The sequence below is a fragment of the Nocardia sp. NPDC020380 genome, from assembly GCF_044386975.1.
In the GTDB taxonomy this organism is placed as follows: domain Bacteria; phylum Actinomycetota; class Actinomycetes; order Mycobacteriales; family Mycobacteriaceae; genus Nocardia.
Genome location: NZ_JBIRVQ010000006.1, coordinates 461228 through 571681 on the forward strand (window position 1 = coordinate 461228; position 110454 = coordinate 571681).

The following is a 110454-nucleotide window of genomic DNA, read 5'->3' on the forward strand; positions in this document are numbered from 1 at the left end:
GCCGACGCCGGGGCTGGCCACCTATTGCGCCAGCAAGGCGGCGGTGCTGTCGCTGACCGAAGCGCTGCGGGTGGAGCATCGGGATACCGGGGTGGAGTTCTCGGCGGTGCTGCCCACCTTCACCAATACCGAATTGGTGGCGGGAACCAAGGGCGTCAAGGGTTTCCGGAACGCGGAGCCGGCGGAGATCGCCGCTGCCGTGGCGGGCTTGCTGGAGAAGCCGCGGGCGCGGGTATCGGTCACCCGGACGGCCGGGGCGCTCATCGCACTGCAGAAGGTGCTGCCGCGTGTGGTGACCGAATTCCTGGGCCGCCGGTTCGGGCAGGAGCACCTGTTCCTCGATGATGTCGATCAGGCGGCGCGGCAGGCCTACGAGCGGCGGGCGCGCGGCGAAAATGACTGAGCGCGAACCCGTTCCGGGAAACGGGTTCGCGCTGCTATCGGCTGCCGATCAGGGCTTGCGGGCGAGGGCGGCGGCGATGAGTTGTTCCCACACCGTCAATTCGTGTGTGGCGGAACCGATCCGGGGGATGTCCTCGTCCTCGTCGTCGTCCTGCTGTGCGGCGGGCCGCCACTGCGAGCAGGGCACCAGGCCGGGGTCCTGGATCTCCAGGTCGCCGAAGAGGGCGAGGATCTCCTCGTCGGTGCGCCAGCGGCCGCGGCCGAAGGTGGTCTGCAGTTTCGCCTCGGCGGCCTGGGTTTCCTCGGTGCTGCCGGACAGGAAGTGCGAGATGTAGACCGGGCTGCCGGACGGGATCTGCTCGGTCCAGAAGCGCACGATCTCGGACGGCTTCTCGTCCTCGTTGAGGTGGTGCAGGATGGCGCTGAAGATGATGGCCACCGGCTGCTCGAAGTCGATGAGCCGCTGCACATCCGGATGCTGCCGGATGGCCTCGGCCTCGCGCATATCGGCGTGGATGACGGTGGTGCGGTCATCGGTTTCCAGCAGCGCGCGCCCGTGCGCCAGCACGATCGGGTCATTGTCCACGTACACGACGTGCGCATTCGCATTGTGCCGCTGCGCGACCTGATGCACATTGTCGGCGGTGGGCAGGCCACTGCCCATATCGATGAACTGGTACACCCCGTCCGCCGCCATCTCGCCGACGGCGCGTACCAGGCAGTTCCGGTTGGCGTACGCGATGTCGACCGAGCCGGGCAGGTCCTTGATGAAGAAATCCCCGATCTCACGATCGGCGGCATAGTTGTCCTTGCCGCCGAGGAGATAGTCGTAGACGCGTGCGATGCTCGGCTTCGTCTGATCAACCTGCGGTTGGTCGGTCATTACTGCTTCACCCCTGTCCGAGTGACTCCGTTGTGCCAGTAATCCTATGGAAGCGGGCAGGTTCCGGCGCGCGGTTCCCGGTAACCCGTGATCAGCCGGGGTGCGTGCGAGGATCGGGGCATGACTGCCCTGGTGGATTTGCTCCCTCCGGAAGCGATCGATCTGCGTGGGAGCGCGAGCGACTGGCGGGCGGCGATCCGGGCCGCCGGCGCGTTGCTGGTCGCGACCGGAGTGGCGACCGGCGACTATACGGACGAGATGATCCGCAATGTCGAGGACAACGGGCCGTACATCGTCATCACGCCCGGTTTCGCCTTCGCGCACGCCCGGCCCTCACCGGCGGTGCACCGGACCGGAATGTCCTGGGTGCGGCTGGAGACCCCGGTCGAATTCGGGAGCCCCAATGATCCCGTCGACCTGGTGGTCGCCCTGGCCGCCGCCGATTCCGACGTGCACACCGACGCCATGGCGGCGCTCGCGAAGGTGCTGCTCGAACCGGGTGCGGACAAGTTGCTGCGCGATGTGCAGACGCCCCGGCAATTGCGCGCCCTGCTGCTGGACGATGCGGCCATCGCCGCTGCCGGAGGCAGCGCGGCGCCGGCTCCCGCCGCTGTCGCCCCCGGTAAACCGCGGTCCGGGCCATTGCGGATCCTCACCGTCTGCGGCAATGGCGTGGGCACCAGCCTGTTCCTGAAATCCACCCTCGAATCGGTGCTGGATCGCTGGCACTGGTCGCCGTACATCACCGTCGAGGCCACCGACACCATCTCCGCCAAGGGCAAGGCCGGGGAGGCGGCGGCCGTGCTCACCTCCGGTGAGATCGCGAAAACACTGGGCGACGTGGGCATTCCGGTGCGCGTGATCCAGAACTTCACCAGCGCAGCCGAAGTCGATCACGCGCTGCGGGAACTCTTCGACGTCTAGGAAGGCGGGCAGCATGCATGTCGTACTGGCCATAGCCCAGTTCGTCGTCAATGAAATCCTCAGCCAGCCCGCCTATCTGATCGGCATCATCACCGCGGTCGGCCTGATCGCGCTGCGCCGCTCGGCCGGGCAGGTCATCGGCAGCGCCATCAAGGCCACGCTGGGCTTCCTGCTCATCGGGGCGGGCGCCGGACTGGTGGTGGAGTCGCTGAAACCGCTCGGCACCATGATCCAGGGCGCGCTCGGCGCACACGGCGTCATCCCCACCAACGAGGCCATCGTGGCCATCGCGCAACAGGAGTACGGGGCGCGGGTGACCTGGCTGATGATCCTGGGCTTCGCCATCAGCCTGCTGCTGGCCCGGCTGACGCCGCTGCGGTACGTCTTCCTCACCGGGCATCACATGCTGTTCATGGCGACGCTGCTGACCATGGTGATGGCGGTGGCCGGGCTGTCGACGCCGGTGGTGGTGATCGCGGGCGGCATCCTGCTCGGCATCGTCATGGTGTCGTTCCCGGCACTGGCGCAGTCCTGGACGCGGCGGATCACCGGCGGTGACGAAGTGGCCATCGGGCATTTCGGCACGGCGGGCTATATCGCCGCGGGCGCGACCGGGCAGCTGGTCGGGAAGCGCAGCCGCAGCACCGAGGAGATGAATCTGCCCGAGGGACTGCGGTTCCTGCGCGATTCCATGGTGGCGACGGCGCTGTCCATGGTGCTGCTGTACCTGGTGCTGGCGCTCGCCTACCTGGGGCGCAAGGGGCAGGACACCGCGTTCGCGGCCTTCGAGGGCGGGGCCACGAATGTCGGCAACTACCTGATGAAATCGGTGCAGCAGGGCCTGTACTTCGGGATCGCGGTGGCCGTGATCCTGTTCGGTGTGCGCACCATCCTGGGCGAGCTGGTGCCCGCCTTCCAGGGCATCGCGGAAAAGGTTGTGCCGGGCGCGATTCCGGCCCTCGACGCGCCGATCGTGTTCCCGTACGCGCAGAATGCGGTGCTCATCGGGTTCCTCAGCAGCTTCGCGGGCGGGTTGATCAGCCTGGGCCTGCTGTCCTGGGTCTTCAACCCGCTGTTCGGCCTGGCGCTGGTGCTGCCCGGGCTGGTGCCGCACTTCTTCACCGGTGGTGCGGCGGGCGTCTACGGCAATGCCACCGGCGGCCGGCGCGGCGCGGTGCTGGGCGCCTTCGCGAACGGTGTCCTCATCACCTTCCTGCCCGCGATCCTGCTGAAAGTGCTGGGCCCCTTCGGTGAAGAGAACACCACCTTCGGCGACGCCGACTTCGGCTGGTTCGGCACCGCCATCGGCCTGGCGGCCAAACTCGGCGGCGCGGGCGCGGTGGTGGCATGCCTGGCGATCGGCGTGGTGATCCTGCTCGGCGCGATCGCTGTCCAGGTCAACGTGGTCGCTAAAGGCTGGGACCCGGGCGCGGCCCGCGATGCCGCGCTCGGAATCGAAGCCACCCCGGCCGTTTCCGCCGTGACGGCCCAGTCGGGCCTGAAAACCTATGGCCGCATCCCGATCCCGCAGGGCGCCCCGGCCCCGCCGCCCCCACTGGACTGAGCAGCGCTTCCCGTGGTGGTTCGGGGTTTCAGGGGCTTGCCCCGGCGCAGGGAGGTGGAGCCGCGAACTACAAGAGTTCCTATACCGCCCGCAGGCGCGTGCGCGAGGCGTAGACGTGTTCGGCGATCAGGGTGGCGATGCGGTCCGGGGCCTCCAGCATCGGGACGTGGCCGACATCGTGGACCAGGATGCGGTCGGCGGAGTCGGGGAGTTCCTGCAGGAAGCGCTTGGCGTACAGCCGATTCGGGATGACCCGGTCGTTCTCGCACATGAGCAGCCGCACCGGCGTCCGCAGCGTGGACAGATCCTCCAGTGCCGGGAAGCGCAGCCCGCTGACCAGCATGGGCAGCATGGCTTTGCAGTTCATGGCGGACGTGATGGCCGCCTCGATCCCGCGCCGCGAGGCCGCCGACGTGTTCTTGCTGAGCAGGAATGCCACGGCCTGCCGCGCCGGCGCGCTGTAGGAGAGGGCGTGCGGCAACCGCTTACCGATCTCCACGAACGGCACCATGGACAGGAATTTCAGCCCGACCCGCAGTTGCAGCGTGGAGGGCGTCTCCCACCCGCCCGCGGGCGCGATGGCGGTGAGGGTGCGGGCCCGTCCCCGCCGGGCCAGTTCGAATCCGACCCAGCCGCCGAGCGAATTGCCCGCGATATGGCAGGTGCGCCACCCCAATTCGTCGAGTTGATCCTCGACCCGGTCGGCCAGCGCGCTCACATCGATGTACCAGCCGTTGAAATCGGGTCCGCCCCAATGCCCCGCGAAGGCGGGAGCGAATACTTCGCAATGTCCGGCCATCCGCTGCGCGACCTGTTCCCAGCAGTGCGGGGACATCATGAATCCGTGCAAGAGGAGCAGCGGGTCGCCGGAGCCGGCGTGAATCGCCTTCATGGGCGTGAGCGGGGGTGTGGGCCTGGTGGTGCCTGACGTCATCGTCGTCACCCCTTCCTGGACCTCGGTGTCCGCGGAGAAGTGTGTAAGCCGCATTGTACGGTCGTAGTGTGCCCAAAATCATTAGTACGGTAAACGTCAATGGCGTGCGCGCGGCCGCGGGCAAGGGGCTGCTCGCGTGGCTGGCGGACACCGAAGCCGACATCGTGTCCCTGCAGGAGACCAGGGCGACCGATGAGCAAACACGTGCTGTGCTCGCCCCCGCACTGGATGCGGGCTGGTTTCTGAGCCATGCCGAGCCCGGGGTGAAGGGGCGTGCGGGCGTGGCGATCCTGTCGCGGCACGAGCCCGATGCCGTGCGCATCGGGGTCGGTGTCGACAATGCCGGAACCTGGTCTCCGGTAGCGGAATTCGCGGAGCTGGGCCGCTACATCGAGGCGGACTTCGGTGAGCTGACGGTGGCCAGCGTGTATGTCCATACCGGCGAGGCGGATACGCCCTTGCAGGACGAGAAGTACCGCTTCCTCGATGCCATCGGTGCGCGCATGACCGCCGTCACCCGGGATTTCGTGATCATGGGTGACTGGAATATCGGGCACACCGAACTGGACATCAAGAACTGGAAGGGCAACGTCAAGAACGCCGGCTTCCTGCCGCAGGAACGCGCGTGGGTCTCGTCCATGCTGGCGGCGGGCTATCGCGATGTGGTGCGGGACCTGAATCCCGGGGTGCCCGGACCGTACAGCTGGCACTCGTACCGTGGCCGCGCCTACGACAACGATGCCGGTTGGCGCATCGACTACCAGCTGGCGCGTGGCGAGATCGCCACCCGCGCCAAGCAGGCGGTGGTGGAGCGGGCGGCCACCTATGCCGAGCGCTGGTCGGACCACGCGCCGGTGACGGTGCAGTACCGATGAAGGTTTCGGGGAAGTCGCGCGCCTGGCCGCTGCTGGGCGTCGCGCTCGTGCTGGTGCTGGCCGCCTTCATCGCGTCGCGCGCCACCGACCACAAGAGTTCGAATGCCTCGCAGCCGGCGGCTACGTCGGCGGTCGGCAAGACGACCGCGCCCAAGCCCGGCGCCAAATCACCGGCGAGTGAGCAGCTGGCCAAGGTGCCGGGTGTGCCGGATCAGGCGTATCGGACGCTGACGGAGATCGATGCCGGGCGCTGGCCCGGGTCCGCGAACTCGCCCGGCACGCACGGGGGCGATACCTGGAACAATCGGGACGGCCAGCTGCCGCGGACGGATTCGTCCGGGAAGCGCATCAGTTATCAGGAGTGGGACGTGAATCCGAAGATTCCCGGCCAGACCCGTGACGCCCAGCGCATCATCACCGGCAGTGACGGTTCCGCCTACTACACCGGTGACCATTACAAGACCTTCACGAGGATGCGCTGATGACCGAGCTATCGTTGTCCCGATTCCTCACCGCTCCAGCGGTTTCCGAGGCCACTGCGACCCCGGTACTCGGCGTGCTGCCGATCGGGGCGGCCGAGTTCTCCGGAGTGCGCTACCGGATTCCGGGCGATTACGTCGCGCGGGAGTTGCGCGGCCGCAAGATGCGCACCGTCGCAGCGGTTTTCGACGAGTTCGCGGCCGCCTTCCAATTCCCCTACTATTTCGGCGAGAACAAGGACGCGTTCGACGAATGCCTGCGTGACCTCGACGATTTCGTGGGTCCCGCGGCGGGATACGTGGTGGTGGTGCGGAATGCGGCGCTGCTGCTGGACCAGCAGCCGGCCGAACGCGACTGGTTCATCGAGGCCATGGACGACTGCGCGGCCACCTGGGCGAAGCGCGGCACCCCGTTCCGGGTGGTGCTGCAGGACGCTACCCCGCCGGGGATGGACGCGGTATCGCTCGCTTTGGACCCGGAAACTCCGCAGGCTTGATTCACCGGAGTTTCCGCTCGCGTTCACCTGCGAACCCCCAACCGTCCGGTGCACGCTGCGAAGGTCACGATTATGCGATCGCCGTATCCCGGCGATCCGGATCGACCTTGGAGGTTCCATGCCAGCCTCGGCTCGTAGTCGCTTCGGCAAACGAAGCCGCGCTGCCGCCGCGTTCACCGCGCTGCTCGCGCTGAGTGCCACGTCGTGTTCGTCGGACAAAGCCGCCGGCCCGGACACCGACACGGCCACGCCGATCAAGCATGTGGTGGTGATCTTCCAGGAGAACGTCTCCTTCGATCACTACTTCGGCACCTACCCGCACGCGGCGAACACCGACGGCACCAAGTTCACGGCGCTGCCGAACACGCCGCAGGTGGACGGTCTGACCCCGGATCTGCTGACCAAGAACCCCAACCTCTTCCAGCCCGTCCGGCTGGGCGGCCCGGATCAGCAGCTCACCTGCGATCAGGACCACACCTACAAGGACGAGCAGGCCGCGTTCGACGGCCGGAAGATGGATCAGTTCGTCCAGAAGACCGAGGTCGCCGCGGGCTCCGACTGCAAGTCGCCGCTGTACGGCCCGAAGGGCCTGGTCATGGGCTACTACGACGGCAACTCGGTGACGGCGCTGTGGAACTATGCTCAGCACCACGCCATGAGCGACAACTCGTACGGCACCACTTTCGGCCCGTCCGCGATCGGCGCGATCAATCTGGTCTCGGGTCAGACACATGGCGTGACAAAGGAATTCATGCCCGGAGGCAAGCCGTTCCCGTCGACCGATGTGGTGGAGAACGCGGGCGGCGGGCAGGGCACCCTGATCGATGACGCGCAGCCGTACGGCGACGACTGCTCCGACCGTGACCAGGTCCAGTTGTCCGGCAACAATATCGGTGATCTGCTGAACAAGAAGAACGTCACCTGGGGCTTCTTCGAAGGTGGCTTCAAGCCGACCGATACCAGGAACGGCAAGGCCATCTGCGGCGCCAACCACAACGTGGGTGTGGCGCTGGGCGGTACCGGCAAGACCGGTGACAAGGCGTTCGGCACCAAGGACGACTACATCCCGCACCACGAGCCGTTCCAGTTCTACGCCTCGACCGCGAACCCGCACCACCTGCCGCCGAGCGCGGTGGACAAGATCGGGCAGAGCGATCAGGCCAACCACCAGTACGACCTGTCCGACTTCTGGGCCGCCGCCGACTCCGGCAATATGCCGTCGGTGAGCTACCTGAAGGCGGCCGGCTACCAGGACGGCCACGCCGGCTACTCGGATCCGCTGGACGAGCAGCAGTTCCTGGTGGAGACCATCAACCACCTGCAGAAGCTTCCCGACTGGAAGGACACCGCGGTCGTCATCGCGTATGACGACTCCGACGGCTGGTACGACCACAAGGCCTCGCAGATCGTGACCCCGTCCAAGTCCGATTCGGACCTGCTCGACGGTCCCGGCGTCTGCACCGGCGGCAACAGCAGCCCGGCCACCTTCCAGGGCCGCTGCGGTCACGGCCCGCGACTGCCGCTGATGGTCATCTCGCCGTACGCGAAGGCCAACTTCGTGGATCACACCATGACCGATCAGTCCTCCGTGCTGCGCTTCATCGAGGACAACTGGAAGACCGGCCGCATCGGCGGCGACTCGTACGACGCCAAGGCCGGCGCCATCGATTCGATGTTCGATTTCAACGGCAAGCCCCAGCCGGTCCTCGCTCTCGACCCGAAGACGGGCGCGGCGAACTAGCGGTATTGCCTTGACCGCCCGGCCTTTTCAGTGCGAAGAGGCCGGGCGGTGCTGTGCCGCGAGGTCTTCGGCCAGCAGCACGAAGACATCGGTGGTGTGGTCGATGAGTTCGTCGCGGGTCATGGGCAGCACGCCCTGCAGCCAGGAATCGAGGGCCTGCACCAGGCCGCCGACGAGATAGGTTGCGCGGAAACGGATCACCGGATCCATCTCGGTGTCGGGCTGATAGAAGTCGACGCCCTCGGCGGCGACCAGGCTCGCGAAGGCGCGGATGGTGTGCGTGGTGCGGGCGCGGAGTTCCGGTGTGGCGGAACTGATCAGGAGGGCGACGCGGGCCTTGCGCGGGTCGTCGGTGAGGACGTGGATGCCGGCGGTGATGGCGGCGTGCGCCTTGCCGCGCGAATCGGCGGGGGCGCCCTGTAGCGCGCCGAGCAGTGCCGTGGCGAGTTCTTCGGCGATGGCGTCGAAGAGGGCGGTGAGCACGGCCTCGCGGCTGTCGAAGTTCTCGTAGTAGTAGCGCTCGTTGAGGCCCGCGCCCTGGCAGAGGGCGGAGACGGTGAGTTTGTCGATGCCCTGGTCACCCAGGATGTCGAGGGCGGCGTCCAGCAGGGCGGTGCGGCGCTGGGCGCGGCGTTCTTCGGCGGAGACGCCGCCGTAGGTCCGTTGGCCGGTCACGGTCCGATTCTGGCACGGCCGCAATTCTGGTGACATACCTTGCCAGATTCGCGCATCTGGGGGAGTCTGTTTCCAGATGTGATGAGGAGGCAACGATGCCCGCACCCGACGGCTACTTTTCCGACGATTCGATGATCCGGCGCGTCATGCGCAAACGGGCCGTCGGACTCACCTACGGGCAGCGCGCGCTGGTCATCGGCGCCGTCAACCCGCTGCTCTACGTCGGCACCGCGGAGAACACCGAGCATCGGACCACGCCCTATACGCGACTCGCCCTCACCGGCAGGCTCTTCGAAGCCGTCTCCCTCGGCAGCAAGGCCGAAGCCGATCGGGCCCGGGCCTTCACGAACAAGAAGCACCTGAAGGTCAACGGCGTCCTGCCCGAGGACGCGGGCGACCACCACCCCGCCGGCAGCCGGTACTCCGCGCGCGATCCGCACCTCATGTTCATGACCATGGCCTTCACCTTCGACTCGGCCGAGGTCATGCACGATCTGCTGGTCCGCAGGCTCAATGACAAGGAGCGCGAGGGCCTCTACCAGGACTATGTGCGCTGGGGTGAGCTCTTCGGCATGCCGCGCGACGCCGCGCCGGACAGCTACCGCGAATTCCGCGAGTACTTCGACGGCTACCTCGCCTCGGACGAGCTGTACCTCACCGAGGAAGCCGAACTGGTCGGCTCGTATCTGATGGGCAGCCGCATCGCGAACCCCCTGCCCGCCCCGCTCAACCAGGCCCTGAGCAGCTTCTCCCTGCTGGTCCAGGGCAGCCTGCCACCCCGCATCCGCGATATGTACGGCCTGGCTTGGGGCATCCGCGAGGAACTCGCCTTCCGCGGCCTCACCCGTGCCATCCGCACCGCGCACTTCGCCCCGCCGCTCATCCCCAACCCCCTCCGCGGCCCCATGACCGGCCCCAGTCACCCCTTCTATCGCATGCTCACCCGGCGCGAACAACAGCTGGTCCACGCCGGCCGGCCGAGTATGCCGGGGGTGGATCCGCGCCCGCTCGCCGCTAGGCTCGGCGCCTGACCAGGCTTCTATCAGCGCTGATACCCGCATGTTCGCGGCCGGCTCGGTCTGGACTGAGTGGAGCGGGGGAGCGTAGCGGAGGAGCGGAGGGAGGGAAGATCGAGACTTCGGGGCCGCGAACCCGCCCCGGAGCGTAGCGGAGGGGCGAATTAAGCTCAGCGTATGGCGAGTCCTGAACCTAGTGCCGAACGCAAGCAGCGGGTCCTTTCCGGCATCCAGCCGACGAGCGATTCCTTCCACCTCGGCAACTACCTTGGCGCACTGCAGTATTGGGTGCGCCTGCAGGACGACTACGACGCCTTCTACTTCATCCCCGACCTGCACGCCATCACGGTGCCGCAGGATCCGAAGGAACTGCGCAAGCGCACCAAGGTCTCGGCCGCCCAGCTGCTCGCCCTCGGCCTGGACCCGAAGAAGTCCACGCTGTTCGTGCAGTCACAGGTGCCCGAGCACGCCGAACTCTCGTGGGTGCTGAACTGCATCACCGGCTTCGGCGAGGCCAGCCGCATGACCCAGTTCAAGGACAAGTCGGTCAAGCAGGGCGCCGACAATGCCACCGTCGGCCTGTTCACCTACCCGGTGTTGATGGCCGCCGACATCCTGCTCTACCGCGCCCAGCTGGTGCCGGTCGGCGAGGATCAGCGCCAGCACCTGGAGCTCACCCGAAACCTGGCGCAGCGCTTCAACACCCGCTACAAGAAGACCTTCGTGGTGCCCGAACCGCACATCGTCACCGGCACCGCCAAGATCTACGACCTGCAGGACCCGACCGCCAAGATGAGCAAGTCGGCGTCCAGCGACGCGGGCCTGCTCAACCTGCTCGACGATCCCAAGGTGTCGGCCAAGAAGATCCGCTCCGCGGTCACCGACACCGACCGCGAGATCCGCTACGACCCGGAGACCAAGCCGGGCGTCAGCAACCTGCTGGTCATCCTCAGCTCGCTCACCGACACCCCGGTCGTCACGCTGGAGCAGGATTACGCGGGTAAGGGTTACGGTGACCTGAAATCCGATACCGCCGACGCGCTCATCGAGTTCGTGACACCGCTGCGCGCGAAGGTGCAAGAATACATGTCTGACCAGGGTGAACTCGATCGCATCCTCGCCGCGGGCGCGGAGCGGGCACGGGAGGTCGCCGGGAAGACTCTCGCGCAGGTGTACGACCGGGTGGGCTTCCTGGCCCGCTGAGCCCGGACCGCCGCCGCGCGCCCGAGTGTGCGGAGGTGGCGGTGTTCGGCAGCACGATCGACCGGGCCAAAGGATGGTTGCAGCGGCAGGTGCAGCGCCGGCCCTGGCTCGACCATGTGATCCGGGCGGGCGGCCGGTATCAGCGGCAGCGCGGGGACTACTACGCCGCGGGCATCACGTATTTCACTGTGCTGTCACTGTTTCCGCTGCTGATGGTGGGCTTCGCGGTCGCGGGTTTCGTACTGTCGCGGAACCCGCACCTGCTCACCGAGATTCAGGACAAGATCGTCAAGAACATCCCGGGCGATGCCGGCGGATCCATCAACGACCTGATCGCCAAGGCCGTGGATTCCCGTGCCGGCGTCGGCAGCATCGGCCTGGTGACCGGCGCCTACGCCGGGCTGGGCTGGATCGCCAACCTGCGCGCCGCGCTCACCGAGCAGTGGGATCAGCCGGCCAAACCGCGGAACTGGTTCCTGAACAAGGGCTCCGACCTGCTGGCGCTGATCGGGCTGTTCCTGGCCATCCTGATCTCCATCGGACTGTCGGTGCTGGCCTCCAGCGGCATCATCAACACGCTGTTGCAGCGCATGCACATTCACGAATCCTCGTGGGTGGAGCCGCTGCTCATGATCGCGTCGCTGCTGCTGGCCATCCTCGCCAACTGGGCGGTCTTCGTCTTCATTATCGCGCGCATGCCCCGGCATCCGGTGACGCTGCGCAGCGCGGCCCGCGCGGCGCTGATCGCGGCCGTGGTGTTCGAACTGTTCAAGCAGCTCGCGTCGCTGCTGTTGAAATCGGTGATCAACGGCCCGGCCGGGGTGGTGTTCGGTCCCATTCTCGGCCTCATGGTGTTCAGCTACTTCACCGCGCGGATCATTCTCTTCTCGACCGCTTGGGCGGCCACCGCCAAGGAAAACGAAGTGCCCGTGGACATTCCGCCGCCCGCCCCGGCCGTGATCGAGCCCCGGATGCAGGGCCCGGGACTCACCGCGGGTGCGGGCATGGCCCTGTTCGGTGCGGGCGCGGCGACGGTCGCGCTGTTGAACTCGCTGCGCCGCCGCCCCTGACCGCTCAGCGGCGGCGGTTGAGCTGACGCGCGCCCAGCAGCAGGACCAGCACCAGGATCACGCCACCGGCGATGAGGATGAGCCGCAGCGATTCGTGACTCGACTCGGAGTGCGTGGAATCGCCCTCGGGGGCGGCGACCGGCGGACTCGCCAGTGCCACAGACGAATCCGCGGAATCGGAGGACGGCGCCGCATCCGGCAGGGCGCCGACACTCGCCCCGGCGGGCAGTGCGAAACCCCAATCCAGCAGGCGCGCCGCCTGTTCCGGCGGGCGGATGGGCAGCACATCGGCCTTCAGCAGCGTGATCGAGAGCCGGTGCCCATTGCGTTCCGCGCCGGCCACGAAGGTCTGCCGGGCGTCGTCGGTGTAGCCGGTCTTACCGCCCAGGGCGCCGTCGTAGTCGTAGAGCAGGCGGTTGTCATTGGCGATCGCGAAGCCTGGGTGATCCTTGTCGTCCGGGTTCTTCGGGTCCGCCGGGTAGCCGGGGAAGTCGAACTGCTCGGTGTGGATGATCTTGGCGAATTCCGGGATGGCCAGCGCCTTGTGGAAGAACACCGACAGGTCGTAGGCCGAGGTGCTCATGCCGGGCCCGTCCAGTCCGGAGGGCGTGGCGGCCCGGGTATCGAGGGCCTGCAGGCTCTTGGCCAGCTCGTTCATCTTGCCGATGGTGGCCTCGTCACCGCCCAGCTGCGCCGCGATGGCATGCGCCGCATCGTTTCCCGAGGCCATGAGCAGCGCGTGGAACAGCTGATCGTTCGAATAGCGCCCGCCCGGGCCGATACCCACCCGGGTGCCGTCCGCGTTCGCGTCGTCCTGGGTGCCGGTGATCACCGTGTCCAGGTTCAGATGCGGCAGGGCGGTGGCGGCCAGCAGGATCTTGATGCAGGACGCCGGCCGGTAGCGCCCGTGCGGATCCTTGGCGGCCAGCACCTTTCCGGTATCCAGATCCGTCAGCTGCCAGGCCGTGGCCGAGATCTCCGCCGGCAGCGGCGGCGCGCCCTGCGGCACCACCACGCCGCACCCGCCCAGCTGCTTCCCGCCGATCGGCGGATCCGGAATCGGGAGCGCGGCCGGGGCGGTCTCACCGGGCGTCGGCACCTCGGAGGCGTCGATGGGCGGCGGGGGACTGTCCCGCTCCGGGCAGTTGTCGGTGTCCGGGGTGGTGAACGGCGTTGTCGTGGTGGACGGTTGCGCCGTCGCCACCGGGAGCGGCGCGAACGCGGTCCCGGCACACACGGTGAGCCCCGCCGCCACTGCGGTGGCGGCGAGAAGGCCTGCGCGGTGCGAATACCTGCGGATACTCATCGATTTGCACCCTATCGGTGTGCCGGATCCCCCGGCCGCAAGGGGGCTGAATGGCCGGGGGAGGAACACGAGAGTGGCTGGTGGTGGTGCTATTCCGCGGTGTGGGCCACCGGGCAGCCGTGCGCCAGCGGGCCGAGCAGCTTGTTGTTGTCGTAGAAGTGCTCGAGCTCGAGGATGCGGAGGTCCTCGGAGACCTTGGCAATGGTGATGCCGGTCATCTCGATGAGTTCGCCGGTGGGCTGGTGGCCCTTGTACTCGCCGGTGTAGCGACCCCAGTGCCGCCACTTGAAGGTGACGGTCGGCGGGCCGGACAGCACCTCGAGCACCTCCCAGAAGAAGCCGCCCGGGAACGCGGTGTGGAAGATCTTGTGCGAGGACTCGAAGGTCTCGCCCTGCACGTCGTAGAACGGGTTCTCACCGATCAGGATGTTGTAAGAGCCGATGCGCGCGAACTCCTCGGCGTCCTGCCACTGGCCGCCGTTCACCCGGCCGCGGTAGTGCTCGGCCACGAGGGACACCCACTTGGCGGGATCCTTCTTGTGCGACACCTCCATCTCGAAGACCTTCACGAGCTCTTCGACGATGAACTCCAGCGAGTCCGGTGCGTGATTCGTGGTGCGCTCCACCGGCATCACCTCTTTGGAGAGGTGGTAGTCCGGGGCGCTCTCGCGCCAGTCCTCGGCCGCGGCGGCCGCGATGACGGCGTCCCGGCCCTGCAGGTGCAGCGGAGTTTCGACGGATTCTGCTGCTTCAGTAGTCATTTCATGCCTCATGCGTCCAGACCCGTTGTGGGGGCCTGTATCTCGAAAACGGACCGCACGACGGTAGCAGCGATTGGTTACCCATGCCGCATCAAGTGTTGACAGACTCTCTTAAATGAGAGACTCTCTCATTATCGAGTCAATCCCAAATGATTGGATCTGTCATGCAAGCTCCAGGAGTGCGCCGCTGGCTGGCGCTCGGCGCCCTGGCGGTGGCGATGCTCACCATCGGCCTCGACGTCACCGTGCTCACCGTGGCCCTGCCCACCCTCGCCGTCGACCTGCACGCCGGCACCGCCGACCTGCAGTGGTTCAGCAGCGCCTACACCCTCGCGCTGGCCGCCGTCATGCTGCCCGCGGGCGCCCTCGGCGACCGCTACGGACGCAAGAAGTTCCTGCTCGGCGCACTGCTGCTGTTCGGCATCGCCTCCGCGATCTGCGCCTTCGCCGGGTCCTCCGGCGAACTCATCGCCGCCCGCGTGGTGCTCGGCATCGCGGCCGCGGTCATGATCCCGCTGTCCATGGCGGTGCTGCCCGCACTCTTCCCCGACGCCGCCGACCGGCAACGTGCCATCACCATCTGGATCACCTCCACCGCCATCGGCATGCCCCTCGGCCCGATCCTGGGCGGCTGGCTGCTGCAGCACTACTGGTGGGGCTCGGTGTTCCTGATCAACGTGCCACTGGTCATCGTCGGCGCCTTCGCCGTCGCCACGCTGGTACCGGAATCCCGCAGCGAGCACGCCTTCCGCATCGACCTGCCCGGCGTGGCCCTGTCCATTCTCGGAATGCTCGGCATCACTTACGGTTTCATCCGCATCGGTCAGAAGAACTGGGGCGACGTCACCGCGTGGGTGACCATCGCGATCGGCCTCGTCGCCGCCGTGGTCTTCGTGCTCTGGCAGCGCCGCACCACCCAGCCGCTGGTGGACCTGAAACTCTTCGCCTCGTCCGGATTCCGCTGGGGCACCATCTATTCCATCATCGTCAACTTCGCGATGTTCGGGCTGCTCTTCACCATGCCGCAGTACTTCCAGGCGGTGCTCGGCACCGACGCGCTGGGCAGCGGGCTACGCCTGCTCCCGATGATCGGCGGGCTCGCCGTCGGCACTCGCCTGGTCGACAAACTGCTGGCGAAAGCCGGCATCCGGACCGTGCTGACCACCGGATTCGCCCTGCTCGCAGCCGGACTCGTGCTGGGCGCGCTGATCGGCGCCCACACCTCCTACGGCCTGGCCGCCGCCGCCCTGGTGCTGCTCGGCTTCGGCATGGGATTCGTCATGCCCTCCGCCATGGGACTGGCCATGGGCGACCTCGCCGCCGAACGCGCCGGCTCGGGATCGGCGCTGCTGCAAGCACTCCGGCAGGCCTCCGGCACCATCGGCGTCGCCATCCTCGGCACCGTGCTCGCCACCCAGTACCGGTCCAGCCTCGGCACGGCGAATCACGAGCCGCTCTCCGACGGCGTCAACGCCGGTGTCGCCGTGGCCCGCAAGCTCGGCGATCCGGCACTGCTCGGCCACGTGCAGTCCGCCTTCACCGACGGCATGAGCCTCATGCTGTGGGTGTGCGCCGCCATCGCCGCCGCCGCGGCCGTGCTGGCCGCGACCATGACCCGCGGCGGCCACACCAGTGACGCCCCGGCCCGTCCCGCGGATACGCCGGTGCCCGATGCGGGACAATCGGTCCATGTCGGCTGAAGCAGAGTCCGCCACGCTCCCGGCCGGGGTGAAACCCACCCCGGCCGGGAGCCTGCGTGAACGCAAGAAGGAACGCACCCGCAAGACGATCCGCACCGAAGCGTTCCGCCTGTTCCGGGAACAGGGGTACAGCGAGACCACGGTGGAACAGATCGCGGCGGCGGCCGACGTCTCGCCCAGTACCTTCTTCCGCTACTTCCCCTCCAAAGAAGAGGTCGCGCTCGCCGACGACCTGGACCCGCTGATGATCGCCGCCATCGAACGGCAGCCACCGGAACTGTCCGTGCTGGCGGCCTTCCGGCAGGCCACCTTCGAAGCCTTCGACGCCCTCCCGCCCGCGGAAATGGCGTTCGAGAAGCAGCGCGTGGAACTGATCTACTCGGTTCCGGAACTACGCGGTGCGATGGCCCGGGAGATGGAACGCGGCATCGACCTGATCGCTCAGCTCGCCGCGCAGCGCACCGGGCGGTCACCCGACGAATTCGAGGTGCGGTGCTTCGCCGGCGCGCTCACCGGGGCGATGACCGCGTTCATCCACAGCTACCCGTTCTCCCCGGAGCATATTCTGCGGGTGGTCGAATTCCTCGAGGGCGGCATGCAGCTCTAAGCGTGTTGCGCGGCAAGCAGGCTCGCGACCGTATCGTCGGTCATGGTGTCGAAGAAACCGCCCACCACATCCTCGATCTGCCCGACCGAATCGGCGCAGTAGAGGATCGGCTGGTAATGCGTGATGTCGTAGGCGATGGTGCCCATATCGTGAATGTCGAGCGGGCGCAGTTCGGCCTGCCGGAACTCCTCGATCTCACCGAACGAGGACAGTAATCCCGCACCGTAACAACGCACTTCGCCCGCCTCGCGCAGCACGCCGAATTCCATCGAGAACCAGAAGACGTCGGCCAGGAATTTCAGCGCCCGCTCGGTCTCGATCCGGGCCACCGCCGCACCCACCGTCTCGTAGACGGCGGCGAAACGCGGACTCGCCAATTGATTGGCGTGCCCGAGGATTTCGTGCACGGCATCCGGTTCCGGCGTGTACAGCGGCGCGGAATGATGGCGAATGTACTGGGTGGAGTGGAAGGTTCGTTCCTTGAACGAGCCGAAGAATTGGCGGAGCGGCACCAGGCCGGCGGCGGGGACGTACTGGAATCCGGTGAGCGGCACCAGCTTCGAGGTGACCTCGTCCAATTGCGGAATGTGATCGGACGGCAGGTCCAGTCTGCCGGCCGCGTCGATCACCTCCCGGGAGGCGTACTTGTCGCGTTTGCGCGCCAGTTCCACCGAGACGATCCGCCATACCTCTTGTTCCTCGGCGGTATAGGCGATCTGCGGAACGGGCCCGCTCGGACGGAAATCCAAGGCGAGAGCGGCGATTGCGTTGCGGCGCGTCCGGTATTCCGGATCGTGCACCCCGGGGTGCTCGTCACTCAGGTGCACGGTCACATCACCGTCGGCGCCCTTGGTTACTGGTGAATACAACTGAGCCTCGGTGAACATACCTCGATGCAATCACCAGACGGACAATTGGACAACAAAAGCCCGTCCAGCTGATCAGATTGACCAGTTGGGCGGGCTTTTCGACCTTGATTCAACGCGGAGCGTTCTCCGGATCCAGCAGCGTCGGGGTACGGCCCGCTTGGTGCGCGGCCCGGGCGTCGTCCAGGAATTCGCGGGAGAACAGCGCCGACAGGATGGCGATACCGCCACGGTGGATGCGGAATTCGCTCTTGGTGCTGGCGCCCGTGAGCCGGATGACCCGGCCGGCGGCGTCCTGCGGGCGGGACATGTCCTTGACCTTGCCGCGGCCGGTCCACCGCAGCCCGGTCTGGTCGATGACCGCGTCCTCGGGGACCAGCAGCTTGACCATGGCGTGGTCGAGATCGGCGTGCACCACGATCTCGTCCCGACCCTCGATCCACGGCGAACGCAGGTCGATGACGACGGAGCTGTAGCGGGCCTTGACGTCGAAGTTCTTCTCGTGGGTCCAGTCGCCGAGGCGCTTGGTGGTGCCGTGGTCGGCGTGGATGCGAACGGTGTCGGTGGTGGTGGTCATTGTTCCGGTCCCTTCGGGGGGTGGTGTGGTCGAGTTCGCCTGCTCCTCAATAGTGGCACACGAACTAGTTTCCACACAACTAGTTCTGTGTAACTAGTTTCAGGACGCCTAGTAGGATTGGGGACATGACAGCATCGACGCAGGCCACCGCCTTCAAACGCTCACCGCTCGCCATGGCGGTGCTCGGCATCCTGCACCTGGAACCGATGCACCCCTACGCCATCCAGCGCCGCATCAAGGAATGGGGCAAGGACAAGGTCGTCAATGTCGGCCAGCGCGCCCAGCTCTACAAGACGATCACCCGCCTCCAGGAAGCCGGCCTCGTCACCGTCCGCGAAACCGGCCGCGACCAGCAATACCCCGAACGCACCGTCTACGAGATCACCGACGCCGGCCGCGCCGCCTGCATCACCTGGATCAACGAGATGATCAGCACCCCACGCAACGAATTCCCCGAATTCCCCGCGGCCCTCTCGTTCCTCATGCTCCTCGGCCCGGCCGCCGCCCGCGTCGAACTCGAACGCCGCGCGATCGCCCTGCGCGCCAACCGGACCGAACTCGAAGAAGGCCTGGCCGGCGCACAGCAGATCAACCTGCCGCGAGTCACCATGCTCGAGGACGAATACCAGCTGGCCGTCACGACAGCCGAATTACACTGGCTCGAAACAGTTCTCGCCGACCTCGCCGCCGACACCCTCACCTGGTCCTGGGAATCCCTCGCCCAATTCCAGAACCAGACCACCGCCTAACCGGCCAGCCGATAAACCGTCCGCTGACCACGCCCACCGATCTGCTCGACCATCCCCGCATCCCGCAGTTCGGCGAGCGCCTTGCGAATCCCGGACGCGGACAATGCGAGAAGCGGCTGGAGATCCAGAACGCCATGTGGTCCGGCGCTCAGGATATGGAGGATCTTTTCCTGGGTGGCTGTCGGCCGCCACTGGTCTGTGGGCCGTGACAACTCGGATGGTGTCGACCGCGTCTGTTGCTCGGTACCGCGGCGAACGCCACTGCGAAGAGAAGGCGAGCCCGACTTCAGGACGGCTGTGAATCGGATGCCTGCGTCTGCGTATTGGGCAGGTGGCAACCCGGAATCGATCAACGCCTGTGTGATCGTGGGGATTCCGGTGGCGAGAGCTTCGATCACTCGGCCACCGGACTCCGGTGAACGAAGGTACTGGGATATGGTGACCAGCCACATATTCCGCGCCGATGTCACCGCTTCCCGGCCCAGGCGATCGACCGTGATGCCGTACAGCCCACCGGGATTCGTGACGACCAGCCGATCCTTGCGGAGCCGCACTTCGACGGCCATACCCCGCGACCAGCAGTCCAGGTCCCGGTGCAGCAGAGCATTGGCGATCAGCTCCCGGAACGCGACCAGCGGATACGACGGCATGTCCACCACGGTGCCGTCCGGTCGGGTCACGATGGCGGTGTCGAATGTCTGCTCGGCCCATTCCAATGCCGCATCGAGCATGCGAGGGATCGGACCTGTGATGGTTACTTGGTTGCGGGCGCGAGTGCCCGTTGTGTCGGCTGGGTTCGGCTCGGCGGCGGCTTGAATGACCAAGCGCGGGAACCACTGCTGTGGGTACGTGCCGAGCGTGAGCAACCCGGCAACCGTAGGAATACCCTCTGGAGTGATCACTCCCGCGCGACGCAGCAACTCGTCACCGTCGAATCGGCCGAGCCCCCGCCGGTCTCGCAGTCGTACGGTGCGGGCGAAGTCGTCGACCAGGTCATTGTCCAGGTCGTCCCTCGTCGCTCCCGCGACCGGTAGGCGGTCGAAGTGTGGCGGTTGACGTGATGCGAGAAAAGCCTGCTCCTCGAGCGCCGACATCTGGAAGTCGCCGTCGTATCCGCGCAGATAGGCTGCGCCCGTGGCATTTACGCGACACGGTTTGGCCGATGGTGCACACTCGTGAACGATGGCGACCACCACGGGCTCGCCATCGACCATGGTGTCTTCGATGGCGAGTTGTACGGGTGGCTTGAATGTTCGCGCCTTCTTTGCCAGGCTCTGCTTCAGGATCTGTGGATCGGTCAAAGCAACCGGACGGAAGTCGTTCCGTTCGTCGAGCCCCAAGATGATGATGCCGCCGCCAGGGTGGTTCGCCAAAGCGGAGAGCGTGCTCGTCAATGAGCTGGGTAGCCCTCCGGCGGCGGACTTCACTTCAACATTCGTGTAATCGCCACCGGACGATCGCAGTTTCTCGACGAGGTCACGCAGGTCTGGGGCCATTTCGCAAATGCTACTGAAATGACACCGTTAATGGGACTGAAATGTCCTCGGCGTTTGGTGGCATTTCGACCGCCGCCCCGCATCACCGGGCGGCCGGGCGGGTCAGGGCTGCGATGAGGAGGGCTGTGGTGGTGAGGATGGGGGCCAGCCACATGGGGGCGGTGACGGTCAAGTGGTCGGTGACCAGGCCGCCGAGGAGGGCGCCGGAGGCTATGGCGGCGTTGAAGACTGCGGTGAAGAGGGAGGCTACGGATTCTCGGTGGGTGGGGGCGGCGTTGAAGAGCCAGGTTTGGGTGGCTACCGAGACGCCGCCGTAGGCGAGGCCCCAGAGGGTCAGGAGGAAGGCTGCGGAGAGGGGGGTGGTGGCGAGGGTGGGGATGGCGAGGACGGTGACGGCCAGGACTGTGGTGATGACTGTCAGGGTGTGGCGGGGGGAGTGGGTGGAGGTGGCGCCGGAGAGGAAATTGCCTGTTATGCCGGCGATTCCGTAGATGAGGAGGAGGGTGCCGATGGTGGTGGGGGTGGCGTGGGAGGTGGATTCCAGGACGGGGCGGATGTAGGTGTAGGCGGCGAAATGGGCCGTTACCAGGAAAGCGATTATCAGCAGGGGAGTGCGGACGGCGGGGGCGGTGGCCAGGGTGAGGATGCCGCGCAGGGGAGTTGCCCGTTCGGCGGGGAGGCGGGGGAGGAAAGTGGCGAAGGCGAAGGTGATCAGGAGGGCGCAGGCCGCGGTGGCGGTGAAGGCTGCGCGCCAGCCGAAGGCCACGGCGAGGTAGGTGCCGGCCGGGACACCCAGGACGGAGGCCACGGCTACGCCGCTGAACACCAGGGACATTGCGGTGGCGGTCCGGGCCGGTGGGGCCACGCGCATGGCTACGCCGGGGGCCAGGGACCAGACGCCGCCCATGGTCAGGCCGATCAGGACGCGGGCGGCGAGGAGGCCGGCGAAGGAAGGTGTCAGGGCGGCAAGCAGATTCGCGGCGGAGAGCAGGGCCATGAGGGTGGTCAGGATCCAGCGGCGGTCGAAGCGGGCCAGCCAGGCCGTCAGCAAGGGGGCGGATATCGCGGCCATCAGGCCGGTCACGGTGAGCGACAGGCCGATCGCGCCCTCGGAGACGTGCAGGGCGCGGCTCATCGGGGTGAGCAGACCTACCGGCAGCATCTCGGCGGTCACCACCACGAAGGTGCCGCCGGTCGCGGCGGCCACGCCCAGCCAGCCGCGCAGGAGCGAATGCGGCTGCGGGGCAATGGAACTGCCGAGGTCATCGGTCATTGTCATGAATTCAGCAAACCGGGCGCGACCTGCGGGAACAACGATCGAACCCTCATCGTTCGATTAGCTGTGCTCATGGATCGGGGTAGGGAGCGGCAATGACCGGAGTCGAGATACGGGAGCTGGAAGCCTTTCTGGCACTCGCCGAGGAACTGCACTTCGGGCGCGCCGCCGAACGGCTCTACCTCACCCAGAGCCGGATCAGCCAGCTGTTGCGAGCGCTGGAACAACGGATCGGCGCCCGCCTGGTGGAACGCACCAGTCGCAGCGTCCGCCTCACTCCGCTGGGCGAACAATTCCTCACTGGCCTGCGGCCGGCCTACACGGCACTGCATACCGTCCTCGATGAAGCGCGCGAGTCCGCGCGAGAACTGAAAGGCGGACTGCGCCTGGGCTTTCAGGGCGTCACCAATGACTATCTGCTGACGGCCCTGGATACATTCCAGCGCCGCTTTCCGGACTGCGTCACGGACCTGGTGGAAGTGCCGCTGTCCGATCCTTTCGGCGCGCTGTATCGCCGCGAGGTCGATGCCGCGGTGGTCCTGTTACCGGTGCACGAGCCGGATCTGATTGTCGGCCCGGTGTTCTCGCGGCAACCGCCCATGCTGGCGGTCTCCGGCAAACATCCGCTCGCCCGCCGCGAATCCCTCACCGCCGAGGATCTCACCGACTGCCCCCTGATCGAAGTGGGCGGTCCCGCACCGGATTACTGGACCCGGGCCCAATCCCGCGCCGGCCTCCCGGCCGATCCCGACACTCCGCGGCCCCCGACCGTGGGCACCCTCGCGGAGGGTCTGGCGCTGGTGGCCGCCGACCGCGGCACCATGCTGCTGTGCCGCCCGACCGGTACCTACCACCAGCACCCGGCCGTCACCTACATCCCCGTGACCGGCCTGCGGGATTCGGCGCTGGCCCTGGTATGGCACCGTGACCGGACCACCGCGCGCATCCGGGCCTTCGCCGAATCCCTCACCCTTGCAACGGAATCCGTCGCGGAGGGAACGAGTCCGGGTCAGAAGAACCCGTCGTCGTTGTTGTTGTCGTAGCCGCCGTCGTTGTAGCCGCCGTCGAAGTTCTGCTCGTCGCGGTATTCGGCGTTCTCGTAACCGCGTTCGTAGGCGCGCTCCTCATCGCGATTGTCGTCGTCGGCGAGCATGTCACCGATCAGCATGCCGCCCACCAGACCGGCCGCGCCCGCACCGACCACCGCACCGGTGCTGTGGCCCTGCCGCGGCGGCGGGGGCGCGTAACCCGGTTGCGGAGCGTAGCCGGGCTGGGGCGGGTACCCGGGCTGCGGCGGGTAACCCGGGGCCGGGTAGCCCGGCTGCGGGGCGTAACCGGGCTGCGGATACCCCTGCTGCATCGGCTGATAGAAGGGCGGCTGCGTCGTCTGGATGCGCTGCGCACAGAACTGGCACACCTCGACCGCGCGAGGTACTCCCCACTGCGGCTGCCACATCGCATTGACCGTGGCCTGGCCGTGAGAGGGATCGAAGAAACAGATCACCGGACTTATCCTTCTACGCCGCCCGGAACCTTGCAGCCCGGGCTGTGGAGCCTTCCGAGTAGGGAACGCCGGGGCGGTGTCCCCCGGTTCCCGTCGGCGCCGCCGGGATGTCGTGGCGAGGTTCGAGACGGATTGGTCCGTTTTGTGTTAGCAATGTATCCGCAACCGATCTGCGATCGATCTGCGATCGATCAGAGTGTGTGTCCCCAATTCATGGCAGCGACGGCGCTCGAAGCACCGTCACTCCACCTCGAACGAGAGGCGAACGCATGCAGTTCAGGAAAATGGCCGTGACAGCGTTGCTGACCATCGCCGCCACGGTCACCGCGGCAGCCACCGCCCACGGCGAAGCGGAAAGGCCGCTGATGGTGGGCGGTCAGGACCACGGGCTCGCGTACACCTCGACCCTGTCCGAGGACCACCAGGGCGTGACCACCCACCTGAGCGCAGGCACATTCGAACTCGCCGCCGACGAGTCCATGGTCACCGTCAAGGCCGCCGACGGCACGGTGGTGGAGCAGATCCCCACCGACTACGAGCTCGGCGGCTACCCGGTCCGGCTGCGCGCGGAGGTCGCCGACGACGGCACCAGCCTCACGGTGTGGCCGACCGAGAGCCGGGGCCCGGTCAGCGCGAGCACCTACAACCAGGGCGTCCATGACGCGTTCCAGTCGCAGCCCCAGGACATCGGCGTGATCGGCTGCATCGCCGGTGGTGCGGTCGGCGCGGGTCTCTTCGGTGTCATCGGCACCGTGATCGGCCTCATCGCGCTGATCGTCGGCGCGATCCCCGGCCTGTTCATCGGTCTGGTCGCGGGCGCCGTCATCGGTTGCGTCGTGGGCTTCATCGTCATCTGACGACCGATCCTCGATCAGTACGAAAAACGCCGCCCGCATCGAAAGATGCGGGCGGCGTTCGCATTCGGCGGGGGTGCGGGGATTCACCCCGGAGCGGCCCCGGCGAGCCGGGTCAACGCGCGAAGAGCAGGGCGCGCTTGACTTCCTGGATCGCCTTCGTGACCTCGATGCCACGCGGGCAGGCATCGGTGCAGTTGAAGGTGGTGCGGCAGCGCCACACACCCTCGACATCGTTCAGGATGTCCAGACGCTCACGCGCCGCTTCGTCCCGGCTGTCGAAGATGAAGCGGTGCGCGTTCACGATCGCGGCCGGCCCGAAGTAGCTGCCGTCACTCCAGTACACGGGGCAGGAGGTGGTGCAGCAGGCGCACAGGATGCACTTGGTGGTGTCATCGAAGCGGGCCCGGTCGTGCTGCGACTGGATGCGCTCGCGGGTCGGCTCGTTGCCGTGCGTGATCAGGTACGGCTTGACCGCCTTGAACGCCTCGAAGAACGGATCCATGTTCACCACGAGATCCTTCTCCACGGGCAGGCCGCGGATCGGCTCGACGGTGACCGTCAGTTCCTTGTCGCCCTTGGGCAGCATGTCCTTCATGAGGATCTTGCACGCCAGCCGGTTCACGCCGTTGATGCGCATGGCATCCGAACCACACACGCCGTGCGCGCAGGAACGACGGAAGGTGAGCGTGCCGTCCAGGTAGGACTTGATGTAGATCAGCACGTTCAGGAACCGGTCGGTCGGCAGCACCGGCACCTTGAACGAATCCCAGTGCTGGCCCTGGCCGTCCTCCGGATTGAACCGGGCGATCTTGACCGTGATGATGGTCGAGCCGTCCGGAACGGGCGCGGGCTTCTGCGGAGTCTCTGCAACGGCAGTCATCAGTACTTACGCTCCATCGGCTCGTAACGGGTCTGCACGACCGGCTTGTAGTCGAGCCGGATATCGGAGACCAGCTCCGGGCTCGTCTTGTACGCCATGGTGTGGCGCATGAAGTTGATGTCGTCGCGGTCCGGGTAGTCCTCGCGCGCGTGACCGCCGCGAGATTCCTTGCGGTTCAACGCACCCGCGACCGTGACCTCGGCCAGCTCCAGCAGGAAGCCCAGTTCGATGGCCTCCAGCAGGTCGCTGTTGTAGCGCTTGCCCTTGTCGTGCACGGTGATCCGCGAGTAGCGCTCCTTGAGCAGCTGCACCTCTTCGAGCATGGACTTCAGCGACTCCTCGGTGCGATACACACCGGCCTTGTCGTCCATGTTCGCCTGCAGCTCGGCGCGGATGTCCGCGACGCGCTCGTTGCCGTGCTCGGACAGGATCAGCGTCAGCCAGTCCTGCACCATCTGCGTCGGGTTCTCCGGCAGCTCCACGAACTCGGCGCGGGCCGCGTACTCGGCGGCCGCGATGCCCGCGCGCCGGCCGAACACGTTGATGTCCAGCAGCGAGTTGGTGCCCAGACGGTTGGCGCCGTGCACGGAGACACAGGCGCACTCACCGGCGGCGTACAGGCCCGGGACGATCTCGGTGTTGTTGCGCAGCACCTCGCCGCGGATGCGGGTCGGGATGCCGCCCATGACGTAGTGACAGGTCGGCATGACCGGCACCGGCTCCACCACCGGGTCGACGCCCAGGTAGGTGCGGGAGAACTCGGTGATGTCGGGCAGCTTCTCCTCGAGCACGTCCGCACCGAGGTGGGTCACGTCGATGAGCACGTAGTCCTTGTTCGGGCCGGCGCCGCGGCCCTCACGCACCTCGAGCACCATGGAACGCGCGACGATGTCACGCGGCGCCAGGTCCTTGATGGTGGGGGCGTAACGCTCCATGAAGCGCTCACCCGAGGCATTACGCAGGATGCCACCCTCGCCACGCACGGCTTCCGAGATCAGAATGCCCAGGCCCGCAAGGCCTGTCGGGTGGAACTGGTGGAACTCCATGTCCTCCAGCGGAAGTCCCTTGCGGAACACGATCGCCATGCCGTCACCGGTGAGGGTGTGGGCATTGGAGGTGGTCTTGTACATGCGGCCCGAACCGCCGGTGGCGAAGATGATCGCCTTGCCGTGGAACACGTGCAGTTCACCGGTGGCGAGCTCGTACGCGACGACGCCGGTGGCGACGGGTCCGCGCTCGGTATCGGTGAGAATCAGGTCCAGCACGTAGAACTCGTTGTAGAACTCCACGTCGTGCTTGACGCAGTTCTGGTACAGCGTCTGCAGGATCATGTGACCGGTGCGGTCGGCGGCGTAGCAGGCGCGGCGCACGGGCGCCTTGCCGTGGTCACGGGTGTGACCGCCGAAGCGCCGCTGGTCGATCTTGCCTTCCGGCGTGCGGTTGAACGGCAGGCCCATCTTCTCCAGGTCGAGCACGGCGTCGATGGCCTCCTTGGCCATGATCTCCGCGGCGTCCTGGTCGACCAGGTAGTCACCACCCTTGACGGTGTCGAAGGTGTGCCACTCCCAGTTGTCCTCTTCCACGTTCGCGAGGGCGGCGCACATGCCGCCCTGCGCCGCACCCGTGTGGGAGCGGGTCGGGTAGAGCTTGGTCAGCACCGCGGTGCGGACCCGGGGACCGGCCTCGATCGCCGCGCGCATGCCCGCGCCACCGGCGCCGACGATGACGACGTCGTAGCGGTGCTCCTGGATAGGACGAGATTCACCCATGCCAGAGATTCGTTCGCTGCGCTCACTCATGCGAGGTGGCCTGTTCCTAACTGATGTTGGGGTCGAAGGTGAAGATGACGTACGTGCCGGTCACCATGATCAGAATCATCGAGACGACCAGCAGCGTCTTCAGCCAGAAGCGGGTCTGGTCCTTGCGCGCGTAGTCGTCGATGACGGTCCGCAGGCCGTTGCCGCCGTGCAGCTGGGCCAGCCACAGCATGCTCAGGTCCCAGATCTGCCAGAACGGGGAGGCCCAGCGGCCCGCGACGAAGGCGAAGTTGAGGCGGTGCACACCGCCGTCGATCATCAGCATGATCGTCATATGGCCGATGACCAGGACGACCAGCAGCAGGCCGGAGAAGCGCATGAACAGCCACGCGTACTTCTCGAAGTTGTTGCCGCCGAGCCGGCGCGGTGCGCGCGGGGCGTCGAGGGAGGCGGGGCGGTCGTAGGACTTGCCGAGAACGGGTGCGGTCATGCCTCCACCTCGCTGGCGCTCGCCTCCGGCATGCCCGCAATTGCGGCTGTGTTCATTGGACGTTCGCTCCGCTCACTCATGTCGGCTCTCACTTCGTCAGCAGGTAGAAGAACTGGCGACCGACGCCGGCGCCCGCGACGAGGATCCAGATCGTGAGCACGATCCAGAGCATCTGCCGCTGGTAGCGCGGGCCCTTCGACCAGAAGTCGACGAGGATGATGCGGATGCCGTTGAACGCGTGGAAGAGCACGCAGACGACGAGCCCCATCTCCATCATTGCGACGAGCGGGTTCTTGTAGGTCTCGATGGCCCGGTCGTAGGTGTCGGGGCTGACCCGCACCAGCGCGGTATCGAGGACGTGGACGAACAGGAAGAAGAAGATCGTCACGCCGGTGATTCGGTGCAGAGCCCAGGACCACATGCCGGGGTCGCCTCGGTACAGGGTCCGCTTCGGCTTGGCCGGAGCTTCTAGCGTGGTCATAGAGTGCGGTGCCTCCAACGTCGTTGATGGACCCGGTCAGATCCGGCCGCGGAGCCATTGGACTGTCGATAACACCTGCTCACGCGCGTAATCGACGTATCCGTGGCAGTGCTGCAGGCCCGCTTTGGGGAACCTGAACCGATCTGAGGGGAACTCTAATCCCCGGGTGTTGGGGGAACTAATTCGGCGTGCCGCTCGTTGGTCCGAATTGTTGTGAGTTAGGTTTGCCTTTCCTGATTTTCGGGGCCGTGCCGAACGGCTATCACACGGGTACCGTCACGTCCATAGGAGGATGGTCCGATATGCCGGAAATTGAATGGAATGTCTTGCGCGGCAAGGCAATCGAAATCATGCGGAATGCCTATGCGCCGTACTCCCGATTCCCCGTCGGGGCCGCCGCTCTCACCGCCGACGGGCGAATTGTGAGCGGCTGCAATGTGGAAAATATCTCATACGGTTTGGGCCTCTGTGCCGAGTGCGTACTCGTCGGTAACTTGATCGCGAGCGGCGGCGGGCGCCTCATCGCCCTCTCCTGCTGCGATTCGCGCGGCGTCACCCTCATGCCCTGCGGACGCTGCCGGCAGGTGCTCTACGAACACGGCGGCGCGACCTTGCTGATCGATCACCCGAAGGGCCCTGCGCCCCTGGGCGAACTGCTGCCCGACGCCTTCGGGCCCGACGATCTCGTTGCGGGACAACAATAGCCAGCAGGTAACTCGACGTGCCGGGTGACGAGACCGCCCCCGGCATGCCAGGGTGGGACGGGTGACGGTCCATTCTGCGGTATCCGTGATCACCGCCAAACGCGACGGCGGCGAGCTCACCGACGCTCAAATCGATTGGGTGGTGGACGCGTTCACCCGCGGCGAAGTCGCCGACGAACAGATGTCCGCACTGGCCATGGCCATCGTGTGGCGCGGCATGACCCGGCGCGAGACCACCCGCTGGACGCACGCCATGATCGAATCCGGCAAGCGCATGGACTTCACCGGCCTGCCCCGCCCCACCGTCGACAAACACTCCACCGGCGGCGTCGGCGACAAGATCACGCTGCCGCTCGCACCCCTCGTCGCCGCCTGCGGCGCCGCCGTGCCCCAGCTCTCCGGACGCGGATTGGGCCACACCGGAGGCACACTCGACAAGCTCGAATCGATACCCGGCTGGCAGGCCGACATTCCGGCCGCCCGCATGCGGGAGATCCTCGCCGACCCGGCCATCGGCGCCGTCGTCTGCGCCGCCGGCGCCGACCTCGCACCCGCCGACAAACGCCTCTACGCCCTGCGTGACGTGACCGGAACCGTCGAATCCATCCCCCTGATCGCCAGTTCCATCATGAGCAAGAAGATCGCCGAGGGCACCGGCGCGCTCGTCCTCGACGTGAAGGTCGGCGCCGGCGCCTTCATGAAGAAACTCGAGGACGCCCGCGAACTGGCCACCGCCATGGTCGAACTCGGCAACGACTCCGGCGTGCGCACCGTGGCGCTGCTCACCGCCATGGACAGCCCGCTCGGCCACACCGCCGGCAATGCCCTCGAAGTCTGCGAATCCCTCGACGTGCTGGCCGGCGGCGGACCCGCCGATGTCGTGGACCTCACCCTCGCGCTGGCGCGGGAAATGCTGACACAGGCCGGAATCCAGGATATCGATCCCGCCGACGCCCTCGCCGACGGGCGCGCCATGGATCACTGGCGGACCATGATCCGCGCCCAGGGCGGTGATCCGGACGCACCGCTGCCGCAGGCGCGGCACACCGAGATCGTGCGCGCCACCGACGCCGGCACGCTCACCCGCCTCGACGCCATGGGCGCCGGACTGGCGGCCTGGCGGCTCGGCGCCGGGCGCACCCGGCAGGGGGCGCCGGTGCAGGCGGGCGCGGGTCTCGAAATGCATGCCAAGCCGGGCGATTCCGTCAAGCCGGGTCAACCGCTTTTCACCCTGCACACCGACACCCCGGAGGCCTTCCCGGCGGCCCTCGAAGCCCTCGCCGGCGCGTACACGATCGGCAGCCCAACGGATTTCGAGCCCGAAGCCCTGATCCTCGGCCGGATCACGGCGTGACGTCTCGCGCGCTCCGGGCCTGGTCCGCTACCGGTTCCGTCGCGTACTGCTGAGAGATACGTGTGATTGACCTGCGCGTGTCTCCGAACCGGGCAATTCGGCCTAGCCTGGGAACCGTGAAACAGCGAGCAACCATTCGATCGTGGGCAGCGGGACTGGGCGCGGCAGCGCTCTTCGTCGCCGTACCGCTCAGCATCGCCATGCCCCTGAGCGTCTGGTCCGCACCGGGCACCGCCGCGGCGGCGCCGAGCGGCGGCAACGGCGAAGGCTGGGCGGGCGGCAACGGCGGGAACGCGACGACCGGCACCGGTGAGGGCTGGGCGGGCGGCGGCAACGGCCCGAGCCAGACCTCCCCGCCGTACTACACCAACTGCACCCAGATCCTCTCGCAGGGCGGGGGCCCGATCTACGCCGGGCAGCCCGGCTACAACCCCCTGCTCGACCCCAACCACACCGGCGTCGACTGCGGATAGGCAACCGGCGGTGAACCGGGTCGCCGTATTGCGTGAGCGGCCGCGATTGCCCGCATGAGCGCCGCCGCACCCCGCCCTGCCCGCAGGCCCGTGGACGGTCGGTGACGGATGCATACCGGCCAGCTACGCGGGGGCAACGAATCACCCAACAGTGAGCAGACACACGTCAACAGCCATGCCGCCGAACGGGAATGCGGCTAACGTTGCTACATGACTGGACCGACGCCCCTCACTCTCGCCTCGATCCGCCAGGCCCCCAAGGCGGTGCTACACGACCACCTGGACGGCGGCCTGCGACCCGCGACGGTGCTAGAACTCGCCCACGCGTCCGGCTACGACCAGCTACCCGCAAGCGACGCCGAATCCCTGGGCAACTGGTTCCGTGACGCGGCCGACAGCGGCTCCCTCGAACGCTATCTGGAAACCTTCGCGCACACCGTCGCCGTCATGCAGACGCCCGAAGGCCTGCGGCGGGTGGCCCGCGAATGCGCCGAGGACCTCGCCGCCGACGGCGTCGTCTACGCCGAAGTACGGTTCGCGCCCGAACAACACCTGGAAGCCGGGCTCAGCCTCGACGAAGTGGTGGAACACACCCTCGCCGGCTTCCGCGAAGGCGAACAGCACGCCGCCGCCGCGGGCAACCCCATCCGGGTCGTCTGCCTGCTCACCGCCATGCGGCACGCCGCCCGCTCCCGCGAGATCGCCGAGCTGACCGTCCGCTGGCGCGACCGCGGCGTCGGCGGCTTCGACATCGCCGGCGCGGAGGCCGGCTTCCCTCCCACCCGCCACCTGGACGCCTTCGAATACATGCGGGCGAACCACGCGCACTTCACGATTCACGCGGGCGAGGCCTTCGGGCTGCCGTCCATCCACGAGGCGCTCGCCTTCTGCGGCTGCGACCGGCTCGGGCACGGCGTGCGCATCACCGACGACATCACCGACTCCGCCGCCGGGCCGCAACTCGGCGTGGTCGCGAATTACGTTCGGGACCAGCGCATTCCACTGGAACTCTGCCCGAGCTCCAATGTGCAGACCGGCGCGGTGCCGTCACTCGACAAGCACCCCTTCGATCTGCTGGCGCGCCTGCGGTTCCGCGTCACCGTCAACACCGACAACCGCCTCATGAGCGACACCAGCATGAGCGAGGAAATGTTCAAACTGGTGCAGACCTTCGGCTACGGCTGGAGCGACCTCGAACGCTTCACCATCAACGCGATGAAGTCCGCCTTCATCCCGTTCCCGGATCGCCTGCGGCTCATCGACGAAGTCATCAAGCCGGGCTATGCGGTACTGATCGGCTGAGGCGGAGACCCGATCGGGGTTTCAGGGGTGGAAACCCCTGAAACCTTTCTCAGCCCTTCTGCAGGCGCGCCTCGAAGGCCACCTCGAGCGCCCGCCACTGCTCCGCCTCCGCGGTGAACGGCGGGTTCGGGGACATCCGGTTCGGGTCCGGGTTCAGCAGGTAGGAGACGTACCAGCCGAGCGGCGTGGAGACCGCCAGCGCGCTCTCCACCGTGTCGTCGTCCGCGTAATCCGCGGCGTCGGTGAACAATTCGACCGCCAGATCCAGCTGATCGGTGTCCACCGACTTCGGGCCGGCGGTCAGATCCTCGGCGATGCCGGGCAGTACGTAGACGTTCTCCTCGTCCACCTCGACCTCCAGCGAACCGTCCACGGCCGCGGTCTGCACCTCGCTGTAGGTGCTCACCCGCGCCAGATCGTGCTCGTGATCGTCGGCCAGGTAGCGGGCCAGCGCGCGCTCGGAACCGAAGACGGTGATGGAACCTTCGCTGCCGAGGAAGATCGGCTCATCGTCCACATAGCAGCGCAGCGTGTACAGCTCGCCCTCCGAGGTGATGATCTTGACCGGGTCGATGCCGACCTCGTGCCAGAACGAGAGCTCCTCGTCCTCGTCCTCTTCTTCCTCTTCGTCCTCCGCGTTCAGGTCGACGGTCTCGATCTCGTCGTCGGTGTCCGCGGCATCCTCCGCGTCGACGATGTTCTCTTCCGCCGCAAGCAGTTCCGCCTCGGCCACGGCCACCGCGTCGGCGTCCACGTCCGGGATGGTCACCACCGAGTCGATGGCGTCGAGCACGGCTTCCCAGTCCTTGGCGATGGCCGCGCCGATCTGATCCCACAGCTCCTCACCCTCACGGCCGGCGAAGGCGCTCATGCCGCCGGGCAGCGCACCCAGCACCGGATGCGAGCCGAAGAACTTGGTGACCGTGTCGAGTTCACACACGTCGCCGATATTGCGGACCATCTCGAGGGTCTCCTCGAGCTCGCCCACCACCTCGGGATCCGGATCGTCGGCCGCCAGCTCCGGCACGCCGACGAGATCGAAGACGAACTGCTCCTCGGGCTCCAGTTCGGCCGCCGACAGACCGGCAATGATCTTCCAGGCCGGATGGTCGACCAGATCGTTGTCGGAGTCGGTGCGGATGAACGCGGCCAGCTCCGCCACGGAGTCGAATCCGTAGAGGTCCTCCTCGTGACCGAGGAATGCCTGCCACTCATCGTCACCGTCTCGCCAGCGCGGTGCCCACAGGGTGACGAGATCGCCTTTGGTCAGGCCGAGCGCGATCGGGACGATGTCTCCAGAAGCCATGACCGGAAGCCTATCTAGTGCCCGCCTCAGGCACTATCCGGGCCGCCCCCAACATTTCCCGGGGCGAACGACTCGTTCAATCGGGCAACGACCTCGGCCCGTCGCGCGGTCGCCGCGGCGGCCGCTTCCCCGCACGCCCAGAGGATCGCGCGAGCCACCTCCGCGGGCGGGCGCGAGGTCACCGATTCGGCCAGCCACAGCCCGGTCAGCGCACCCTCCGCATCCACTTCCGCGGTCACCGAACGGTCCTCGGTGGTGAACTTCGCGCGCACCTGCGACAGGCCGTGCAGCGCCGCTTCCAGCGCTTCCAGGCGGGCATGCACGCCGCCGACCAGAGCATCCATCTCGCCGCTCATACGTCACGCATCCAGGTGGTGCGGCCGGTGTCGGCCTCGTCGATACGGTCCAGTTCGTCGACCGCGGCCCGGCGGGCAGGGAGGCCGAGACGGTCCAGGACCTCGTCCGGAATACCGGCCTCGGCGAGCAGTTCGCGGCGGCGGGATTTCGCGGCGATCGCGGAACGCCGGGTGAGGCGCAGGATCTCGTCGGCGAGAGCCTGTGCACCGTAACGGTATTCACCCCGCTCGAAGCGGATCTCCACCGGCAGGCCCTGATCGGTGGCGCGCACCGTCACCGTGCCCGAGCGATTACTGCTCGCCGCCACGGTCACCGCCGGAATGTCCGGGCCCGTCATGCCGTGGGCCGGTAGAAGCCGAGGAAACGCATACCCATGTTCTCCGTTCGAATCGGTCCGACCTGGACGGGATCACCAGCTTCCACGATCTCGCCGTTCCCGATCACCATGGCCACATGCCCGTCCCACACCGCGAGATCCCCGGGCATCAAGTCCCCTGGACTCACCTGCGCGTGCCCGAAGCCCTGCTCCTGCGCCAGCCGCGGCAACCGCACCCCCGCCTGCGCATAAGCCCACTGCGTCAACCCACTGCAATCCAACCCCGCACCCGGAGTCGTACCGCCCCACACATACGGCGTCCCGACCGCACTCAACGCGGCCCGCACCGCATCCGCCGCCTGCCGGTTCGGCGCCTCCACGGTACTGCCGTCCGGAAGCGTCACCTTCACCCCCTTCGACTGCTGCCGCGCCGCCCCGGGATCCTGCCGATGATCCGGCCCATGCGCATCCCCATAGGACGCCGGCACCGTGCCGAGCTCGTCCACCGCATGCGCTCCCGCAGCCAGACCGTGCCCGTCGTAGGACACCAGGGTTGCGGCCTGCCGCACCGGCGCACCGGATTCGACCGCCGCGGGAACCATCGCGGGTGCCTTCCTCGTAAAGGCGGCAGCGGCCGCCGGCGGAATGGCCGCGGGCGCCGGTTCCGGCATGGGTGGCGGCGTGATCAGCTCGCTCATAGCCGCTGTCTCACTCGCCAATTCGGCCCGCACCCGCTCCACCACCCGCACGGCCCGCCCGACATGATCGATCGCCGACCCGACGATCGCGGTCACCGCGGCCGGCGTCTCCCCACCGGCTCCGAGGTCCGCTACCGATTCGAGACAGGACCGCAGGATCTCCTCCACCTCCTGCTGCCCACCCGCCACCCGATCCCCCACCCGATCCAGCACCGCAGCAATATCTCGCCCGCGCTCGGAAACCATTGCGGCTCCGTCCTGTACACGCAGCGCCTTGTCCATGGCCGCATCCCCACCCCGCCCCCGCCACGCCTCGAACATCCCGTCCACATTCCCGCGCCCGGCCGCGTGCACCTCCTCGACCGTGTCCGACGCCGCCCGCAACCCATCCGCCGCATCCCGTACCCCCGCCCCGGCTCCGAATCCGGCCAGCAACTCCACGATCGGCGCCGCCAGCGCCACCCCCGCGAACTCCCCGCTCACGCTTCCCTCCCCTCGCGGACCCCATGGCGACGACCCTCGGTCGTGCCGAAGCGGCCCGACTTCGGCAGCCGCATGGCGGGCCGGTAACCGAGCCCTGGATCACGCTTTCCGCTCCCGCCGGCCGCATCGTGGGTGAACGTCGGCGTGGTCACCGGATGTCCCCGGGTGGGGTGGTGCGGGGTGAGCGGGGCGCGATGCGGCAGCCGGTCGTGCGGGCGGCGGGCAGGGTGGCGGATCGGGTGCGGCGCGGGGTCGGGTGGCACGGATCGTGGTGCGGGAGTGCGGGTTCGCGGGGTGTCATGCGAGGACCTCTTGGGTGGTGGCTCGGAGAGCTGTGGCGTGGGTGATGTCGGTTGCTGCGCAGGTGGTGGCTGCGGTGGTGGTCGCCAGGGCTAGGGAGGTGAGGGCGGTGGCGAGGGATTCGAGGGTGGTGAGGTGGGTGGTGTGGGCTGCGCCGTAGGCGGTGAGGAAATCGGCGCCGACGAGGCCGAGGGCCGGGGCGAGTAGGAGAGGCCCGGCGGCCGCGGCGCGGGTGGTGGCCGCGGTGAGGGTGGCGGAGTGGCGGGCGGTGGTGGTCGCGTAGGTGGCGAGGCCGTCCGGGTCGAGGGTGAAGCGGTGCATGAAAGCCCCCCTCATGCTGGTTGATTGCGTCTTGTGTGGGTTGGACGAGGACGCGCGGGCGAAGGTTCCGGAATCGCGGTCGTACGGCATGTCGCGGGTGTGTCGGGGGCGGTAGCGGGCAAATCGGGCGGGCGGGGAGATCGAATCGCGGGGCTGGCCTATCGTTTTGCTATGCGCACTCTCATCGTGGAACACCCGCTTGCTGCTGCTTTGCTGACCACCATGCGAGATGCCCGCACCACCAACCCGACATTCCGGGCGGCATTGCGCGACCTGACCGGCCTGCTCGTCTACGAGGCCCTGCGCGACGCACCCGTCGAGCGCTTCCCCATCGCCACCCCTGTCGCCGCCGCCGAAGGCACCCGCCTCGCCACCCCGCCCCTGCTGGTCCCGGTGCTGCGCGCCGGCCTGGGCATGGTGGAGACCGCCGAGAACCTGGTCCCGGACGCCCGCATCGGCTTCGTCGGCCTCGCCCGCGACGAGACCACCCACCAGCCCACGCCCTACATGGAATCGCTGCCCGAGGACCTCTCCGACACCCCGGTCATCGTGCTCGACCCCATGCTCGCCACCGGCGGTTCCATGGTCTACACCCTGGACCTGCTGGCCACCCGCAATGCCCGCGACATCACCGTCATCTGCGTGGTCGCCGCCCCGGACGGCATTGCGGCCCTGGAGAAGTCGGGCCACCCGATCACCCTGGTCACCGCCTCGGTGGACCGCGGCCTCAACTCCGACGCCTTCATCGTCCCGGGTCTCGGCGACGCGGGCGACCGCCAGTTCGGCCCCCGCTGAACGATTTCCGGCCGACTTGGGCCTGAACGGCGAGCAGTCTCAGTTGCCCGCAGAGCCCGTGCCCGGCAGGTTGGGCTGCCCGCCTTCGATGCTCCAGACACCGCACCCCGAGGTGGTGAACCGGGCATCGGTGGCCGGAATCCGCACCGTCAGAGTCGGATTGCCGCCCTGCCCGCTGGACAGCACCGCGCCGGTCGCGCTGAGCCGCGCCCACGTGCAGGGGCCATCGGCGGCGTGGGTGGTGTAGTAACCCGGGGTGATATCGGCGTTCACCTGATAGGTGCCGTCGTGATCCATGACCGATCCGGCGGCGCCGGCGGGCGCGGCGCCGATCAGCAACGCCAGCGTGGACGAGAATCCGAATCCGGTGAGCAGCAGCGTCTTACGCATGGCGGATCGACCCCTTCGTGCGCGGCGCTCCCTCAGAGCTTCTCGCAGAATTCCCGGATATCCGAGAGCCGTTGCCCGGCAGCGGCTCTCGCCGCACCCAGTTCGCTTCCAGATGGTACCGGTTCGACGACCTCGAGGTAGCACTTGAGCTTCGGTTCGGTCCCGGACGGCCGCACCACCAGGCGCAGCGAATCGCCCTCGAAAACCAGTGCATCGGTACGCATCCGGCCCCGCAGCTGCGCCATATCGGTGCAGGTCACCTTCTCGCCCGCGATCTCGGCGGGCGGTGTCTCCCGCAGCCGCGCCACCACCGCGGCGGCCTCGTTCGCATCCGCCAGCCGCAGCGACACCTGCGCGCCCGCGTGCACACCGAATTCGACCGCGTACTCGTCGAGCACATCGAGCAGCGTGCGCCCGTCCGCCTTCAACTGCGCGACCAGATCGGCCGCGGCCACCGCCGCGGAGATCCCGTCCTTGTCCCGCACCGCGGCCGGGTCCACGCAATGCCCGATGGCTTCCTCGTACGCGTAGACCAGCCCCTCGCCCGCGCGAGCGAGCCATTTGAACCCGGTCAGCGTCTCGGCATATCGTGCGCCCCGCGCCGCGGCCAGCTTGCTCAGCAGCCGCGACGACACGATCGTGGTCGCCACGAGCGAATCCGCCGGCGCGGTCCGCAGCACGAAGTCGCCCAGCAGCACCCCGGTTTCATCGCCGCGCAGCATCCGCCACCCGTCCGGCCCGGGGACGCCCACCGCACACCGATCCGCATCCGGATCGAGTGCGATAGCGACGTCGGCGCCGACCTTCTCGGCCAGTGCCAGCAAAAGATCCGAGGCCCCGGGCTCTTCCGGATTCGGGAACGCCACCGTCGGAAAATCCGGATCCGGCGCGAACTGCTCCGTCACCACGAGCACGTCCTCGAACCCGGCCGCCCGCAGTGCGGCGGTCGCCGACTCGCCGCCGACCCCGTGCATGGCCGTCAGCACGATCCGAATATCGCTGCGCCGCACGCCGTCTTCGTCGTTCTCGCCGCCGATCAGGCGGGGGAGGTCGGCGACGCGGGCCAGGTAGCGGCGGACGATCTCCTCGCCCATCTCGTCGACGGTCGTGCCCTCGGGCAGCGACAGCACGGAGGGGTCGGGCGCCGTAGGGGCCGGGTCGGTGCGGGGGATCGGGGTGGTGACCGCGTCGATGGCGCGTTCGATTTCGGCGTCCGCGGGCGGGATGAGCTGGGAGCCGCCGTCGAGGTAGACCTTGTAGCCGTTATCGGTGGCGGGATTGTGCGAGGCCGTGATCTGCACGCCCGCTACCGCATTGAGCTCGCGGACCGCGAAGGCGACCAGCGGGGTCGGAAGCGGGCGGGGCAGGGGCAGCACGGAGAACCCGGCGGCGGCAAAGACTTCCGCGGTGGCGTCCGCGAATTCCGCCGACCCGTGCCGGGCGTCGCGGCCCACGATCACCAGTCCGCCGCCCAGGCAGCGATCCCGCAGCCAGGCGGCGAGCCCCGCGGTGGCGCGGCTGACGGTGTCCACGTTCATGCCGTCCGGGCCGTCCTGGAGGGGACCCCGGAGCCCGGCGGTGCCGAAGCGCAGCACGGCGGCGGCCTACAGCCGTTCCAGCACGCCGCGCAGCAGCTTGCCCAATCGCGGTGCGGCGGCGTGTCCTTCGGCCAGTACCTCGGCGTGCGAGAGGTGGGCGCCGGTGACGCCGGCGGCCAGGTTGGTAACCAGGGAGATGCCGAGCACCCGCACTCCGCCGCCGCGGCAGGCGATGGCCTCCAGCACGGTGGACATGCCGACCAGGTCGGCGCCCATGGTCGCGAGCATGCGGATCTCGGCGGGGGTCTCGTATTGCGGCCCGGTGAGGCCCGCGTAGACGCCCTCGGTGAGGGTGGGGTCGATTTCCTTTGCCAGGGCCCGCAATTCGGGATCCCAGGCGTCGACCAGGTCCACGAAGTCGGCCCCGACCAGCGGGGTGCGCCCGGTCAGGTTGATGTGGTCGCTGATCAGCACGGGCTCGCCCACGCGCATGCCCTCGCGAATGCCGCCCGCGGCATTGGTGAGCAGCACGGTGTCCGCGCCGGCGGCGATGGCGGTGCGCACGTTGTGCACGACCTGCGCGGGTTCGTGGCCCTCGTACAGATGCTGGCGGCCCATGAGCAGCAGCACCGGCGACGAGCCGACCACGACGGAGTGGATGGTCCCCTGATGTCCTTGCGCCGTGGGCGATTCGAAGCCCGGCACTTCGGCCATGGGTAGGGAGGTGGCGGGATCCCCGATCTCGGCGGCGGCCTCCTGCCAGCCGGATCCGAGCACCACCGCGACCCGGTGGCGCTGCACTCCCGTTCGTTCGGCAATGGCCGCGGCGGCTGCGTCGGCGGCAGTCACGATGGCCTGATCGACTGGCATGTAGCCCAATTTAGTACCACGCGATCAGCACTGCGCGGTCACGCCGCGGACCTGCCGTTTTCGCACTGTTTCAGGATCCGCCGAGCTATGCAACGAATTGGCTACCCGTGGGTAGGAACGGCCGTGCGCCCCCGCTACGCTGCACACATGCCGTATTTGAAGCGTGATGGGGACGTGTTCGTCCTGTACCTCGGCGCCGAGGGTCAGAACATCGACAGCGACAACCGTTTCCACCCGGATTGGATCACCGAGGTCCACGCGCTGCTCGACGAGGTCGAGGCGTCCGAGGGCCCGGCCGCCCTGGTGGTCACCGCCAACGGCAAGTTCTTCTCCAACGGCCTCGACACCGACTGGCTGTTCGGCAATTTCGACAAGAACTGCTGGTACCTGGACCGCGTGCACTCGCTGTACAGCCGCCTGCTGGCCTTCCAGATGCCGACCGTGGCCGCCGTGAACGGGCACGCCTTCGGCGCCGGCGCCATGCTGGCCACCTCCTGCGACTTCCGCGTCATGCGCGCGGACCGCGGTTACTGGTGCCTGCCCGAGGTGCACCTGGGCATGCCGTTCACCGTTGCAATGAACGCCCTGGTGACCAACCGCCTCACCAATCAGGTGGCGGTGGAGGCCATGACCACCGGCCGCCGCTACGGCGCCGAGGACGCCCTCGCCGCGGGCATCGTGGACGGCAAGGCGGATGCCGAGTCGTTGCTGTCGGTGGCCATCGCGCGCGCCGAGATGCTCAAGGGCAACCGCAAGCCGAACCTCCCGGTCATCAAGCGCGCCCTGCACCAGCATGCCCTCGCCGGCCTGGCCGTGGAGACCACCCCCGAAAATCTGGCCTTCACCGCAGGCTGACCTCCGCACACAGCGCCCCCGCCCGCATGGTTCGCGGCCGGCTCGATTCTGGACTGAGTGGAGCGGGTGAGCGAAGCGGAGGAGCGGAGGGAGGGAAGAATCGAGACTTAGGGCCGCGAACCCGCCCGGAGCGCAGCGGGTGGCAAAAGGTACCGCAACGCAGATTTCACGGTAACCCGGTGCGTCTTTGTGGGTTGGTGGTGCGAGGATGGCGTTATGTCTCCTCCACGCAGTGGCTTTGACCGGGATGCGGTGTTGTTCGCCGCTGCCGACCACGCCATTGCCGCGTGTCGCGAGCAATTGATCGCTTTGTCGCATGACATTCATGCCGAGCCGGAACTCGCGTTCTCGGAATTCCGCAGCGCTGCCAAGACTGTCGAGCCGTTGCGCGAAAACGGTTTCAAGATCGAAATGGGGATCGCGGATCTGCCGACCGCTTTCGTGGCGGAGTACGGCAGTGGCGACCTAACGGTCGGTATTTTTGCCGAGTACGACGCCCTCCCCGAAATCGGCCACGCCTGCGGCCACAACATGATCGCCGCCGCCGCGGTCGGCGCCGGCCTGGCCCTGGCCGCCGTGGCCGACGCCTGCGATATCACCGTGAAAGTCCTGGGCACGCCCGCCGAGGAATCCGGCGGCGGCAAGGTGCTCATGCTCGACCGCGGCGCCTTCGACGATCTGGCCATGGCGCTCATGGTGCATCCGGGCCCGGAGGATATTGCCGGCGCGCATTCGCTGACCCTCGCCGATTTGTCCGTTGTTTTCCACGGCCGCGAATCGCATGCCAGCGCCGCGCCGCAATACGGGCGAAATGCCGGAGATGCCGTCACCATCGCCCAAGTTGCTTTAGGTTTGCTCCGGCAACATCTCCTGCCCGGACAGCAACTGCACGGTATAGTCGGGTCGGGCGGCGTGGCCCCCAATATCGTGCCCGGACACGCGGAACTGCTGTACTACCTACGCGCAGTCGACTCCGCGACCCTCGACGATCTGATGCAACGAGCATCGGCATGTTTCGAGGCAGGTGCCCTGGCGACCGGATGCACACACGAAATCCGGAAGCTTGCGCCGACGTACACCGAGCTCGTTCCCGATGCGGCACTGCTGCGCATCTACCGCGAGCAGATACGTGCACTCGGACGCGAGCCCCTGGCCCCGGAACTCGAGGCGCAACGGCCACTGGGCAGCACCGATATGGGCAATGTCACCAAGGTGATACCCGGTATCCATCCCGTCATCGGCATCGACGCCGGGGGTGCGGTGACGCACCAGCCCGCGTTCACGGCCGCGGCCGTGAACGCCTCCGCCGACCGGGCGGTCATCGACGGGGCAACGGCTCTGGCCCGCACCGCGATACAACTGGCAGGCGATCAATTGCACAGGGACAGGTTGTCGGAACGAGTCATTCAACGGCAGTTTCAGCGACAGGAGGACATTCGGTGAGCACAACCGGCCGGTCCCGGGCGGGAGCTTCAGGCCCGGAGGCGTCGGCTCCGCCACCCCGCGCCGCTCGCACCCCGCAGGGCCCAGCGAGCGCCCCGAGCTACACAGGGCGTATCAATAACGGACCACTGGCTGCGGGCTGCGTAGCGACGCAGCCGGCGGCGAGCGTCGCGATGGAACCGGCTACCGGGCACGAGGCGGTCGAAGCATGGCTCGCGGAGCACATGGAAGACCTCATTTCATGGCGCCGGCATATTCATGCCAATCCGGAGCTCTCCCGCACCGAGTTCGGTACCACCGAGTTCGTCGAGTCCTGGCTCATCAAGGCCGGTCTCGAACCCCGCAAACTACCGAGCGGCACCGGCATCATCTGTGATCTCGGCCCGTCGGACGGTCCGCGCATCGGCCTGCGCGCGGATATGGACGCGCTGCCGCTGCAGGAGTACACGGGCTTACCGTTCGCTTCCACCGTGCCGGGCGTCTCGCACGCCTGCGGGCACGACGCGCACACCACCATCCTGCTCGGCACCGCCCTCGCGCTGGCCGAGATGGACAAGCTCCCGGTCGGCGTGCGGCTGGTGTTCCAGCACGCCGAGGAGGTCATGCCCGGCGGCGCCATCGACATGGTCGCCGCGGGCGCCATGGAGGACGTGTCGCGGGCCTTCGCGCTGCACTGCGATCCGCGGCTGGAGGTGGGCCGGGTCGGTATCCGGGTCGGCGCCATCACCTCGGCCGCGGACACCGTCGAGCTGGTGCTGGATTCGCCCGGCGGGCACACCTCGCGCCCGCACCTGACGAGTGATCTGGTGTACGCCATCGGCACGGTCATCACCGGCCTGCCGGGTCTGCTGAGCCGCCGCATCGATCCGCGCACCAGCACGGTGATGGTGTGGGGTGCGGTGTCGGCGGGCAAGGCGCCCAATGCGATTCCGCAGACGGGCATGCTCACCGGCACCGTCCGTACCGGTGATCACGCCACCTGGTCGCTGCTGGAGCCGATGGTGCGCGAGATCGTGGAGGGCCTGCTGGCCCCGACGGGCGTGCGCTACCAGCTCAACTACAAGCGCGGCGTGCCGCCGGTGGTGAACGACGAGACCGCGGTGCGCATGTTCGAGGAGGCCATCCGCGGCATCGGCCCGGACGCGCTCGCGGATACGCAGCAGTCCGGTGGCGGTGAGGACTTCTCCTGGTACCTCGAGGAGGTGCCGGGCGCCATGGCCCGCCTGGGCGTATGGTCCGGGCAGGGCGAGCAACTCGACCTGCACCAGCCCACTTTCGACATCGACGAGCGCGCCCTCGCCGCCGGTGTCCGCGTCATGACGAACATCGTCCTGAACGCCTGAGACCGGGGGAACAAGAACAGCCGGGCCACACCGAGGGGTGTGGCCCGGCTGTTTCGTTGTCCGAGCGGTTACTTCGCGTCCGCGTACTTGCCCCAGCCGTGCCAGGATTCGATCTCGATCCAGGCGCTGACCCGCTTCTGATCGCGCACCCCGTACTCGGTGCCGAGGTAGTGCTGCGCGAGCCGGTCGATGACCGAGGAGTCCGGATCGTTCTCCAGCGAGACGATGCGCCCCTGCACGCTGACGTGGGTGTACCAGCTGTCGGAGCCCAGCACGGTGAGCGTGACCCGCGGGTCCTCGCGCAGCCAGTCCAGCCGCTTGCGGAAGTCGGCCAGGTTCACCAGGATTCGCCCGTCCTCGTAGAGGTACCAGGTGGCCACGGAGACCGGCTGGCCGTCGGGCTTGTTGGAGGCGAACACGGCCGGATTGGGCTGTGCCAGGAACTCGGCTACTTCGGCGGGCAGGGGTGTGGTCGGCATCGCGATCCTCTCGTGGAGTGGGTTCGGTTCTCCGCGCACAACACCCGCCCTGCCCGAGATCATTCCGGGGGGTTACGGCCCGAAGGTGCCGGGGCCCACGTTCTTCGAGTTCCGGGTGCGCAGCGCGTGGGCGTAATCGCTTGGCGCGCCCGCTTTTTCGGCGGCGTCGGCGATGACGCCGAGGTAGCGGGCGGAGGGCAGGCCGCCCTCGTAGGCGTCGAGTACGTAGAGCCAGGCCAGCACCGGTTCGGCGGCGGCGCCCTGGTTGGTGGTGACGCGCAGGCGGATCTTCTTGTGGATGCCGAAGTCCGAGCCCTCCCAGCGGTCGAGGCTGAGCTCGTCTTCGCTGGGGACGTCGTAGAGGACAACGAACACGCGTGAGCCCGGCTCTTCGACCACCGTTGCGAGCGGTCCCTCCCAGCCGATGTCGTCCCCGGCGAAGGTGAGGCGCCACCCCTCCAGCCAACCGGTTCCGTACACGGGGGAGTGCGGACAGCGCTTGAGCATCTGCTCGGGATCCATGTTGGACCCATAGGCGGCGTAAATCGGCACGATAGAAGCCTATCGAACAAACGCCGGACACCATCCCTGATCCCGATCACAAGGCGGTTCGCCCGCGCATGAATGATTGCCGCCACATCGCCGCGCCCGCTGCGAAATTCCGCACGCGGCCGTCGGCGTGGGCCCTGGTCCAGGGCTTTCGGTGAGGCGAGCCGTATTTGCCGAGGTATCGCCCGGCTCCTTGCACTGATTTTCGCCGTCTGATTCGTCCGGCCGCGACCCGCCCGGACCTCGTGCCGGGGCCGGGCGTGGCGCCTGCAAAACCCAACCACTCAGGTTCGCGGCCCGCCCCGGTTCTGGACCGAGTGGAGCGGGGGAGCGCAGCGGAGGAGCGGAGGGAGGGAAGAACCGGGGTAACGAGGGCCGCGAACAGCCGGAGCGAAGCGGAGGCAAATAATACAGTCGGGAACCGGAGATCCCGGGGCCGAATTTGAAAGCGGAGGAACAATGACCCGCATTGCGATCATCGGAGGCGGCCCCGCCGGCTACGAGGCGGCGCTGGTAGCGGCACAGCACGGGGCGCCGGTCACGCTGATCGACAGTGACGGCATCGGCGGCGCGTGTGTGCTGTGGGATTGTGTGCCGTCGAAGACTTTCATCGCCTCCACCGGCGTGCGCACGGATCTGCGGCGGGCCCGGGATCTGGGCATCACCGTGCATCCGTCGCAGGCGCAGGTGCGGCTGGCCGAGGTGAATTCGCGCGTGAAGGCGCTCGCGCAGGCGCAGTCGTCCGATATCCGGGCGAAGCTGCAGACCGCGGGTGTGACCGTGCTGTCGGGCAAGGGCGAGCTGATCGATCAGGCGCCGGGCCTGGCCACCCACCTGGTGAAGGCCACCCTGGCCGACGGTCAGGAGCGGCTCATCGAGGCCGAGGTGGTGTTGCTGGCGACCGGCGCCAGCCCGCGCGTGCTGCCGGGCGCGGAGCCGGACGGTGAGCGAATCCTCAACTGGCGTCAGCTCTATGACCTCAAGGAGCTGCCGGAGACCCTGGTGGTGGTCGGTTCCGGTGTGACCGGCGCCGAATTCGTCTCGGCCTATACCGAGATGGGCGTGAAGGTGAAGCTGGTCTCCTCCCGCGACCGCGTGCTGCCCGGCGAGGACGCCGATGCCGCGCTGGTGCTGGAGGACGCGCTGGCCGAGCGTGGTGTGGAACTGGTGAAGCATGCCCGCGCGGACGCGGTGGAGCGCACCGCGGACGGCATCGTGGTGAAGCTGTCCGACGGCCGCACCGCGACCGGTACGCATGCGCTGATGACGGTCGGTTCGGTGCCGAACACCGAGGGCCTGGGCCTGGCGCGGCTGGGCATCGAGCTGGACAAGGGCGGTTACCTGCGGGTGGACCGGGTTTCGCGGACCAGCGCGCCCGGCGTGTACGCGGCCGGTGACTGCACGGGCCTGCTGCCGCTGGCGTCGGTGGCGGCCATGCAGGGCCGCATCGCGATGTATCACGCGCTGGGCGAGGGTGTGCAGCCGATTCGCTTGAAGACCGTTGCGTCCGCGGTGTTCACGCGCCCGGAGATCGCGACGGTCGGTGTCTCGCAGACGGCGATCGACAACGGCGAGGTGCCGGCGCGCACGGTGATGCTGCCGTTGAACACCAATCCGCGGGCGAAGATGTCGGGTCTGCGGCGTGGTTTCGTGAAGATCTTCTGCCGTCCGGCGACGGGTGTGGTGATCGGTGGCGTGGTGGTGGCGCCGATCGCGTCGGAGCTGATCCTGCCGATCGCGCTGGCGGTGCAGAACAATCTCACGGTGAACGATCTGGCACAGACGTTCTCGGTGTATCCGTCGCTGACGGGTTCGGTGACGGAGGCGGCGCGTCAGCTCATGCGGCACGACGATCTCGACTAGCGGGATCGGCCTTTTCGCGAGCTTTGTGACGTGTTCGTGTTGCTCTGTTGTCTCCCTTGTGATTCACTTCGCGCGGAAGCGATCGACAGGGCGGTCGCGAGTGGCGTAGCGGGGGAAGGGATTACGTACCCCCGTCTCGGGGCTCCTATCTGCCTTTGTCCAGGTCGCACCGACGAGGGACGAAGGAAGAAGCGAAACGTGAAGCACCGCAAGCCGAGTCGGATCAAGGCGAGCACTTCTCTGACGTTGGCCGGTGCGGCAGCGGTGGTGTCTCTGCTGTCCGCGCCCGCGAACGCCGCCCCCGCCGATCCCGGCGTGGTTCCGGCCGATCAGCAGCAGCCCGGGGATCAGCCCCCCACCACCGATCCGGCCGTTCCGGCCCCGGATCCGAGCGTGGGCGCGAATCCGGCGCCGAAGCCGGACAAGTCGCAGCCGGCCGTGAATTCGCAGCCGGGCGTGACCACCCCGGGTGCGCCGACGGTGGATCCCAATGCGCCCAAGCAGGATCCGGGTCAGCCGCAGGGCGCCACGCAGCCCGAGGGCCCGAATGCCCCGAAGACGACGGATCCGAATGCGCCCAAGGCGGATCCGAACGCCCCGCAGCAGGCCGGTGTCGGTCCGCAGCAGGCGAATCCGCCCAAGACCCTGAACCCGTCGCAGCCGGGCGTGACCGTGCCGCGTGAGGCGCCGCTGCCGGTGCCGGGTCAGGCCGTGCCGGTGCAGGTGCAGCAGCAGCCGGGTCAGCAGACGGTGCCGAACCCGTCGGTGCCGAACCAGCAGCCGGGTCAGCAGCAGCCGAACCAGCAGCAGCCGCAGCAGCCGGGTCAGGCCGAGCCCGCGATCAACAACCAGAAGCCGCACCAGGATCCGGACTCCACCGTGGTCGCCCCGGCGGTCGTGGAGACCCCGAAGTGGCAGGCCCCGGCGGTGAACACCGCTCCGGCGGCGCCGGTGGTGCAGATGAACGGCCCGCACACCGAGGTGGGCGCGAACATCGACGGTGGCGCGCTGGCGCCGGGCTGGGCGGCCAACACCCACCACTTCAGCAATCTGGACGGATACGTCGGCACGGTGGGCTACACCACGCCGGGTGGTTCGAACGAGGCCGGTGTCTCGCTGGACTTCACCACGGTCAACCGCATCAAGGTGACGGCCTTCGCCGGCACCGGTGCGGACAACGACCAGAAGATGGAGTTCGTGCTCGACACCACGCTGCCGAACGAGGCCAAGGCGAATGCCGAGAACTGGATCCGCCTGATGCCGGGTGGCGCCACCGTCCTGGATGCCGCGGCCCAGATTGGTAAGCTCCCGGCTGGCGAGTACCCCGCACAGACGGTCGACGTCGGCGGCCTGACCACGCAGGTGGGCGGTTCGGTCCAGAACTGAACTCCGGGCCTGGGGAGGTACCGGTAGAAGCAGAGTCGCGTGGGGCGGTCGTGAGCGACGACCGCCCCACGCGTGTGTGGCGACAGGTGTGGCGAAAGGACGGGTGATGGTTTCCGGCAAGGACGACGCCGCGGATCGCCCGGAGCATGTTTCCGGGTCCGAGGCGGGTGCATCCGGCTCGGCGCAGCCGGAGTCCGAGTTCGGTCCGTCGCTGAACGATTTCGGCCCCGCCATGAACGAATTCGGGCCGTCCCTGCAGGGTTTCGGGCCCGCGCCGGAGTCGGGTGCGCCGGGCTGGGCGCCGGCTCCGGGGGCGCAGAGCCCGGATCTGTCGTGGGCTCCGGCCACGGGCGGGACCGGGCCGGAGGTCGGCTGGTCGCCGGCGCCGGCCGCGCCGGGGCCCGAGGTGGCCTGGTCGCCGGCGCCCGCCGCGCCGAACCCCGAGCTCGCGTGGCGCCCGGCCGAGGGTGGCGCGCAGCTCCCGGCGACGGGTCAGTTTCCGCCGGTCGCGGATCCGGAGCAGACGGTGAAGTTCGGCGCCGCGGCGGCCACGCCGTTCGGTGAGCAGGTGACGGAGCAGGTTGCCGCCCAGGGGAATTCGCAGCCGGAGGAGTCCGGCGGGGAGCCGACCTCCTGGTGGCGTTCGGCGCCGTCGGGTTTTCCGCCCGTGCCACCGCCCGAATCCGGTGATCCGCGGGAGTCGCTGTCCTGGGCCGATGATCCGATCGCGCAGGCGCTGACGCCGAAAGCGCCGCCGCCGCAACAGAAGCCCGGGAAATCGAAGGGCAAGATCGCGGCGATCGCGGGCGGCGTGGTCGCGGTGCTGGCGATCGCGGGTGGTGTGGGCTTCGCGGTGACGCGCGGCGGCGGGGACAAGGATGCCACGCCCGCGGCGGTGGCCAGCACCAAGCCGTCGGTGACCGGCACCTCGGCGGGCACCACGCCGGCCGAGCTGAGTTGCCCGGCCAAGCACGACGGCCCGCTGACCATCGGTAACGGCCCGGGCGGGATCGGCAGCGGGGTGGATGCGATTCTCGGCTTCCAGCACGCGTTCTACGGTGATCGCAGCGGTGTGAAGGCGCGGTCGTTCGTGGCGCCGGATTCGCCGACGGTGTCGCCGGCGGAGACCATTCAGCAGGCGATCGACACGGTGATTCCGGCGGGTACCAGCTATTGCCTGCGGATCGTCGAAACGGGTCCGGAGGCCTACGACGCGGATCTCACCGAGCATCGCCCGGACGGTACGACCACGGTGTACCGGCAGCGCATCACGACCGTGACCCGCGACGGTAAGCACCTGATCTTCTCCATCGACGAACGCTGACGTCCTGCCCCGGCCGGCCCGGCCGGGGCCAGTTCCCGATCGGTGGACCGATCGTCTCGGAATATGGGATTCTGATTTCATATTCTGAACGGGATGTGACAGGGTGGAATTTCGCATACCCCGGCGTTCCTTCGGAGGTGTTTCATGTCCGCGACCATCCCGCCGCTGTCGCGGCGGCTCGACGGCATGCAGAGTTCGGCCATTCGCGATCTGCTCAAGCTGACCTCGCGCGCCGACATCATCGGCCTGGCCGGCGGCCTGCCGGACACCGAACTCATGCCGCGGGATCGGATCGCGGTAGCCGCGCAGGCCGCGCTCGCGGACCGGTCCCGCCTGCAGTACACCGAATCGCCGGGCTGGGGCCCGCTGCGCGAGGTGCTGGCGGTGCGGGAATCGGCGCGCATCGGCCGCCCGGTCGATATCGACGAGGTGTTCGTGACGCACGGCTCGCAGCAGGCGCTGTCGCTGTTGGCCGAGGTGTTGCTGGACCCGGGTGCGTTGGTCGTCTGCGAGGATCCCGCGTATGTCGGTGCGCTGCAGGTGTTCCGGGCCGCGGGCGCGCGGATCGAGGCCGTGCCGCTGGACGCCGAGGGCATGCGCCTGGACGCGCTGCGTGAACTGCTCTCGGCGGGGGAGCGGCCCGCGGTCGTCCACACCGTCAGCAACTTCCACAATCCCGGTGGCGTCACGCTGAGCTCGGCGCGCCGGCGTGAACTCGCGGAACTGGCCGAGACGTACGGCTTCTGGGTGATCGAGGACGATCCGTACGGTGAGCTGTGGTTCGATCGCCCGTCGCCGGAGCCGGTGGCGGCCTACTCGCGCAATGTGATTCGGCTGTCGAGCGTGTCGAAGATCCTGGCCCCCAGCCTGCGCGTGGGCTGGATGGTCGCGCCCACCGAGGTCTGCCGGGCCGTCGAACTGCTGAAGCAGGGCGCGGATCTGTGCGGTTCGGCGCTGACGCAGCAGATCGCCGCGGACCTGTTGTCGGATACGGATTGGCTTGCCGCGCATGTCGATTCGGTGCGCACGGTGTACGGCGAACGGGCGCGTGCCCTGGTCGGCGCGGTGCGGGAGCGGTTCGGCGATCGCGTGGTGAGCACGGACGCGGCCGGCGGCATGTTCGTGTGGGTCGACTTCACCGACGGCACCGATACCCAGGCCATGCTGCCGCGGGCGCTGGATGCGGGCGTCGCCTATGTGCCCGGCGGCGCCTTCGCCGTGTCGACGGACTATTCGCACTCCATGCGACTCTGCTTCACCACCTCTGACCAGGTAATTCTCCGGGAGGCCGTGGACCGGCTGGCGAAGGCTCACGAGCAGTAGCCGGCAGGTGTGTGTGACGGTGAGCCCCGTCACATAACGGTTTTATAACGGCGAAGTCGGGTAGACCAGTCTGGGTTATGACTGCGAACCTGATGATCGTGGAGGACGACGACCGCGTCCGGGCAGCCCTGCGGCTGGCCATGGAGGACGAGGGCTACGACGTCGCCGAGGCAGAGGAAGCGGAGGTCGCGCTCGAGCAGCTGCGCGAGCACGGCGCACCGGACGTGGTCATCATCGACCTGATGCTCGGTGACATGGACGGATTCACCTGTATCCGGGAGATCCGCAAGGACCACGACGTCCCGATCATCGTGGTCAGCGCCCGGGACGACACCCACGATGTGGTCGCCGCGCTGGAGGCCGGCGCGGACGACTTCATCACCAAGCCCTTCGAGGTCAAGGAGATCACCGCCCGCATGCGCGCAGTGCGCCGCCGCATGCATGCCGGTGCTGCCGGCCAAGCGGATTCGCTACGGGCTTTCAACCGCGCTGACGAGCGTGCTGCCGATGACACCGAGGACCGCGAGATCACCACCATGGTCCTCGACGACCACGGCGACGCGTCCCTGATCCTGTCCCCGGACAGCGGCACCGTGCGCCGTGGCGACGACGAAATCCATCTGACCCTCACCGAATACCGCCTGCTCTGCGAGCTGGCCGAATCGCCGGGCCGGGTGCTGAGCCGCGCCGGTCTGCTCGAACGCGTCTGGGACCGTGGGTTTTTCGGTGACGAGCGCATTGTCGACGTCCATATCCGCCGCCTGCGCACCAAGATCGAGCGCGATCCGTCGGACCCGCACCTGGTCGTGACCGTACGCGGTCTCGGTTACCGGCTCGACCCGCAACGGTGATCGCGGAGCGTTTCCGGGCGCGGGCGCCCCAGACCTTGCGTGGCCGTGTGGTTTTCGCGTTCGCGCTGAGCACCGGCCTGGTGTCGTTCGTGCTGGCCCTGTTCATGTTCGTGGTGGGCGTGGATTACGCGGGTGACCGGCACGGCCGCCCGACGGTGGGGCTGGCCTTCGTGCTGATCTGCGGGGCCATCGTCGCGACCGGTATCGGTGCGGCGCTGGGCTTCTGGGCGAGCCGGCGGGTGCTGGAGCCGCTGGGCCGGCTGGCGGGCGCGGCGACCCGGATCGCGTCCGGGGAGCTGGGCACCCGGTTGCCGCGTCCGGTGGATCGGGACCTGTCGCCGACCGTGGACGCCTTCAACAGCATGGTCGATTCGCTGCATCGCCGGATCGAGCGGGAGCGCCGGCTGGTCGGTGATGTGAGCCACGAGTTGCGTACCCCGCTGACCACTCTGGTCACCAGTGTCGATGTATTGCGAAGACATGAAGACGAATTGCCGGAGCGTTCCCGCCGGGCGCTGGGGCTGGTCGGCGAGGAGCTCGATCATCTGCGGCGGACCCTGGACGACATGCTGGCGCTGGCCCGGGTAGAGGCGGGCGTGCACGCCGGTGATGCCGAGCCGCTGGCGCTGGGCGAGCTGCTCACGCATACGCTCGCCGGCCGCAAGCACGCCCTCGAATTACTGACTGTCACAGAGGAGGCGGTGGTCAGTGGTCGCAAGCTGGAACTCGAACGCGCGGTGGCGAATCTGCTGGACAATGCCGTGCGGCACGGTGGCGGCATCGTGGCGGTGACGGTGTGCCGGGCCGGTGGCGACGCCTTGATCATGATCGACGATGCCGGGCCCGGGGTGCCGCAGGCGGAGCGGGAGCGCATCTTCGAGCGTTTCGCGACCGTGCGGGCCGGTCGGCGGAATGCGAGCGGTACCGGGATCGGCCTGGCCCTGGTGGCCGAGACTGTCTCGGTGCACGGCGGCCGGGTGGAGTGCGGGGATCGGCCGGGCGGTGGTGCGCGCTTCATGATTCGACTGCCGGTCGTAACACAACGGTAATGATCTCGACCGGTCGGTCTCAAGATTGGCCCGACAGGCTGAATAGGTCATGCAGACACAATTCAGCCAATTCCCCGTAGCAATCGAGCAAATACGCCCCGACCGGCCACGCACGTGGTCGACCTCGACAAACGATTCGTCTCCCGTCATCCGGCCGCCCCTGGTCGAAGACGGAGCCGACATCTGGCACATCGCGCGCGATTCCGGTGTGCTGGACGCGAATTCGAGTTATGCCTATCTGATGTGGTGCCGGGACTTCGCCGCAACGTCCGTGGTCACCGAAATCGGCCGCACCGTGGCCGGATTCGTCATCGGATACCGGCGACCGCAGGAGCCGGGCACGCTGTTCGTCTGGCAGGTGGCGGTCGACCACGCCTACCGCGGCTTCGGCCTCGGCGTGGGCATGCTGGAAAGCCTGCTGGACAACCTTGCCGGACAGGGCATTTCAGCGCTGGAGACCACCATCTCCCCGGACAATGCGGCCTCGATCGCCATGTTCGCCGCGCTCGCCCGCCGCCGCGGCGCGGTCATGACCGACCGCCCGCTGTTCGAGAGTCACACCTTCCCCGACCCACACGAGTCGGAACGCCTGTACCGCATCACCCCGATGGACCCGGAGGAACTGCGATGACCAGCACCGATATGACGATCTTCGACCATGTCGAATCGAATGTGCGCGGCTACTGCCGCTCCTGGCCGACGGTGTTCGACACCGCCAGCGGCGCCTGGCTGCACGACGAGAGCGGCCGCGACTACCTCGACTTCTTCGCCGGCGCGGGCGCCCTCAACTACGGCCACAACAATCCGGTGCTGAAACGATCACTGCTGGAATACCTTTCCGGTGACGGCATCACGCACGGCCTGGACATGTCGACGGTGGCCAAGCGCGAACTGCTGGAAACCCTGCAGCGCACCGTGCTGATGCCGCGCGGCCTCGACTACAAGGTGCAGTTCCCCGGCCCCACCGGCGCGAACGCCGTGGAGGCCGCGCTCAAACTGGCGCGCAAGGTGACCGGCCGCACCGACATCCTCAACTTCACCAATGCCTTCCACGGCATGACACTGGGCGCGCTGGCGGTGACCGGCAATGCCGGGAAGCGCGCGGGCGCCGGTGTGCCGCTGTCGCATTCGGCGGCCATGCCCTACGACGGCTACCTCGACGACTCCGACGGCCTGGAGTGGATGGAGCGCGCCCTCGACGACACCTCCTCCGGCGTCGACCTGCCGGCCGCGGTCATCGTGGAGACCGTGCAGGGTGAGGGCGGCGTCAATGTGGCGCGGCCGGAATGGCTGCGCCGGCTGTCGGAACTGTGTGCGGCGCGTGGCATCCTGCTGATCGTCGACGATGTGCAGATGGGTTGCGGCCGTACGGGGCCGTTCTTCTCCTTCGAATCCGCGGGCATCACGCCCGATATCGTCACGCTGTCGAAGTCGATCGGCGGTTACGGACTGCCGATGGCGCTGGTCCTCATGCGCCCCGAACTCGACCAGTGGGCGCCCGGCGAGCACAACGGCACCTTCCGTGGCAACAATCCGGCGTTCGTCACGGCAAACACCGCGCTGCAGCACTACTGGTCCGACAGCGGCCTGGAGACCGCGACCCTGGTGAAGGGGGAGCAGGTGCAGCGCGCCCTCTCCGGCCTGTCCGCCGTGCACTCCGGCCTGTCCACCCGCGGCCGCGGCCTGGTGCAGGGCCTGGTCTTCGACGATGCGTCCAGCGCCGGCAAGGTCTCCCGCGTCGCCTTCGACCACGGCCTGCTGGTGGAGACCTCCGGCCCGCAGGACGAAGTGGTGAAACTGCTGCCCCCGCTGACCATCACGGCCGACGAACTGGATCACGGACTCGAGATACTCGCCGCGGCAGTCGATGTCGTGTGCGAGGGAAAGTGACACTGACATGATCGTGCGCACCACCGCCGAAATCACCGGTACCTCCCGCGATGTCGCGGGCGCGGGCTGGCGCAGCAAACGCATCGTGCTGGGCGGGGACGGGGTCGGGTTCTCCTTCCACGAGACCACCATCGAGGCCGGCACCGTCCACGAATTCCACTACCGGCACCACGTCGAGGCGGTCTGGCTCGTCGAGGGCGAGGGCACGCTCGTCGACCTCGACAACAAGACGGCGTATCAGCTGGCGCCCGGATCCATGTACCTGCTGGACGGGCACGAACGGCATCAGGTCGAGGCACGCACCACCATGCGCATGATGTGCGTCTTCAATCCGCCGGTCACCGGCCGCGAAGTACACGACGAGAACGGCGTCTACCCGCTGGTGGCCGCCGCCGGACAGTAGCGAGGTGACGTGAATGACGTTGTCCGACAACACACCCTCATCGACAACTACCCGACCCGCGGCGCGGCGCCGGCGCGGCATATCGAGCGGGTCGACCCGGTGGTGTGGGGCCGCGTGGACACGCCCGCGCCGGTGACCTTCGACCATGCCGGTCACACCGTGCTCGACGGCCTGCTGACCCCCGCCGAGGTGGCCGAATTCGCGGCCGAGAGCCAGTGAACTGCCAATGATTCGACCTCTGGCCGGGTCAGCGGCCGCACCACCACGCCGGTCGCCCCGAGATCGGTGAATGCGGCGTGTCTCGTGTCAGACTTGGCTAGGTTCGTGCTCGAGAAGGGAGGCAGTGGTGAATGTCGTGTCCTGGCCCGATCGTCTGCTGACGCTGAACGACTGGATCGCGCTTCCTGAGGACAACAGTCGCTGGTATGAGCTGGTCGAGGGGGTGTTGGTCGTTTCGCCGAGACCTGTCGCGAAGCATCAGCGCGCGGTGTGGCGCCTGACCGCGCAACTCGAGCCACAGTTGCCGGAAGAACTGGGTGTGCTTCCTGAGGTCGAGTTGGTTATCGAACCGGGCACTCCCTCGACCGTGCGGGTACCTGATGTGCTCGTCGGCGCCGCCGAGGGCATCGAGGCGAACCTGGCGCGCTGGGCGCCTGCGGATGTGATTCTGGTGGTCGAAATCCTTTCTGACGGAACGAAACGCACGGATCGAGTCACCAAGCTGGCCGAGTATGCCGAGGTCGGAATCGAGTACTACTGGCTCGTCGATCTCGACGAGCCGGTGACTCTGACCGCATTCCATCTGATCGACGAGCACTATGAGAACGTCGGCGAACAGACCGGCCGAGCGCGGCTCGATCTGGCCGGCCAGCCGGTGATCGTCGACTTGCCGGGCTTGACGGGTGCACGCGCCGCCGACTGACTACACCCAGTCGTAGGTGCGCTCCACGGCCTTGTTCCATTCGTGCATGAGTGCGTCGCGGGTGGGCGCGGACATGGCGGAGGTCCAGCGCTTGTCCTCCGCCCAGTTGGCGCGGATATCGTCCGTGCCGGCCCAGTAACCCACAGCCAGCCCGGCGGCGTAAGCCGCACCGAGAGCGGTGGTTTCGGTGACCACCGGCCGGACCACCGGGGCATCGAGGATATCGGCCTGGAACTGCATGAGCAGTTCGTTCACCACCATGCCGCCGTCCACCTTCAGTGTCACCTTCTCCACATCCAGGTGCTGGGCGGCGGAGTCGGCGCGCATGGCGTCGATGACCTCGCGGGTCTGGAATGCGGTGGCCTCCAGCACGGCTCGCGCGATGTGACCGCGATTGACGAAGCGGGTGAGGCCCGCGAACACGCCACGGGCATCGGGGCGCCAGCGCGGGGCGAAGAGGCCGGAGAAGGCGGGCACGATGTAGCAGCCGCCATTGTCGTCGACGGTGCGGGCCAGCGGTTCGATCTCGTCGGCGTTCGCGATCATGCCGAGGTTGTCGCGCAGCCACTGCACCAGCGAGCCGGTCACCGCGATCGAACCCTCCAGCGCGTACACGGCGGGCTGATCGCCGAGCCGGTAACAGACCGTGGTGAGCAGGCCGTGCTCACTGAACACGGGCGTGGTGCCGGTGTTCATGAGCATGAAATTGCCGGTGCCGTAAGTGTTCTTGGTGTCGCCCGGCGACAGGCAGGCCTGGCCGAAGGTGGCGGCCTGCTGATCGCCGAGGATCCCCGCGACCGGCACGCCCCGCAGTGGCCCGGAGGTGATGTCCCCGTACACCTCCGAGGACGAGCGGATCTCCGGCAGCATGGCCACCGGCACCCCGAACTCCGCGCAGATCTCCGGATCCCATTGCAGCGTGCGCAGATCCATGAGCATGGTGCGGGACGCATTGGTGACATCGGTGAGGTGCTGCCCGGTGAGATTCCACAGGATCCAGCTGTCGATGGTGCCGAAGCACAGTTCACCGGCCTCGGCGCGGGCATGCGCACCGGGCACCCGATCCAGGATCCAGCGCAGCTTCGGCCCGGCGAAGTAGGTCGACAGCGGCAGTCCGGTGCGGGCGGCATACCGGTTCGGCCCCGCGTCGCCCGCCAGCTCGACGGTGAGATCGGCAGTGCGGGTGTCCTGCCAGACGATGGCATGGTGAATCGGCTTGCCGGTGGCGCGTTCCCACACGACGGTGGTCTCCCGCTGATTCGTGACGCCCACCGCCACGATGTCCGCGGACCCGATGCCGCAGTTGCGCAGCGCCTCGTCGATCACGGATTCGGTATTGCGCCAGATGGTTTCGGCATCATGCTCGACCCAGCCGGGCTGCGGGAAGATCTGCTCGTGCTCGCGTTGCGCGACACCGGCTATTCGCCCCTGCTGGTCGAAGACGATGCACCGACTGGACGTCGTACCTTGATCGATGGCAGCCACGAAGCGACGCATTGCAGCAGGCTACTGCACGACAGTCGTTCCATGGGCGATTAGTGTGGGTTACGGTTGCTATCGGATAGCCAGGGAGCGTTTACGAGACGAGCGCCGCGCCGGCACCCCGGCGAAGGCTGAGGAGTCGAGCAATGACCAATCCGCATTCGCAGTTTCTGGGTCCCGAGCAGCGGGAAGCCGCCTGGGCCCGGCTCGGTAAGGATCACTTCGACGTCATCGTCATCGGCGGCGGCGTGGTGGGCGCGGGCATCGCCCTGGACGCCGCCACCCGAGGTCTGGAAGTCGCCCTCGTCGAAGCCCGTGACCTGGCCGCCGGCACCTCCAGCCGCTCCTCGAAGATGTTCCACGGCGGCCTCCGCTACCTGGAGATGATGGAGTTCGGCCTGGTCCGCGAGGCCCTCAAGGAACGCGAGCTGGCACTCTCCACGCTCGCCCCGCATCTGGTGAAACCGCTGCGCTTCCTCTACCCGCTCTCGCACTACGGCTGGGAACGCCCGTACGTCGCCTCCGGCCTTTTCCTGTACGACACCATGGGCGGCGCGAAATCCGTTCCGGGACAGCATCATCTGACCAAATCGGCGGCCATGCGGCTGGCGCCCGGTCTCAAGGACGGCGTCCTGACCGGTGGCCTCACCTACTACGACACCGTCGTCGACGACGCCCGCCACACCATGACGGTGGCCCGCACCGCCGCCCACTACGGCGCGGTCATCCGCACCTCCACCCAGGTCGTCGGCTTCCTGCGCGAGGCGGACCGGGTGATCGGCGTCAAGGTGCACGACAGCGAGGACGGCCGCACCACCGAGGTTCGCGGCAGCGTCGTCATCAATGCCACCGGCGTCTGGACCGACGAACTCCAGTCGATCGCGAATCAGCGCGGCCGATTCCATGTGCGAGCGTCCAAGGGCGTCCATATCGTGGTCCCGCGCGACCGCATCGCCTCCGACACCTCGATCATCCTGCGCACCGAGAAGAGCGTGCTGTTCGTCATCGCGTGGAGCACCGACCACTGGATCATCGGCACCACCGACACGGACTGGAACCTCGACCTCGCGCACCCGGCCGCCACCAAATCCGATATCGACTACCTGCTCGAACACGTCAACAAGGTGCTGGTCACCCCGCTCACGCACGCCGACATCACCGGCGTCTACGCGGGCCTGCGCCCGCTACTGGCGGGCGAGAGCGACCAGACCTCGAAACTCTCCCGCGAGCACGCCGTTGCCCGCATCGCCCCCGGCCTGGTCGCCATCGCGGGCGGCAAGTACACCACCTACCGCGTCATGGCCTACGACGCCGTGAACGAAGCGGCACAGGACATTCCGCGCCGCGTCCCGCCCACCATCACCGAGAAGGTGCCACTGCTCGGCGCGGACGGCTACCACGCCCTCATGAACCAGACTCCGCACCTGGCCGAGAAATACGGCATCCACCCGTACCGGGTACAGCACCTGCTCAACCGCTACGGCTCCCTCATCGACGAGGTCCTCGGCCTCGCCGACGGCAAACCCGAACTGCTGCAAGCGATCACGACCGCCCCCGGCTACCTGCAAGTGGAGGCCCTCTACGCGGCCGCCGCGGAAGGCGCCCTGCACCTGGACGACATCCTGGCCCGCCGCACCCGCATCTCCATCGAATACGCGCACCGCGGCGTCGACTGCGCCGACCAGGTGGCCCGCGTGGTCGCGCCCGTCCTCGGCTGGGACGAGGCCGACATCACCCGCGAGGTGACGCTGTACACGGCCCGCGTCAAGGCCGAGATCGAGTCCCAGACCGCACCCGACGACGCCACCGCCGACGAACTCCGCTTGGAGGCGCCGGAAGCCCGCGCCAAGGTGCTCGACCTGGTACTCGAACGCTGAAAAGCCGCCGGGTCCAGGGTTTCCCGCCCCGGACCCGGTCGGCTCAGCGCACCAGCTTGTAGTTGAAGTGCGTGGTGCCGAGCGTGCCCATCAACCGAACCCATAGCGGCAGCAGCATTTCCGTGCCCCGCGCGGTCGTGATGTCGCCGACGTCGATGACATCCCGCCACCCGAACTGGCGAAGCAGTTGCACCACGGTCGATTTGGCGTCCTGATCGTTCCCGGACACGAAAATGGTGTGGTCGCCGTCCCCCAGCTTGTCCGGGTGCGCCATGACCTCGGCGGTCACAGTGTTCAGCGTCTTCACCACCTTGGCGTCCGGAAAGGCCCGCTGAATCTGCTCCGCCACCGAATCGTCGTTGCAGACGGCCAGCCGCGGCGGGAACCCCTGCGAAAAGTCCAGCGGGTTGGACACATCGATGATCACCTTCCCCGCCAGATTCTCCGCCCCGGCGCCTTCCAGGGCGGCGACACTCACCTGCCCCCCGGTCGCATTGATGATCACGTCCCCATGCGCCGCCGCCTCGGGCGCGGTCCGCAGATCGACCGGAAACGGTTCATCCGCCCGCTCCTCGGTAGCCTTCACATCCCGCGTCCCGATCGCCACCTCGTGCCCCAGCTCCACCAGCCGCTCCGCAAGCGTCCGCCCCACCGCCCCGGTCCCCAGGATTCCGATCTTCATGCAGCCCACCATAGGAGCGCTCGGGTCCGGGGGGAACGGGTTTCGCTACGGGACGAAGGCTCGGCCCGCTGCGGGCTCAGTCGACCGGCGGCTGACAGCGGGGGCAGAAGTAGATGCCGCGTTCGGCGCGGGTGGGCTCGTCGTCGCCCAGTAAGTGCACGACCATGTTCGCGCCGCAACGTTTGCAGGGGCGGTGTTGCCGGCCGTAGGCGAGGGCGCGCCAGGGTGGTTGGTGGGCGGCCTTCAGCAGGACCTTGTGTGCCTCGTCGACCAGGCCGGGCAGGTCCTCGATGGCGCCGACGGACATGGCGGGGTTGACGCGGCGCAGGTAGCAGATCTCGCTGCGGTAGATGTTTCCGATTCCGGCCAGGTTGCGCTGGTCCAGGAGGGCCAGGCCGATCGGGCGGTCCGGGCGTTCCAGCAGGCGGCGGACCGCTTCCGCCGCATCCCAATTCGGTCCGAGCAGATCCGGGCCCAGATGCTCGACGGCGGTGTGCTCGTCCTCCGGACGCAGTACTTCGACGAGGCCGAGGGAGAAGCCGACGGCCTCGGCCTCCGCGTTGGCCAGGACCAGGCGCGCGGCGAATCCCGGCTTGGTCCAGCGCTGTCCGGGCTGGTAGACGCGCCACTCGCCTTCCATTTTGAGATGGGTGTGGATGCTCACCGACGGGGTGCGGACGAAAAGGTGTTTGCCGTAGGTGCCGACGCTCTCGACCTCCTGACCGCGCAGGTCGAGGGTGGCGTATTTCGGGACCCGGAAATCGCTGCGGTCGAGGACCCTGCCGGCCAGGGCCTTCCGGAGGCGGGCGGCGGTCAGGAAGACGCTGTCGCCCTCAGGCATGGGGGCTCACGGGTGGCTCCGGAGGCGGAAACCCTTGGGGGTCGCGGCGAATCCGGCCTCGGTGAGGAAGCCCGCGAAGGTATTGCCGTGCACTGATTCCCCGTTCACCCGGTCGATCACCAGTGAGTCCACCCGCCGATCACGCACCAGCCCGGCCAGTGCCGAGGCCGCCGCCGTGCGTACCGCCGGAGCCTCGGTGAAGGTCAGCAGCGTCTTGCCGCCGCGCTCCAGGTAGAGCGTGAGCTCGCCGCCGACCAGCACCACCAGGGCTCCTGCCTTCCGTCCGGGGCGATGCCCGGCTCCTTCGGCGGCCGCCTTGGGCCAAGGTAGCGCCGCCCCGTAGGGATTCGCCGGATCGCAGGCGGCCAGTGCCAGCGCGGGTCCCGCGACCTCCGCGTCATCGGGGCGGTCGGTGTCGAAGGAGCGTAGCCGGTCCACCACATCCGTGGTCGAGAACTGGGCGCCGCCGAGCGAATCCACGAAGTATCCGCGCCGGCACCGGCCCCGATCCTCGAATTCGGTCAGCACCCGGTACATGAGCGCGAACCCGCCCGGGACGCCCTCGCTCTGCACCGAGCCCCGGGTCAGTACCCCGTACCGTTCCAGCAGCACATCCGCCGTGGCGTGCGCGCGAACGGTATTGTCCGCCACCCGTTCCGGTAGCAGCGACCACCGGCCGGCGGTCTGCGGCGGGCTGGTCCGCACCGGTATTCCGGTGCGCGGCAGGTACATCCGCCCACGCGGAGACCGCCTGGGGGTGCGATGCGCGGTCGTGGTGCGCGCTGTCCCGCCCAGCAGTGCCCGCACCGGCGCGAAGGTGTCGCCACCGACATGGCCCGCCCACACCAGCTCCCACAGTGCGGCGACCACCGCCGACTCGTCCTCCACCCCGGTGGCCTCGGCCAGCTGCCGGAAGAAGTACGCGCCGCCACCCCCGGGAGCGACCACTTGATATCCGGAGCCGCTCGCCGCCCGGCCCCGCGCACCGGCGCCATTTCCGGTCGGCGCCGTCGAATCATCCGACGTCGCAGCCGCCTCGGTGGCACCGCGGTAATCGGAGCCGGTCGCCGGATCCGCGGATTCGGAGCCTGTCCGCTCGGAATTCGCCAACTCGGAGCCCGCACGTCCATAGCTCGCTGGCGCGGAGCCCGGTGGCTGGAAGCCCGGCGCGGCGACCAGCCCGCCGTCCGTGTCGCGCGCCCGCCCGGAGGATCCGCCGATCACGGTGGCGCCCAGCGCCATCAGGAGGCTGATCTGGATTTCGGTGAGGTCGATGTCGTCGGGTGGCGGGAGGGTCAGGGGAGCCTGGTCGGCCGGGTGCAGGGCGATCCAGCCGTCCTTGGCGGTGATCGAACCGTGGCCGGACCACAGCACCTCGCCGGTGGCCATGAGTTCGTCGAGCAAGGCGGGGGAGTAGTCGCGGACCCGGGTGGGAAGAATGAGCGATTCCCAGGCGGAGGCCGGAATCGGCACGCCCGCAAGCTGTTCCACCACGGCGGCCACACCGTCCACGCCGCGGAGTTCGCCGGTGCCGATGTGCTGCCAGGCCGGGAGGAAACGGGCCAGGGCGGCGGTGGGGACCGGTTCGACTTCCTTGCGGGCTGCCGCGAGGGAGCGACGGCGCAGGCGGCGCAGCACCTCGTTGTCGCACCATTCCGTACCGGCCGAGCCCGGCGTGAATTCGCCTTCCACCACCCGCTTTTCGAGGGCGAGGCGATGCAGGGCGGTGGCCGCCACCGCCGGCCCGAGACCGAAGCGGTGCGCGACCTGCGTCAGTGTGAACGGCCCGTGCGTGCGGGCGTACCGGCCCACCAAGTCGCCCAGAGGATCCGCCACGGGCTCTATGAACGCGGCCGGCACACCGATGGGAAGCGGCACACCGAGGGCATCACGCAGCCGGGAGGCATCCTCGATGGCCACCCACCACTGCGACCCCGCGAACGAAACCTCCAGGGCGCGATGACTCTTCACCAATTCGGCGAACCACGCGCGCGGATCCTCGGTGGACCGCTCACTCGCTTCGGCGGCGGTCACGGGCCCGAGCAGGCGCAGCAGATCCGCCAGCCCCTCCATATCCCGCGCCTGCCGTTCGGGTGTGAGCCGCTGCAGCTCCTGCTCGGTCTGCTCCAGCACCGCCGCATCCAGCAGTTCGCGCAGTTCCACGCGCCCGAGCAGTTCCGCGAGCAGGCTCGAATCCAGTGACAGTGCCGCGGCGCGTCGTTCGGCGAGCGGGCTGTCGCCCTCGTACATGAACTGCCCGATGTAATCGAAGAGCAGCGAATTCGCGAACGGTGACGGCGCCGCCGTCTCCACCTCCACCAGCCGCAATTGCCGCCGGGCCACCCGCCCCAGCAAGTCCCGCAGCGAGGGCAGGTCATAAACGTCCTGCAGACATTCCCGCACCGTCTCCAGCAGGATCGGAAACTCCGGGAACTTCCGCGCCACATCCAGCAGCTGCGCCGCCCGCTGCCGCTGCTGCCACAGCGGCGCCCGCCGCCCCGGATCCCGCCGCGGCAGCAGCAGCGCCCGCGCCGCACACTCCCGGAACCGCGAGGCGAAAAGCGCCGACCCCCCGACCTGTTCGGTCACCAGCTCATCGATCTCGTCCACCTCGAACACGAACAGCTCCGCCCCCGGCGGGTCATCGGTCGTATCCGGCAACCGCACCACGATCCCGTCATCCGACGGTGTAGGCGCCGCATCCACCCCGAACCGCTCCCGAAACCGAGCCGCCACCGCCAGCGCCCAAGGCGCGTGCACCGCCAGCCCATACGGCGAGTGCAACACCACCCGCCAGTCCCCCAACTCGTCCCGGAACCGCTCCACCAGCAGCGTCCGATCCGTAGGCAACTGCCCCGTAGCCGCCCGCTGCTCCTCCAGCAGCGCAACCAGATTCGCCGTAGCAAACCCATCCAGCCCCGCCGCCGCAGCCACCCCCGCCAACCCTGAGGATGCAGCGACCCGGTCCAGCCCGACAACCGCAGCAACCCGCTCTTGCCCTGCCGCGTCGACCCCATTCAGCCCAACAGCTGCGGCGACCTTGTCCAACTCGGACCCGCGTCCCGTGCGCCGGCTGCCCCTACGCGGTCGATCCGATCCCGGTGTCGTAGCGGCCGATTCGCCGAGGGCGGCATCGCCCGCCGCGGAGGCTCCCGCTGTGGGTGCAGCCTCGACCTCTCCGGCGCGCGATTGTCTTGTGCTGTCGCGCGATTCGGCGGCGGTCACCGAGCCGTCCGTGCCTTCGCCGTAGTCCTTCTCGGTGGAGAGGCCCGGTGGAAGGCTGCCGCGTTCGAGGACCTCGGCGGCGTCGCGGACGAAGTCGTCGAGGGCCTTGTCCAGTTGTACCGGTGCGGAGCCGTTCTTGCGGGCGCCGCCGGACTTGGCGGGCTTGCCGGCGCTCTGCTCGATGGCCTGGCCGGTGATGCGGACGAATTCGCCGAGGGCCGCGCCCAATTCGGCGGGGCGGCCGAGGGAGTCGCCGTGCCAGAAGGGGAGGCGGCCGGGGAGGCCGAAGGCGGGGGTGACGAGGACTCGGTCGAAGGTGATCTCTTCGATGCGCCAGCTGGTCGCGCCGAGGGCGAAGACGTCGCCGACGCGGGATTCGTAGACCATCTCCTCGTCGAGTTCGCCTACGCGGGAGGCTTTCTCGCCGACCATGAAGACGGGGAAGAGGCCGCGGTCGGGGATGGCGCCGCCGGAGGTGACGGCCAGGCGCTGGGCGCCGGGGCGGCCCGTCAAGGTGCCGGCGTCGCGGTCCCAGACGATGCGAGGGCGCAGTTCGGCGAACTCGTCGGAGGGGTAGCGGCCGGCCAGCAGGTCCAGTACGGATTCGTAGGCCGAACGGGGCAGCGCCGCATAGCTTCCCGTGGCGCGCACGGTCTCGAACCAGGCATCGGCGTCGATGGGTTCCAGGGCGCAGGCCGCCACCGTCTGCTGGGCGAGGATGTCCAGGGGGTGCAGGGGCACCTGCAGTTGCTCGATCTGCCCGCCCGTCATGCGGATGGAAGCCACCGCGCAATGGATCACGTCGGTGCGGTGTTTGGGGAAGATCACCCCGCGCGAGACCTCCCCGACCTGATGCCCGGCCCGCCCCACCCGCTGCAGCCCCGACGCCACCGACGGCGGCGCCTCCACCTGCACCACCAATTCCACCGCACCCATATCGATGCCGAGCTCGAGACTGCTGGTCGCGACCACGCACCGCAGCCGCCCGCTCTTGAGATCGTCCTCGATGATGGCCCGCTGCTCCTTGGACACCGACCCGTGATGGGCGCGCGCCAAAAGCGGTGCCGCACCGTGGATCACCTCGGTCGAGGCCCCCAGCTGCGCGGGCGGCGCATGCTCGCTCTCCACCGGTTCCCCGACCCGCGCCGCATACGCCTCGTTCAACCGCGCGGTGAGCCGCTCCGCTAGCCGCCGCGAGTTCGCGAACACGATCGAGGACCGATGCTCCAGCACCAGATCCACGATGGCCTCGTCCACATGCGGCCAGATCGATCCGGGTTGATCCGAATCCTCCGCCCCCGCATCGGGTTCGGTCATATCCGCCACCGGCACCCGCACCGACAGATCGAACGTCTTGGGCGCGGGCGGCGCCACGATAGTGATGGGCGCACTCCCCACCAGAAACCGCCCCACCTCCGCCGGCGGCCGCACCGTAGCCGACAACCCGATCCGCTGTGCCGGCCGCCGCACCGCATCTTGCGGCAATCCACTTCCGCGCAGCAGCGAATCGGCGCCGGCGTGCAACGTCTCGGCTTCCGCGCGCAGCAAATCCAGCCGCGCCAGCGAAAGCGCCAGATGCGCACCGCGTTTGGACCCCGCGATGGCGTGCACTTCGTCGACGATGACGGTGTCCACCTCGCTGAGCGTCTCCCGCGCCGCGGAAGTGAGCATGAGGAAGAGGGACTCGGGAGTGGTGATGAGGATGTCCGGCGGCGTGCGCTGCAGACTGCGCCGGTCCGCCGCGCTGGTGTCCCCGGACCGCACCCCCACCCGGATCTCCGGTGCGGGCAGGCCCAGTCGTTTGGCGGTCTGCGTGATACCCACCAGCGGTGCGCGCAGATTTCGCTCCACGTCCACGGCCAGCGCCTTGAGCGGCGAGATGTAGAGCACCGAGGTCTTACGCCGCTCGGCCGGTTCCCGGGTGGCCAGCCGGTCGATCGCCCAGAGGAACGCCGACAGCGTCTTGCCCGACCCGGTCGGTGCGATCACCAGCGTGTGCTCACCCCGCGAGATGGCGTCCCAGGCTCCCAGCTGGGCGGCGGTGGGCGCGGGAAAGGCGCCGTCGAACCACTGCCGGGTAGCGGGGGAGAACCGATCCATGCCCCCAAGTCTGCACCCGGCCACCGACACTTTCCCGGGCCGCCGGCGCTCCGGCCGTACCGAGATCGTCCCTGTTCAGTGCCCGAGCGACCGATCGGCGCCCGCCCGAGCGAAGGACGAGCAATCGAAGTACGCGCGCCGACGCCGCGCGTAGGCTTCGGTCCGTGCAGAATGTGCTCCGACTCGACCTGGTCAGTCACGGCATGACGGAGGCAATGCGCAAAGCACGTTTCCCGGTGGACGAACCGCTGACCGAGGCCGGTCGCCGGGCCGTCGCCGCCTGCGGCCGCCTGCACGCCGCCCGCGTGATCACCGCCCCCGAACGCCGCGCCACCGAGACCGCCGCCCTGCTCGGCCTCATGGGCGACGAGGACGACCGATTACGTGACCTCGATGCCGGAGCCTGGCGCGGTGGCGAGTTGCTGTCGGTGCCGAAGGAGGATCTCTACCTCTGGCTCACCGACCCCACCTACCGCGGTCACGGCGGCGAATCCGTCATCGAGGTGATCGAGCGCACGGGGGAGTGGCTGGCCGATATCGCCGCCGACGGCGAACCCACCATCGGCATCACCCACCCGTCGGTCATTCGCGCGGCCCTGCTGGTCGCCCTGGACGCCCCCGCGAAATCGTTCTGGCGCATAGACGTTCCCCCGGTGTGCGTGACCCGCCTGCACTATCGCGGCGAGTGGACCGTCCACTTCCGGTCGTGAATCAGGCCATGAATCCCCCGCGCAGCATGGCGCGGATCGCGTCGGTGATGAGCCGTGCGGGCAGCGCGGGGTCGACGGCCCGCTGAATGCCCAGTCCCAGGCCGAGACTCAGCACCGCGGTCGCCGCGTCCTCGGCGGGCAGCGGCAACGTCAGATCCATGGAATCGGCCAGCATCTGCAATTGCCCGGCGACGGTGCCGCGCATCAGCCCGAGGCTGGACACCAGTTCGGCCTGCAACGCGGGATCGTCGCGGGCCACGATGGCGAACTCGAATTCGAGCATGGTCCAGCCCACGTCGCCGAGGGTGCGTTCGGCCCAGCCCTGGAACCGTTCGAGTCGGGCTTCCAGGGTGTCGTCGCCGTCGAGCAGTGCGGTGACCTCGGTGAACTTGGTCTCATGAATGAGCGCCAGCACTTCGAGGCAGAGCGCCGACTTGGTCCGGAAGTTGGAGTAGACGGCCCCTTTGGAATACCCGGCTTCCTCGGCGACCCGTTCCAGGCTGGTCTTGGCGTACCCGTCGGCCAGGAACATGTCGCGAGCCGTGGCGAGCAGATCCGCGCGGGTACGGGCCTGGCTTTCGGTCCGGGTCATTCGTGGCATGGGTGTAATTCTATGTACCCGCAGATTTGGGATACCGCGGGTATTTGAAAACTGTTAGTGTTCGAGACTATGAGTAACGGGAACCGGCCACATCGACGTGGCCTGGCGATAGGGTGCGGCGGCACCGTCGGCATGGCCTGGATCGTCGCCGCACTGGCCGCGGCCCAGGAGGTACTCGACTGGGATCCGCGCACCGCGGACGTCATGATCGGCACCTCCGCCGGCGCGGAGGCCCTCACCATGCTGGGCAGCGGCATCGGCGTGGACGAACTGGTCGCCATGCAACGCGGCACCTCCGGCAACCCGATCCTCACCGCCCACATGCGCTGCGAGCCGGGCCGATTCCCGCCCCTGCCCCGCCCCCGCCTGAACGCACCCGGCCGCGCGGTCCACGAACTGCTCGCCCGCCCCGGCAACGGCCACGCCCTGCTCACCGCGGGCAGCGGCCTGCTCCCGCGGGGCAGCGGCGATCCGGCCTGGCTGCAACGCCTCGCCGAACGACTCAACCCGGGCCGCACCTGGGTCCCGCACCCCGCCACCTGGCTGGTGGCCATGGACGACGCCACCGGCGAGCGCGTCGCCTTCGGTTCCCCCTCCGCACCCGACGCGAATATCGGTGCGGCCCTGCGCGCCTCGTGGGCCGTCCCCGGCTGGTTCCCCGCGGTGACCATCGCGGGCCGCGACTTCATCGACGGCGGCGCGGCCTCCACCGCCTCGGCCGACCTGCTCATCCCCGCGCAGCTCGACGAGGTCCTGGTGCTGGCCCCGATGGCCTCCACCGGCCGCGTCCCCGCCACCAGCACCGGCCACTTCCTGGAACGCCAGATGCGAAACCGCATGAGCGAGAAGCTCGATGCGGAGATCGCGCTGCTCCGCGCCAGTGGCGCGAAGGTGCTGCGCCTCGACGCCACCGCCGAGGATCTCGCCGTCATGGGCCCCAATTTCATGGACGGCCGCCGCCGCCTCGCCACCCTCGAACACAGCCTGCAGAGCACCCGCAAGGCCCTGGAACAAGGAGACTTCGCATGAGCATTCTCGGAAGCCGCTATCCGGCAATCGATCTCAATGGCGCCCGGGTGCTGATCACCGGCGCCGGCCGCGGCATCGGCCAGTCCACCGCGGAACTGTTCACCCGCAGGGGCGCGGAAGTCGCCATCGCCGATGTGGATATCGCCGCCGCCCAGGCCGCGGCGGCCGCACTGGGCGCGAAGGCCTTCGAACTCGATGTGCGCGACCGCGGCCAGTGGGACAAGGCGGTCGCCGACTTCGGCCGCGTCGACATCCTGGTCAACAATGCCGGCGTCATGCCCGCGGGCGCCTTCCTGGACGAGCCGGATGCCGTGGGGCACACCACCATCGACGTGAATGTGTGGGGCCTGATCCACGGCATGCGCGCCGTGGCCCCCGCCATGATCGATCGCGGTCAGGGGCACATCGTGAACGTCGCCTCACTGGCCGGCAAGATCCCGATCGCGGGCCTGGCCGTCTACAACGCCAGCAAGTTCGCGGCCGTGGGTCTTTCCGCCGCAACGCGTCTGGAGTTCGAGCCGCACGGCGTGAGCGTCAGCTGTGTGATGCCGTCGGCCGTGCGCACCCGCCTCTCCTCGGGTCTGGCCCTCGGCCACGGCATGCCCACGGTGGATCCGGAGGATGTCGCCGAGGCCATCGTCGGCACCGTCCGCACCCGCCGCGCCGAGGTCGCCGTCCCGAACTACCTGGGCCCCATCGACGTTGCCCTGGCCGCCGCCCCTGAACCCGCGGTCCGCCTGGTGCGACGCATGTTCGACGGCGACCGCGCCCTGCACCCCACCGACGAGACCACTCGCAAGAAGTACGAGGAGCAGGTGCGCGCCATCAGCTCCGACGAGCACTGAGCCCGGCCGGGGCGATCCGCTCGCTCCCGGTGGCAGCGGGCAGCGTCGATCCTAGTTCGGGGCGCCCGCCTGTACCGGCTGGACGTCGAGGATGTCGATCGTCGTGCCGCTGCATTCGGTGCCCGGGCGCGAGATGAACAGGGATGCCTTGTTGTCCGGCGGATAGATCCGGACCCCTTGCACCTGTACCGGTTTGCAGTCGGCTGTCGAATAGCCGCTCTGCCCGTTCGCCGACCGCACCTGGGCCCAGGCCTGCCCGCCCGGCGCCAGGACGGCCGGTGCCACCGCGCCGCTCCCGTCGCGACGCGCCGGATTGCCGATGGGATCGCCGTCGGGTCCGTCGGTGTAGGAGACGCCCGGATAGCCCTGCATGGTGCAGGGCGCCGAGCCGTTGTTGGTAAAGATGATCTTGAAGTAGATGCTGCCCATGGCCGCGCCGCCCCGATCGTCGATGCTCGCGCTCAACTGATCGGTGCGGCATTCACCCGCGCCGGTGTTCACCGTGGTGGCCGACGGCTGACCGCCGTCGTTGGCGCCGGTGCTCGGCGTCCCCGGCGTGCCTGACGGCCCGCCGGAGTTCACCGTGCTCCCCGGCGTACCGGTCGGTCCGGACGACACCGTGGACGAGCTGCACCCCGCCAGCGCGACCAGTCCGGCCGCGATCACACCCATTACCCGAAGGTCCCTGCCCCGCATGATGTCTCCTTTCGCACCTGCATATCGGTAGGGACAGGGATTTGGTTTCCGGCCGGGCCCGACTTCCCGGGGCTATTCGAAGCGGATGCCCTGAGCCAGCGGCAGCTCGGTGGAGTAGTTGACGGTATTGGTGGCCCGCCGCATGTACGACTTCCACGAGTCCGACCCGGACTCGCGCCCGCCGCCGGTCTCCTTCTCGCCGCCGAACGCGCCGCCGATCTCCGCACCCGAGGTGCCGATATTGACGTTCGCGATCCCGCAGTCCGACCCGTCGGCCGCCAGGAATCGTTCGGCCTCCCGCTGGTTCTGCGTGAACACCGCCGACGAAAGCCCCTGCGGCACACCGTTGTGCAGTTCGATCGCGGACTCGAAATCGTGGTAGGTCAGCACATAGAGGATGGGTGCGAAGGTCTCCTCGCGCACCACGGCCGTCTGCGCGGGCATCCGCACCACGGCGGGCCGCACGTAGTAGGCGTCCGCCCCGAAGCCCTCGACACGCTCACCGCCGCAGAGCAGTTCGCCGCCGTCGGCCTGCGCCCGCTCCAGCGCCTTCCGCATGCCCTCGTAGGCCCGCTCGTTGATCAACGGCCCGACCAGCACGCCGTCGTCCAGCGGATTGCCCACGCGCAGTTGCCGATACGCGGAGGTGATGCGATCCAGCAGCGGCCCGGCCACGTCCGCGTGCACGATGAGCCGCCGCAGTGTGGTGCAGCGCTGCCCGGCCGTGCCCGCCGCCGCGAACACGATGCCGCGTGCGGCCAGGTCCAGGTCGGCGGTCGGGGTGACGACGGCGGCATTGTTGCCGCCCAGTTCCAGCAGGCAGCGCCCGAAGCGCGCGGCCACCCGCGGCGCGACCAGCCGCCCCATGCGCACCGATCCGGTGGCGCTCACCAGCGCCACCCGCTCGTCGTCGACCAGCTGTTCGCCGACCGCCGCCGGCCCCTGAACCAGCTGGTGCACTTCGGGATCCGCGCCCACCTCGACGGCGGCCCGGCGCAGCAGCGAGTGGCAGGCCAGCGCGGTCAGCGGCGTGGTCTCCGAGGGCTTCCACACCACGGTGTCCCCGCACACCAGGGCGAGGGCGGTGTTCCATGCCCACACCGCGACGGGGAAGTTGAACGCGGAGATCACCGCGACCACGCCCAGCGGATGCCAGGTCTCCATGAGCCGGTGCCCGGGTCGCTCGGAAGGCATTGTGCGGCCGTACAACTGCCGTGACTGCCCGATGGCGAACTCGCAGATATCGATCATCTCCTGCACTTCGCCACGCGCTTCGGGGCCGATCTTGCCCGCCTCCAGCGTGACCAGCTCGCCGAGTTCGTCCTGATATTTGCGCAGCAGCTCCGCCAGTCGCCGCACCACGGCCGCCCGTTGCGGGGCGGGCACCGTGCGCCAGGCGCGAAATGCGCTGTCCGCCCGGCCGATGGCGGCGTCGACCTCGGCGGCGGAGGTCGCGGCGAGGCTCGCGATCTCACCGCCGGTGATCGGGGTGCGGGCGGGGAGTCCGCCCGGTGCGGGCAGATCGGCGCCCAGCCGGTGCAGCAGGGTCTGGGTGCGCTCGCGCAGTTCACGTGTGCTGCGCTCGGCGGTTGTCTGGGTCATCGGCACCTCCGTACGGGATAGCGGTGTGGGTTCCGGCCACGAGTTCGGTTCGCTGCGTTAGCCTTCGCTGATGGCGGATACACCGGCGAAACCACAACTCGACGACATCGATCGACTGCTGATCCGTGAGCTGATTGCCGATGGTCGCGCCACGCTCTCGAATCTCGCGGAAAAGGCGAATCTATCCGTGTCCGCGGTGCAATCGCGAGTGCGGCGGCTGGAGGCGCGTGGCGTGATCCGTGGTTACACGGCCAATGTCGATCCCGAAGCGCTCGGACAGATGCTTTCGGCATTCGTCGCGATCACTCCTCTCGATCCATCGCAGCCCGATGACGCGCCCGCGTTGCTGCAGCACATTCCCGGCATCGAGGCCTGCCATTCGGTGGCCGGTGACGAGAGCTACATGCTGCTGGTTCGCGTGGCCTCCCCGCGGCATCTGGAACAGCTACTGCAGGAGATCCGCGCGACCGCCAACGTCCGGACTCGCAGCACCATCATTCTGCAGACATTCTATGACAAGTAGTTGTGGGCTGTAATTAATATCGTCGTTTACGGACAAAGCCGTAAATTTTCGTTTACGCTGGGCTGGTGACCCTCGAACTGGAACGGCTTGGGGCGGTTGCCGATGCGACGCTGGTCACCCCCGCCCGGGTGCATGAGATCCTGAGCGAGAGCATTCTCGCCGACGGCTTCGAACTGGTCCTCGACCTGCGTAAATCGCAGGGCCGGCGACTCGTCGACGCACGCGACGGCACCGAATATCTCGACATGTTCGGTTTCTTCGCGTCCTCGGCGCTGGGGATGAACCATCCGGCTCTCACCGAGGATCGTCCCTTCCTCGCGAGCCTTACCGCAGCCGCACTGAACAAACCCAGCAACTCCGACGTGTACACCGTCGAGATGGCGCGCTTCGTGGATACCTTCGCGCGCGTCCTCGGCGATCCCCGACTACCGCATCTCTTCTTCATCGACGGCGGCGGCCTGGCGGTGGAGAACGCCCTCAAGGTCGCCTTCGACTGGAAGTCCCGGCACAACGAAATGCACGGGCGCCCGGCCGATCTCGGCACCAAGGTGCTGCATCTGACCGGCGCCTTCCACGGGCGCACCGGCTACACCATGTCGCTCACCAACACCGACCCGGTGAAAACCGCGCGCTTCCCGAAATTCGGCTGGCCGCGCATCGATACGCCCTACCTCGGCCCGGACCACCCGGACATCGAGGCCGCCGAACGCCACGCGCTCGACCAGGCCCGGCAGGCGTTCGACGAAAACCCTTACGACATAGCATGTTTCATCGCCGAACCCATCCAGGGTGAGGGCGGAGACCGGCATCTGCGGCCCGAATTCCTGCGCGCCGTGCAGGAACTGTGCCACGAGCACGACGCCCTCTTCATCCTCGACGAGGTGCAGACCGGCGTCGGCATGACCGGCAGCATGTGGGCCTACCAGCAGCTCGGCCTGGAACCCGACGTGGTGGCCTTCGGCAAGAAGACCCAGGTCTGCGGGATCATGGCCGGCGGGCGCGTGGATGAGGTGCCGGACAACGTCTTTCACGTCAGTTCCCGGCTCAACTCCACCTGGGGCGGCAACCTCACCGACATGGTGCGGGCCCGCCGCATCCTCGAGGTGATCGAGGCCGCCGAACTCGCCGACCGCGCCGCCGAACTCGGCGCGCATCTGCTGGGGCGGCTCACCGAACTGGCCGCGGCGCATCCGGTCGTGACCGATCCGCGCGGGCGTGGACTGCTGTGCGCCATCACGCTCGAATCGTCCGAATTGCGTGACTCCGTGGTGAATCGGCTGCGCGAGGAAGAGCACGTGCTCATCCTCGGCACCGGCGCCCGCAGTATCCGATTCCGGCCACCGCTGACCGTCACCGTCGAGGAACTGGACGAGGCGGTCGACGCGGTGGAGCGCATCTTGGGCTGATCCCGGGCTGACACGTCGGCTGACACACCGCAAACTTTCAGCGAAACCCGCAGCGGCCCCCTAATATTCGACGGCATGTCGGGTAGCCGTAAAGCGGGTGTGGCACGGTGCTGCGCGTGATCGCACGTCGTGCACGTCATGGTCTGATCGTTTCGGTGGTGCTGCTGGCGGGTTGCTCCGGCGGCGGATCCGGCGCCGCGGGTACCACATCCGCGGTGCCGGTGAATCCGGCAGCAAATCCTCAGCAGGGGATGGGAAACCTGCTGCCGGGCATGCCGCCGCCACTATCCCCGGCCGACGTCTACGCGGGCGGCCGGAAACTCAGCCCGGCGGTGGCGGATCAGCCGACCCGGGTGTACGTGCCGAACAGCGAATCCGACACCGTCACCGTCATCGACCCCGACACCTTCCAGGTGATCGACACCTATCCCTCCGGCGGCCGGGAACCGCAGCATGTGGTGCCCGGCTACGACCTGCAGACGCTGTACGTCAACGACGACCTGCCCATCGGCAGCGGCGCCTTGCTGCCCATCGATCCGCGCACCGGGAAACCGGGAGATCCGATCCCGGTGCGGGATCCGTACAACATGTACTTCACGCCCGACGGCAAATACGCGCTCGTGGTCGCGGAAGCCGACCGGTCCCTCGACTTCTACGACCCGCACAGCTGGCAACTCCAGCACTCCGTCGAAGTGCCCGACTGCACCGGCGTCAATCACATGGACTTCACCACCGACGGCCGCACCGCGCTCGTCAGCTGTGAATTCAGCGGCCGCATGGCCGTCGTCGACATCGCCGGCCGCACCCTCGTCCGCACGATCGAGCTGCCCGGCGGCGGCAGCGGCATGCCGCAGGACGTGAAACTTTCCCCGGACGGCCGGACCTTCTATGTCGCCGACATGATGGCCGGCGGCATGTACAGCTTCGACGCCGAGACCTTCGACAACACCGGTTTCATCCCGACCGGCGACGGCACGCACGGCCTCTATGTGACACGTGACTCGAAACGGATGCTCGTCACCAACCGGCACGCCGGCAGCATCTCGGTGTGGGACTTCGCCGAGAACAAGATCGTCGACACCTGGCCCATCCCCGGCGGCGGCAGCCCCGATATGGGCAATCTCTCCGCGGACGGCCGGGTGTTCTGGGTCTCCGGCCGCTACAACTCCGAGGTCTACGCCATCGCCATCGTGGATTGGAAGCTGCTGGCCCGCATCCCCGTCGGCCGCGGACCGCACGGGCTCACCCTCTGGCCGCAGCCCGGGCGCTACTCCACGGGGCACACCGGCGTAATGCGTTGAGAATCAACGACTGTGGATCACATCCAAATCCGCGTCGAATCGACTGTCCGGATCCACTATTGAAGCGGGCCGGGCAGTGGGGGTCGGTTTACCCGAATCGCACGCTCTACCTGCGGGTTTCTACTGGCGGGTAGCCAATAACCATACTGGCGAGTAGCCCGGACTCGATTACATAGGGGCTCTGGTACTGGTTACACTCCCCGTCATGACGAGTGTCCAGCAGCAGCCTTCGCCGGGGTCGGCGGGCGCCCCTGATATCCACACCACCGCCGGCAAGCTGGCTGATCTGCGCAATCGGCTGGAAGAGGCCAAGCACCCCATGGGTGAGGCCGCTGTCGACAAGGTGCACGCCAAGGGCAAGATGACCGCGCGCGAGCGCATCCTCGCCCTGCTGGACGAGGGGTCCTTCGTCGAACTCGACGCGCTGGCCAAGCATCGCAGCGTGAACTTCGGCCTGGAGAACCAGCGTCCGCTCGGCGACGGCGTGGTGACCGGCTACGGCACCATCGACGGCCGCGACGTCTGCATCTTCTCCCAGGACGTCACCGTCTTCGGCGGCTCGCTCGGCGAGGTCTACGGCGAGAAGATCGTCAAGGTCATGGATCTGGCGCTCAAGACCGGCCGCCCGCTCGTCGGCATCAACGAGGGCGCCGGCGCGCGCATCCAGGAAGGCGTTGTCTCCCTGGGCCTTTACGGCGAGATCTTCCACCGCAACATCCAGGCCTCCGGCGTGATCCCGCAGATCTCGCTGATCATGGGCCCGGCCGCCGGCGGCCACGTGTACTCGCCGGCGCTGACCGACTTCGTCGTCATGGTCGATCAGACCTCGCAGATGTTCGTCACCGGTCCCGACGTGATCAAGACCGTCACCGGTGAGGAAGTCACCATGGAGGAGCTGGGCGGCGCCCACACCCACATGGTGAAGTCCGGTGTCGCCCACTACGTCGCCTCCGGCGAGCAGGACGCCCTCGACTACGTCCGCGATCTGCTGAGCTACCTGCCCAGCAACAACCGCGCCGAGGCCCCCCGCTTCCCGGCCACCGCCACCGCGGGCGCCATCGAGGAGAACCTCACCGAGGCCGACCTCGAACTGGACACCATCGTCCCGGACTCGCCGAACCAGCCGTACGACATGCACGAGGTCATCAAGCGCCTGGTGGACGACGAGGAGTTCCTCGAGGTCCAGGCCGAGCGCGCGATGAACGTGATCGTCGGCTTCGCCCGCATCGACGGCCGCAGCGTCGGCTTCGTGGCCAACCAGCCCTCGCAGTTCGCGGGCTGCCTGGACATCGACGCCTCGGAGAAGGCCGCGCGCTTCGTGCGCACCTGCGACGCCTTCAACGTCCCGATCATCACCCTGGTCGACGTGCCGGGCTTCCTGCCGGGCACCGGCCAGGAATACAACGGCATCATCCGCCGCGGCGCGAAGCTGCTCTACGCCTACGGTGAGGCCACTGTGGGTAAGATCACAATCATCACTCGCAAGGCTTACGGCGGCGCCTACGACGTCATGGGTTCCAAGCACATGGGCGCCGATGTGAACCTCGCGTGGCCGACCGCTCAGATCGCGGTCATGGGTGCATCCGGTGCGGTCGGCTTCGTCTACCGCAAGCAGTTGAAGGACGCCGCCGCCGAGGGTGCCGACGTCGACGCCCTGCGCCTCGAGCTGCAGAACGAGTACGAGGACACCCTCGTGAACCCCTACGTGGCCGCCGAACGCGGCTACGTGGACGCGGTCATCCCGCCGTCGCACACGCGCGGCCAGATCGTCTCGGCGCTGCGTCTGCTGGAGCGCAAGATGGTCAGCCTGCCGCCGAAGAAGCACGGCAACATTCCGCTCTGATTCGACGATATGCGCGGTATGGGGCGCACACTGACTATCTGGACCGGTGACTCATACCGCGCAAGAACGCCTCATCCGAGCAAAGATGGTAAGAGCGAAACCCTCGATTTCGGGGATCGCAACGAATACCGTTTGCGGACCGGAAAACCTTCCACCCGCGAACCCAGCCGCGTTCCGGCGCGGCGATTGGACAGGAGGACTGGCGCTGTGACGACCATGGCCGACGAAGAAGTACTGCGCGCCGCCGAACTGGATCTAGCCGTCGACACCGAGTTGGCGGAAGCCGTCGATACGGCCGTCGCCGAGGCCGGACCGTCGACCGCAGGGCCGGTCATCCAGGTCCTGAAGGGCAACCCGACGGAGCTCGAACTGGCCGCCCTGGTGGCCGTGTTCGCCGCCGCCTCGGCAAACGGTTCCGCCGGTACCGCCGACAACGGCCCGGCCGACAACTGGGGCCGCCCCACCCTGATGCACCGGGGCAGCTCTCCCTTCTCCCCGTACGCCTTCCCGGCCCTGTCGCAGCTGCGCGACTGAGCCCGCCTCCCCGCGAATCCTGCTCCGCAGCAGCAGGATCCGGGCCGCGCAGGGAACGCCGGGCCCCGCACCGGGTGGATGACCCGGCGAGGCAACGTATCCGCAGCACGCTTCGCACCCCGCGGTATCGCCGAACCCGGCCCGATGCGCCGGGCATCGGGCGGTATCAGCGGTCTCCGGGAACGTCGTTAGACTTCCCGGCGTGACGATCTTCGTGCTGGCCTCCGCGTCTCCGGCGCGATTGGGCGTCCTCCGCAATGCGGGTGTCGAACCCGTCGTCCGGGTCTCGAATGTGGACGAGGACGCGGTGGCCGCCGCGCTACCGGCCGGCACTACACCCGATCACGTGGTCACCGAACTGGCCCGCGCGAAGGCGCACGACGTGGCTGCCGCGCTGGCCGCCGAATACCCCGATTCCGTTGTGGTGGGCTGCGATTCGATGCTGCTCGTGGACGGAAACCTGCAGGGTAAACCGCATACGCCCGAGGTGGCGAAGGCGCGCTGGGCCGAGATGGCCGGGCGCAGTGCCGATCTGCTCACCGGGCACTGCGTGCTGCGCGTGCGAGACGGTGCGATCAGCGCCGAGGCCGCCGACTGCAGTTCCACCACAGTCCATTTCGCCGCGCCCGGCCCGGAGGAGCTCGACGCCTACATCGCCACCGGCGAGCCCCTGAAGGTGGCCGGTTCGTTCACCCTCGACGGTATGGGCGGCTGGTTCGTGGATCGCATCGACGGCGATCCGTCCAGTGTGATCGGGATCGGCCTACCGCTGGTTCGTCGACTGCTTGCCGAAGTTGGTGTCGGCATTGCGGAGTTGTGGGTCGGCAGTGCGGAGTTGCGGAGCGACGCGGCTCGTTGACGGCGCCAGCCGGGGTTCCCCGGTCTCCGCGCCGTCCTCCTCGCTGCCGGCGGCCGCTTCGGGCGGCCGGACACCGCCGATGAGCTCCAGTCGCGCCACGCACAGTTCCGGCTCCACGAACGGGTGCAGGCGCACGTTCACGTGCTCGCGGGCGCCGTTGCGGTCCAGCACCTCTCGCATGAGCCCCAAATGCACGCCGCACACCACCTCGGAGTGGGTGCGGGCGAGTTCGCGCAGCGGACAGGCGGTCATGCGGATCATGGCCTGTTCGTCGGTCTCGGTGGCGTGGTCGCGTTCGGGTGCGAAGCCGAGTTCGGACATCAGCGTGACGGTGAGATCCTTGGCGTCGTCGAGGGATTCGACGGGCTGGTCCACCGATTCCATCTTCGCGCCCCAGGCGCGCCCGGCCGCGATGGCGGCGTCGGAGCGGCGGCGGGGGTCGCTGCCCAGCTGGTCGGCCAATACCTGGGCCAATTCCTGATAGCCGACGGATCGCTGTACGGCGGTGTATCCGATGCGCGGGCGGCCGCGGCCGCGCGGGGGCTGCTGGAATTGGCGGACCAGGGATTCGCGGGTGAGGACGTCCAAATGGAAACGAACCGTAGTCACATGCTGGCCGGTGACGCGCGCCAGTTCTTGCGCGTCGAGAGGCTCGCTGGCGCCACGTAGGATCGCGAGCAGTCGTCGTCGCGGCCAAGAATCGGACATAGCTCACCCCTCCTCTCGGGAGACTTTATCGGATGAAGCTGCGCTTAATTCGCCCAATCACCCGATTCGTGATCTGAACCGAGTTTCGTATCCAGTACATGCCTACGATCGGTGTCGAGATTCGAACCGCAAAATCTACCTACACTCATCCCACCACGTGTGAAGGACCAACAACGTGCCCGTCGCCCCGGATCCGCATCCCTCGTTCGGCTCCTACGCATATCCTCACCGACTAGTAACCACAGAGTGGCTGTCGGCAAACATCGGCGCGTCGGGACTCAAGATCATCGAGTCCAACGAGGACATATTGCTATATGACATCGGCCATGTCCCCGGTGCCATCAAGATCGATTGGCGAACCGAGCTGATCGACCCGCTCACCCGGGATGTCATCGATGGTGCCGCCTTCTCTCGACTCATGCGTGTCAAGGGTGTTGAACGCGACGATACGGTTGTCATCTACGGCGACAAGGCCAATGGCACCGCGGCCGCCACTCTGTGGGTGTTCTCCCTTTTCGGGCACACCGATGTCCGCCTGCTGGACGGCGGCCGGGACGCCTGGATCTCCGAGGCCCGCGACACCACCTTCGAAGTGCCCAACGCCGGCCTCGGTGAATACCCGGTCCTCGATCGCGACGACAAGGCCGCCCGTGCCTTCCGCGAGGACGTGCTCGCTCATCTCGGCGGAACGCTGATCGACGCGCGCGTGCTCGAGGAGTACACCGGCGAGCACGTCGTGCTGGATCGCCCCGAGGAGCAGGCGCTGCGTGCCGGGCACATTCCGACCGCGGTGAACATCCCGTGGACCGCCTCGGTCGGTGCGGATTCGCGGTTCCGCCCCCGCGCCGAACTCGATGTGATCTACGGTGGTGTCTCCGATGGGCATGCACCGCTGGTGTACTCGCGCATCGGAGAACGGTCGGCGCTCACCTGGTACGTCCTCACGTATCTGCTGGGCGTGCCCGGAGTGCGTAACTACGACGGCTCCTGGACCGAATGGGCTAATGCGGTCGGTGCCCCGATCGTCGTCGGTGACGAAGCTGGTGTTGCGCCTACTGCTCGGTAGCCCTATCCCGGTTCGGTGGTTGTTGGCAGACTGCCTACACTCGCCCAAGACGAAAGTTTTCAGAGCACAGGAGGCTCAGTGCCCAACCATGCCAACGCGCAGATCACAAAGGTCCTCGTAGCCAATCGAGGCGAGATCGCCGTGCGCGTGATCCGGGCTGCCAAGGACGCCGGGATCGCCAGCGTTGCCGTGTATGCGGAACCGGACGCGGACGCGCCGTTCGTGAAGCTCGCCGATGAGGCCTTCGCGCTCGGTGGTCAGACCTCGGCGGAGTCGTACCTGGTGTTCGACAAGATCCTGGATGCCGCCTCGAAGGCCGGCGCGGATGCGATCCACCCGGGTTACGGCTTCCTGTCGGAGAACGCCGATTTCGCGCAGGCCGTGCTGGACGCGGGTCTGATCTGGATCGGTCCCTCGCCGCAGTCGATCCGCGATCTGGGTGACAAGGTCACCGCGCGTCACATCGCGCAGCGCGCGAACGCGCCGATGGCCGCGGGTACCAAGGATCCGGTGAAGAACGCCGACGAGGTCGTGGCGTTCGCCAAGGAGTACGGCGTGCCGGTGGCCATCAAAGCCGCTTTCGGTGGTGGCGGTCGCGGCATGAAGGTCGCGCACACCATCGAGGAGATCCCGGAGCTGTTCGAGTCCGCGACCCGTGAGGCCGTGGCGGCCTTCGGTCGTGGTGAGTGCTTCGTGGAGCAGTACCTGGACAAGGCGCGCCACGTCGAGGCGCAGGTCATCGCCGACACGCACGGCAATGTGGTGGTCGCGGGTACTCGTGACTGCTCGTTGCAGCGTCGTTTCCAGAAGTTGGTCGAGGAGGCGCCCGCGCCGTTCCTGTCCGATGAGGTGCGCGCGAAGATTCATTCCTCGGCCAAGGCGATCTGCCGTGAGGCCGGGTACTACGGCGCCGGCACGGTGGAGTATCTCGTTCAGGGCGAGACGGTTTCGTTCCTCGAGGTCAACACCCGTCTGCAGGTCGAGCACCCGGTCACCGAGGAGACCGCGGGAATCGACCTGGTGCGCCAGCAGTTCCGCATCGCCGAGGGCCACGAGCTCTCCATCACCGAAGACCCGACTCCGCGTGGGCACTCCTTCGAGTTCCGCATCAACGGTGAGGACGCCGGTCGTGGCTTCCTGCCGGCTCCGGGCCCGGTCGTGGTCTACAAGGAGCCCGCGGGCCCGGGTGTGCGCGTGGATTCCGGTGTGGTCGCCGGTTCGGTGATCGGTGGTCAGTTCGACTCGATGCTGGCCAAGCTGATCGTGACCGGTGAGAACCGGGAGCAGGCGTTGCAGCGTGCGGCGCGGGCGCTGGCCGAGTACGAGATCGAGGGTTTGGCCACGGTCATTCCGTTCCACCGCCACATCGTGGAGAACCCGGCGTTCATCGGTGACGGCACCAAGTTCGACGTCTACACCAAGTGGATCGAGAACGAGTGGGACAACCCGATCCAGCCCTACACCGGTGGTCAGCCCATCGATGACGAGGACGAGGCGCCGCGGCAGAAGGTGGTCGTCGAGGTCGGCGGTCGCCGCCTCGAGGTGTCGCTGCCGGGCCAGTTCTCCGTCGGCGCAGGCGCTTCGGGCAATGGTGCGGCCGCGGGTGTGGTGCGCAAGAAGCCGAAGCCGCGCAAGCGTGGTGGCGGTGCCGGTGGCGCCGCGTCCGGTGATGCCGTGACCGCGCCCATGCAGGGCACCGTGGTGAAGGTCGCAGTCGAAGAGGGTCAGTCGGTCGAGGCCGGTGATCTGGTGGTGGTGCTGGAGGCGATGAAGATGGAGAATCCGGTCACCGCGCACAAGGCCGGCGTCATCACGGGCCTGTCGGTGGAGGCCGGTGCGGCTATCACACAGGGCACCGTCCTCGCTGAAATCAAGTGAGCACAGCGCTCGCTGAGATCAAGTGAGATAACCGAACTTTCGGGAAACTCCTGAATGGGCCGCTCATCCGATGAGCGGCCCATTCGCAATTCCAGATAAGGTCGAAGGTATGGCTGAACCACCGGAGATCCGCATCGGCACCGCGGAGCGCGAGGACGCGATGAAGCGGCTCTCCGATCACTTCGCCGCCGGCCGGCTGAGCGTGGCCGAATTCGACGAGCGCAGTGGGATAGTCGCGGCGGCCATGACCCGCGGTGACCTGGCCAAGGTGTTCACGGATCTGCCGGATCCGGTGTCGGAGAAGCCCGCCCCGGTGGCCAAGCGTTCCGGTTTCGGCACGCAGTGGCCGGAGCGGGTCATGCCGGTGGTGCCGATCCTGTGCGTGATCCTGTTCTTCGTCACGCACCAGTGGTGGATCTTCCTGCTGATCCCGCTGGCCGGTGCGGTGCTGTTCGGTGGCCGGGACAATATGCGCCGCCGCGAGTATCGCGATCAGCGCCGCCGGGATCGCCGCGATCGCCGTGACGAACGGCGCGGCTACTGATGGAACCCATTGAAATCAATGCGGGCAGTTGGTATCTGCGCGCCCTCCGCGCCGACGAGCGCATCGACGACCGCCCCGCCCTCGCCGACGGCGGCATCACCGACCCCGGCTACGTCGCCCGCCGCACCGCGGAATGGGCCGACGAGACCCACTTCTCGTGGGCGGTCTGCATCCCCACCACCGCCGAACTGGTCGCCGAGATCGGCGTCCACCCCGGCTCCGACGGCACCGCCGAGATCACCGGCTGGGCCCGCGACGGCTACGCGGACGCCCTCGCCGACGGCCTGAGTTCGGTGCGCCGTTTCACCGCCGGAGCGCTCGGCCTGGAACCCGTCGGACCTGCGTAAACGTCGCACAGCACGGCAAAAATCATTGGTGCAAGGCCTTTTTGCCGTGGACTCTGGGAACCGCCAATCCGAACCGATGAAGGGGAGGCGGTCATGTGGAACTGGAGCAGACACCAATCCGAAAGAGCAAGCGCGGCCTCGTTCACGCAGTGGCGGGTTCGTGAGCCGCGGCCGACCGTGACGGATCTCGAGCCGTTCGGGCCGGGCCCGGGTGAACAGGGCCCGGAACCCGGTGCGGGCGAGCGCGACTTCGGTCGCGTCGAGGCAGCGGTCGCGGGGGCGACCGCCGCGGTCGGCATCGCCGGCGCCGGTGCGGCGCTCGCGCAGGCCGGTAATGACCTCGCGCAGGCCGGCAATGACGTCGGCGGGGGCGGCGAGGGGACCTACGACTCCGACCCGGAGGGCACGATGGCGGGCCTGTTCGAGGCGCTCGCCGGAATGCTGGAGGCGTTGCAGGCGGCTCCTTGAGGGGTTACGTGTACCGGTGCGGGTGAACGCCGAGGGGTTGCCCGCACCGGAACACCGTTTCCGGCCCGCCCGCCGAGGGTTTCGTGCTGGGCAGAGCAGATCGCCCAGGTCGTTACCGGGATCCGATGCGGTGGGATCAGCCGGGGTTGTCGCCGGGTTCCGGTAGGGCGGGATCAGCCGAGGGTGTCGCCAGGTTCCGGTGGGGTGGGATCAGCCGGGGGGTGTCGCCAGGTTCGGGTGGGGCGGGGCCGGCCAGGGCGGTTGCGGGCGGGCGGTGGGGTAGCGTCGGCGCTATGAACCGGGCACCCCTGGAAGTCGAGCGGTTGCGGCGCGAGGCCGGGCCGTTCTTCACGGAGATCGATGTGGTCGAGTCGACCGGGTCCACCAATGCGGATCTGGCTGCGCGCGCGGCGGATTCGACGGCCGACCGGGTGGTGCTGATCGCCGAGGCGCAGGAGCGCGGCCGCGGTCGGCACGAGCGGGTGTGGGTGAGCCCGCCACGGGCGCAGCTGGCGATGTCGCTGCTTGTCCGGGTGCGCGGAATCGATCCCGCGGTCATGGGGTGGCTGCCGCTGCTGACCGGCATCGCCGCGGTCGATGCCGTGCGTGCCACCGCCGGGGTGAAGGCGGTCCTCAAGTGGCCGAACGATGTCCTGGTCGACGGCCGGAAGCTGGCGGGAATCCTGGCCGAGGTCGCGGCGGTCGGCGCGGATCCGGCCGTGGTGGTGGGCATCGGCCTGAACGTGAGCCTCACCGAGGCGGAACTGCCTGTGCCGCACGCGACTTCGTTGTCGCTGTGCGGCGTGCCCGAGGCCGACCGGACGGCCCTCGCAGCGGCGATCCTGCGCGAGTTCGCCGGTCGCTTCACCGCGTGGGAGGCCGCGGGCTGGGATATCGCAGACCTGGCCGCCGCCTACCGGGATCGGTGTTCGACCATCGGTGCGCAGGTCCGGGCCGAGTTGCCGGGCGGTGAGATCCTCACCGGAATCGCGACGGGGATAGATGAACACGGCCGGCTGCTGGTCGGCGACCGCGCTGTCTCGGCCGGTGACGTCACCCACCTGCGCGCCGAATACTGAACTCCCGCAACCCGAGTCGTTCCGGCCGGTTCGGCGGGCGCGGGGCCGGGCCTCGTTGCCGGCGGCCCTGCGCGGGTCGGCGCTACGCGGGCTGCAGCTGGCCGCGGGCGGCTTCGCGGGCGAGCAGGCGATCGCGCTGCTCCTCGAATTTCCCGACGTCCTGCTGCAATCGGCCGACGAAGGCGGCGAGTTCGTCGCGTGCCTGTTCGCCGATCGGGCCGAAGTCGTTGCGCTCGAACACGTTCCAGTTCTTCAGTACCGGGTTCACGACCTCTTCCAGGTGCTGGCGCAGGTCGTAGATGCCGTGCTTGGCCATGATGACCCCGTTGCGCCGCCAGTTGGGCATGCCGGAGCCGGGCATGACGAAATGGGTGAGCACCTTGGTGATGGCGGCCATGGCCTGGTCGGGCACCAGGTCCAGGCCGGCGCCGCAGAGGGTGCGGTAGAAGATCATGTGCAGGTTCTCGTCGGCGGCGATGCGTTGCAGCATGCGGTCGGCGATGGCGTCGTTGCACACCCGGCCGGTATTGCGGTGCGAGATGCGGGTGGCGAGTTCCTGGAAGGTCACGTAGGCGACGTTCTCCAGGAAACCGCCCCAGTCGTCGGGGGACTGGGCGCCATTGGTCATGTGGATCATGCGCGCCTCTTCGAGCGCGACCGGGTCGACGCCGCGGGTGACCACGAGGTAGTCGCGGATGACGATGCCGTGCCGGTTCTCCTCGGCGGTCCAGCGGCCGACCCAGGTGCCCCAGGCGCCGTCCTGGGAGAAGTTCTCGGCGATCTCCCGGTGATACGAGGGCAGATTGTCCTCGGTGAGCAGATTGGTCACCATCGCGATCTTGGCGACCTCGCTGAGCCCGGATTGGGACGGATCCCAGTCCTCGCCACCGAGCGCGGCGAAGTTACGGCCCTGATCCCAGGGCACATAGTCGTGCGGGTGCCAATCCTTGGCCATCGAAAGGTGTCGGTTCAGGTTCGCTTCGGCTACCGGTTCGAGCTCTTTCAGTATTTGGAACTGCGTCAACTCTCTGGTCACACACGCCTCCGTAGTGTCTTTGAAGCACTTGCGCGGGACTACTGAAAAACAACGCGGGATCGTGCCCCCGATGCCGGGGCAACCGCACGATTGTGCTCCAGACCGCTGTTCGGCGTGCGGCATTCCGACATCTCCGCGCGATAGGGTTTCGGTATGGGATACCCGGAAGAGACACTGGCGCCGGAGGAGCGGCTGCTACTGCATCGGCATCCGCATTGGAAGATGTTGTTCTGGCCCGCTGTGACTTTCATCCTTATCACCGCATTGGCCGGATTCGGTGCCGGTGTGACGGTGCGCAATACGGACGGCACCCTGCAATCCGGTCTGCTGCTGGGGATTCTGGTGGTGTGGCTGCTGATCGTGGTGTGGCGCAGTATCACACCGCTGATCCGTTGGAAGTCGACGCATTTCATCATCACCGACCGCCGGGTGCTGATTCGGCAGGGCGTACTCACCCACACGGGCAACGATATTCCGATGAACCGCATCTCGAATGTGCAGTTCCGCCATGGCCTGTTCGACCGCATGCTGGGCACCGGAACGCTCATCATCGGGTCGGCGTCGGAGGAACCGCTGGAGTACGACGACATCCCGCATGTGCAGCAGGTGCACGCCCTGCTCTACCACCAGGCGTTCGATGTGGTGCAGAACAATCCGAACAATGGTGGTGGCTTTTACGGATCTTCGAACGTGTATCCGTAAGCTTGTCCCGTGACCGCCGTACTGCTGGCCGAAGACGACGAGGCCATTGCCGCGCCGCTGTCGCGAGCCTTGGGTCGTGAGGGCTACGCGGTGACCGTGGAGAGTTATGGTCCCGCCGTGCTCGAGCGGGCCCTCGAAGGCGGCCACGACCTACTGATCCTGGACCTCGGCCTGCCCGGCATGGACGGGCTCGAGGTGTGCCGCCAGGTCCGTGCTCGCGGCGCCGATCTGGCCGTCCTCATGCTCACCGCGCGCACCGACGAGGTGGATTTCGTGGTCGGCCTGGACGCCGGCGCCGACGACTATGTGGGCAAACCGTTCCGGCTGGCCGAACTGCTGGCCCGGGTGCGGGCCCTGTTGCGGCGCAGCGGAATCGGGGACGAGGCCGTCGAGGTGGGCGGCATCCGGCTGGAACCGGCGGCGCGCCGGGTATTGGTGAACGGTGTCGAGGTGAACCTCGCGAACAAGGAGTACGAGCTGCTGAAGGTGCTGATCGATCGGGCCGGGCAGGTGGTGTCGCGGGAGACCATTCTGCGGGAGGTGTGGGGCGACGCGGATCTGCGCGGCTCCAAGACTCTCGACATGCATATGTCGTGGCTGCGCCGGAAAATCGGCGACGAGGGACCGGTAGCCGAACGCCGCATCGTCACGGTGCGCGGCGTAGGCTTCCGCTTCAACACCGATTAACGCGTCAGCTTCATCCGGATTCTCCGTGCTGCTCCGTGCGCCCTGGCTGTCCCGCAACAAGTCCGGTCCATCCGATAGCTCCGTGAAGCGAGGCATCTCGACGATGAGACGCAGAATTCTGCTGTCGATGGTCGCCGCGCTGACGCTCACCACTCTCGTGCTGGGCGTGCCGCTGGCGTTCACCGCGTGGCAGTGGGTGGAGGACATCACCCGCAACGACCTGCGCACCCGCCTGGATCGCATCGCCGAGGAGGTGATGGCCCAGGAGGGCACGCCCGACGGCTTGGTGCACGGTGAACTCGATGTGCGCTCGGTGCGGCTGCTGGTCCCGGCGGACGGCAAGCTGACCATCGTCTATCCGACGCCGCAGGACAATGCCTCCCGCATCGATATCGGCGTGAACACGGTGAACGATCCGGTCGTGGAGTCACTGTCCATGGGCACCTCCGGGTCGCTGCGGATGGAAACCCCTGCCGCGCCCATGCATTCCATGCAGCAGCAGGCGCTGTTCGCGGTGCTCGGGCTGGTGCTCATCTCGCTCGGCGCGGGTATCGCGGTGGCGGTGGTGACCGCGCGGCGAGTGGCGGATCCGCTGCGGGATGTGGCGGCGCGCGCCGCGCGCCTGGCCATGGGGGATTTCCGGGCCGATCCGCGCCGGCACGGCATCACCGAATTGGACCGGGTCTCCGATGTTCTCGACTCCGCGACGGTGGAGATCGCCGGCCGGCTGCAGCGCGAGCACGCGCTCGTCGCGGATGTGTCGCATCAGCTGCGCAGCCGCCTGACCGCGGTCCGGCTGCGACTGGACGAATTGTCCACGCACAACGATCAAGCGGTGGTACACGAGGCGGAAGAGGCCATGGCACAGGTGGATCGGCTCACCGACGCCATCGACGAACTGGTCCGCGCCTCCCGCGACGAGGGCGCGGCCGACCGTGACCCGGTGCCGGTGGTGGCCGAACTGCGCAGTGTGGTCGCCGAATGGCGGCATCCGTTCGCGGAGGCGGGACGCAAACTGGTGCTGCTCGGCGACCCGACTCTCAAAGCGCCCGTGACGGGTTCGCGATTGCGGGAGGCGGTGGCGGTGCTGGTGGACAATGCGCTCATGCACGGCGGCGGCACCTGCACGGTATCGGTGCGGACGGTCACCAGCGGCCGGCTCGACGATCGGGAACCGCTGGTCGTCGTCGAGGTGGCGGACGAAGGTGACGGCGTGCGTGACGAAATGGCGCCGCACATCTTCGACCGCGGCTTCTCCGCCGCCGGTTCCACCGGTGTCGGGCTGGCCCTGGCCCGCGCGCTGGTCGAAGCCGACGGTGGCCGGCTCGAACTGCAACGCCGCCGGCCCGCGCTGTTCGCGGTGTTCCTCGGTTCCAGCACCGGCTCCTTCCGCAATACCGGTGGGCCCAGTACCGAACCGCGCTGACTTCTATCACTTCTCTAACTGTTCGCTAGCGGTCGCTGAGTAGTCGCCTCATACCTTCGGATTCGTCCAGAGGAAACGGCGAAGATCGCCGGCGAACGAAGGAGAACTCATGCAGAAGCGCAGCGTGCGCCGTGGTGTCGTGGTCGGCGGGCTCGCCGGAATGGCGGTGGTGACCGCGCTGGTGGTGCCGGCCGTGGCCAATGCCGCACCGGCCGATGTGTCCCCGTCCGACACCATCACCGTCACCAGGAACGATGACGGCACGGTGTCCGTCGTGCCCGCGTCTCCCGGTTTCCTGCCGGGCGTGGACGCCGTGCCCGCGACGCCGATCCAGCCGGGTCAGCGGGTACAGCTCCAGCCGGGTGACGGGCCCGCGGTGACGGTCGCGCCGCAGCGTGCGATGCCGTCGACGGGCAGTGCGGGTTGATCGTTCGCTGAGAGTTGTCTCAGGTCGCGTCAGTAGGGTCGGTGCCGTGAACAGCCCGATGACCGGTGTGGTGAGCAGCCCCCGGATTCTGGTCGTGGACGACGACGTGCGAGTGCTGGCGTCGGTGGCGCGGGGGCTCCGGATGTCCGGTTTCGAGGTCGAGACCGCGGCGGACGGAGCCGCCGCGCTGCGGCATATCGGGACCGACGCCCCGCAGGCCATGGTGCTGGATCTGAACATGCCGGCGCTGGACGGGGTGCAGGTGGTGACCGCGCTGCGGTCGCTGGGCAATGACATTCCGATCTGTGTGCTGAGCGCCCGATCGGAGGTCACCGATCGCATCGACGTCCTGGAAGCGGGCGCCGACGATTACCTGACCAAACCGTTCGACCTGGGGGAGCTGGTGGCGCGGCTGCGCGCAATGCTGCGCCGCGCGCCCACTCCCGCGGCCGAGGGCGACGACCGCATCGTGATCGGCCCGCTCACCGTCCGGCCGTCCGCTCGCCGCGCCTCAGTCGACGGTGTCCCACTCGATCTGACCAAACGTGAATTCGACCTGCTGGCAGCGCTTTCCGCCGCGCCCGGACAGGTCCTCTCCCGCACGCAGTTACTGGATCGCGTGTGGGGTTACGACTTCGAGACCCAGACCAAGGTGGTGGATGTGTTCGTCTCCTATCTGCGCCGCAAACTGGAGGCCGGCGGTGCGCCCCGGCTCATCCATACGGTGCGCGGCGTCGGCTTCGTGCTGAGACTCGAACCATGAAGCTGCCCACAGCGTTTCGAGTACGGCGTCCGTTCTCGCTACGAGCCCGTGTCGCGCTGGCGAGTGCGGTGACGGCGGCCGTGGTCGTCGGGGCGATGAGTGCCGTATTGTTCGCGTTCGCCCCGAACGACGCCAGGACACAAGTGGTTTCGGTGGTCAGCGCCCTGGCCGTCACGCGCGCGGACGACGGGGCGACCGGCGCCGGGGACCCCGCTGACACGGTCGTGGTGCCGGATGGGTCCGCGACCCCCGGCCACCCCGCGACCTCCGCTCGGTCCACGCCTCCGGGTCAGGCGCCGGTTCCCGGCCGACCGCCCACTGCGGGCGTGGCGCAGCCCGCCGCACCGTTGGCGCAGGCCGAGTACGCACGCACGGTGCCGGTGAACGGCAGTCCGGTCGTACTGGCGGTCCCGCAGAGTGTGGCCACGGATTCCATTACCAAGCAACGTCTTCGCATCATCGCCATCGGTGTTGCCGCGACCGTGCTGGCGGCCCTGCTCGGCTGGTATCTCTCCTCCCGCGCGGTCTCCCCGCTGCGCCGCCTCACCGCCGCCACCGCGGGCCTCGGCGATCGCCTGGAGTTGGAGCCGCCCCGGCAGCCCGCCGCCAGCGAGACCGCAGAACTGGCCGACGCCATGAACACCATGCTCGCCCGCATCTCCGACGAGCGCCGCCACACCACCGAAGCCCTGGTCACCGCAAGGGATTTCGCCGCCACCGCCGCCCACGAACTCCGCACCCCCCTCACCGCCATGCGCACGGACCTCCAGGTCCTGCGCTCGATGCCGATGTCGGAGTCGGAGCGCACCGAGATCATTGACGAGGTCCTCACCACCCAATCCGCCGTCGAATCCACCCTCGCCGCCCTCGAGCGCCTCGCCCAAGGCGACCTGACCACCGAATCCGATTGGGAAGACCTCGATCTCGGCGAAATCATCGACCAGGTAGTGGACGACGCCACCCGCCTGCACCCCGCCGTCACCATCACCACGACGGCCGTGGACCCCCTCCACCTCCGCGGCCTGGCCCCCGGCCTCCGCTCGGTCATCGAGAACGCCGTCACCAATTCCCTCCGCCACGGCGCCGCCACCCGCATCGATATCGCCGCACATCGCCTGCGCGACAAGGTGATCCTCACCATCGACGACAACGGCACCGGCATCCCGGCCCCCGACCGCCCCCGCGTCTTCGACCGCTTCTACCGCGCCAGCCCAACCCCCGGCAGCGGCCTCGGCCTGGCCCTGGTCGCCCAGCAAGCCCGCCTGCACAACGGCACCGCCACCATCGAAGACAGCCCCCTCGGCGGCGTCCGCCTCACCGTGACCCTGAGCCCCGGCGAGGCGCCGCCACCGCACTGACTGTCAATTCTGCGGCTGCGCCCGAATGCAAGACCCATCGGGATTCCGTTTGATACAAATCCCCGGCGCCAGCCAGGGCATGGGCCGCCGAGAGCAACTCCCATTGTCGATGAAGTTCCCATCGCACAACGAGTTGTCCTCCCGCGCTACGGCACTCGCTCCGGCGACCGGACAGCCCAGCGCCATCACGGTCGCGATTCCGATCCCGGCCAAGTTTCGTGCGATCGTGCCGGGTCCACTGCGTTGACTCATTTCCGTTCCCCCTAGTTTGTTTCCGTTTGGAAACGTTAGGGGGAATGAGCCCTGCAATCCACCGACTTTTCTCGAATGTCCTGGTAGATCAACGGTTTGGCTTTTCCGGTCCGGACGGATCACCAAGCTCGCGATCACCCAGCTGGACCCAACCGCAACCGAATCTCAGATGCCATCCTCCAAAACCTGTACCGCCGGACCGGAATGTGGCCGGGCCCGGATACGAGTCCGGAGGCGGACCGAGGGGAACTCGGAACCGCCTCCGGGAGAGGTGTGGATCAGTGCGAAATCAGCGGAGCAGCTGGCGGCTCATGACGACGCGCTGGATCTGGTTGGTGCCCTCGTAGATCTGGGTGATCTTGGCGTCGCGCATCATGCGCTCGACCGGGAAGTCGGTGGTGTAGCCGGCGCCGCCGAAGAGCTGGACGGCGTTGGTGGTGACCTCCATGGCCACGTCCGAGGCGAAGCACTTGGCGGCGGCGGAGATGAAGCCGAGGTTCTTTTCGCCGCGCTCGGCGCGGGCTGCCGAGGTGTAGACCATGAGGCGGGCGGCCTCGATCTTCATGGCCATGTCGGCCAGCATGAACTCGGTGTTCTGGAAGGACGCGATGGTCTTGCCGAACTGCTTGCGGTCCTTGGTGTATGCGATCGCGGCGTCCAGGGCGCCCTGGGCGATGCCGACGGCCTGCGCGCCGATGGTCGGGCGGGTGTGGTCGAGGGTCTGCAGGGCGGTCTTGAAACCGGTGCCGGGCTCGCCGACGATGCGATTGCCGGGGACCTTGCAGTTTTCGAAGTACAGCTCGGCGGTGGGGGAACCCTTGATGCCGAGCTTGTGCTCCAGCGGGCCGACCACGAAGCCCTCGTCGTCCTTGTGGACCAGGAACGAGGAGATGCCGTTGGCGCCCTTGTCCGGATCGGTGACGGCCATGACCGTGTACCAATCGGACTTGCCGCCGTTGGTGATCCAGCACTTGGAGCCGTTGATGATCCAGTCGTCGCCGTCCGCCTTGGCGCGGGTGCGCATGGAGGCGGCGTCCGAGCCGGCCTCACGCTCGGAGAGCGCGTAGGAGGCCATCTTGCCGGCGACGATGTCCGAGAGGACTTTGTGCTTGAGCTCCTCGGAACCATTCAGGATCAGGCCCATGGTGCCCAGCTTGTTCACGGCCGGGATCAGCGAGGAGGAACCGCAGACGCGCGCGACCTCTTCGATCACGATGCAGGTGGCGACCGAGTCGGCGCCCTGGCCGCCGTAGGTCTCCGGCACGTGCACGGCATTGAAGCCGGCCGCGTTGAGGGCGTTCAGCGCCTCCTGCGGGAAGCGGGCGTTGCCGTCCACGTCCTTCGCGTAGGGGGCGATCTCCTTCTCGGACAGGCCGCGGATGGCCTCGCGCAGCTCGTGGTGGAAGTCCTCGAGCTGGAACAGGTTGAAGTCGGGGTTGCCCGCCATGGGGTTCGTCTCCTGGTCGTCGGGGGGATCGCCGCTGGTTGTCCAGCATCTCCAACTGTGCGGCACTCAGTGCCATTCGAAGCCGAGTATACGCCGCGATATCGCGACCACATGCAGATATCTACCGGTCAATGCCTGGCACGCAGTGTCAGATTCGCCACTGCGGACACCTCACAGCGTATCGAGCCGACGCGTCAGAAGATCAGCGACCTGCCGGGACGGCATGCTCCGCGGAAACACCGCCACCACCAGCTCGTCCTCACCCCCGCGCGCCGCCCCCGTCCCCCGCGGAATGCCCGCCAGCGCCGACCGCAGATCCGCCGCCCCCGCATCCGACTCCCCGCGCACCATCCGCCGCAGCAGATAGTTGTGCGTAGCCGTCACCGCCGCCGTGAACTGCACCAACGCCAGATCCGACGCCCCCGGCAACCGGCTCCGCAGAAAATCCGTGAACAAACGCTCATACCGGAAAACCGTCACGATCTCCCGCTCCCGCAATGCCGGCACCTGCCGCACCACCCGATACCGGCGCGCCGCCAGCTCCCGCCACTGCGTGAACCGCTCGAACACCTCGACCACGGCCTCGCACACCGCATCCCACGGATCCCCCTGCGCCGCATCGAGGTACGCCCGAGCCTGCTGCAGTTGCGACTCGTGATCCGCGAAAACCACATCCTCCTTCGACCGGAACTGCCGGAAGAAGGTCCGCCGCGAAATCCCCGCCGCCTCCGCGATCTCGTCGACCGTCGTTGCCTCATAGCCTTTTTCGGCGAACAGGCGCAGCGCCTGATCCACCACGGTCAGACGACGGGCAGTCTCATTGAGGTCGTGAGGCATCCGCACACCGTAGCCCGGCCGCGCGGACCGATCGATCAGCTGTGGCCGAGTTGTTCCTCGTTGATGAGGTCTTCGAACTCCTCCTGGAGTTCCTTCATCTCGTCGGGGAAGACCCAGCGCTTCATGGCGTAGAAGCGGAAGGCCATCTGGAGCAGGTTGCCGATGATGAAGGCGCTGAAGAAGTCGGCGATGTTCTCGGTGGTGAAGCTGACATCGGGCTGGCGCAGGTCGAAGACGTAGCTGGAGACCCAGAGGGGCAGGCTGGCGAGGCCCACGCCGATACCGCTGACGATGAAGAAGAGGAGAGCCTCGTGGTGCTTCTCCCGGCCGCCGCGCTTGTCGAAGGTCCACTCGCGGTTCAGCACGTAGGAGGCGATGACCGCGATGGTGCCGGACATGATGCGGGCGATCGTCGGCTTGGTATCCATGACCGTCCATTTGAGGACGTAGAAGATCCCCAGGTCGATCACGAAAGTGGTGGCGCCGACAATCGCGAACTTGATCAGCTCGTAATGCCGGTCCGCGAGTTCCCGCGCGGGGTTGGGCAGGCGGTTGACCACCTTGTCGACAAATGACACGGATCGAGTCTACGTCTCTCGGAAACGCGGCGGGCACCCGCCGGGAGGGCCGGGGTGGGTGCCATGACAACATTGACCAGCGTGAGCGCCCGTTCCTTCGATTCCTCCGCGATGCCCACCGTCACCATGATCGGCGGCGGTCAGCTCGCGCGCATGACCCATCAGGCGGCCATCGCGCTGGGCCAGCGGCTGCGCGTGCTCGCCGAACGGCCGGACGACCCGGCCGCGCAGGTGACACCCGAGGTCGTGCTCGGCAGCCATGACGACCTGACCGCGCTGCGTAAGGCCGCGATCGGCTCGTACGCGCTGACCTTCGATCACGAGCACGTGCCGACCGAGCACCTGGAAGCGCTGATCGCCGAGGGCGTCAATGTGCAGCCGACGCCACAGGCCCTCATCTACGCCCAGGACAAGCTGCGCATGCGCCGCAAGCTCACCGAACTCGGCGTGCCGATCCCGGCGTTCGCGGAAGTGACTTCCGTCTCGGACGCGGTCACGTTCGGCGACGAGCACGGCTGGCCGTTCGTGCTGAAGGCCGTGCGCGGCGGCTACGACGGCCGCGGCGTGTGGATGCCCGCCGACGCCGCCGAGGCCACCGGCATCGTGGAAGACCAACTGGCGCACGGCGTTTCGCTCATGGCCGAGACCAAAGTGGATCTGAAGCGGGAACTTTCGGCCATGGTGGCGCGCTCGCCGTTCGGGCAGGCCGCCGCCTGGCCGGTGGTGGAGACCGTGCAGCGCAACGGCCAATGCGCCGTCGTCATCGCGCCCGCCCCCGATCTCGACGACGCGAAGGCCACCGAAGCCGAGGCGCTGGCCCTGCGGCTCGCCGCCGAACTGGGTGTCACCGGCGCAATGGCCGTGGAGCTCTTCGAGACTCACGCCGGCGACCTGCTGGTCAACGAGCTCGCCATGCGCCCGCACAACTCCGGCCACTGGGGCATGGACGGCGCCTGCACCGGCCAGTTCGAACAGCACCTGCGGGCCGTCCTCGACTACCCGCTGGGCAGCACCAAGCCGCTGGCGCCGGTCACCGTCATGACCAACATCCTGGGTGCGGCCGAGGCCCCCGAAATGTCCATGGACGAGCGCCTGCATCACCTCGCCGCCCGCATCCCCGAGGCGAAGGTGCACCTGTACGGCAAGGGCGAACGCCCCGACCGCAAGATCGGGCACATCAATATCCTCGGCGACGAGGTCGCCGCCACACGCGAGCTGGCCGAGCGCGCGGCGCACTGGATGTCGCACGCCGTATGGACCGACGGATGGGATCCGCATCATGACTGACACCCCCACAGCCCAGGTCGGCCTCATCATGGGCAGCGACTCCGACTGGCCCACCATGGTCGCCGCCGCGGAAGCCCTGGCGGAGTTCGGCGTTCGCTTCGAGGTCGGCGTGGTCTCCGCGCACCGCACCCCCCAGCGCATGCTCGACTACGCGAAAGACGCCGCGGGCCGCGGCATCCAGGTCATCATCGCCGGCGCGGGCGGCGCCGCCCACCTCCCCGGCATGGTCGCCTCGGCCACCCCCCTCCCCGTCATCGGCGTCCCTGTCCCCCTGAAGTTCCTGGACGGCATGGACTCCCTGCTCTCCATCGTCCAGATGCCCGCCGGCGTCCCGGTAGCCACCGTCTCCATCGGCGGCGCCCGCAACGCCGGCCTCCTGGCAGTCCGCATCCTCGCCGCCGCCGACCCCGAACTCCGCTCCCGCATGGAGCAATTCCAGGCCGACCTGGAAAAGCTCGTCCTCGAAAAGGACCAGGCCCTCCGCACCCAGCTCCTGGGCTGAGTACCAGAGCCCTATCGGTGCGAGATACCGATCAATTGACGGGTCCGTTACGCAGTATGGCGACCGACTCGACCAATCCTGCCCGTTCGAGGGCTTCTAGCACATCCTCTGTGGATTCGGGCGGATTGGTGCGGGAGTCGGCGATCTGCTGCACGCAGGCCCAGACCACTCGGTCGTCGAGCGCTATCTGGTCGAGGACAAAGTCATCGGGGCTCTTGGCTTCGATGCTCCAGGCTCTCAAGGCTTCTGCCGGAAAGTCGGCCAGGTTCGAGGTAACGATGACCTGTGCGCCAGCCTTGATAGCGGCAGCAAGAACATGCCGGTCATCGGGGTCAGGCAACTTCAAGCCTTCGATCAGTGGTTCGTAGCCTTCGACCACACAGTCGGGCACCGCATCGATCATCAGTTGCCGCAACCGCGTAAGTTTGTTCGCCGAGATGTCCGTTCGTTTCTTCGCGAGGTTGGACAAGGTCTCGTCGAGGATCCGGTGAGTCCATTTCGCTTGTACGAGACCCGATCTCGCGAGACGAATCATCATGTCGCGCAGGGTGTTGCCGTACAGCACATTCGCGTCGTACATCACCACGAAGGTCATGTCAGATTCCGAGCTCCTGGCCGAGTCTGGACAGTTCGTCGGCCGCGGTCCTGCTCTTGGCCTCACTGCGCTGGTGATAGGTCTTGAGATCGTCGTAGCGGATGCGGCGGTGTGTTCCGACGAGGCGGAAGGGTATGGCGCCGGACTCCAATAGGCCGATTACATATGGACGCGAGACGTTCAACATGTCAGCGGCTTGTTGGGTGGTCAGTTCGGCGTTCGACGGGACGATCGCGACGCCACGCCCTTCTGCGGCCTGGGCCAGAATGAACGCCACCATGCTCACCACGGCACGGGGCAGTACCAGCGCCTCTTCGTCGCCGACCTCACCGGTGACAGGAATGACTTCCTCGTCCGGGTGATGCATCAGGTAGTCCTTGATCCGGTGCATCGCGCGGGAGGCGATCTCGGAGTCGATCGCGCCTGGTTCGACGCGCTTTACGGCGTTCATACCGCTCATGGGGACCTCCTACACTCAATCGCAGTATACGAAACAAACGCAATAAACGAAGAGACTTGCTTCTTTCCGGGTGGATCCGGGCGTGTCAGTCGGAGAGAGGTCCGGGCGATTGCCACGCGGGTCTGTCGGCTCGGTCGATCGGTGGGGGACTGTGCCACGCAGGTGGCGGTGGTGGATCGGGTGTCGGCCGGCGACTTTTCAGCGTGTCGTGGTGCCGCGCCATACGGTGAGGTGAATTCGTTTGAGTTGCTGAAGGTTTGCGGTGGGGTTTGGTTCGCCGCCGATGTGCGGTGTGGGGGTTCGCCGGGGGTTGTGTTGACGGATTCTCGCGGTAAATCGGGGGTTTAAGGGGTGTTGGTGTGGGAATGCCGGGGGCACTATGGACCCATGGCCGGAGTCGAAATCAACGACACATTCGTTCGGCGCACCCTGGCCGACGGGCGGGTGGAAGAGGTCGCGTGGACGGAGCTGGCGGAGGTCCGGTTGATCACCACGGCGGACGGTCCGTTCGCCGATGACGTGTTCTTCGTCTTGATCGGCGCGACGGGGAAGGGTTGTGTGGTGCCGCATTCGGCGGCCGATACCGCGTTCCTGTCGAAGTTGCAGCGGCTACCCGGATTCGACAACGAGAAGGTGCTGGAGGCGATGCTGACCGTCGCCGACCGGCAGTTCCTGGTGTGGCGCCGGCCGCTTCCGCGCCAGCGCCTCAACTAGGGCGCGAACTATCCGACCAGGTCGGCGTATTCGGGGTTCGCCGCAATGTACTTCTCGACATACCAGCAGGTCGGAATGATCGAGAAGCCTTGTGCGCGGGAGTCGTTCAGCGCGAATTCGACGACCTGCGCCGCCACGCCGCGTCCCCGGAACTCGGGGAAGGTGAGGGTGTGCTGGATGTCGCGGATCTTCCTGTCGCCCTCGACACGCTCCGCGTAGTCGGCGTAGCCCGCCAGGGTGTCGTCGAGGTAGATCTCGTAGCGGGTGGCGTCGATATTGTGTTCCAGCCTGGTACTGCTCATGTCGGGTGGAAACTCCCTCGGGACGGTGATTGTTCCGGCAGTCGGTCAGAGCACGGCTCCGGGATTGAGTATCCCGTGCGGATCCAGCGCGTCCTTGATCCGGCGCGTGAGCGTCATCACGTCCGGCCCGAGCTGATCGGGCAGCCACGCCTTCTTGAGCCGACCGACGCCGTGCTCCCCGGTGATGGTGCCGCCCAGCCCGATCGCGAGATCCATGATCTCGCCGAAGGCCAGATGCGCCCGCTCGGATTCGTCCGGGTCGTTCGGGTCGTGCACGATGAGCGGGTGGGTGTTGCCGTCCCCCGCGTGCGCGATGACGGAGATGAGCACGTCCCGATGCCGCGCGATCTCCGCGATCCCGTCCACGAGGTCACCGAGCCGCGGCAACGGCACCCCGACATCCTCCAGCAGCAGCGGCCCCTTGCGCTCCACCGCGGGAATGGCGAATCGCCGTGCCGCGCAGAAGGCTTCGCCCTCGTCCGGATCGTCGGTGCGGAAAGCCTCTGTCGCCCCGGCCTTCTCGCAGGCCGCGAGCATGATGTCGGCCTCGTGCCCCGCGAACTTGCCGGGCGCGTCGGACCGGGCCACCAGTAGCCCGGCCGCGTTCCGATCGAGCCCCATCCGCAGTTCGTCCTCGACGGCATTGATGGCGACCGAGTCCATGAATTCCAGCATGGAGGGCCGCAATTCGCCGGTGATGGCCAGGATGGCCGAGGTAGCGGCACTCAGTGTCGGGAACGTGGCGACGACGGTCGACTGCGGCGGCTGCGCGGGCAGCAGCCGCAGCGTGAGCTCGGTGATGATCCCGAGCGTGCCTTCACTGCCGACGAACAGTTTGGTCAGCGAGAGCCCCGCGGAATCCTTGAGCCGCGGCCCGCCCAGCCGCGCCACGGTCCCGTCGGCGAGCACGACTTCCATCCCGAGCACGTAATCGGTTGTGACACCGTATTTCACACAGCACAGCCCGCCCGCATTGGTGGCGGCGTTCCCGCCGATGGAGCAGATCTCGAACGACGACGGATCCGGCGGATACCAAAGCCCTTGTTCGGCAACGGCCCGTTTGACTTCGGCGTTCAACAGCCCGGGTTGCGTCACCGCCGTGCGTGTCACCGTGTCGACGCTGATCTCCCGCATCTTCTCGGTGCTGAGTAGAAGCGCCCCGTTCTGTGCGGTGGCCCCGCCGGACAATCCGGTCCCGGCCCCGCGCGGCACGATCGGCACCCGATGCTCATGCGCCCATCGGACGGTTGCCGCGACCTGTTCGGTGGTCGTCGGCCGGACCAGTGCGAGTGCGGTTCCCGCGTCCGGATCCAATGCCCGGTCCTGGCGATAGGCCGCAAGAATGTCGGGATCGGTGACCACCGTGCCTGCCGGAAGCAGCTCACGCAGGGTGTCGAGATCGACGGGGGACTTCGGGGGGTTCGGGGGCGTAGCCCCTGAGAGCGCCGAGAGTTGGTTCGGGTCCACTCTCCGAAAGTAGCCGAATGGGGTGTGACATCCCGCGGATGTCACACCCCTATTCTCCGGTTTTCAGTTGCTGCGAGCCGCCCGCGGCAGGGCCAGCGCCGCCGTCAGGACGACCGCCAGTACCGCGACGCCGCCGATGGCAGCCATCTCCATGGCGCGCACGTACCCGCCGGTGCTGTGGTTGTTGCCCAGCGCGGTGAAGAAGATCACGCCGAGAACCGTTGCGCCGATGGCGTTTCCGAACTGCTGCGAGGTGGTGAGCACCCCGGCCGCCATGCCGGCCTGCTTGGCGGGGATGCCCGACGACATGACCGCCCCGACCACCGAGGGAATGGTCAGCCCGTTGCCGGTGCCGACGATCATCATGCCGGGGATGAGGGCGAGCGCGGTGACGTCGTGTCCCATGGTGATCAGCACGGTGAGGGTGATGCCCAGTCCGACGAGGCTGGTGGCGGTGCCGACCACCATCACCCGGTTGCCGATCCGCCGCGCCACCCGGGGTGCGAGGAAGAACGAGGCGCTCGCGAAGCACACGCCGAGCGGTGCGAAGGCGAGTCCGGCCCGCAGCGGCGACAGTCCGAGTCCGTTCTGCAGCATGAGGGTCAGGCACAGCATGAATCCGGCGAAGAAGGTCAGGTATCCGCCCGCGATGACCAGTCCGAGGCTGAAGCCGCGCTCGCTCACCATCTCGGTGTCGAGAATCGGTTCACCGCCGTGGTTCCGCAGCCGGGCCTCGTAGCGCAGGGTGAGCACGAGTACCGGGATCGACGCCAGCATGCTGATCCAGGTCCACGCCGGCCAGCCTTCCGGCCGCCCGAGGGTGATGGGCACCAGCAGGAGGGCGAGCGCCGCCGAGATGCCGAGCGCGCCAATGGGATCCAGCTTGGGCCGGTGGGTCTGCTCGTGCTTGGGCAGCCACCGGAAGGCGAGCAGCGCCGCGGCGAGTCCGATGGGCACATTGATGTAGAAGATGCTCCGCCAGCCCCAGCCGAAGAGGTCGAGGTCGAGCAGCACGCCGCCCAGTACCTGTCCCGAGACGGCGCCGATGCCGATGGTGGCGCCGAATGCGGCCATGGCGCGGGGCCGTTCGTGCGGCGGGAAGAGGGTGTTGATGAGGGCCAGCATCTGCGGCACCATCAGCGCCGCGGTGCCGCCTTGCAGGATGCGGAATCCGACGAGGGCCCAGGCGTTGGGTGCGAGGCCGCACAGCAGCGAGGCGGCGGTGAAGGCGAGCATGCCGATGACGAACAGTCGCCGGTGTCCGTGCAGGTCGCCGAGGCGCCCGCCGGTGATGAGCCCGCTGGCGTAGGCGAATCCGTAGCCGCCGACGATGAGTTCGAGTGCGGCTTCGCCGGCGTGCAGATCGTGCTGCAGCGACGAAGCGGCCACATTGACGACGAACCAGTCGAACATGGCCATGAACATGGCGGTGAGGATGACCGGCAGGACGCGCCACCGGGCGGCGAATTCCGTTCCGCCGAGCGCCGGAACCGTTGCGGCGGTCCTGTTTTCGAGAATGGTCACGACAGTCTCCCGTTGGGGAAGCAGGGGTGGGAGGGGTGGCGCTTCATTGCGCCGGAGGCCTTGCGGGTTGTAACTAACCGGTTGGTTGAAGAATTCCATCCGCATCCCCGCCTTGTCAACCAATTAGTTGGTTACCATCGAGGGCATGGCTGCTACCAGGGATCCGGAGGCTACGAAGGCCCGCATCTTCGAGGCCGCGACGGCCGAGTTCGCCCAATACGGCATCGCGGGCGCCCGCATGGACCGCATCGCACGCAATGCCAAGGCCAACAAACAGCTCATCTACGCCTACTTCGGTGACAAGGAAACCCTGTTCAAACAGGTCCTGGAGGAGACGATGCTGCAGGTCGCGGCCTCGGTCACCACCGATATCGAGGACCTGGACACCTGGATCGACCAGCACATCGACTATCAGCGCAACCATCCGGAACTGCTGCGCCTGCAGATGTGGGAGGCCCTGGAACTGGGCACCGCCAATGCCTGCTCGACCGAACTGCGCTGCGGCCGCTACCAGGAGAAGCGCGAGAAGATCGGCGTGGCGCAGGACAAGGGCCTGCTGCGGCAGGACATGCCGGCCGGTCAGGCGCTGATGCTGCTCACCAGCGTCATCAACTATCCGGTGGCCTTGCCGCAGGTCGCGCGCTTCGTGCTCGGCGCGGACGCGGATCCGGAGGAGGTGCGCGCCTGGACCAAGGACGCCATCCGCCGCATCGTCGCCCCGCCGCAGCCGGCCGACCCGGCCCCACCCGAGACCGAGGCCTGACACCCGCGCGGCGCCCCGCCGCCCGCGCAGTACACTGCCGCGGTGCCCGATCCCAAGCTAGAGATTCAAATGCTGCACGACCGCGTCATGGTCAGGCTCAACCAGGATGCGGGCGAACGGCGCAGCAGCGGCGGCATTCTGATTCCGGCCACCGCGCAGGTCGCCAAGCGCCTGTCCTGGGGTGAGGTGTGCGGCGTGGGTTCGCATGTCCGCGCGGTGCAGGTGGGCGATCAGGTGCTGTTCAGCGCCGAGGACCAGTACGAGGTCGAGATCCAGGCGCAGGCGTATTACGTACTGCGCGAACGTGATCTGCACGCGGTGGCCAACGAGCGCTCCGAGCACGGCACCGGCCTGTACCTGTAATCGCCGAGCTGTCGTGAACGCCACGGCACGTCAACCGTTGAGCTGTCTGCGTGATGCCGGCAGTCCGTTGATCGCCGAGCTGCCGTCGTAATGCCGACGGCCCGTGCCCCTTTCGGGCGCACGGGCCGTTCCCGTGTGGTAGTCCGCCGGGTCGGGATCGCCGGCCGTGGTCAGACCGTCTTGATGGTGCCGCCGTCGATGACGACGTCCGCGCCGTTGATGTTCCCGGCGCGTTCGGAGGCCAGGAATGCCACCAGCGCGGCCACTTCGGCGGGTTCGCTGATGCGCCCGGAGGCGATGCCGAACTGCCCGGGCATGGCCGCCACGAACTGCTCCTGCGTAATGCCGTTGGCGGCGGCCAGTTTCGCCCCGATATTGTCGTCGGACAGCCAGATCGCCGTGGCCACCGGCCCGGGTGCGACGGTGTTCGCCCGCACGCCCTGCGGCCCGAACTCCTCGCTGACCCGCTTGCTGAAGGCGGTGAGCGCGGCCTTGGCCTCGCTGTAGCCGGCGGGTCCGACCGCGGGCACACGGGAGTTGATCGAGGAGACCGTCACGATGGCGCCGCGCCGCTCGATGATGCTGGGCAGTGCCGCGCGGGTGGTGGTGACGACGCCGAACAGGTTGAGGTCGAACAGGTTCCGCCACTGCTCGTCGGGAATGTCGAGCACGCCGCCGAGAACGAGGTCGTGCGCATCGCCGCCGCCGACATTGTTGACCAGGATGTCGATCCCGCCGAGTTCGGCGAGCGCTCCCTCGACGGCGGCACGGGCGCCTTCGCTGGTACTGAGATCAGCGGAAATGGTTGCGGCCGCGACTTTTTCGAGCTCAGGAGTGATGGTGCGGGCCACGCCGACGACGCGAACGCCTTCCTCGGCGAGTGCTTCGGCGACGGCGAGCCCGATGCCGCGGCTGGCGCCGGTGACGAGGGCGGTCTTGCCGTGCAGTCCGAGATCCATGATGCTGCCTTTCTTGAACTTAAGGTCAAAAACTGGGGTAGAAGAAAAGGCCGCAGGTAGCGGCCCAGAATTCAGAGTGCGGCGAGTGCGGTGTCGATGATCCGGTACAACACCGCGGCGTCGCTGGACTTGGCCAGCACCCGCATGCCCTGGATGGTGTTGAGCACGAATTCGGCGAAGGCGCGTGGATCGGTCCCGTCCCGCACGTCGCCGTCCCGTAATCCTTGTTCGATGCGTTCGGCGAACGCATCGGCCATGTGCCCGTTGGCGATCTGGACGGCGCGCGTGGCCTCCGCGTCGAACGCCGCGAGTTCCAATGCCGTATTGGCGATCAGGCAGCCGCGTTTGACCGGTTCGGTCTGGTCGGAATCCACCGTGAACCGCATCCATGCCTGTAATCGTTCGCGCGTGCTTCCCGGCTGCGCGAGCGTGTCCCGGCACAGGGCGACGCCGATCCGGTCGTATTCCGCGAGTACCAGCTCGAACAGTTCCCGCTTGCTGCCGAAGGTGTTGTACAGACTGCCTTTTCCGACTCCCATCGCCTCGGCGAGTTGCGCGGGGGAGGTGCCGGCGTAGCCATGGGTCCAGAACGTCTCCATCGCCCGCTCGACGGCGGTGCCGGTGTCGAAGTTGCGTGGCCTGCCCATATGGCAACCGTACAAGTTCTGTACCTGTAGGTCAAGAATGAGTGGAAAGAACCGGCCCGCACCCCTGGGCACGGGCCGATTCTTTTGTCCAGCAGCTGCTTACAGCGCCTTCAGTTCCTCGGTGACCGCACCGACGGACTTCTTGGCGTCGCCGAACAGCATGGAGGTGTGGTCGGCGTAGAACAGCGGGTTGTCGATGCCGGCGAAGCCGGAGTTCATCGACCGCTTGAGCACGATGACCGACCGGGCCTGGTCGACGTTCAGCACCGGCATGCCGTAGATCGGCGAGGACGCGTCCTCGCGGGCGGCCGGGTTGGTGACGTCGTTGGCGCCGATGACCAGGGCGACATCGGTCCGCGCGAATTCGCCGTTGATGTCGTCCATTTCCTTCATGGCGTCATAGGACACCTCGGCCTCGGCCAGCAGCACGTTCATGTGCCCGGGCATGCGACCGGCGACCGGGTGGATGGCGTACTTGACCTCGACGCCCTTGGCCTCGAGCAGCGCCGCCATCTCCTTGACCGCGTGCTGGGCCTGCGCGACGGCCATGCCGTAGCCGGGCACCACGATGACCTGGTTGGCGTAGGCCATCTGGATCGCGGCGTCGGCGGCGGAGGTGGCCTTGGCCTGCTTCTGCTCGCCGTCGCCGGAGGCGCCGGGAGCCGTTCCGCCGCCACCGAATCCGCCCGCGACGATGGCGGGGATGGACCGGTTCATGGCCTTGGCCATCAGGTTGGTCAGAATCGTGCCGGACGCGCCGACGATCATGCCCGCCACGATCATGGCGGTGTTGTTGAGCGCGAGACCCGCTGCGGCGGCGGACAAACCGGTGAGCGCGTTGAGCAGCGAGATGACGACCGGCATATCGGCGCCACCGATGGGCAGCACCACCATGAGGCCGAGCACGCCTGCCAGCACCAGCAGCGCGATCATCCAGTACTGCGGCACACCGCCGTTCATGGCGCCGATCCCGATGACCACGGCCGCGGCGACCGCGCCGGCGAACAGCAGCAGGTTCAGCGGCTGCTGCAGCTTGCCCAGGGTGATCGGCTTGCCGGGCAGGATCTCCTGCAGCTTGCCGAAGGCGATGACCGAGCCCCAGAAGGAGATCGAGCCGATGATCGCCGCGAACAGCGAGGCGATCGTGATGTGCACGGTCGGGGATTCCCCGTGGGTGAACTTCGAGAACCCGGTGGTCTCATCGAATTCCGCCCAGGCGATGAGCGCCACGGTGCCACCGCCGACGCCGTTGAACGCGGCGACGAGCTGCGGCATGGCCGTCATCTTGGTGAACTTCGCGGGCGGCACGCCCAGCAGCACACCGACGACGAGGCCGGCGACGATGAGGATCCAGTTGTTGGTGTTCCGGATGGAGATGAGCGTCGCGATGACGGCGATCACCATGCCGGTGGCCGCGATCCAGTTGCCGCGCACCGCGGTCTTGGGCCCGGTGAGGCCCATCAGACCGTAGATGAACAGTGCGAAGGCGAGGATGTAGAGAACGTTGACCAGATTGTCCATCGGTTACTCGCCCGCCTTCACAGTGCTCTTCTCCTGCGCGGCAGGCTTCTTGGCCTTGAACATGCCGAGCATGCGGTCGGTGACGACGAAACCGCCGATGACGTTCAGGGTTCCGAACACCACCGCGACGAACAGGATGATCTGCATGAGCACGGACGGGTGCTCGACCTTGCCGAACACGACCAGCGCGCCGAGCACCACGATGCCGTGAATGGCGTTGGTGCCGGACATGAGTGGGGTGTGCAGGGTGTTGGGCACCTTGGAGATGACGGCGAAGCCGACGAATCCGGACAGCACCAGGATCGCGATGTTCGCGAGGAGTTGGGTGTACATCAGGCCTTCACCTCGGGTTCGGTGCCACTTTTCTCGCTCGGCTCAGCGGCGCTTTTCTCGCTCGGTTCAGCGGCGCTTTTCTCGCTCGGCTCGGTCTTGTCCCGCGTCACGCAGGAGTCCGCCAGCACCTGATCCTCGAAATCGGGTGCCAGCGCACCGTCTTTCAGCATGAGTTCGAGCAGGGCCGAGATGTTCTTGGAGTACAGCTCGGAGGCGTGTTCCGGCATGGTCGCGGGTAGGTTCAGTGGCGAGGCGATGGTGACCCCGTGGCGCACAATGGTTTTGCCGGGTTCGGTGAGCTCGCAGTTGCCGCCGGTCTCACCGGCCATGTCCACGATCACGGAACCGGGCTTCATGCCCTCCACGGCGGCGGCCGTGACGAGCCGCGGCGCGGGCCGTCCGGGCACCAGCGCGGTGGTGATGACCACGTCGAACCCCTTGATGGCGTTCTCCAGGGCCTGCTGCTGCTGGGCGCGTTCGTCTTCGGTGAGTTCGCGGGCGTACCCGCCTTCACCGGCGGCGTCGATGCCCAGGTCCAGCCACTGCGCGCCGACCGAGCGCACCTGGTCGGCGACCTCGGGGCGGACGTCGTAGCCGGTGGTGCGCCCGCCGAGCCGCTTGGCGGTGGCGAGGGCCTGCAGGCCGGCGACGCCGACGCCGAGGACCAGCACGGTGGCGGGTTTCACGGTGCCGGCGGCGGTGGTGAGCATGGGGAAGAAGCGGGTGGATTCGGAGGCGGCCAGGAGCACGGCCTTGTAGCCGGCGACGTTCGCCTGGGAGGAGAGCGCGTCCATGACCTGGGCGCGGGAGATGCGCGGAATCGCTTCCACCGCAAAGGCTTGCACGCCCGCGGTCTTCAGCGCGCCGATCTTGGTGTCGGCATTGCGCGGGGCGAGGAAGCCGATCAGCGTCTGCCCGGCGGACAGTTTGGCGATTTCGGCATCATTGGGCGGGGCCACCTTGACCACGACGTCGGCGCTCCACGGATCGCCGATGGTCGCGCCCGCGTCGGTGTAGGCCTCGTCGGGAATCAATGCACCCAGACCGGCACCGGCCTCGACGATCACTTCCACGCCCTGCTTCAACAGGGAGGGAATGATCTTCGGCACCAATGCGACACGTCGTTCGTCCGCGTTGGTCTCGCGAACCACGCCGACGCGCGCACCGCGGGGCGCAGCCGTCTGTGCGCTCTGCGTTGTGTCCACTTGTCAAACTTCCTTCTCGTGGTGAGCCCAGGCCACCCTGTTGCCATGATGGGCCGTGTCACCGGTCCAACGGTGGGCCGAACTTACTTTTGGGTAAGTTCGTGAGAATTCTCGCAACTGTACCCGGTTCGCGGTGAGCGTAGCGGAGACAGGTATCACATGGTGTGGCGAGAAATCCGGACAACTCCATGCTCGGCGGCACTCTTATCGGCGACAAGTACGAACGATCGAGTGGGCTACCTACCGGTGGGTGAGTGCCCAGTTGAGGCGGCCGATGCGTGCGCCGGGGGTGTCGCGCATCACCTTTACACCGTAACCTCTGCCCTGTGAGTGGCTGTATCTTCTGCGAGATCGTGGCGGGCCGCGCGCCCGCGACCAAGATCTACGAGGACGACACCCTGTTGGCGTTCCTGGACGTCCGGCCCATCACCAGGGGACACACCCTGGTCATCCCCAAACAGCACGCGAGCGATCTCGACGAACTCGATCCCGCGCTCGCCGCCCACGTCTTCGCGTTCGGGCACCGGCTCGCCAAGGCCGTGCGCCGTGGCGACCTCGGCGCCGACGCGGCCAACCTGCTGCTCAACGACGGCAAGGCCGCCTTCCAGACCGTGCATCACGTACACCTGCACGTCATCCCGCGGCATCGCGGCGACACCCTGATCTTCGCCAAAGGTTTCGTGCTGCGCCGGCCACACGACCGGGAATCCACCGCGGCCGCACTGCGCGCCGGCCTGGACCGCCTCGCCGCCGAAGACAAAGCCGTCTGAAATCGAAGGGAACCCACGCATGACCGACACCGTGCCGGACCGCGCGCAGCTCGTTGCCGCCTTGACCGACCAGTGGGACGCTCTGGCCCGGCTGGTGGACGGGCTCGACGAAACAGCCTGGCGGAAACCGTCGGCGCTGCCCGGCTGGACCGTCTTCGACGTGCTCGCCCACATCATCGGCACCGAATCCATCCTGCTCGGCGAACCCACCCCGGACCTCGACGTGACCGGCGAGCACATCCGCAACGACGTCGGCACGCTGAACGAGAAGTGGATCGAATCGCTGCGCCCGCTCACCGGACAGCAACTGCTGGAACGCTTCCGGGAGGTGACCGCGAAGCGCGCGCAGGCGCTGGCCGAGATCAGCCCGGAGCGCTGGGCCGAGGAACTGCCGACCCCGGTCGGCATGGCGTCCTACGGCCGGTTCATGCGCATCCGGCTCTTCGACTGCTGGATGCACGAGCACGATATCGCCGACGGCCTGGGCGTTTCCGTCGACGAAGGCGGCCCGCGGGCGGAAGCGGGATTCCCGGAACTGCTGACCGGATTGGGCCGCAGCGCGGTGAAAGGCGCGGGCGCACTGGACGGTGCGACCCTGACCATCGAGCTGACCGGCCCGGTCACCCGGAACCTGCACATCGCCGTGACCGGCAAGCGCGCGAATCTGGTGGAATCCCTGGACGATCCCGCCGACACCACCCTCAGCCTGGATTCCCGCCTCTTCGCGCGGTTCTGCGGCGGGCGTACCCTGTTCGCGGGGTCGAAGTGGAAATACGCGGTCGCCGGCGACTTCGACCTCGGTGAGCGGCTGGCCCACAGCCTGGCCTTCACCCTCTGACGCCGGTGCGATTATTCCTGTCCAGCTACCGATTCGGCGCCCACCAGCAGCGATTGCTCGACCTGGTGGGCGAGCCCGGCCGGGTCGCCGTCATCGCCAATGCCTGCGATGCCTGGCCCACCGCCTGGCAGAGCGCCGTCACCAGCGACCTGTATCCCTTGCGCCGCGCGGGTTTCCAGCCGGAGGTACTGGACCTGCGTGACTTCGTCGGCCGTCCCGCCGAAGTGGAGCAGGCCCTCGCCGCGTACCCGCTGCTCTGGGTCCGCGGCGGCAATACCTTCGTGCTGCGCGCCCAGCTGGCCCGCAGCGGAGCCGATCTCGCCTTGCAGCGCCTGCTGGCTGCCGACGCCCTGGTCTACGCCGGTTACAGCGCCGGCGCCTGCGTCATGACCCCCGACCTGCACGGTCTCGAATCCGCCGACGACCCCGCCGAGGTCCGCACCGCCTGCGGCATCGAACCCCGTTGGGACGGACTGGGTCTGGTCGGCAAGCGCATCGTCCCCCACCTCGACTCACCCACCGAGCCGGAAGGCCTGTCCCGGAAACTGGTGCGCCAGTTCACCGCCGAGGGAATCCCGCACTGGGCCCTCACCGACGACCATGTCGTACTGGTCGACAACAGCGGCGGCGCACCCGTTTTGCTGACATAGCAGAACGCCCGCGCACTCGAGGAGTGCGCGGGCGTCGTCTCTGGGGTTTCAGGGGCTTGGCCCCTGAGCGTTATGAGAGTTGTTACTTTCCGTTGTGGCGCAAGCCGTGTCCGAGCGCGACGGCGGCGGCGGCGAACGCGCCGACGGCCAGCACCGCGAAGCTCGCCACGTAGGCGTTCACGGTCGGCACCTGGGTGTGCGCGATGACGTGCGCCGACAGGATCGAGGCCGTGATCGCGCCGGCGATACTGCCGCCGGCCGTACGCACCAGCGAGTTGATGCCGGAGGCGATGCCGGATTCGCTCATCGGCACATGCTGTACGGCCAGGGTGCCCAGCGCCGCGTAGGCGATGCCGAAACCGGTGCCCTGCAGGATGTTCGCGATGATCATGTCGTAGCCGTGATCATGCGAGAAGGTCAGCCAGCCCATGGAAAGTCCCGCGAACATGGACCCGATGGCCAGCGTGTAGGCGGGCCCGATCTTGGCGGCGATCTTGCCGGTATTGAACGAGAAGAACGTCATGAGCACGGCGCTGGGAATGCCGTACAACCCCACCGAGAGCACCGACCCGGAAAGCCCGTATCCGACCTTGTCCGAAGGGGTCTGGATGAAGTTCGAGATCAGCGTGAACGATCCGAACAGCGCGAATCCGAGCGTGGCCGAGGCGATATTGGCGGACAGCGACTGCGGTCCGACCAGCAGTTGCAGCCGCACCAGCGGCTGCGCGACCTTGAGCTCCACCAGCACCCAGATAACGGTGAGCGCGACGGCGCCCGCGAACAGTCCGATGACCGAGCCGGAGGTCCAGCCCCAGCGCGGGCCTTCGCTGATGCCGAGCAGCAGGCAGATCAGCAGTCCGGCGAGCAGTGCCGCGCCGAGGAAGTCGGGCTTACCGCCGTGCCGCACGCCATTGTTCTTGGCGCTGAACTGGATCAGCACGACCGCGACCACGCCGAGGCCCGCGGTCATCCAGAAGACCGGGTGCGGATCGGTGGTGTGGTTGGCGATGACGCCGGTGATGAGCAGGCCGACCGTGCCGCCGACGCCCATGGTGCCGGACACGATGCCGATGGCGCTGACCAGTCGTTCGCGCGGGAAGGTATCGCGAATCATGCCGATGGCCAAGGGAATCATGGCCGAGGAGATGCCCTGCAGCGAGCGGCCGATGATGTAGACGCCGAGCGTGTCGGCGAGGGCGCAGACCACCGAGCCGATGATGAGCACGGTCATGGCGACCATGACCATGGGCTTCTTGCCGTACATATCGCCGAAGCGGGACAGCAGGGGAGTGAAGACCGCGCCGGTGAGCAGTGCGGCGGTGAACAGCCAGGTGACACCGGAGACGTCGGTGTGCAGCTGGACGATCATCCGCGGCAGCAGCGGGATCACCACTGTCTGCTGCAGTGATACGACCAGACCGGCCGCGGACAGGGCGAGCAGGGTCAGGCCGAGATGGGCCTGGGGGCGGTCGTCCGTCTTGCTGGTGGAGACCTGACCGCTTGCGGTCGTAGTCATGCTGGCAATCCTCTTTGGTTTACTTACCAAAATTAAGTAAATGGGTTTCGTAAGATAACCACATGCCGCATCCGGAATCCACCCCAGCCAGTCCAGTGGACGCAGGTCATATCGTGGAACTGGAGCGCGCGCTGGCCCGGGTCGCGTACCTGCTGACCCGCGTCCGCCGCCACGAACAGGCGCTCACGCAATGCGGTGTGCAGATGGATCGGGCAAGCGTTCCGCTCATGCGGCTGCTCGCCGATTCCCCGGAACCGCTACGCCTCGGCGAACTCGCCACGCGACTGGATGTGGAGGCCCCGCACGTGAGCCGCCAGATCCAGCGACTGGAACGCGCCGGCTACATCGAACGCGTCGCCGACCCCGCCGACCGTCGCGCCCAGCGCGTCAGCCCCACCGTCGAAGGCCGCCGCGCCGTGGACGCCGTCCGGGATGTACTGCGCGGCTGGATGCAAGAAGCCTTGTCGGACTGGACCTCCGAGGACCTGAAGGCCCTCGCGGTCCTCAATCACCGCATGGTCGACGCCTTCCTGGACCACGCCGAGGTCAACGGCGACGACGGCGCCACCGCCCGCGATCGGCCCCGCCGCTGATCACCCGGCGGTCTCGACCCCTGCGCTTCGCTTCCCGGCGGTAGCAGTGCCCACGGCGCGAGCCCCGATGGCGCACAACACCATTGCCACCAGCGGCACCAGCATGGCCGTGGTGAGCGGCACCAGCTTGTTGATCCACCCGATGATGGCCGGCCCCGCGAGCAACCCGACATAGCCGAGCCCGAACACCCGCGACATATCCGTCGCATGCGCCGCCGACCCCAGATTCCCCGCGGCCGAGAACACCTGCGGCACACAACCGGACAACCCGATCCCGCACAATGCCCACCCCGCCAGCGTCAACGGCAACCACCCACTGGCCACGACGAGCGCGAACCCGATCGCCGCCAGCGCGGTTCCCCACCGCACCACGGCAACCCGCCCGACCCGCCCACTCGCCCGATCCGCACAGAACCGCCCACCCGTCATCGTCAGCGAGAACCCCGCATAAGCCAGCCCAGCCGTCGCAACCCCCACATCCAGCCGATCCCGCAACTGCAGCGCACTCCAATCCGCCGCCACCCCTTCGGCCATCAGCAACGCGAACGCAATCCCCCCGAGCGCCAGCACTTTCCGCGTGGAACCCTGAGACCCGCGTCGGGGCCTCCGCCACCCGCGGCGGAGTCTCGGTCCGACAAGTCTGTCGCGCTTGCAATCGGCAATCGCGCTGCTCTTTCGTTCCGACGCGGTGCCGAGCGGCTCTGCGGCCTGCTCGGCATCCGTGTTGTGCTGCGGCTCCGAACATCCCGTGGCGCATGCGGACGAGCGCTCCGCTGCTCCCGGCGGAGTGCTTCCTGTGTGTGGTGGCAGCCGCTCGATCGTGCCGCGCGCCGGGTTCGTCGTGGGTAATGGCATGGCGGCGGCCGGTGCTGGCACCGAATTCGTTGTGCGTGTTCCGGATCCGGCGTGGCCGAGGAGGCGTGGGGTGGCGAGGGCGGTGATGGTGAGGCCGAGGAGGGTGAAGAGGGGGAGGGTGAGGTGGGTGGTCCAGCCGAGTTGCTGGGTGGCGGCGCCGGCCGCGGAACCGAGGAAGCCGCCGCAGGAGAAGAAGGCGTGGAAGGCGGACATGATGGGGCGCGGGTAGGCGCGTTCGACGTGGACTGCCTGGGCGTTCATGGAGACGTCGAGGGCGCCGTTGCCGAAACCGAAGGCGGCCAGGGCCAGGGCGAGGGTGGCGGTGGAGCCGGCGAAGGCGGGGCCCAGCAGGGCGAGGGAGAGTTCGAGGGCGG

At 67.8% G+C, this 110454-nt stretch carries 113 protein-coding genes and 2 pseudogenes (2 of these 115 only partly in view); 65 read left to right on the plus strand and 50 right to left on the minus strand.

Features of this window, described 5'->3' with window-relative positions; all coding sequences use genetic code 11:
* A protein-coding gene (locus tag ACH438_RS18775; protein ID WP_397006769.1) for an SDR family oxidoreductase crosses the window boundary here: on the plus strand, positions 1–403 show its 3' portion. It extends 437 nt beyond the left edge of the window; only the last 403 of its 840 coding nucleotides appear in the window; the start codon falls outside the window, past its left edge; it ends in the stop codon at positions 401–403.
* Between the two features lie 48 nt (positions 404–451).
* Here the strand turns inward: ACH438_RS18775 and ACH438_RS18780 are convergent, their stop codons facing one another.
* Positions 452–1285, minus strand: coding sequence for an SAM-dependent methyltransferase (locus tag ACH438_RS18780; protein ID WP_397006771.1), 834 nt, complete (start codon positions 1283–1285; stop codon positions 452–454).
* A gap of 120 nt (positions 1286–1405) precedes the next feature.
* On the opposite strand from ACH438_RS18780, the gene ACH438_RS18785 reads away from it, so the two are divergent.
* The gene (locus ACH438_RS18785; RefSeq protein WP_397006773.1) at positions 1406–2209 is read left to right on the plus strand and encodes a PTS sugar transporter subunit IIA; all 804 of its coding nucleotides are present in this window, start codon (positions 1406–1408) and stop codon (positions 2207–2209) included.
* 13 nt (positions 2210–2222) lie between these two features.
* Positions 2223–3773 carry a PTS ascorbate transporter subunit IIC gene (locus ACH438_RS18790; protein WP_397006775.1) on the plus strand — a complete coding sequence of 517 codons (1551 nt, stop codon included), beginning with the start codon at positions 2223–2225 and terminating at the stop codon, positions 3771–3773.
* 79 nt (positions 3774–3852) lie between these two features.
* On the opposite strand, the gene ACH438_RS18795 is transcribed toward ACH438_RS18790, so the two are convergent.
* Entirely contained in the window at positions 3853–4707 is an 855-nt protein-coding gene (locus ACH438_RS18795) for an alpha/beta fold hydrolase (RefSeq protein ID WP_397006777.1), read from the minus strand.
* 68 nt (positions 4708–4775) lie between these two features.
* On the opposite strand from ACH438_RS18795, the gene ACH438_RS18800 reads away from it, so the two are divergent.
* The 4 genes from ACH438_RS18800 to ACH438_RS18815 all read left to right on the plus strand — a co-directional run bounded on the left by ACH438_RS18800 (position 4776) and on the right by ACH438_RS18815 (position 8299).
* Complete coding sequence (locus ACH438_RS18800; protein ID WP_397006779.1) at positions 4776–5582, plus strand: exodeoxyribonuclease III; 807 nt, start codon at positions 4776–4778, stop codon at positions 5580–5582.
* A complete protein-coding gene (locus ACH438_RS18805; RefSeq protein ID WP_397006781.1) occupies positions 5579–6064 on the plus strand; it encodes a ribonuclease domain-containing protein in 486 nt (161 codons plus the stop codon). Before ACH438_RS18800 ends, ACH438_RS18805 begins: the two co-directional genes overlap by 4 nt.
* Positions 6064–6558 (plus strand): barstar family protein, encoded by a 495-nt coding sequence (locus ACH438_RS18810; protein WP_397006783.1) that lies wholly within the window; start codon positions 6064–6066, stop codon positions 6556–6558. Before ACH438_RS18805 ends, ACH438_RS18810 begins: the two co-directional genes overlap by 1 nt.
* A 118-nt stretch (positions 6559–6676) precedes the next feature.
* Positions 6677–8299 (plus strand): phospholipase C, encoded by a 1623-nt coding sequence (locus tag ACH438_RS18815; protein ID WP_397006785.1) that lies wholly within the window; start codon positions 6677–6679, stop codon positions 8297–8299.
* A 27-nt stretch (positions 8300–8326) separates the two neighbouring features.
* Here ACH438_RS18815 and ACH438_RS18820 read toward each other — a convergent pair whose 3' ends face one another.
* The gene (locus ACH438_RS18820) at positions 8327–8974 is read right to left on the minus strand and encodes a TetR/AcrR family transcriptional regulator (protein WP_397006787.1); all 648 of its coding nucleotides are present in this window, start codon (positions 8972–8974) and stop codon (positions 8327–8329) included.
* Between the two features lie 95 nt (positions 8975–9069).
* Between ACH438_RS18820 and ACH438_RS18825 the strand changes: the two genes are divergently transcribed.
* From ACH438_RS18825 to yhjD, 3 genes are all read left to right on the plus strand, one after another.
* Entirely contained in the window at positions 9070–10005 is a 936-nt protein-coding gene (locus ACH438_RS18825) for an oxygenase MpaB family protein (protein WP_397006789.1), read from the plus strand.
* A gap of 162 nt (positions 10006–10167) precedes the next feature.
* Entirely contained in the window at positions 10168–11193 is a 1026-nt protein-coding gene (trpS, locus tag ACH438_RS18830; RefSeq protein ID WP_397006791.1) for a tryptophan--tRNA ligase, read from the plus strand.
* 41 nt (positions 11194–11234) lie between these two features.
* Complete coding sequence (yhjD, locus tag ACH438_RS18835) at positions 11235–12263, plus strand: inner membrane protein YhjD (RefSeq protein WP_397006793.1); 1029 nt, start codon at positions 11235–11237, stop codon at positions 12261–12263.
* Between the two features lie 4 nt (positions 12264–12267).
* Here the strand turns inward: yhjD and ACH438_RS18840 are convergent, their stop codons facing one another.
* Together ACH438_RS18840 and ACH438_RS18845 are read right to left on the minus strand one after the other, a co-directional pair.
* Positions 12268–13569, minus strand: a complete 1302-nt coding sequence (locus tag ACH438_RS18840; protein WP_397006795.1) for a D-alanyl-D-alanine carboxypeptidase family protein — start codon at positions 13567–13569, stop codon at positions 12268–12270.
* Between the two features lie 89 nt (positions 13570–13658).
* Positions 13659–14330 carry a SnoaL-like polyketide cyclase gene (locus ACH438_RS18845; RefSeq protein WP_397006797.1) on the minus strand — a complete coding sequence of 224 codons (672 nt, stop codon included), beginning with the start codon at positions 14328–14330 and terminating at the stop codon, positions 13659–13661.
* A gap of 164 nt (positions 14331–14494) precedes the next feature.
* Here ACH438_RS18845 and ACH438_RS18850 point away from each other — a divergent pair, with 164 nt between their 5' ends.
* On the plus strand, positions 14495–16030 hold the full coding sequence (locus ACH438_RS18850) for an MFS transporter (RefSeq protein WP_397006799.1): 1536 nt from the start codon (positions 14495–14497) through the stop codon (positions 16028–16030).
* A complete protein-coding gene (locus ACH438_RS18855; RefSeq protein ID WP_397006801.1) occupies positions 16020–16637 on the plus strand; it encodes a TetR family transcriptional regulator in 618 nt (205 codons plus the stop codon). Before ACH438_RS18850 ends, ACH438_RS18855 begins: the two co-directional genes overlap by 11 nt.
* Here the strand turns inward: ACH438_RS18855 and ACH438_RS18860 are convergent.
* Together ACH438_RS18860 and ACH438_RS18865 are read right to left on the minus strand one after the other, a co-directional pair.
* Positions 16634–17524, minus strand: coding sequence for a phenylalanine 4-monooxygenase (locus ACH438_RS18860; RefSeq protein WP_397006803.1), 891 nt, complete (start codon positions 17522–17524; stop codon positions 16634–16636). The genes ACH438_RS18855 and ACH438_RS18860 overlap by 4 nt on opposite strands.
* A 91-nt stretch (positions 17525–17615) precedes the next feature.
* A complete protein-coding gene (locus ACH438_RS18865) occupies positions 17616–18080 on the minus strand; it encodes a hypothetical protein (protein ID WP_397006805.1) in 465 nt (154 codons plus the stop codon).
* A gap of 125 nt (positions 18081–18205) precedes the next feature.
* Between ACH438_RS18865 and ACH438_RS18870 the strand changes: the two genes are divergently transcribed.
* Positions 18206–18829: a PadR family transcriptional regulator gene (locus ACH438_RS18870; RefSeq protein ID WP_397006807.1), complete on the plus strand. Its 624-nt coding sequence runs from the start codon at positions 18206–18208 to the stop codon at positions 18827–18829.
* Here ACH438_RS18870 and ACH438_RS18875 read toward each other — a convergent pair.
* Together ACH438_RS18875 and ACH438_RS18880 are read right to left on the minus strand one after the other, a co-directional pair.
* Entirely contained in the window at positions 18826–20325 is a 1500-nt protein-coding gene (locus tag ACH438_RS18875) for an ATP-binding protein (protein WP_397006809.1), read from the minus strand. The genes ACH438_RS18870 and ACH438_RS18875 overlap by 4 nt on opposite strands.
* An 82-nt stretch (positions 20326–20407) precedes the next feature.
* A complete protein-coding gene (locus tag ACH438_RS18880; RefSeq protein WP_397006811.1) occupies positions 20408–21604 on the minus strand; it encodes an MFS transporter in 1197 nt (398 codons plus the stop codon).
* A 92-nt stretch (positions 21605–21696) separates the two neighbouring features.
* On the opposite strand from ACH438_RS18880, the gene ACH438_RS18885 reads away from it, so the two are divergent.
* Positions 21697–22644 carry a LysR family transcriptional regulator gene (locus ACH438_RS18885; protein WP_397006813.1) on the plus strand — a complete coding sequence of 316 codons (948 nt, stop codon included), beginning with the start codon at positions 21697–21699 and terminating at the stop codon, positions 22642–22644.
* Here the strand turns inward: ACH438_RS18885 and ACH438_RS18890 are convergent.
* On the minus strand, positions 22611–23105 hold the full coding sequence (locus tag ACH438_RS18890) for a hypothetical protein (RefSeq protein ID WP_397006815.1): 495 nt from the start codon (positions 23103–23105) through the stop codon (positions 22611–22613). The genes ACH438_RS18885 and ACH438_RS18890 overlap by 34 nt on opposite strands.
* Before the next feature lie 269 nt (positions 23106–23374).
* Here ACH438_RS18890 and ACH438_RS18895 point away from each other — a divergent pair, with 269 nt between their 5' ends.
* Entirely contained in the window at positions 23375–23962 is a 588-nt protein-coding gene (locus ACH438_RS18895) for a hypothetical protein (RefSeq protein ID WP_397006817.1), read from the plus strand.
* Positions 23963–24074: 112 nt separating this feature from the next.
* On the opposite strand, the gene ACH438_RS18900 is transcribed toward ACH438_RS18895, so the two are convergent.
* The 4 genes from ACH438_RS18900 to sdhC form a co-directional block, all read right to left on the minus strand.
* Positions 24075–24842, minus strand: coding sequence for a succinate dehydrogenase iron-sulfur subunit (locus ACH438_RS18900; RefSeq protein WP_397006819.1), 768 nt, complete (start codon positions 24840–24842; stop codon positions 24075–24077).
* Complete coding sequence (sdhA, locus tag ACH438_RS18905; RefSeq protein ID WP_397007135.1) at positions 24842–26593, minus strand: succinate dehydrogenase flavoprotein subunit; 1752 nt, start codon at positions 26591–26593, stop codon at positions 24842–24844. Before sdhA ends, ACH438_RS18900 begins: the two co-directional genes overlap by 1 nt.
* A gap of 64 nt (positions 26594–26657) precedes the next feature.
* Positions 26658–27089, minus strand: a complete 432-nt coding sequence (locus ACH438_RS18910) for a succinate dehydrogenase hydrophobic membrane anchor subunit (protein WP_397006821.1) — start codon at positions 27087–27089, stop codon at positions 26658–26660.
* A gap of 88 nt (positions 27090–27177) precedes the next feature.
* The gene (gene sdhC, locus ACH438_RS18915) at positions 27178–27570 is read right to left on the minus strand and encodes a succinate dehydrogenase, cytochrome b556 subunit (protein WP_397006823.1); all 393 of its coding nucleotides are present in this window, start codon (positions 27568–27570) and stop codon (positions 27178–27180) included.
* A 302-nt stretch (positions 27571–27872) separates the two neighbouring features.
* Between sdhC and ACH438_RS18920 the strand changes: the two genes are divergently transcribed.
* The 4 genes from ACH438_RS18920 (at position 27873) to ACH438_RS18935 (ending at position 31403) form a co-directional block, all read left to right on the plus strand.
* Positions 27873–28274, plus strand: coding sequence for a cytidine deaminase (locus ACH438_RS18920; protein ID WP_397007137.1), 402 nt, complete (start codon positions 27873–27875; stop codon positions 28272–28274).
* Between the two features lie 61 nt (positions 28275–28335).
* Positions 28336–29628 (plus strand): thymidine phosphorylase, encoded by a 1293-nt coding sequence (locus ACH438_RS18925; RefSeq protein WP_397006824.1) that lies wholly within the window; start codon positions 28336–28338, stop codon positions 29626–29628.
* Positions 29629–29744: 116 nt separating this feature from the next.
* Positions 29745–30101 (plus strand): excalibur calcium-binding domain-containing protein, encoded by a 357-nt coding sequence (locus ACH438_RS18930; RefSeq protein WP_397006825.1) that lies wholly within the window; start codon positions 29745–29747, stop codon positions 30099–30101.
* A gap of 210 nt (positions 30102–30311) precedes the next feature.
* On the plus strand, positions 30312–31403 hold the full coding sequence (locus tag ACH438_RS18935) for an adenosine deaminase (protein ID WP_397006827.1): 1092 nt from the start codon (positions 30312–30314) through the stop codon (positions 31401–31403).
* A gap of 49 nt (positions 31404–31452) precedes the next feature.
* Here ACH438_RS18935 and ACH438_RS18940 read toward each other — a convergent pair whose 3' ends face one another.
* From ACH438_RS18940 to ACH438_RS18965, 6 genes are all read right to left on the minus strand, one after another.
* Entirely contained in the window at positions 31453–32709 is a 1257-nt protein-coding gene (locus ACH438_RS18940) for a primosomal protein (RefSeq protein WP_397006829.1), read from the minus strand.
* Positions 32710–32735: 26 nt separating this feature from the next.
* On the minus strand, positions 32736–33065 hold the full coding sequence (locus ACH438_RS18945; RefSeq protein WP_397006831.1) for a YbaB/EbfC family DNA-binding protein: 330 nt from the start codon (positions 33063–33065) through the stop codon (positions 32736–32738).
* Complete coding sequence (locus tag ACH438_RS18950) at positions 33062–33403, minus strand: hypothetical protein (RefSeq protein WP_397006833.1); 342 nt, start codon at positions 33401–33403, stop codon at positions 33062–33064. Before ACH438_RS18950 ends, ACH438_RS18945 begins: the two co-directional genes overlap by 4 nt.
* Positions 33400–34563: an NlpC/P60 family protein gene (locus tag ACH438_RS18955; protein WP_397006835.1), complete on the minus strand. Its 1164-nt coding sequence runs from the start codon at positions 34561–34563 to the stop codon at positions 33400–33402. The genes ACH438_RS18950 and ACH438_RS18955 overlap by 4 nt, the downstream gene beginning before the upstream one ends.
* Before the next feature lie 148 nt (positions 34564–34711).
* The gene (locus ACH438_RS18960) at positions 34712–34864 is read right to left on the minus strand and encodes a hypothetical protein (RefSeq protein ID WP_397006837.1); all 153 of its coding nucleotides are present in this window, start codon (positions 34862–34864) and stop codon (positions 34712–34714) included.
* On the minus strand, positions 34861–35184 hold the full coding sequence (locus ACH438_RS18965; protein WP_397006839.1) for a type VII secretion target: 324 nt from the start codon (positions 35182–35184) through the stop codon (positions 34861–34863). The genes ACH438_RS18960 and ACH438_RS18965 overlap by 4 nt, the downstream gene beginning before the upstream one ends.
* A gap of 171 nt (positions 35185–35355) precedes the next feature.
* Between ACH438_RS18965 and upp the strand changes: the two genes are divergently transcribed.
* Positions 35356–35979 carry a uracil phosphoribosyltransferase gene (upp, locus tag ACH438_RS18970; protein ID WP_397006841.1) on the plus strand — a complete coding sequence of 208 codons (624 nt, stop codon included), beginning with the start codon at positions 35356–35358 and terminating at the stop codon, positions 35977–35979.
* Between the two features lie 39 nt (positions 35980–36018).
* On the opposite strand, the gene ACH438_RS18975 is transcribed toward upp, so the two are convergent.
* The 3 genes from ACH438_RS18975 to ACH438_RS18985 are packed head-to-tail and all read right to left on the minus strand — an operon-like array spanning position 36019 to position 38777.
* Entirely contained in the window at positions 36019–36369 is a 351-nt protein-coding gene (locus ACH438_RS18975; RefSeq protein ID WP_397006843.1) for a hypothetical protein, read from the minus strand.
* Between the two features lie 32 nt (positions 36370–36401).
* Positions 36402–37964, minus strand: a complete 1563-nt coding sequence (locus tag ACH438_RS18980) for a phospho-sugar mutase (RefSeq protein WP_397006845.1) — start codon at positions 37962–37964, stop codon at positions 36402–36404.
* Between the two features lie 9 nt (positions 37965–37973).
* Positions 37974–38777: a purine-nucleoside phosphorylase gene (locus tag ACH438_RS18985; protein WP_397006847.1), complete on the minus strand. Its 804-nt coding sequence runs from the start codon at positions 38775–38777 to the stop codon at positions 37974–37976.
* A gap of 147 nt (positions 38778–38924) precedes the next feature.
* Here ACH438_RS18985 and ACH438_RS18990 point away from each other — a divergent pair, with 147 nt between their 5' ends.
* From ACH438_RS18990 to ACH438_RS19000, 3 genes are all read left to right on the plus strand, one after another.
* Positions 38925–39632, plus strand: coding sequence for an enoyl-CoA hydratase/isomerase family protein (locus ACH438_RS18990; RefSeq protein WP_397006849.1), 708 nt, complete (start codon positions 38925–38927; stop codon positions 39630–39632).
* Between the two features lie 216 nt (positions 39633–39848).
* Positions 39849–41075, plus strand: a complete 1227-nt coding sequence (locus ACH438_RS18995) for a M20 family metallopeptidase (RefSeq protein ID WP_397006851.1) — start codon at positions 39849–39851, stop codon at positions 41073–41075.
* Between the two features lie 173 nt (positions 41076–41248).
* Positions 41249–42418: a M20 family metallopeptidase gene (locus ACH438_RS19000; RefSeq protein ID WP_397006853.1), complete on the plus strand. Its 1170-nt coding sequence runs from the start codon at positions 41249–41251 to the stop codon at positions 42416–42418.
* A 68-nt stretch (positions 42419–42486) separates the two neighbouring features.
* On the opposite strand, the gene ACH438_RS19005 is transcribed toward ACH438_RS19000, so the two are convergent.
* Both ACH438_RS19005 and ACH438_RS19010 read right to left on the minus strand, forming a co-directional pair.
* On the minus strand, positions 42487–42897 hold the full coding sequence (locus ACH438_RS19005; RefSeq protein ID WP_397006855.1) for a PPOX class F420-dependent oxidoreductase: 411 nt from the start codon (positions 42895–42897) through the stop codon (positions 42487–42489).
* Between the two features lie 72 nt (positions 42898–42969).
* A complete protein-coding gene (locus ACH438_RS19010; protein WP_397006857.1) occupies positions 42970–43449 on the minus strand; it encodes a gamma-glutamylcyclotransferase in 480 nt (159 codons plus the stop codon).
* Positions 43450–43905: 456 nt separating this feature from the next.
* Here ACH438_RS19010 and ACH438_RS19015 point away from each other — a divergent pair, with 456 nt between their 5' ends.
* From ACH438_RS19015 to ACH438_RS19065, 11 genes are all read left to right on the plus strand, one after another.
* Positions 43906–45309, plus strand: a complete 1404-nt coding sequence (locus tag ACH438_RS19015) for an NAD(P)H-quinone dehydrogenase (RefSeq protein WP_397006859.1) — start codon at positions 43906–43908, stop codon at positions 45307–45309.
* Between the two features lie 198 nt (positions 45310–45507).
* A complete protein-coding gene (locus tag ACH438_RS19020; RefSeq protein ID WP_397006861.1) occupies positions 45508–46695 on the plus strand; it encodes a hypothetical protein in 1188 nt (395 codons plus the stop codon).
* A gap of 106 nt (positions 46696–46801) precedes the next feature.
* Positions 46802–48019: a hypothetical protein gene (locus ACH438_RS19025; RefSeq protein ID WP_397006863.1), complete on the plus strand. Its 1218-nt coding sequence runs from the start codon at positions 46802–46804 to the stop codon at positions 48017–48019.
* Between the two features lie 144 nt (positions 48020–48163).
* Entirely contained in the window at positions 48164–49342 is a 1179-nt protein-coding gene (locus tag ACH438_RS19030; RefSeq protein ID WP_397006865.1) for a PLP-dependent aminotransferase family protein, read from the plus strand.
* A gap of 77 nt (positions 49343–49419) precedes the next feature.
* Positions 49420–50193 (plus strand): response regulator transcription factor, encoded by a 774-nt coding sequence (locus ACH438_RS19035; protein WP_397006867.1) that lies wholly within the window; start codon positions 49420–49422, stop codon positions 50191–50193.
* Positions 50194–50240: 47 nt separating this feature from the next.
* Complete coding sequence (locus ACH438_RS19040; protein ID WP_397006869.1) at positions 50241–51242, plus strand: sensor histidine kinase; 1002 nt, start codon at positions 50241–50243, stop codon at positions 51240–51242.
* Between the two features lie 49 nt (positions 51243–51291).
* On the plus strand, positions 51292–51873 hold the full coding sequence (gene ectA / locus ACH438_RS19045) for a diaminobutyrate acetyltransferase (protein WP_397006871.1): 582 nt from the start codon (positions 51292–51294) through the stop codon (positions 51871–51873).
* Complete coding sequence (ectB, locus tag ACH438_RS19050) at positions 51870–53132, plus strand: diaminobutyrate--2-oxoglutarate transaminase (RefSeq protein ID WP_397006873.1); 1263 nt, start codon at positions 51870–51872, stop codon at positions 53130–53132. Before ectA ends, ectB begins: the two co-directional genes overlap by 4 nt.
* Positions 53133–53139: 7 nt before the next feature.
* Positions 53140–53535, plus strand: a complete 396-nt coding sequence (locus ACH438_RS19055) for an ectoine synthase (protein ID WP_397006875.1) — start codon at positions 53140–53142, stop codon at positions 53533–53535.
* Between the two features lie 9 nt (positions 53536–53544).
* Positions 53545–53754 carry a hypothetical protein gene (locus ACH438_RS19060; RefSeq protein ID WP_397006877.1) on the plus strand — a complete coding sequence of 70 codons (210 nt, stop codon included), beginning with the start codon at positions 53545–53547 and terminating at the stop codon, positions 53752–53754.
* Positions 53755–53881: 127 nt separating this feature from the next.
* Positions 53882–54457, plus strand: coding sequence for a Uma2 family endonuclease (locus ACH438_RS19065; protein ID WP_397006879.1), 576 nt, complete (start codon positions 53882–53884; stop codon positions 54455–54457).
* Here the strand turns inward: ACH438_RS19065 and glpK are convergent, their stop codons facing one another.
* Entirely contained in the window at positions 54458–55954 is a 1497-nt protein-coding gene (glpK, locus tag ACH438_RS19070) for a glycerol kinase GlpK (protein WP_397006881.1), read from the minus strand.
* A gap of 131 nt (positions 55955–56085) precedes the next feature.
* Here glpK and glpD point away from each other — a divergent pair, with 131 nt between their 5' ends.
* On the plus strand, positions 56086–57816 hold the full coding sequence (gene glpD / locus ACH438_RS19075; protein ID WP_397006883.1) for a glycerol-3-phosphate dehydrogenase: 1731 nt from the start codon (positions 56086–56088) through the stop codon (positions 57814–57816).
* 43 nt (positions 57817–57859) lie between these two features.
* Here glpD and ACH438_RS19080 read toward each other — a convergent pair whose 3' ends face one another.
* The 4 genes and pseudogenes from ACH438_RS19080 to ACH438_RS19095 form a co-directional block, all read right to left on the minus strand.
* On the minus strand, positions 57860–58498 hold the full coding sequence (locus ACH438_RS19080) for an NADPH-dependent F420 reductase (RefSeq protein WP_397006885.1): 639 nt from the start codon (positions 58496–58498) through the stop codon (positions 57860–57862).
* A 76-nt stretch (positions 58499–58574) separates the two neighbouring features.
* Positions 58575–59339: a DNA-formamidopyrimidine glycosylase family protein gene (locus tag ACH438_RS19085; protein ID WP_397006887.1), complete on the minus strand. Its 765-nt coding sequence runs from the start codon at positions 59337–59339 to the stop codon at positions 58575–58577.
* Positions 59340–59345: 6 nt separating this feature from the next.
* Positions 59346–62258 (minus strand): annotated as a pseudogene (locus ACH438_RS19090) (ATP-dependent helicase); the annotation flags it as partial.
* A 498-nt stretch (positions 62259–62756) separates the two neighbouring features.
* Positions 62757–64664, minus strand: a pseudogene (locus ACH438_RS19095) (DEAD/DEAH box helicase); the annotation flags it as partial.
* Positions 64665–64828: 164 nt separating this feature from the next.
* Between ACH438_RS19095 and ACH438_RS19100 the strand changes: the two are divergent.
* Positions 64829–65374: a histidine phosphatase family protein gene (locus ACH438_RS19100; protein ID WP_397006889.1), complete on the plus strand. Its 546-nt coding sequence runs from the start codon at positions 64829–64831 to the stop codon at positions 65372–65374.
* A 1-nt stretch (position 65375) separates the two neighbouring features.
* On the opposite strand, the gene ACH438_RS19105 is transcribed toward ACH438_RS19100, so the two are convergent.
* Positions 65376–65975, minus strand: a complete 600-nt coding sequence (locus ACH438_RS19105; protein WP_397006891.1) for a TetR/AcrR family transcriptional regulator — start codon at positions 65973–65975, stop codon at positions 65376–65378.
* Positions 65976–66044: 69 nt separating this feature from the next.
* Between ACH438_RS19105 and ACH438_RS19110 the strand changes: the two genes are divergently transcribed.
* Positions 66045–67004: a patatin-like phospholipase family protein gene (locus ACH438_RS19110; RefSeq protein WP_397006893.1), complete on the plus strand. Its 960-nt coding sequence runs from the start codon at positions 66045–66047 to the stop codon at positions 67002–67004.
* A complete protein-coding gene (locus tag ACH438_RS19115) occupies positions 67001–67849 on the plus strand; it encodes an SDR family oxidoreductase (RefSeq protein WP_397006895.1) in 849 nt (282 codons plus the stop codon). The genes ACH438_RS19110 and ACH438_RS19115 overlap by 4 nt, the downstream gene beginning before the upstream one ends.
* A 51-nt stretch (positions 67850–67900) precedes the next feature.
* Here ACH438_RS19115 and ACH438_RS19120 read toward each other — a convergent pair whose 3' ends face one another.
* Positions 67901–68545 (minus strand): DUF4232 domain-containing protein, encoded by a 645-nt coding sequence (locus tag ACH438_RS19120; protein WP_397006897.1) that lies wholly within the window; start codon positions 68543–68545, stop codon positions 67901–67903.
* Between the two features lie 72 nt (positions 68546–68617).
* Positions 68618–70147 (minus strand): aldehyde dehydrogenase family protein, encoded by a 1530-nt coding sequence (locus tag ACH438_RS19125; protein ID WP_397006899.1) that lies wholly within the window; start codon positions 70145–70147, stop codon positions 68618–68620.
* 70 nt (positions 70148–70217) lie between these two features.
* Between ACH438_RS19125 and ACH438_RS19130 the strand changes: the two genes are divergently transcribed.
* The 6 genes from ACH438_RS19130 to ACH438_RS19155 all read left to right on the plus strand — a co-directional run bounded on the left by ACH438_RS19130 (position 70218) and on the right by ACH438_RS19155 (position 76613).
* A complete protein-coding gene (locus ACH438_RS19130) occupies positions 70218–70670 on the plus strand; it encodes an Lrp/AsnC family transcriptional regulator (RefSeq protein WP_067562135.1) in 453 nt (150 codons plus the stop codon).
* Positions 70671–70735: 65 nt separating this feature from the next.
* Positions 70736–72076 carry an L-lysine 6-transaminase gene (lat, locus tag ACH438_RS19135; RefSeq protein WP_397006902.1) on the plus strand — a complete coding sequence of 447 codons (1341 nt, stop codon included), beginning with the start codon at positions 70736–70738 and terminating at the stop codon, positions 72074–72076.
* Between the two features lie 116 nt (positions 72077–72192).
* The gene (locus ACH438_RS19140; protein ID WP_397006904.1) at positions 72193–73377 is read left to right on the plus strand and encodes a beta-propeller fold lactonase family protein; all 1185 of its coding nucleotides are present in this window, start codon (positions 72193–72195) and stop codon (positions 73375–73377) included.
* 205 nt (positions 73378–73582) lie between these two features.
* Positions 73583–75220: an acyl-CoA carboxylase subunit beta gene (locus tag ACH438_RS19145; protein WP_397006906.1), complete on the plus strand. Its 1638-nt coding sequence runs from the start codon at positions 73583–73585 to the stop codon at positions 75218–75220.
* Positions 75221–75436: 216 nt separating this feature from the next.
* On the plus strand, positions 75437–75754 hold the full coding sequence (locus ACH438_RS19150; RefSeq protein ID WP_397007139.1) for an acyl-CoA carboxylase epsilon subunit: 318 nt from the start codon (positions 75437–75439) through the stop codon (positions 75752–75754).
* 202 nt (positions 75755–75956) lie between these two features.
* The gene (locus ACH438_RS19155) at positions 75957–76613 is read left to right on the plus strand and encodes a Maf family protein (RefSeq protein ID WP_397006908.1); all 657 of its coding nucleotides are present in this window, start codon (positions 75957–75959) and stop codon (positions 76611–76613) included.
* On the opposite strand, the gene ACH438_RS19160 is transcribed toward ACH438_RS19155, so the two are convergent.
* Positions 76518–77321 carry a helix-turn-helix transcriptional regulator gene (locus tag ACH438_RS19160; protein WP_397006910.1) on the minus strand — a complete coding sequence of 268 codons (804 nt, stop codon included), beginning with the start codon at positions 77319–77321 and terminating at the stop codon, positions 76518–76520. The two genes, ACH438_RS19155 and ACH438_RS19160, sit on opposite strands and share 96 nt — an antisense overlap.
* A 175-nt stretch (positions 77322–77496) precedes the next feature.
* Between ACH438_RS19160 and ACH438_RS19165 the strand changes: the two genes are divergently transcribed.
* The 6 genes from ACH438_RS19165 (at position 77497) to ACH438_RS19190 (ending at position 82703) form a co-directional block, all read left to right on the plus strand.
* Positions 77497–78387 (plus strand): sulfurtransferase, encoded by an 891-nt coding sequence (locus ACH438_RS19165; RefSeq protein ID WP_397006912.1) that lies wholly within the window; start codon positions 77497–77499, stop codon positions 78385–78387.
* A 78-nt stretch (positions 78388–78465) separates the two neighbouring features.
* Positions 78466–80265 carry a biotin carboxylase N-terminal domain-containing protein gene (locus ACH438_RS19170; protein ID WP_397006914.1) on the plus strand — a complete coding sequence of 600 codons (1800 nt, stop codon included), beginning with the start codon at positions 78466–78468 and terminating at the stop codon, positions 80263–80265.
* Between the two features lie 109 nt (positions 80266–80374).
* On the plus strand, positions 80375–80809 hold the full coding sequence (locus ACH438_RS19175) for a DUF1707 domain-containing protein (protein ID WP_397006916.1): 435 nt from the start codon (positions 80375–80377) through the stop codon (positions 80807–80809).
* The gene (locus tag ACH438_RS19180) at positions 80809–81156 is read left to right on the plus strand and encodes a hypothetical protein (protein ID WP_397006918.1); all 348 of its coding nucleotides are present in this window, start codon (positions 80809–80811) and stop codon (positions 81154–81156) included. The genes ACH438_RS19175 and ACH438_RS19180 overlap by 1 nt, the downstream gene beginning before the upstream one ends.
* Before the next feature lie 93 nt (positions 81157–81249).
* Positions 81250–81624, plus strand: coding sequence for a hypothetical protein (locus ACH438_RS19185; RefSeq protein WP_397006920.1), 375 nt, complete (start codon positions 81250–81252; stop codon positions 81622–81624).
* A 293-nt stretch (positions 81625–81917) separates the two neighbouring features.
* Positions 81918–82703, plus strand: a complete 786-nt coding sequence (locus tag ACH438_RS19190; RefSeq protein WP_397006922.1) for a biotin--[acetyl-CoA-carboxylase] ligase — start codon at positions 81918–81920, stop codon at positions 82701–82703.
* Between the two features lie 82 nt (positions 82704–82785).
* On the opposite strand, the gene ACH438_RS19195 is transcribed toward ACH438_RS19190, so the two are convergent.
* Positions 82786–83739, minus strand: a complete 954-nt coding sequence (locus tag ACH438_RS19195) for an acyl-ACP desaturase (RefSeq protein ID WP_397006924.1) — start codon at positions 83737–83739, stop codon at positions 82786–82788.
* 153 nt (positions 83740–83892) lie between these two features.
* Here ACH438_RS19195 and ACH438_RS19200 point away from each other — a divergent pair, with 153 nt between their 5' ends.
* From ACH438_RS19200 to ACH438_RS19225, 6 genes are all read left to right on the plus strand, one after another.
* Positions 83893–84441, plus strand: a complete 549-nt coding sequence (locus tag ACH438_RS19200; RefSeq protein WP_397006926.1) for a PH domain-containing protein — start codon at positions 83893–83895, stop codon at positions 84439–84441.
* A gap of 9 nt (positions 84442–84450) precedes the next feature.
* Positions 84451–85128, plus strand: a complete 678-nt coding sequence (locus ACH438_RS19205) for a response regulator transcription factor (protein ID WP_067720599.1) — start codon at positions 84451–84453, stop codon at positions 85126–85128.
* Positions 85129–85231: 103 nt separating this feature from the next.
* A complete protein-coding gene (locus ACH438_RS19210) occupies positions 85232–86554 on the plus strand; it encodes a sensor histidine kinase (RefSeq protein ID WP_397006929.1) in 1323 nt (440 codons plus the stop codon).
* Between the two features lie 109 nt (positions 86555–86663).
* Positions 86664–86981 carry a hypothetical protein gene (locus ACH438_RS19215; protein WP_397006931.1) on the plus strand — a complete coding sequence of 106 codons (318 nt, stop codon included), beginning with the start codon at positions 86664–86666 and terminating at the stop codon, positions 86979–86981.
* Positions 86982–87039: 58 nt separating this feature from the next.
* Complete coding sequence (locus tag ACH438_RS19220; protein WP_397007141.1) at positions 87040–87744, plus strand: response regulator transcription factor; 705 nt, start codon at positions 87040–87042, stop codon at positions 87742–87744.
* A complete protein-coding gene (locus tag ACH438_RS19225) occupies positions 87741–89102 on the plus strand; it encodes a sensor histidine kinase (protein ID WP_397006933.1) in 1362 nt (453 codons plus the stop codon). The genes ACH438_RS19220 and ACH438_RS19225 overlap by 4 nt, the downstream gene beginning before the upstream one ends.
* 541 nt (positions 89103–89643) lie before the next feature.
* Here ACH438_RS19225 and ACH438_RS19230 read toward each other — a convergent pair.
* The 3 genes from ACH438_RS19230 to ACH438_RS19240 form a co-directional block, all read right to left on the minus strand.
* Positions 89644–90801: an acyl-CoA dehydrogenase gene (locus tag ACH438_RS19230; RefSeq protein WP_397006935.1), complete on the minus strand. Its 1158-nt coding sequence runs from the start codon at positions 90799–90801 to the stop codon at positions 89644–89646.
* A 171-nt stretch (positions 90802–90972) separates the two neighbouring features.
* Complete coding sequence (locus ACH438_RS19235; protein ID WP_397006937.1) at positions 90973–91638, minus strand: TetR family transcriptional regulator; 666 nt, start codon at positions 91636–91638, stop codon at positions 90973–90975.
* A gap of 35 nt (positions 91639–91673) precedes the next feature.
* Complete coding sequence (locus ACH438_RS19240) at positions 91674–92216, minus strand: GtrA family protein (protein ID WP_397006939.1); 543 nt, start codon at positions 92214–92216, stop codon at positions 91674–91676.
* Between the two features lie 63 nt (positions 92217–92279).
* On the opposite strand from ACH438_RS19240, the gene ACH438_RS19245 reads away from it, so the two are divergent.
* Positions 92280–93503: a 5-(carboxyamino)imidazole ribonucleotide synthase gene (locus tag ACH438_RS19245; protein ID WP_397006941.1), complete on the plus strand. Its 1224-nt coding sequence runs from the start codon at positions 92280–92282 to the stop codon at positions 93501–93503.
* Positions 93496–94005, plus strand: a complete 510-nt coding sequence (gene purE, locus ACH438_RS19250; RefSeq protein WP_397006943.1) for a 5-(carboxyamino)imidazole ribonucleotide mutase — start codon at positions 93496–93498, stop codon at positions 94003–94005. Before ACH438_RS19245 ends, purE begins: the two co-directional genes overlap by 8 nt.
* Before the next feature lie 31 nt (positions 94006–94036).
* On the opposite strand, the gene ACH438_RS19255 is transcribed toward purE, so the two are convergent.
* On the minus strand, positions 94037–94600 hold the full coding sequence (locus ACH438_RS19255; protein WP_397006945.1) for a PIN domain-containing protein: 564 nt from the start codon (positions 94598–94600) through the stop codon (positions 94037–94039).
* Position 94601: 1 nt separating this feature from the next.
* Positions 94602–95060: an excisionase family DNA-binding protein gene (locus ACH438_RS19260; RefSeq protein ID WP_397006947.1), complete on the minus strand. Its 459-nt coding sequence runs from the start codon at positions 95058–95060 to the stop codon at positions 94602–94604.
* Positions 95061–95447: 387 nt separating this feature from the next.
* On the opposite strand from ACH438_RS19260, the gene ACH438_RS19265 reads away from it, so the two are divergent.
* Positions 95448–95774, plus strand: coding sequence for a hypothetical protein (locus tag ACH438_RS19265; RefSeq protein ID WP_397006949.1), 327 nt, complete (start codon positions 95448–95450; stop codon positions 95772–95774).
* Positions 95775–95782: 8 nt separating this feature from the next.
* Here ACH438_RS19265 and ACH438_RS19270 read toward each other — a convergent pair whose 3' ends face one another.
* From ACH438_RS19270 to ACH438_RS19280, 3 genes are all read right to left on the minus strand, one after another.
* Entirely contained in the window at positions 95783–96076 is a 294-nt protein-coding gene (locus ACH438_RS19270) for a GNAT family N-acetyltransferase (protein ID WP_397006951.1), read from the minus strand.
* A 45-nt stretch (positions 96077–96121) separates the two neighbouring features.
* Positions 96122–97465, minus strand: coding sequence for an FAD-binding oxidoreductase (locus tag ACH438_RS19275; protein ID WP_397007143.1), 1344 nt, complete (start codon positions 97463–97465; stop codon positions 96122–96124).
* A gap of 141 nt (positions 97466–97606) precedes the next feature.
* On the minus strand, positions 97607–99067 hold the full coding sequence (locus ACH438_RS19280; RefSeq protein ID WP_397006953.1) for an MFS transporter: 1461 nt from the start codon (positions 99065–99067) through the stop codon (positions 97607–97609).
* A gap of 145 nt (positions 99068–99212) precedes the next feature.
* Between ACH438_RS19280 and ACH438_RS19285 the strand changes: the two genes are divergently transcribed.
* Entirely contained in the window at positions 99213–99830 is a 618-nt protein-coding gene (locus tag ACH438_RS19285; protein ID WP_397006955.1) for a TetR family transcriptional regulator, read from the plus strand.
* 42 nt (positions 99831–99872) lie between these two features.
* Positions 99873–100193 (plus strand): GroES family chaperonin, encoded by a 321-nt coding sequence (locus tag ACH438_RS19290; RefSeq protein ID WP_397006957.1) that lies wholly within the window; start codon positions 99873–99875, stop codon positions 100191–100193.
* Positions 100194–100363: 170 nt separating this feature from the next.
* On the opposite strand, the gene ACH438_RS19295 is transcribed toward ACH438_RS19290, so the two are convergent.
* The 5 genes from ACH438_RS19295 to ACH438_RS19315 form a co-directional block, all read right to left on the minus strand.
* The gene (locus tag ACH438_RS19295) at positions 100364–101152 is read right to left on the minus strand and encodes an SDR family oxidoreductase (RefSeq protein WP_397006959.1); all 789 of its coding nucleotides are present in this window, start codon (positions 101150–101152) and stop codon (positions 100364–100366) included.
* Positions 101153–101223: 71 nt separating this feature from the next.
* Positions 101224–101799, minus strand: coding sequence for a TetR/AcrR family transcriptional regulator (locus ACH438_RS19300; RefSeq protein ID WP_397006961.1), 576 nt, complete (start codon positions 101797–101799; stop codon positions 101224–101226).
* A gap of 99 nt (positions 101800–101898) precedes the next feature.
* Entirely contained in the window at positions 101899–103320 is a 1422-nt protein-coding gene (locus ACH438_RS19305) for an NAD(P)(+) transhydrogenase (Re/Si-specific) subunit beta (RefSeq protein WP_397006963.1), read from the minus strand.
* Between the two features lie 3 nt (positions 103321–103323).
* Complete coding sequence (locus tag ACH438_RS19310) at positions 103324–103653, minus strand: NAD(P) transhydrogenase subunit alpha (RefSeq protein WP_397006965.1); 330 nt, start codon at positions 103651–103653, stop codon at positions 103324–103326.
* Complete coding sequence (locus ACH438_RS19315) at positions 103653–104858, minus strand: Re/Si-specific NAD(P)(+) transhydrogenase subunit alpha (protein ID WP_397006967.1); 1206 nt, start codon at positions 104856–104858, stop codon at positions 103653–103655. The genes ACH438_RS19310 and ACH438_RS19315 overlap by 1 nt, the downstream gene beginning before the upstream one ends.
* 326 nt (positions 104859–105184) lie before the next feature.
* Here ACH438_RS19315 and ACH438_RS19320 point away from each other — a divergent pair, with 326 nt between their 5' ends.
* The 3 genes from ACH438_RS19320 to ACH438_RS19330 are packed head-to-tail and all read left to right on the plus strand — an operon-like array spanning position 105185 to position 107116.
* Positions 105185–105628, plus strand: a complete 444-nt coding sequence (locus ACH438_RS19320; protein ID WP_397006969.1) for an HIT family protein — start codon at positions 105185–105187, stop codon at positions 105626–105628.
* Between the two features lie 19 nt (positions 105629–105647).
* Positions 105648–106466 (plus strand): maleylpyruvate isomerase family mycothiol-dependent enzyme, encoded by an 819-nt coding sequence (locus tag ACH438_RS19325; RefSeq protein ID WP_397006971.1) that lies wholly within the window; start codon positions 105648–105650, stop codon positions 106464–106466.
* A 5-nt stretch (positions 106467–106471) separates the two neighbouring features.
* Entirely contained in the window at positions 106472–107116 is a 645-nt protein-coding gene (locus tag ACH438_RS19330) for a Type 1 glutamine amidotransferase-like domain-containing protein (protein ID WP_397006973.1), read from the plus strand.
* 82 nt (positions 107117–107198) lie between these two features.
* Here the strand turns inward: ACH438_RS19330 and ACH438_RS19335 are convergent, their stop codons facing one another.
* Positions 107199–108632: an MFS transporter gene (locus ACH438_RS19335; protein ID WP_397006975.1), complete on the minus strand. Its 1434-nt coding sequence runs from the start codon at positions 108630–108632 to the stop codon at positions 107199–107201.
* Between the two features lie 62 nt (positions 108633–108694).
* On the opposite strand from ACH438_RS19335, the gene ACH438_RS19340 reads away from it, so the two are divergent.
* The gene (locus ACH438_RS19340; RefSeq protein ID WP_397006977.1) at positions 108695–109225 is read left to right on the plus strand and encodes a MarR family winged helix-turn-helix transcriptional regulator; all 531 of its coding nucleotides are present in this window, start codon (positions 108695–108697) and stop codon (positions 109223–109225) included.
* On the opposite strand, the gene ACH438_RS19345 is transcribed toward ACH438_RS19340, so the two are convergent.
* Positions 109226–110454: the 3' portion of an MFS transporter gene (locus tag ACH438_RS19345; protein ID WP_397006979.1), read on the minus strand. Its footprint extends 247 nt past the window's final position; the window shows 1229 of its 1476 coding nt (coding positions 248–1476); the start codon falls outside the window, past its right edge; its stop codon occupies positions 109226–109228.

What these genes read in the sequence shown, in the direction of transcription:
- ACH438_RS18780 (WP_397006771.1), bottom strand. Translation starts at nt 1,285, where the DNA reads ATGACCGACCAACCGCAGGTTGATCAGACGAAGCCGAGCATCGCACGC.
- ACH438_RS18785 (WP_397006773.1), top strand. Translation starts at nt 1,406, where the DNA reads ATGACTGCCCTGGTGGATTTGCTCCCTCCGGAAGCGATCGATCTGCGT.
- ACH438_RS18790 (WP_397006775.1), top strand. Translation starts at nt 2,223, where the DNA reads ATGCATGTCGTACTGGCCATAGCCCAGTTCGTCGTCAATGAAATCCTC.
- ACH438_RS18795 (WP_397006777.1), bottom strand. Translation starts at nt 4,707, where the DNA reads ATGACGTCAGGCACCACCAGGCCCACACCCCCGCTCACGCCCATGAAG.
- ACH438_RS18805 (WP_397006781.1), top strand. Translation starts at nt 5,579, where the DNA reads ATGAAGGTTTCGGGGAAGTCGCGCGCCTGGCCGCTGCTGGGCGTCGCG.
- ACH438_RS18810 (WP_397006783.1), top strand. Translation starts at nt 6,064, where the DNA reads ATGACCGAGCTATCGTTGTCCCGATTCCTCACCGCTCCAGCGGTTTCC.
- ACH438_RS18815 (WP_397006785.1), top strand. Translation starts at nt 6,677, where the DNA reads ATGCCAGCCTCGGCTCGTAGTCGCTTCGGCAAACGAAGCCGCGCTGCC.
- ACH438_RS18825 (WP_397006789.1), top strand. Translation starts at nt 9,070, where the DNA reads ATGCCCGCACCCGACGGCTACTTTTCCGACGATTCGATGATCCGGCGC.
- trpS (WP_397006791.1), top strand. Translation starts at nt 10,168, where the DNA reads ATGGCGAGTCCTGAACCTAGTGCCGAACGCAAGCAGCGGGTCCTTTCC.
- ACH438_RS18840 (WP_397006795.1), bottom strand. Translation starts at nt 13,569, where the DNA reads ATGAGTATCCGCAGGTATTCGCACCGCGCAGGCCTTCTCGCCGCCACC.
- ACH438_RS18845 (WP_397006797.1), bottom strand. Translation starts at nt 14,330, where the DNA reads ATGACTACTGAAGCAGCAGAATCCGTCGAAACTCCGCTGCACCTGCAG.
- ACH438_RS18850 (WP_397006799.1), top strand. Translation starts at nt 14,495, where the DNA reads ATGCAAGCTCCAGGAGTGCGCCGCTGGCTGGCGCTCGGCGCCCTGGCG.
- ACH438_RS18855 (WP_397006801.1), top strand. Translation starts at nt 16,020, where the DNA reads ATGTCGGCTGAAGCAGAGTCCGCCACGCTCCCGGCCGGGGTGAAACCC.
- ACH438_RS18860 (WP_397006803.1), bottom strand. Translation starts at nt 17,524, where the DNA reads ATGTTCACCGAGGCTCAGTTGTATTCACCAGTAACCAAGGGCGCCGAC.
- ACH438_RS18865 (WP_397006805.1), bottom strand. Translation starts at nt 18,080, where the DNA reads ATGACCACCACCACCGACACCGTTCGCATCCACGCCGACCACGGCACC.
- ACH438_RS18870 (WP_397006807.1), top strand. Translation starts at nt 18,206, where the DNA reads ATGACAGCATCGACGCAGGCCACCGCCTTCAAACGCTCACCGCTCGCC.
- ACH438_RS18875 (WP_397006809.1), bottom strand. Translation starts at nt 20,325, where the DNA reads ATGGCCCCAGACCTGCGTGACCTCGTCGAGAAACTGCGATCGTCCGGT.
- ACH438_RS18880 (WP_397006811.1), bottom strand. Translation starts at nt 21,604, where the DNA reads ATGACAATGACCGATGACCTCGGCAGTTCCATTGCCCCGCAGCCGCAT.
- ACH438_RS18885 (WP_397006813.1), top strand. Translation starts at nt 21,697, where the DNA reads ATGACCGGAGTCGAGATACGGGAGCTGGAAGCCTTTCTGGCACTCGCC.
- ACH438_RS18895 (WP_397006817.1), top strand. Translation starts at nt 23,375, where the DNA reads ATGCAGTTCAGGAAAATGGCCGTGACAGCGTTGCTGACCATCGCCGCC.
- ACH438_RS18900 (WP_397006819.1), bottom strand. Translation starts at nt 24,842, where the DNA reads ATGACTGCCGTTGCAGAGACTCCGCAGAAGCCCGCGCCCGTTCCGGAC.
- ACH438_RS18910 (WP_397006821.1), bottom strand. Translation starts at nt 27,089, where the DNA reads ATGACCGCACCCGTTCTCGGCAAGTCCTACGACCGCCCCGCCTCCCTC.
- sdhC (WP_397006823.1), bottom strand. Translation starts at nt 27,570, where the DNA reads ATGACCACGCTAGAAGCTCCGGCCAAGCCGAAGCGGACCCTGTACCGA.
- ACH438_RS18920 (WP_397007137.1), top strand. Translation starts at nt 27,873, where the DNA reads ATGCCGGAAATTGAATGGAATGTCTTGCGCGGCAAGGCAATCGAAATC.
- ACH438_RS18935 (WP_397006827.1), top strand. Translation starts at nt 30,312, where the DNA reads ATGACTGGACCGACGCCCCTCACTCTCGCCTCGATCCGCCAGGCCCCC.
- ACH438_RS18940 (WP_397006829.1), bottom strand. Translation starts at nt 32,709, where the DNA reads ATGGCTTCTGGAGACATCGTCCCGATCGCGCTCGGCCTGACCAAAGGC.
- ACH438_RS18945 (WP_397006831.1), bottom strand. Translation starts at nt 33,065, where the DNA reads ATGAGCGGCGAGATGGATGCTCTGGTCGGCGGCGTGCATGCCCGCCTG.
- ACH438_RS18950 (WP_397006833.1), bottom strand. Translation starts at nt 33,403, where the DNA reads ATGACGGGCCCGGACATTCCGGCGGTGACCGTGGCGGCGAGCAGTAAT.
- ACH438_RS18960 (WP_397006837.1), bottom strand. Translation starts at nt 34,864, where the DNA reads ATGACACCCCGCGAACCCGCACTCCCGCACCACGATCCGTGCCACCCG.
- ACH438_RS18965 (WP_397006839.1), bottom strand. Translation starts at nt 35,184, where the DNA reads ATGCACCGCTTCACCCTCGACCCGGACGGCCTCGCCACCTACGCGACC.
- upp (WP_397006841.1), top strand. Translation starts at nt 35,356, where the DNA reads ATGCGCACTCTCATCGTGGAACACCCGCTTGCTGCTGCTTTGCTGACC.
- ACH438_RS18975 (WP_397006843.1), bottom strand. Translation starts at nt 36,369, where the DNA reads ATGCGTAAGACGCTGCTGCTCACCGGATTCGGATTCTCGTCCACGCTG.
- ACH438_RS18985 (WP_397006847.1), bottom strand. Translation starts at nt 38,777, where the DNA reads ATGCCAGTCGATCAGGCCATCGTGACTGCCGCCGACGCAGCCGCCGCG.
- ACH438_RS18990 (WP_397006849.1), top strand. Translation starts at nt 38,925, where the DNA reads ATGCCGTATTTGAAGCGTGATGGGGACGTGTTCGTCCTGTACCTCGGC.
- ACH438_RS18995 (WP_397006851.1), top strand. Translation starts at nt 39,849, where the DNA reads ATGTCTCCTCCACGCAGTGGCTTTGACCGGGATGCGGTGTTGTTCGCC.
- ACH438_RS19000 (WP_397006853.1), top strand. Translation starts at nt 41,249, where the DNA reads ATGGAACCGGCTACCGGGCACGAGGCGGTCGAAGCATGGCTCGCGGAG.
- ACH438_RS19005 (WP_397006855.1), bottom strand. Translation starts at nt 42,897, where the DNA reads ATGCCGACCACACCCCTGCCCGCCGAAGTAGCCGAGTTCCTGGCACAG.
- ACH438_RS19015 (WP_397006859.1), top strand. Translation starts at nt 43,906, where the DNA reads ATGACCCGCATTGCGATCATCGGAGGCGGCCCCGCCGGCTACGAGGCG.
- ACH438_RS19025 (WP_397006863.1), top strand. Translation starts at nt 46,802, where the DNA reads ATGGTTTCCGGCAAGGACGACGCCGCGGATCGCCCGGAGCATGTTTCC.
- ACH438_RS19030 (WP_397006865.1), top strand. Translation starts at nt 48,164, where the DNA reads ATGTCCGCGACCATCCCGCCGCTGTCGCGGCGGCTCGACGGCATGCAG.
- ACH438_RS19035 (WP_397006867.1), top strand. Translation starts at nt 49,420, where the DNA reads ATGACTGCGAACCTGATGATCGTGGAGGACGACGACCGCGTCCGGGCA.
- ectA (WP_397006871.1), top strand. Translation starts at nt 51,292, where the DNA reads ATGCAGACACAATTCAGCCAATTCCCCGTAGCAATCGAGCAAATACGC.
- ectB (WP_397006873.1), top strand. Translation starts at nt 51,870, where the DNA reads ATGACCAGCACCGATATGACGATCTTCGACCATGTCGAATCGAATGTG.
- ACH438_RS19055 (WP_397006875.1), top strand. Translation starts at nt 53,140, where the DNA reads ATGATCGTGCGCACCACCGCCGAAATCACCGGTACCTCCCGCGATGTC.
- glpK (WP_397006881.1), bottom strand. Translation starts at nt 55,954, where the DNA reads ATGCGTCGCTTCGTGGCTGCCATCGATCAAGGTACGACGTCCAGTCGG.
- glpD (WP_397006883.1), top strand. Translation starts at nt 56,086, where the DNA reads ATGACCAATCCGCATTCGCAGTTTCTGGGTCCCGAGCAGCGGGAAGCC.
- ACH438_RS19080 (WP_397006885.1), bottom strand. Translation starts at nt 58,498, where the DNA reads ATGAAGATCGGAATCCTGGGGACCGGGGCGGTGGGGCGGACGCTTGCG.
- ACH438_RS19085 (WP_397006887.1), bottom strand. Translation starts at nt 59,339, where the DNA reads ATGCCTGAGGGCGACAGCGTCTTCCTGACCGCCGCCCGCCTCCGGAAG.
- ACH438_RS19105 (WP_397006891.1), bottom strand. Translation starts at nt 65,975, where the DNA reads ATGCCACGAATGACCCGGACCGAAAGCCAGGCCCGTACCCGCGCGGAT.
- ACH438_RS19110 (WP_397006893.1), top strand. Translation starts at nt 66,045, where the DNA reads ATGAGTAACGGGAACCGGCCACATCGACGTGGCCTGGCGATAGGGTGC.
- ACH438_RS19115 (WP_397006895.1), top strand. Translation starts at nt 67,001, where the DNA reads ATGAGCATTCTCGGAAGCCGCTATCCGGCAATCGATCTCAATGGCGCC.
- ACH438_RS19120 (WP_397006897.1), bottom strand. Translation starts at nt 68,545, where the DNA reads ATGCGGGGCAGGGACCTTCGGGTAATGGGTGTGATCGCGGCCGGACTG.
- ACH438_RS19125 (WP_397006899.1), bottom strand. Translation starts at nt 70,147, where the DNA reads ATGACCCAGACAACCGCCGAGCGCAGCACACGTGAACTGCGCGAGCGC.
- ACH438_RS19130 (WP_067562135.1), top strand. Translation starts at nt 70,218, where the DNA reads ATGGCGGATACACCGGCGAAACCACAACTCGACGACATCGATCGACTG.
- ACH438_RS19145 (WP_397006906.1), top strand. Translation starts at nt 73,583, where the DNA reads ATGACGAGTGTCCAGCAGCAGCCTTCGCCGGGGTCGGCGGGCGCCCCT.
- ACH438_RS19150 (WP_397007139.1), top strand. Translation starts at nt 75,437, where the DNA reads ATGGCCGACGAAGAAGTACTGCGCGCCGCCGAACTGGATCTAGCCGTC.
- ACH438_RS19160 (WP_397006910.1), bottom strand. Translation starts at nt 77,321, where the DNA reads ATGTCCGATTCTTGGCCGCGACGACGACTGCTCGCGATCCTACGTGGC.
- ACH438_RS19175 (WP_397006916.1), top strand. Translation starts at nt 80,375, where the DNA reads ATGGCTGAACCACCGGAGATCCGCATCGGCACCGCGGAGCGCGAGGAC.
- ACH438_RS19180 (WP_397006918.1), top strand. Translation starts at nt 80,809, where the DNA reads ATGGAACCCATTGAAATCAATGCGGGCAGTTGGTATCTGCGCGCCCTC.
- ACH438_RS19185 (WP_397006920.1), top strand. Translation starts at nt 81,250, where the DNA reads ATGTGGAACTGGAGCAGACACCAATCCGAAAGAGCAAGCGCGGCCTCG.
- ACH438_RS19190 (WP_397006922.1), top strand. Translation starts at nt 81,918, where the DNA reads ATGAACCGGGCACCCCTGGAAGTCGAGCGGTTGCGGCGCGAGGCCGGG.
- ACH438_RS19200 (WP_397006926.1), top strand. Translation starts at nt 83,893, where the DNA reads ATGGGATACCCGGAAGAGACACTGGCGCCGGAGGAGCGGCTGCTACTG.
- ACH438_RS19210 (WP_397006929.1), top strand. Translation starts at nt 85,232, where the DNA reads ATGAGACGCAGAATTCTGCTGTCGATGGTCGCCGCGCTGACGCTCACC.
- ACH438_RS19215 (WP_397006931.1), top strand. Translation starts at nt 86,664, where the DNA reads ATGCAGAAGCGCAGCGTGCGCCGTGGTGTCGTGGTCGGCGGGCTCGCC.
- ACH438_RS19220 (WP_397007141.1), top strand. Translation starts at nt 87,040, where the DNA reads ATGACCGGTGTGGTGAGCAGCCCCCGGATTCTGGTCGTGGACGACGAC.
- ACH438_RS19225 (WP_397006933.1), top strand. Translation starts at nt 87,741, where the DNA reads ATGAAGCTGCCCACAGCGTTTCGAGTACGGCGTCCGTTCTCGCTACGA.
- ACH438_RS19230 (WP_397006935.1), bottom strand. Translation starts at nt 90,801, where the DNA reads ATGGCGGGCAACCCCGACTTCAACCTGTTCCAGCTCGAGGACTTCCAC.
- ACH438_RS19235 (WP_397006937.1), bottom strand. Translation starts at nt 91,638, where the DNA reads ATGCCTCACGACCTCAATGAGACTGCCCGTCGTCTGACCGTGGTGGAT.
- ACH438_RS19245 (WP_397006941.1), top strand. Translation starts at nt 92,280, where the DNA reads ATGACAACATTGACCAGCGTGAGCGCCCGTTCCTTCGATTCCTCCGCG.
- purE (WP_397006943.1), top strand. Translation starts at nt 93,496, where the DNA reads ATGACTGACACCCCCACAGCCCAGGTCGGCCTCATCATGGGCAGCGAC.
- ACH438_RS19255 (WP_397006945.1), bottom strand. Translation starts at nt 94,600, where the DNA reads ATGACCTTCGTGGTGATGTACGACGCGAATGTGCTGTACGGCAACACC.
- ACH438_RS19260 (WP_397006947.1), bottom strand. Translation starts at nt 95,060, where the DNA reads ATGAGCGGTATGAACGCCGTAAAGCGCGTCGAACCAGGCGCGATCGAC.
- ACH438_RS19265 (WP_397006949.1), top strand. Translation starts at nt 95,448, where the DNA reads ATGGCCGGAGTCGAAATCAACGACACATTCGTTCGGCGCACCCTGGCC.
- ACH438_RS19270 (WP_397006951.1), bottom strand. Translation starts at nt 96,076, where the DNA reads ATGAGCAGTACCAGGCTGGAACACAATATCGACGCCACCCGCTACGAG.
- ACH438_RS19285 (WP_397006955.1), top strand. Translation starts at nt 99,213, where the DNA reads ATGGCTGCTACCAGGGATCCGGAGGCTACGAAGGCCCGCATCTTCGAG.
- ACH438_RS19295 (WP_397006959.1), bottom strand. Translation starts at nt 101,152, where the DNA reads ATGGATCTCGGACTGCACGGCAAGACCGCCCTCGTCACCGGCGCCAGC.
- ACH438_RS19300 (WP_397006961.1), bottom strand. Translation starts at nt 101,799, where the DNA reads ATGGGCAGGCCACGCAACTTCGACACCGGCACCGCCGTCGAGCGGGCG.
- ACH438_RS19305 (WP_397006963.1), bottom strand. Translation starts at nt 103,320, where the DNA reads ATGGACAATCTGGTCAACGTTCTCTACATCCTCGCCTTCGCACTGTTC.
- ACH438_RS19310 (WP_397006965.1), bottom strand. Translation starts at nt 103,653, where the DNA reads ATGTACACCCAACTCCTCGCGAACATCGCGATCCTGGTGCTGTCCGGA.
- ACH438_RS19325 (WP_397006971.1), top strand. Translation starts at nt 105,648, where the DNA reads ATGACCGACACCGTGCCGGACCGCGCGCAGCTCGTTGCCGCCTTGACC.
- ACH438_RS19335 (WP_397006975.1), bottom strand. Translation starts at nt 108,632, where the DNA reads ATGACTACGACCGCAAGCGGTCAGGTCTCCACCAGCAAGACGGACGAC.
- ACH438_RS19340 (WP_397006977.1), top strand. Translation starts at nt 108,695, where the DNA reads ATGCCGCATCCGGAATCCACCCCAGCCAGTCCAGTGGACGCAGGTCAT.